At 61.4% G+C, this 104,539-nt stretch carries 83 protein-coding genes; 22 read left to right on the top strand and 61 right to left on the bottom strand.

From position 1 onward, the window contains the following. Window positions 1–262: 262 nt before the first annotated feature. The 3 genes from H4684_RS12080 to H4684_RS12070 are packed head-to-tail and all read right to left on the bottom strand — an operon-like array spanning window position 263 to window position 4,631. Window positions 263–1,558, bottom strand: coding sequence for a glycosyltransferase (locus tag H4684_RS12080; RefSeq protein WP_192623934.1), 1,296 nt, complete (start codon window positions 1,556–1,558; stop codon window positions 263–265). Then, a complete protein-coding gene (locus H4684_RS12075; RefSeq protein WP_192623933.1) occupies window positions 1,555–3,822 on the bottom strand; it encodes a hypothetical protein in 2,268 nt (755 codons plus the stop codon). Before H4684_RS12075 ends, H4684_RS12080 begins: the two co-directional genes overlap by 4 nt. Beyond that, window positions 3,819–4,631, bottom strand: coding sequence for a TVP38/TMEM64 family protein (locus H4684_RS12070; RefSeq protein ID WP_192623932.1), 813 nt, complete (start codon window positions 4,629–4,631; stop codon window positions 3,819–3,821). The genes H4684_RS12075 and H4684_RS12070 overlap by 4 nt, the downstream gene beginning before the upstream one ends. 416 nt (window positions 4,632–5,047) lie before the next feature. Here H4684_RS12070 and H4684_RS12065 point away from each other — a divergent pair, with 416 nt between their 5' ends. Beyond that, on the top strand, window positions 5,048–5,176 hold the full coding sequence (locus tag H4684_RS12065; protein WP_192623931.1) for a type II toxin-antitoxin system YoeB family toxin: 129 nt from the start codon (window positions 5,048–5,050) through the stop codon (window positions 5,174–5,176). Between the two features lie 120 nt (window positions 5,177–5,296). On the opposite strand, the gene H4684_RS12060 is transcribed toward H4684_RS12065, so the two are convergent. Further along, complete coding sequence (locus tag H4684_RS12060) at window positions 5,297–5,536, bottom strand: hypothetical protein (RefSeq protein ID WP_192623930.1); 240 nt, start codon at window positions 5,534–5,536, stop codon at window positions 5,297–5,299. A 342-nt stretch (window positions 5,537–5,878) separates the two neighbouring features. Next, window positions 5,879–7,753: a methyl-accepting chemotaxis protein gene (locus H4684_RS12055; protein ID WP_192623929.1), complete on the bottom strand. Its 1,875-nt coding sequence runs from the start codon at window positions 7,751–7,753 to the stop codon at window positions 5,879–5,881. Window positions 7,754–8,255: 502 nt separating this feature from the next. Between H4684_RS12055 and H4684_RS12050 the strand changes: the two genes are divergently transcribed. Further along, window positions 8,256–9,119 carry a hypothetical protein gene (locus H4684_RS12050; RefSeq protein ID WP_192623928.1) on the top strand — a complete coding sequence of 288 codons (864 nt, stop codon included), beginning with the start codon at window positions 8,256–8,258 and terminating at the stop codon, window positions 9,117–9,119. 12 nt (window positions 9,120–9,131) lie between these two features. Continuing rightward, window positions 9,132–11,672, top strand: coding sequence for a hypothetical protein (locus tag H4684_RS12045; protein WP_192623927.1), 2,541 nt, complete (start codon window positions 9,132–9,134; stop codon window positions 11,670–11,672). Window positions 11,673–11,770: 98 nt separating this feature from the next. Here the strand turns inward: H4684_RS12045 and H4684_RS12040 are convergent, their stop codons facing one another. Continuing rightward, window positions 11,771–13,138 carry a peptidoglycan DD-metalloendopeptidase family protein gene (locus H4684_RS12040; protein ID WP_192623926.1) on the bottom strand — a complete coding sequence of 456 codons (1,368 nt, stop codon included), beginning with the start codon at window positions 13,136–13,138 and terminating at the stop codon, window positions 11,771–11,773. Window positions 13,139–13,445: 307 nt separating this feature from the next. Here H4684_RS12040 and H4684_RS12035 point away from each other — a divergent pair, with 307 nt between their 5' ends. Together H4684_RS12035 and H4684_RS12030 are read left to right on the top strand one after the other, a co-directional pair. Next, on the top strand, window positions 13,446–14,963 hold the full coding sequence (locus H4684_RS12035) for a B12-binding domain-containing radical SAM protein (protein WP_192623925.1): 1,518 nt from the start codon (window positions 13,446–13,448) through the stop codon (window positions 14,961–14,963). Between the two features lie 252 nt (window positions 14,964–15,215). After that, window positions 15,216–15,392 carry a hypothetical protein gene (locus H4684_RS12030; protein ID WP_153304607.1) on the top strand — a complete coding sequence of 59 codons (177 nt, stop codon included), beginning with the start codon at window positions 15,216–15,218 and terminating at the stop codon, window positions 15,390–15,392. Between the two features lie 84 nt (window positions 15,393–15,476). Here H4684_RS12030 and H4684_RS12025 read toward each other — a convergent pair whose 3' ends face one another. Beyond that, complete coding sequence (locus tag H4684_RS12025) at window positions 15,477–16,322, bottom strand: TylF/MycF/NovP-related O-methyltransferase (RefSeq protein WP_092191453.1); 846 nt, start codon at window positions 16,320–16,322, stop codon at window positions 15,477–15,479. A gap of 326 nt (window positions 16,323–16,648) precedes the next feature. On the opposite strand from H4684_RS12025, the gene H4684_RS12020 reads away from it, so the two are divergent. Then, window positions 16,649–16,951 carry a nucleotidyltransferase domain-containing protein gene (locus tag H4684_RS12020; RefSeq protein ID WP_192623924.1) on the top strand — a complete coding sequence of 101 codons (303 nt, stop codon included), beginning with the start codon at window positions 16,649–16,651 and terminating at the stop codon, window positions 16,949–16,951. Window positions 16,952–16,954: 3 nt separating this feature from the next. On the opposite strand, the gene H4684_RS12015 is transcribed toward H4684_RS12020, so the two are convergent. Then, window positions 16,955–24,805: a tetratricopeptide repeat protein gene (locus H4684_RS12015; protein WP_192623923.1), complete on the bottom strand. Its 7,851-nt coding sequence runs from the start codon at window positions 24,803–24,805 to the stop codon at window positions 16,955–16,957. 371 nt (window positions 24,806–25,176) lie between these two features. On the opposite strand from H4684_RS12015, the gene H4684_RS12010 reads away from it, so the two are divergent. Further along, window positions 25,177–29,088 (top strand): hypothetical protein, encoded by a 3,912-nt coding sequence (locus tag H4684_RS12010; protein ID WP_192623922.1) that lies wholly within the window; start codon window positions 25,177–25,179, stop codon window positions 29,086–29,088. A gap of 100 nt (window positions 29,089–29,188) precedes the next feature. Here H4684_RS12010 and H4684_RS12005 read toward each other — a convergent pair whose 3' ends face one another. The 14 genes from H4684_RS12005 to H4684_RS11940 form a co-directional block, all read right to left on the bottom strand. Beyond that, entirely contained in the window at window positions 29,189–29,797 is a 609-nt protein-coding gene (locus tag H4684_RS12005; RefSeq protein ID WP_192623921.1) for a hypothetical protein, read from the bottom strand. A 59-nt stretch (window positions 29,798–29,856) separates the two neighbouring features. After that, window positions 29,857–32,418: a TolB family protein gene (locus H4684_RS12000; protein ID WP_192623920.1), complete on the bottom strand. Its 2,562-nt coding sequence runs from the start codon at window positions 32,416–32,418 to the stop codon at window positions 29,857–29,859. Between the two features lie 62 nt (window positions 32,419–32,480). Beyond that, window positions 32,481–34,625, bottom strand: coding sequence for a hypothetical protein (locus H4684_RS11995; RefSeq protein WP_192623919.1), 2,145 nt, complete (start codon window positions 34,623–34,625; stop codon window positions 32,481–32,483). Further along, window positions 34,622–35,332, bottom strand: coding sequence for a sel1 repeat family protein (locus H4684_RS11990; RefSeq protein ID WP_192623918.1), 711 nt, complete (start codon window positions 35,330–35,332; stop codon window positions 34,622–34,624). The genes H4684_RS11995 and H4684_RS11990 overlap by 4 nt, the downstream gene beginning before the upstream one ends. Before the next feature lie 261 nt (window positions 35,333–35,593). Then, on the bottom strand, window positions 35,594–36,697 hold the full coding sequence (locus tag H4684_RS11985; RefSeq protein WP_192623917.1) for a TolB-like translocation protein: 1,104 nt from the start codon (window positions 36,695–36,697) through the stop codon (window positions 35,594–35,596). Between the two features lie 113 nt (window positions 36,698–36,810). After that, window positions 36,811–37,914: a S41 family peptidase gene (locus tag H4684_RS21145; RefSeq protein ID WP_192623916.1), complete on the bottom strand. Its 1,104-nt coding sequence runs from the start codon at window positions 37,912–37,914 to the stop codon at window positions 36,811–36,813. Then, a complete protein-coding gene (locus H4684_RS11975) occupies window positions 37,911–38,453 on the bottom strand; it encodes a hypothetical protein (RefSeq protein WP_092191167.1) in 543 nt (180 codons plus the stop codon). The genes H4684_RS21145 and H4684_RS11975 overlap by 4 nt, the downstream gene beginning before the upstream one ends. Beyond that, window positions 38,450–39,097 carry a glycine zipper domain-containing protein gene (locus tag H4684_RS11970; RefSeq protein WP_192623915.1) on the bottom strand — a complete coding sequence of 216 codons (648 nt, stop codon included), beginning with the start codon at window positions 39,095–39,097 and terminating at the stop codon, window positions 38,450–38,452. The genes H4684_RS11975 and H4684_RS11970 overlap by 4 nt, the downstream gene beginning before the upstream one ends. A gap of 27 nt (window positions 39,098–39,124) precedes the next feature. After that, the gene (locus H4684_RS11965) at window positions 39,125–40,834 is read right to left on the bottom strand and encodes an SUMF1/EgtB/PvdO family nonheme iron enzyme (protein ID WP_192623914.1); all 1,710 of its coding nucleotides are present in this window, start codon (window positions 40,832–40,834) and stop codon (window positions 39,125–39,127) included. Continuing rightward, window positions 40,824–42,653 carry an ABC transporter permease gene (locus H4684_RS11960; protein ID WP_092191163.1) on the bottom strand — a complete coding sequence of 610 codons (1,830 nt, stop codon included), beginning with the start codon at window positions 42,651–42,653 and terminating at the stop codon, window positions 40,824–40,826. The genes H4684_RS11965 and H4684_RS11960 overlap by 11 nt, the downstream gene beginning before the upstream one ends. Further along, window positions 42,650–43,408 (bottom strand): ABC transporter ATP-binding protein, encoded by a 759-nt coding sequence (locus H4684_RS11955; protein ID WP_192623913.1) that lies wholly within the window; start codon window positions 43,406–43,408, stop codon window positions 42,650–42,652. Before H4684_RS11955 ends, H4684_RS11960 begins: the two co-directional genes overlap by 4 nt. Window positions 43,409–43,419: 11 nt before the next feature. Further along, window positions 43,420–45,546: a vWA domain-containing protein gene (locus H4684_RS11950; protein ID WP_192623912.1), complete on the bottom strand. Its 2,127-nt coding sequence runs from the start codon at window positions 45,544–45,546 to the stop codon at window positions 43,420–43,422. A 294-nt stretch (window positions 45,547–45,840) separates the two neighbouring features. Next, entirely contained in the window at window positions 45,841–48,372 is a 2,532-nt protein-coding gene (locus H4684_RS11945) for an ABC transporter permease (RefSeq protein ID WP_192623911.1), read from the bottom strand. Further along, window positions 48,372–49,046 (bottom strand): ABC transporter ATP-binding protein, encoded by a 675-nt coding sequence (locus tag H4684_RS11940; protein ID WP_192623910.1) that lies wholly within the window; start codon window positions 49,044–49,046, stop codon window positions 48,372–48,374. Before H4684_RS11940 ends, H4684_RS11945 begins: the two co-directional genes overlap by 1 nt. On the opposite strand from H4684_RS11940, the gene H4684_RS11935 reads away from it, so the two are divergent. The 6 genes from H4684_RS11935 to H4684_RS11915 all read left to right on the top strand — a co-directional run bounded on the left by H4684_RS11935 (window position 49,045) and on the right by H4684_RS11915 (window position 52,450). Beyond that, window positions 49,045–49,695, top strand: a complete 651-nt coding sequence (locus H4684_RS11935; RefSeq protein ID WP_192623909.1) for an arylesterase — start codon at window positions 49,045–49,047, stop codon at window positions 49,693–49,695. The two genes, H4684_RS11940 and H4684_RS11935, sit on opposite strands and share 2 nt — an antisense overlap. 33 nt (window positions 49,696–49,728) lie before the next feature. Further along, window positions 49,729–50,442 carry a hypothetical protein gene (locus H4684_RS11930; RefSeq protein WP_092191157.1) on the top strand — a complete coding sequence of 238 codons (714 nt, stop codon included), beginning with the start codon at window positions 49,729–49,731 and terminating at the stop codon, window positions 50,440–50,442. Then, window positions 50,439–50,567 (top strand): hypothetical protein, encoded by a 129-nt coding sequence (locus tag H4684_RS20995; protein WP_264080951.1) that lies wholly within the window; start codon window positions 50,439–50,441, stop codon window positions 50,565–50,567. Before H4684_RS11930 ends, H4684_RS20995 begins: the two co-directional genes overlap by 4 nt. Next, window positions 50,564–51,271: a pseudouridine synthase gene (locus tag H4684_RS11925; protein ID WP_192623908.1), complete on the top strand. Its 708-nt coding sequence runs from the start codon at window positions 50,564–50,566 to the stop codon at window positions 51,269–51,271. Before H4684_RS20995 ends, H4684_RS11925 begins: the two co-directional genes overlap by 4 nt. A gap of 154 nt (window positions 51,272–51,425) precedes the next feature. Then, window positions 51,426–51,929 carry a DoxX family protein gene (locus H4684_RS11920; protein WP_092191153.1) on the top strand — a complete coding sequence of 168 codons (504 nt, stop codon included), beginning with the start codon at window positions 51,426–51,428 and terminating at the stop codon, window positions 51,927–51,929. Then, window positions 51,926–52,450 (top strand): rhodanese-like domain-containing protein, encoded by a 525-nt coding sequence (locus tag H4684_RS11915; RefSeq protein ID WP_092191151.1) that lies wholly within the window; start codon window positions 51,926–51,928, stop codon window positions 52,448–52,450. Before H4684_RS11920 ends, H4684_RS11915 begins: the two co-directional genes overlap by 4 nt. Window positions 52,451–52,591: 141 nt before the next feature. On the opposite strand, the gene H4684_RS11910 is transcribed toward H4684_RS11915, so the two are convergent. From H4684_RS11910 to H4684_RS11855, 12 genes are all read right to left on the bottom strand, one after another. Beyond that, window positions 52,592–53,017 (bottom strand): type II toxin-antitoxin system VapC family toxin, encoded by a 426-nt coding sequence (locus tag H4684_RS11910; RefSeq protein WP_192623907.1) that lies wholly within the window; start codon window positions 53,015–53,017, stop codon window positions 52,592–52,594. Then, window positions 53,014–53,265, bottom strand: coding sequence for a type II toxin-antitoxin system Phd/YefM family antitoxin (locus H4684_RS11905; RefSeq protein WP_092191147.1), 252 nt, complete (start codon window positions 53,263–53,265; stop codon window positions 53,014–53,016). Before H4684_RS11905 ends, H4684_RS11910 begins: the two co-directional genes overlap by 4 nt. A gap of 89 nt (window positions 53,266–53,354) precedes the next feature. Next, the gene (locus H4684_RS11900) at window positions 53,355–55,361 is read right to left on the bottom strand and encodes an elongation factor G (protein WP_192623906.1); all 2,007 of its coding nucleotides are present in this window, start codon (window positions 55,359–55,361) and stop codon (window positions 53,355–53,357) included. A gap of 20 nt (window positions 55,362–55,381) precedes the next feature. Beyond that, a complete protein-coding gene (locus H4684_RS11895) occupies window positions 55,382–56,095 on the bottom strand; it encodes a hypothetical protein (RefSeq protein ID WP_092191143.1) in 714 nt (237 codons plus the stop codon). Window positions 56,096–56,192: 97 nt separating this feature from the next. After that, window positions 56,193–57,266, bottom strand: a complete 1,074-nt coding sequence (gene leuB / locus H4684_RS11890; RefSeq protein ID WP_192623905.1) for a 3-isopropylmalate dehydrogenase — start codon at window positions 57,264–57,266, stop codon at window positions 56,193–56,195. Between the two features lie 292 nt (window positions 57,267–57,558). Continuing rightward, window positions 57,559–58,053 (bottom strand): 3-isopropylmalate dehydratase small subunit, encoded by a 495-nt coding sequence (locus tag H4684_RS11885; protein WP_092373258.1) that lies wholly within the window; start codon window positions 58,051–58,053, stop codon window positions 57,559–57,561. Between the two features lie 12 nt (window positions 58,054–58,065). After that, complete coding sequence (gene leuC / locus H4684_RS11880; protein WP_192623904.1) at window positions 58,066–59,328, bottom strand: 3-isopropylmalate dehydratase large subunit; 1,263 nt, start codon at window positions 59,326–59,328, stop codon at window positions 58,066–58,068. Then, window positions 59,313–60,845, bottom strand: a complete 1,533-nt coding sequence (locus tag H4684_RS11875; RefSeq protein WP_192623903.1) for a 2-isopropylmalate synthase — start codon at window positions 60,843–60,845, stop codon at window positions 59,313–59,315. The genes leuC and H4684_RS11875 overlap by 16 nt, the downstream gene beginning before the upstream one ends. 124 nt (window positions 60,846–60,969) lie before the next feature. After that, window positions 60,970–61,728, bottom strand: coding sequence for a CDP-diacylglycerol--serine O-phosphatidyltransferase (gene pssA, locus H4684_RS11870; protein ID WP_192623902.1), 759 nt, complete (start codon window positions 61,726–61,728; stop codon window positions 60,970–60,972). Between the two features lie 26 nt (window positions 61,729–61,754). Then, a complete protein-coding gene (locus H4684_RS11865) occupies window positions 61,755–62,396 on the bottom strand; it encodes a phosphatidylserine decarboxylase family protein (RefSeq protein ID WP_192623901.1) in 642 nt (213 codons plus the stop codon). Window positions 62,397–62,473: 77 nt separating this feature from the next. Further along, window positions 62,474–63,748 carry a CgeB family protein gene (locus H4684_RS11860; RefSeq protein ID WP_192623900.1) on the bottom strand — a complete coding sequence of 425 codons (1,275 nt, stop codon included), beginning with the start codon at window positions 63,746–63,748 and terminating at the stop codon, window positions 62,474–62,476. Then, complete coding sequence (locus H4684_RS11855; RefSeq protein ID WP_225940395.1) at window positions 63,741–65,003, bottom strand: glycosyltransferase family 9 protein; 1,263 nt, start codon at window positions 65,001–65,003, stop codon at window positions 63,741–63,743. Before H4684_RS11855 ends, H4684_RS11860 begins: the two co-directional genes overlap by 8 nt. Window positions 65,004–65,142: 139 nt before the next feature. Between H4684_RS11855 and H4684_RS11850 the strand changes: the two genes are divergently transcribed. From H4684_RS11850 to H4684_RS11825, 6 genes are all read left to right on the top strand, one after another. Next, entirely contained in the window at window positions 65,143–65,832 is a 690-nt protein-coding gene (locus tag H4684_RS11850; RefSeq protein WP_192623899.1) for a precorrin-2 dehydrogenase/sirohydrochlorin ferrochelatase family protein, read from the top strand. Continuing rightward, a complete protein-coding gene (locus tag H4684_RS11845) occupies window positions 65,810–66,637 on the top strand; it encodes a cytochrome C assembly family protein (protein WP_192623898.1) in 828 nt (275 codons plus the stop codon). Before H4684_RS11850 ends, H4684_RS11845 begins: the two co-directional genes overlap by 23 nt. 21 nt (window positions 66,638–66,658) lie before the next feature. After that, entirely contained in the window at window positions 66,659–67,987 is a 1,329-nt protein-coding gene (gene hemA / locus H4684_RS11840) for a glutamyl-tRNA reductase (RefSeq protein ID WP_192623897.1), read from the top strand. Between the two features lie 11 nt (window positions 67,988–67,998). Next, window positions 67,999–68,331: a hypothetical protein gene (locus tag H4684_RS11835; RefSeq protein WP_192623896.1), complete on the top strand. Its 333-nt coding sequence runs from the start codon at window positions 67,999–68,001 to the stop codon at window positions 68,329–68,331. A gap of 11 nt (window positions 68,332–68,342) precedes the next feature. After that, entirely contained in the window at window positions 68,343–69,347 is a 1,005-nt protein-coding gene (gene tilS / locus H4684_RS11830) for a tRNA lysidine(34) synthetase TilS (RefSeq protein WP_192623895.1), read from the top strand. A 310-nt stretch (window positions 69,348–69,657) separates the two neighbouring features. Continuing rightward, window positions 69,658–70,002 carry a PilZ domain-containing protein gene (locus H4684_RS11825; RefSeq protein ID WP_192623894.1) on the top strand — a complete coding sequence of 115 codons (345 nt, stop codon included), beginning with the start codon at window positions 69,658–69,660 and terminating at the stop codon, window positions 70,000–70,002. A gap of 39 nt (window positions 70,003–70,041) precedes the next feature. Here H4684_RS11825 and H4684_RS11820 read toward each other — a convergent pair whose 3' ends face one another. The 10 genes from H4684_RS11820 to H4684_RS11775 all read right to left on the bottom strand — a co-directional run bounded on the left by H4684_RS11820 (window position 70,042) and on the right by H4684_RS11775 (window position 81,177). Continuing rightward, complete coding sequence (locus H4684_RS11820) at window positions 70,042–71,679, bottom strand: FAD-dependent oxidoreductase (protein ID WP_192623893.1); 1,638 nt, start codon at window positions 71,677–71,679, stop codon at window positions 70,042–70,044. A 177-nt stretch (window positions 71,680–71,856) separates the two neighbouring features. After that, window positions 71,857–72,939 carry a glycosyltransferase family 4 protein gene (locus H4684_RS11815; RefSeq protein WP_192623892.1) on the bottom strand — a complete coding sequence of 361 codons (1,083 nt, stop codon included), beginning with the start codon at window positions 72,937–72,939 and terminating at the stop codon, window positions 71,857–71,859. After that, a complete protein-coding gene (locus H4684_RS11810; protein ID WP_192623891.1) occupies window positions 72,936–73,886 on the bottom strand; it encodes an aminotransferase class IV in 951 nt (316 codons plus the stop codon). The genes H4684_RS11815 and H4684_RS11810 overlap by 4 nt, the downstream gene beginning before the upstream one ends. Before the next feature lie 111 nt (window positions 73,887–73,997). Continuing rightward, window positions 73,998–75,026, bottom strand: coding sequence for an aspartate-semialdehyde dehydrogenase (locus H4684_RS11805; protein WP_192623890.1), 1,029 nt, complete (start codon window positions 75,024–75,026; stop codon window positions 73,998–74,000). 15 nt (window positions 75,027–75,041) lie between these two features. Continuing rightward, a complete protein-coding gene (gene metF / locus H4684_RS11800) occupies window positions 75,042–75,929 on the bottom strand; it encodes a methylenetetrahydrofolate reductase [NAD(P)H] (protein ID WP_192623889.1) in 888 nt (295 codons plus the stop codon). Between the two features lie 168 nt (window positions 75,930–76,097). Further along, window positions 76,098–77,303 (bottom strand): type II secretion system F family protein, encoded by a 1,206-nt coding sequence (locus tag H4684_RS11795; protein ID WP_192623888.1) that lies wholly within the window; start codon window positions 77,301–77,303, stop codon window positions 76,098–76,100. A gap of 66 nt (window positions 77,304–77,369) precedes the next feature. After that, window positions 77,370–77,774, bottom strand: coding sequence for a (deoxy)nucleoside triphosphate pyrophosphohydrolase (locus tag H4684_RS11790; protein ID WP_192623887.1), 405 nt, complete (start codon window positions 77,772–77,774; stop codon window positions 77,370–77,372). Beyond that, a complete protein-coding gene (locus H4684_RS11785) occupies window positions 77,771–79,714 on the bottom strand; it encodes an ABC-F family ATP-binding cassette domain-containing protein (protein ID WP_192623886.1) in 1,944 nt (647 codons plus the stop codon). The genes H4684_RS11790 and H4684_RS11785 overlap by 4 nt, the downstream gene beginning before the upstream one ends. Then, complete coding sequence (locus H4684_RS11780) at window positions 79,714–80,136, bottom strand: hypothetical protein (RefSeq protein ID WP_092191101.1); 423 nt, start codon at window positions 80,134–80,136, stop codon at window positions 79,714–79,716. Before H4684_RS11780 ends, H4684_RS11785 begins: the two co-directional genes overlap by 1 nt. Window positions 80,137–80,175: 39 nt before the next feature. Further along, entirely contained in the window at window positions 80,176–81,177 is a 1,002-nt protein-coding gene (locus tag H4684_RS11775) for a glycosyltransferase family 2 protein (RefSeq protein WP_192623885.1), read from the bottom strand. Window positions 81,178–81,387: 210 nt separating this feature from the next. Here H4684_RS11775 and mutY point away from each other — a divergent pair, with 210 nt between their 5' ends. Next, window positions 81,388–82,512 (top strand): A/G-specific adenine glycosylase, encoded by a 1,125-nt coding sequence (gene mutY, locus H4684_RS11770; RefSeq protein ID WP_192623884.1) that lies wholly within the window; start codon window positions 81,388–81,390, stop codon window positions 82,510–82,512. Further along, on the top strand, window positions 82,509–83,360 hold the full coding sequence (locus tag H4684_RS11765) for an alpha/beta fold hydrolase (RefSeq protein ID WP_192623883.1): 852 nt from the start codon (window positions 82,509–82,511) through the stop codon (window positions 83,358–83,360). The genes mutY and H4684_RS11765 overlap by 4 nt, the downstream gene beginning before the upstream one ends. Before the next feature lie 43 nt (window positions 83,361–83,403). Here the strand turns inward: H4684_RS11765 and H4684_RS11760 are convergent, their stop codons facing one another. The 6 genes from H4684_RS11760 to H4684_RS11735 form a co-directional block, all read right to left on the bottom strand. Continuing rightward, complete coding sequence (locus H4684_RS11760; RefSeq protein ID WP_192623882.1) at window positions 83,404–84,264, bottom strand: ABC transporter permease; 861 nt, start codon at window positions 84,262–84,264, stop codon at window positions 83,404–83,406. Continuing rightward, complete coding sequence (locus H4684_RS11755) at window positions 84,261–85,097, bottom strand: ABC transporter permease (protein WP_092191093.1); 837 nt, start codon at window positions 85,095–85,097, stop codon at window positions 84,261–84,263. The genes H4684_RS11760 and H4684_RS11755 overlap by 4 nt, the downstream gene beginning before the upstream one ends. Then, the gene (locus tag H4684_RS11750; RefSeq protein WP_192623881.1) at window positions 85,094–86,179 is read right to left on the bottom strand and encodes an ABC transporter ATP-binding protein; all 1,086 of its coding nucleotides are present in this window, start codon (window positions 86,177–86,179) and stop codon (window positions 85,094–85,096) included. The genes H4684_RS11755 and H4684_RS11750 overlap by 4 nt, the downstream gene beginning before the upstream one ends. A 69-nt stretch (window positions 86,180–86,248) precedes the next feature. Next, complete coding sequence (locus tag H4684_RS11745; RefSeq protein ID WP_192623880.1) at window positions 86,249–87,304, bottom strand: extracellular solute-binding protein; 1,056 nt, start codon at window positions 87,302–87,304, stop codon at window positions 86,249–86,251. A gap of 203 nt (window positions 87,305–87,507) precedes the next feature. Next, the gene (locus tag H4684_RS11740; protein ID WP_192623879.1) at window positions 87,508–89,742 is read right to left on the bottom strand and encodes an ATP-binding protein; all 2,235 of its coding nucleotides are present in this window, start codon (window positions 89,740–89,742) and stop codon (window positions 87,508–87,510) included. Window positions 89,743–89,920: 178 nt separating this feature from the next. Next, window positions 89,921–90,958 (bottom strand): acyltransferase family protein, encoded by a 1,038-nt coding sequence (locus H4684_RS11735; protein WP_192623878.1) that lies wholly within the window; start codon window positions 90,956–90,958, stop codon window positions 89,921–89,923. A 212-nt stretch (window positions 90,959–91,170) separates the two neighbouring features. Between H4684_RS11735 and H4684_RS11730 the strand changes: the two genes are divergently transcribed. Beyond that, the gene (locus tag H4684_RS11730; RefSeq protein WP_192623877.1) at window positions 91,171–92,076 is read left to right on the top strand and encodes a VgrG-related protein; all 906 of its coding nucleotides are present in this window, start codon (window positions 91,171–91,173) and stop codon (window positions 92,074–92,076) included. Window position 92,077: 1 nt separating this feature from the next. Here the strand turns inward: H4684_RS11730 and H4684_RS11725 are convergent, their stop codons facing one another. The 11 genes from H4684_RS11725 to H4684_RS11675 all read right to left on the bottom strand — a co-directional run bounded on the left by H4684_RS11725 (window position 92,078) and on the right by H4684_RS11675 (window position 104,425). Then, window positions 92,078–92,581, bottom strand: coding sequence for a GNAT family N-acetyltransferase (locus H4684_RS11725; protein ID WP_192623876.1), 504 nt, complete (start codon window positions 92,579–92,581; stop codon window positions 92,078–92,080). Next, window positions 92,574–93,596, bottom strand: coding sequence for a D-alanine--D-alanine ligase family protein (locus H4684_RS11720; RefSeq protein ID WP_092191079.1), 1,023 nt, complete (start codon window positions 93,594–93,596; stop codon window positions 92,574–92,576). Before H4684_RS11720 ends, H4684_RS11725 begins: the two co-directional genes overlap by 8 nt. After that, window positions 93,593–94,591 (bottom strand): D-alanine--D-alanine ligase family protein, encoded by a 999-nt coding sequence (locus tag H4684_RS11715; protein WP_192623875.1) that lies wholly within the window; start codon window positions 94,589–94,591, stop codon window positions 93,593–93,595. Before H4684_RS11715 ends, H4684_RS11720 begins: the two co-directional genes overlap by 4 nt. Then, window positions 94,576–95,811, bottom strand: a complete 1,236-nt coding sequence (locus H4684_RS11710; protein ID WP_092191075.1) for a KamA family radical SAM protein — start codon at window positions 95,809–95,811, stop codon at window positions 94,576–94,578. Before H4684_RS11710 ends, H4684_RS11715 begins: the two co-directional genes overlap by 16 nt. A gap of 319 nt (window positions 95,812–96,130) precedes the next feature. Further along, window positions 96,131–97,102: a hypothetical protein gene (locus tag H4684_RS11705; RefSeq protein ID WP_192623874.1), complete on the bottom strand. Its 972-nt coding sequence runs from the start codon at window positions 97,100–97,102 to the stop codon at window positions 96,131–96,133. A gap of 1 nt (window position 97,103) precedes the next feature. After that, entirely contained in the window at window positions 97,104–98,108 is a 1,005-nt protein-coding gene (gene pyrC / locus H4684_RS11700; protein ID WP_192623873.1) for a dihydroorotase, read from the bottom strand. Between the two features lie 4 nt (window positions 98,109–98,112). Next, window positions 98,113–98,547 carry a YqaA family protein gene (locus H4684_RS11695; RefSeq protein WP_092191069.1) on the bottom strand — a complete coding sequence of 145 codons (435 nt, stop codon included), beginning with the start codon at window positions 98,545–98,547 and terminating at the stop codon, window positions 98,113–98,115. Window position 98,548: 1 nt separating this feature from the next. Beyond that, window positions 98,549–99,568 (bottom strand): tRNA dihydrouridine synthase, encoded by a 1,020-nt coding sequence (locus H4684_RS11690; RefSeq protein ID WP_192623872.1) that lies wholly within the window; start codon window positions 99,566–99,568, stop codon window positions 98,549–98,551. 123 nt (window positions 99,569–99,691) lie between these two features. Next, window positions 99,692–100,117: a hypothetical protein gene (locus H4684_RS11685; RefSeq protein WP_092191067.1), complete on the bottom strand. Its 426-nt coding sequence runs from the start codon at window positions 100,115–100,117 to the stop codon at window positions 99,692–99,694. 121 nt (window positions 100,118–100,238) lie between these two features. Beyond that, window positions 100,239–103,364 (bottom strand): efflux RND transporter permease subunit, encoded by a 3,126-nt coding sequence (locus H4684_RS11680; RefSeq protein ID WP_192623871.1) that lies wholly within the window; start codon window positions 103,362–103,364, stop codon window positions 100,239–100,241. After that, complete coding sequence (locus H4684_RS11675; RefSeq protein WP_318779637.1) at window positions 103,361–104,425, bottom strand: efflux RND transporter periplasmic adaptor subunit; 1,065 nt, start codon at window positions 104,423–104,425, stop codon at window positions 103,361–103,363. The genes H4684_RS11680 and H4684_RS11675 overlap by 4 nt, the downstream gene beginning before the upstream one ends. Window positions 104,426–104,539: the final 114 nt, after the last annotated feature.

Here is a 104,539-nt window from a genome sequence, read left to right as displayed (position 1 = left end):
GCCAGAGAAGGCCCTCGATTGTTCAGAAGTATTTCCACGGACAACATGTTCGATACGCAGCCTAAAATGTTAACTGTTTAGGGCTCGGAGTAATACATGGATGCCTAGCGATGTAAGAAATTCCGAAAAAAACTGTTACTTTTAACCTTGAAGCCCCAGCCCGGGCACTCGGGCATGGGCGCTCCGCCGCGGTTTCGTTCACGGAGCGGCTCGGGTGACGGCGCAACTCCCTGAATAGCGAAGCCGGGATCAAACGGCAGCGTCAGCGCTTCATTTTCCGGTCGGAGGCGAAGAGGCTTTCGTTCAGAGCTTCGTCGCCTGCCTGCGCAAATGTCTTCAGAATATCCCATTCGGCCTTGATGCGGACCCTGATCTGATCCCAGCCGAGTTCGTCATCATGCCACCGGGTGGAGGGACCGGATCGCAGGTTTTCATACGCCGCGAGGGCCTTGCGCGCGGAAGCCGCCATCGAATAGACATCGGCCGTGGCGCGGGCGGAGGCGGCCAGGGCCTCTTTCTGGTCCCGCGAGCGCGCATGAACCCACTGTAGCGCAGCGGCGAAGGCCTCCCTGGTTTCCTCCCTGATCATCCTACCGTTGTCCCCGTCCACGACGACTTCCCTGACACCCGGCGCATCGAGGGCCACCACCGGAAGGCCTGCTGCCTTCGCTTCGGTCAGGACCATGCCCTGAGTTTCGCTTTTCGACGCGAACGCGAACACGTCCATCGCATTGAGCGCATCGGCGAGATCGTCCTTCTCCAGCACGCCGCAGGTATGGAGGCGCCCGCTCATGCCGGCCCCGGCAAAGATTCGCTTGATCGCCTCCAGCGAAGGTCCGGCGCCGACCAGCAGAAACACCGCCGCGCCATGCTCCTCCATGAAGTCCGCAACCGATCTTGCGAGAAACTCCAGATTCTTTTCAGGCGCCAGGCGACCCATGTGCCCGACCACGAACGCATCCTCGGGGATATGCTTTTTCATCCTGAAATCCCGACCCTTGCCCCTTGCAAAACGCTCCACGCTGACCCCCGAGGGCACCACCAGCACCGGCGAGGTGACTCCGCGCCGGATCAGCATGTCGCGAATGCTCTCGCTTGGCGCAAAAACCTGATCGGCGAGATTGGCATAGCGGGTGGACAGCTCGATGACGAAACGCTTCATCGCCGGCGAATCACCCGGCACATAGTGCGTGTACTGCTCGTAAAGCGTGTGGTGTGTGAACACCAGCGGCAGGTCGAACTTTCGCGCTATCCGCAGGGCGGTCATGCCGAGCAGGAAAGGATGCTGGGAGTGGATGACGTCGGGGCCGAAGTCCTCCATCCTGTCGTACAGTCCCCGCGATACTGGCAGCACCACCGAAAAGTCGCTGCCGTTGAAATGCTGGATGGCGGGAATGCGGAAGACATCGGTTTCATGCTCCGGCGCATTCTCGAATTCCGGCGCCACGACCAGCACGCGGTGACCCATTTCCCGGTATGCCTTCGCGAACGCTTCCACCGAGCGCGCCACGCCCCCCACGTGCGGCGTGAAGGTGTTCGTGATGAGCGCGATGTTCATGCAGGGAGTTCCTCTCTTGTGACGATCACGGTTGTGGTGCTTTGTTCCAGCGAGACAGGCTCATGGCCCGGGAGACGAACGTCGATGGGTGGTTGCTGACCGCGCCATGCCGTCCGCAGGTCGATTTCGACGCTGGTGTCCGAGACTGGATTCAGGGCAATCGACACCGGACCGAAGCTTGTGGGAGCCGGTCCGAACAGCACGGGTCTGCCCTCTTTCAGCCAGCGCCCGGGAATACCCGCGCACAGAATCAGACGATCGCCCTCTTCGCGCACAAAAGAGTTGCGCACCATCAGGACCCATTCGGCCGCCGCCCACACATGATGGCCATCACCCATGCACCCTCCCCGGGTTTGCGGATGAATCGCTTCAGGCCACTGGCCCGTCGGCGTCGCCAGCCCTGCCACCGCGTCCATCAGTTCCAGATGCCGGGGGTCATTGGCACGTAGCAACACCTGCGCCACATGCAGGGTCAGATACGCGTTGAGACCGGAATGGATCATGTCCTGAAAAAAAGCGCCGTCGATAAAACAGGCTTTCAGCAGAAACTCCGCGCAGTCGAGCAGCCGGGGATCGTCCGCGGCATGCAGTTGCAGGGGGTAGCCGGATACGATCGACCCGATGGCGCCGGAATCCAGCCGCCGGTAGGGCGAAGCCGGCATGCCCGGACGTCCCAGCCGCTGCGCGCAGGAAGCCAGGCTGCGGTCCACCGACGCGGTGAAATCGACGGCGGCGCGCGTAAACTCGGCGGCCATGTCGGCATCATGGCCGAGGACCAGGTCCGCGGCGCAATGCAGTCCGGCGATGCCCCAGAAGTCATCCCAGTAGTAGTAATCGTTGGGACCGAGGTGCTCGGCGCTGAATCCCGCAGGCAGCAAACCCGCATGCGGCGCGGCGAGCTTGCCGGAAAGCCGCTTGCGCATGATCCAGCGCGCACCGCGTGCAATCACGTTGCGCCAGTCGGCGGTCAGTTTCCTGCCGGTGAGTTCCTGGTAGCGGTGCAGGATCCACAGCACCTCACCGTTGGAATCCCACTCGCCGTCCTGCGACCGGAAATAGCCAAGCGGAGTCTGCCGTTCCGGAAAGCGCCTCAGCGCGCGTTCGGCCCGCGCTTCCAGGCCCACGCACAGCAGGGCATGGATGATGTAGGCGGCATCACGAAACCAGAAACGCCTGTAGGTCGATGGGCCCGGATACACATCGTCCGGCGAATGCAGAATCAACGAGGTGATCGCCGCGTCATAGAGTTCCTGGTATCTGCGCTCGGGACACTGCAACATGCACGCGGATTCGCGAAGGTCCGCCCAGGCATTTTGCGCAAGTACGGGCGTCTTGTGCGGCAGCGGAATACGGGCGGTCAGGACCCTCTCGCCGTCTTCGGGTATCGCGAACAGCGCCGCCGCCGTCACCATGCCGTGGTCGCAGCTGCCTGCGCCGTGTTCTTCGATTTCGGCACGGGCTTGCGCCTGCTTCAAATGGAGCGCGACATCGCCATGACCATAATCGGATACCAGGTGACGTTCCACCGGCACGCTGAACACGACACTCTGTTCCTCGTTCACGGTCCAGGTCCTGCGATCAGGGGAAAGTGCCACGTCGTTGATGAAGCTGATCCCTTCCGCATTGGCCGGGCGCAACGCGAGCGCCAGCCAGGCGGGACCGTCGGCCCGGGCCGTCAGGGTCAGCACGCACACCGGCATTCCGCCTTCGAGCTCGACGCTCGCCGTGCTGCTAAGGATAAGGCCGCCCTCCTGGATCCGTGTCGTGATCGCAAGGCCCCTGGACATGTCCTGCCGCTGATCGCCGCTTAGGCAACGCGACGGAAACAGGTTGCGCCCACCTTCCGTGCACACCCAGCCATCTAGGGACCAGCCGTCCAGGCAGGGCGTCAGGAGGCCGCGCGGATCGACCAGCGGAAATTCCTCGCAGTCGGGATAACCGAGCGCGGTCCAGTTGCGATGGGTGAGATTGATATGCGAGACCGAAAAGGCGCGTGGAATGAATGATTCGTCATTGGGGTTGAACTGGCGTTCGACCCAGTAGGGCCACACCCAGTCCATGTTGTACTGGATCACGCGACTGTTGATCAGGCCGCGCGCGTGAAACACGACACCCGCACGCAACAGTTCAACCGGTTCGCCCACTTCGGAGGGCTGCGCGAAACTGCGGAGCCGCGCGAGCAGTTCGATCGGATCGAGGAAACCCTGGCGACGCGCCGCACGCCGTATGATGTATTGCAAAAAGGTCCATTTCGAAAATTTCATGAGCTGTCCTTGGCGGGTCCTGCCCTTTCCCCTGCTTCAGGCCCGGGCTTGCCGCCCTGCGCGCCTTCGCTTTCCCGCGAATACTCCGCCAGGGCCCGCCGCGCCAGTTTGTTGAAATAGAGCAACGCAACGATCGTCATGACGAACCCCAGGCCATATATCGCCCACTGCAACGGCGAGCGCTCCATCTCGCCCCGCAAAAGGCTTGCCAGATCGGCGGTGATCGAGCCCAGGTAGACGTTGTGCAACGAAAACGGAATGAACCCGATCAGCGAACCGAGCACGAAGCCCTTGAACGTGAACCGTGTCAGTCCGAAGAGATAATTGGAAATCTTGCCCGGAAAGAACGGGATCAGCCGGGTGAGCATCACGACTTTCAAGTCGTGACGCGCCATTTCGTCGCTGACGACCTGCAACCTGCCGTGACTGACGATGAACCGCGAGGCGCGCTCGCCAAGCAGGTGACGGGCGATCAGAAAGGCCAGCGACGCGCCGATGGCCGTGCCCGCCACGACCAGCGCGGTCCCCTCGATGACGCCGAACACGAAGCCGGCACCCGTGGTGACGAAAAAGCCCGGCAAAAGGAGGACCACTACCGCCGCCATCAGCAGGATGAAGTAGACTCCGGCCATCACACCCTGCGCGTCTATCCACTCCAGCAATGCGACCAGCTGCTCGTGAAGATCAAAATAGACGAGCACCGCGAGAATCAGGCCGACGAACACAATGCCGGAGGCGATCCCAAGCAGAGGTCTTTTCATGCCTGTTGCGGCGAGTGAAGTGAAAGCACTGAATACGGATTTGACCATTTTCCTTTTTTACCTGCGCTGCAAGATCGGTGCAAAAAGAAGAAGACAGCTTGCATATGCATGGAATTATTAAGGCAAAATATCATCTTCTCATAACAACCTGACACATCTACGTGGAAATTCCAAAAAATATTCCCCAACAAAATCAGAAAGGAAGCCATGAAGTTGCCGTTAGCATGATTGATGGGCGATGTCCAAACGGCAGTCTACCCGGGTCGACAGGAATGCCAAGGGTACCCAGACAACCTCCAAGTCGTGTTTGAAAATGGACACAGCCCAAAAAAAGGGGGGGGAAAGATGGTCAGTATTCGCTTCGTGGGGCTTGGACGCGAAATGGTTGCCGCCCGGGGACGGTCATGGAACCGGCACGGCGACATCGAAGGGGAAAGTAGGCGAAACAGGCAAAAAGGAGGGGCGTGAAGAGGACACGTATTCGCCTCGAAAACCCCGGCCTCTGGTCACGACGTGTCAGCCACACGCACAGGCTGGCGGATCTGGTCCGGGATGACCGGATCGATTTCTTGCGAAAGAGGCGTCATGATTGAGCGACATCGAAAATCAGACCCCGGATCTTTTCCTCGTGGCCTCACAGCCTCAGGCTGACCCGGGTTCTTGAAATCAACGGACTTCCGATCGGCCGGAATTCGCCACCGACGTTCCGGCGCTCATCCATCCAGGCACTCTTCGGAACCTGATCCTCGAACGCCTCCCGTCAAGGGCAATTCCACGATGAACCGCGTGTCTTCGCCCGGGGCGGACTCCACGCGCATGCGGCCCTTGTGGCTGCGTGTGACGATGAAATAGGAGACCGTAAACCCCAGCCCCATAACCACGCCCGGGGGCTTGGTGTTCAAGTTCGGCCAGGGCGCCCTCGGCCGAGGGCACCCTGCGCAGATCGAACTCATCGAAATCATCCAGGAAGTCGTAAAGGGCCTTGCAGATGCTGGCCCCGTCGTCGATGATCATTATTCATGGGCGCATGGCAGCGCTTCTCCCGTCGCGGGATCTTCAGGTCCCGGGATCACAGCGGCACCCCGGGGGAAGACCACGCAGCTCAACTGTATGACATTTTCAAATCCGTAAATGAGTATGATCGCGACACGCGTTTGTTCCAACTAAAAAATCGCATGTAACATCCTCGCCACACAACGAATTGCCTTTGCGGCACCGGAATCCAAGCACACGGGCGCGACTCAGAGGGGCCGCGGGTTATGATGTCATACGGTTATGACGCGTCATGGCGGGCTTCAAATCCGGAAACGGGACACGAGTTCCGCCAACCGCTCGGCCAGGTTCGAAAGCTCCGCCGCACTCTGCTGCACGGTCCTGCTGCTGGTGGTCATTTCATCGGAGGCGGTCCGTACCTTGGCGATGTCCGTGCTGATGGTACGGGTCATGGTCGAACTGGCGGCAACGTTCTCATTGATTTCCGTGATTCCTGACGAAGCCTGTCCCACGTTCTCGGCGATGTCGCGAGTGGTCGCGGACTGTTCCTCCACGGCCGCCGCGATGCCTCCGACGATGACGTTCATGTCACCGAAGACGGTGGATATGGCCGCTATCTCGGCCACGGTGTCGCCGGTCACCGCCTGGATGCCGCCGATGCGCTCCCGGATATCCTCGGTGGCCCTGGACGTCTGCAACGCCAGTTCCTTGATCTCGTTGGCAACCACTGCGAAGCCCTTGCCCGCATCGCCGGCCCGTGCCGCTTCGATGGTCGCGTTCAGCGCCAGAAGGTTGGTCTGGGCGGAAATGGCCGTGATGGTCTCCGTGACAGCCCCGATTTCCCTGGCCGCCGCGCCAAGTCTGTCGACTCTCACCGAGGCCTGGGCTGCCTTGTCCACGGCGCTTTCCGTCGTGTTCTTCGCCCGCTCGGAGCTACCGGCTATCTCGTGGATGGTGGCGCTCATCTCCTCGGCGGCCGCTGCCACGGTGTTCATGTTCACGGCGGCCTGCTCCATGGAGGCGGAAACGGTATGCATGCTGGCGCTGACCTCCTCGGAAGCGGCGCTGACGGAGTTGGCCAGATCGGCGGTCCGAACCGAGCCGTCGGCCATCTGGGAGGAAACGGCGGAAAGCTCCGAGGAAGACGCGGCCAGGGCCCGTGTGGCCGCGTTGATTTCTCCGAGCATCTCCTTGGTGCGCTCGACCATGGTATTCATGGCGTCCGACAGGCTGCCGATGGCGTCTCGGGCCGTGTAGGTGAAGTGCACGGTATAGTCGCCTTCCGAGACCTTGAGGCTCTGGGCCGCGAGATGGTTCAGGGGCGCGGTGATGGAACGCATCACAAGGGCGATGCCGCCGAGCGTCAGGGCGGAAAAGCAGAGAACGCCAAGGAGGGATATCCTCCTGGCCATGGCATCCTCACGCTCCACGATGGCCCGGGCGGCCGAGGCCATCTCTTCGATGAGAGGCTCGGTGGTCCGGATCACCTCCCGGAACCGCTCCTGGTTGGCGGCGATGTCCTCGGCTGCGGCGACATACTTGGCGAAGGAGTCTTCATAGGCGGACAGGAGCTCGCGCAGCTTTTTCCGGGCTGCATCATCGTACAGCTCTGAGCCTTCGATTCCCGACCGCATAACACTGGCATCTTTTTTAAATGAATCCAAATATTTAGACTCACCCCGCAGCATGAAATCCTTTTCCCTACGCCGGAGCATGAGCATCTGGGCCATGAGCGTGTCGTCCTCCTGGGCACCGACCATCTCCTCGACGGCGTGAACCGAGGCGCGAAGATCGCCCGTGAACCCTTCATTCTCGTTCAGCCCCTGGCTCTTCATGTTTTCGACGACGACGGAAAAAGCCGCCAGATATTCGCGCATCAGGCCGCCGACCGTCTGGGCCCGGCCTGCCATTTCGGAGTCGCGCATGGTTTCCAGGAGACCCATGGCCTCCTCGACACTGGCCGCGACCAGATCGACATGAGACAGGTCCTTGCGGGCCAGAAAATCCTTTTCCGCGCGGCGAGCCTCAAGCATGAGAATTTCAACATCCAGCCCGGTCTCGAAGAGATGGGCGGCCCGGGCCTGCCTGCTGTTGCCGTATTCGTTGACAAGAAAAACGCTCAGGAACCCGAGAATGGCAATGCAGGCTATGAGGAGCAATTTCACTCGTATGGTCATGGGTATTCCTCTCTTTCGATAATTTTATCTGTCAGGGCAGCAATCTTGCCACGCAATAACGCTGGCAACATACAACATTTTTGTCGCAAAAAATGAACATCGACATAAAATTGGAACTCATACTTGCAGGGAGGGAAACGCTAAGCGCAAGTAAAACCATACAGGTCTTTGCAAGGTTGCTTAGGTTCAAGGCATGAATAACAAGAGAGTCCGAAAATGACAATTTCCCGAAAAAGTCAAATGCTAAAATGATTGATCCGCACACATTTTGCCACAACGGCTCAAAATACTTGCAGGGAAAAACGAGGATACCCGGAATTTCGCACAAACGAGTTGGCAAGAAGGGCATCCTCCTTTCTTTGGATAGGAATTCCCGGTACCGGCGGCCGCTCATGCCAAATCTTCCGCGCGCCATGCGCGGCACAAACGAAAACTATTTTTTGTGCCCCGATTCGGGTATGGACGTGTGGAAACTGAACGCTGGGGAGAGGGAGACGCGAACATGGCGGTTTTGCATACGTTGAGATTGGCGGCGGTGTTGACAGGCACCCTTTGCTTCCTGATTTGGCCCCTGTCCAACCCGGCCACCTGCGCGCCGGATTCCGCCGGACAGGAGATGCGGGAACTGGAACAGGAGGGCAAACTCACCGTCCGGGCCCTGCGTGGCTGGAACATGCTGCCTGCCCCGTTCATGCGGCTTGCCCTGGAGCTGCATCAAGGCGGAATCGACATTCTCGGAGCAGACGTGCAGAAAATTCAGTCTCTGGCCCAAGAGGCAAAAAGCGCAAATGCCGGGTCCCTGGCCAAACATGTCGACGCCCTGGAAGCGCTGGCCAAATACATGCAGGAATTCGCGGCCCGTCAGGCGAACGCCACTGCCGCGACTCTGCCCGATGGACCGGAACACGCGGGCGGCGAACCGCAGACGGCCCCGCCTGTCCCGGCGCCTGTCCCGGTGCCTGTCCCGGTGCTTGGCGCGGCGCCCGTACAAGACTCTGATCTGCTCGGTACGGACGATTACGACTGGCGAAACACTCCGGACCTGCAGGCCGAGAAGCAGGCCATCGGACAGCGGCAGAACGATTTCCGGCAGGCCATGGACCGCAAGGACATCACGGGGGCTACGGCCCTCATTGCCAAGGACCGGCGCGACGTCTACGCGGCTCTGTTCGCGGCCAATCCCGACGCCATGCCGTCGTTTGGCGCCCTGTTCGAATCGGCGGAAATCACGTTCCTGAGTCCTCCCGCCGAGCCGGAAAAGGACGCAACGCTCAGAACTGCCGAGTATGCACTGGAACTGGACGGATTCACCTTCTATGCAAGGTGGATGAAAGATGGCGACACCTGGTTTCTGGCCGATTTCTGAAGGGGCTTGCTCATGAAGATCAAACTTTTCTGCACTGCGCTTCTGCTTCTTTTTCTTGCCGCAACGCATGACGGCCTGGCCTGGAACCAGGGAACGCATCGGCAGATCAACTACGAAGCGGTCAATGTTTTCTACAGGCAGATGGAAGGCAAGAAGAAGTATCTTCTGGGACCATTGCCGGACGAATTGCGCCAGCAACCCTGCCGGGGCATCGCCGTGACCAGCTCCGGCCTTGACATCGGGCATTACACGATCGCCGAGGGTTCCTTCACGATGCCGCAGTGGATCATCGTGGGCGGAGACTGGGCCGACGAACCGCACCTGTATGCCTCGGTACGGCATTTCTACGACCCCCTTGGCCTTGTGAAGCCATACCTGACGGATCAGTTCTGGGCCCATGGAGTCCTGTATGAAGCTCCCGGCATCGACGCAAAGACCTGGGGGCTGGACCACCCGGACAATCCGTTCAGCTTCCGGCAGGGGCTGACCTATTACAAGCTCGCCATGGAGGTCGACGACAGCGTTCCCCTGCCGCCCACGCTCGCGCCGAATCATTTCAAACTCAACCTGAATCTGGCTCCGATCGACCATGCCGACCAACGCAGCGTCTATCTCGCCCTGGCGTACCGGGCGCTGGGCGAGGCCATGCACATGATGGGCGACATGACGCAGCCAGCGCACGTCCGCAACGACTCCCACCCCCTCGACGAACCCATCGAGACGCGCATCTTCAGCGAACATGTCCGTGCCGCCGCCGCAGACCCCTTCCTTGATCCGCGACTGCAGCCCATCCTGGCCAGCGCTGGCGGAACCCTCCAGGATCCCGAGCGTCTGGTCCGCGAAGTGGCGGGCTTCACCAACAGGCATTTCTATTCCGAGGACACGATCCACGACAAGGCTTCCAAAATCATTCCGAACAATTACGACCCGCTCCTGGCGCACGCCTATCCGTCTCCGCAATTTTCCGATCTGCGTGAAAGCGCGACCCTTGTTCAGGGCTATCTGATCAAACGCAGAGTGAAACGCTACGACGGACAAGGGGGAGCCTTCGACTGGACGCGGGTACCCATGGCGCAGGAGCGCCTCAGTTTTCACTGGTTCGACCCGGACCAGTCCATCTGGATCGACCCACTGGAGTCCGCGGCCTCCTTCTCGGGCGCCACGGGGCGCTATCACATCCCGAACGCCTACGCGCCCAGTCAGGCCAAGGTGCTGCTGCCCATAGCGATCCATGCCAACGCGGATCTGATGGACATGTTTTTTCCGACCATGGAGCTTGTCTCGGCCTTTGCCGAAAAAGGCGTGGAAAAAGGGGAAGTGCCCGGCGAGGCCGAGTATTCGAGGTACGTGATCGAGGTCGATACGGACATGACGCATCACAAGGAACAGGACGTGGCCTGGAAGGCGTACGGGCTTGCGATCGAATACACGGGTCCGGCGACACTGGTCATCGCCCGCGACGGGAAGCCGGTCAGCAGGCGCGCGCTGCATTTCCGCAAGGGCAAACTCGAAGCCATCGAAAAGGCCGACGGCACCCTTGAGAAGAGGAAATTGCGCCTTTACGCGCCCCTGGGCGAACACGCCCTGACCGAGGAAGAGGAATTCTATGGCATCGAGGACGGCCAGACGGCCCATGTGGAGATCGAAGCGGGAACAAGGCGCTTCAAAAGCGAACCCTGGACCTATAAGGAAAAGGAGACAACGGTCACCATCCAGCCGCCGCGCATCGTGACATACGAGATGGCCGAGGGCGCCACCCAGGTCACGCACGAGTTCGAGGCGGCCGCCCGCCCCGATGACGGCTATCGCTTCGTGTGGAATTTCGGCGACGGGGCGTCCTTCTCCGAGGACGTGCAGCCGGGGGGCTCGTCGAAGACGAGCCACACCTACACGAACCTGAAGGCCGGTGACAGCTTCCGTCCCGAAGTCCGGCTGGAGAGCGCGAGCGGAGCGTTCTTGGCCAAGGACTCCATATCGATCGACATTACGGAAAAAGAGGACGCCCTCGAGCCCGCTCCGGTGGTAGCCGAAGGCGGCGGACGCTGGATGCTGACAAGAACCTGGCAGGACATCCTCGAAAGCTCTCGTTTCAATACCGTCAAGGTTCAGGGTGCAAAGACATCCGCCTCGATCCACATCGCCGTGAAGGATCGAAGCGCCACCTGGATATTCGACTACGCGGCCAGCTGGTCGCCGCTGCCGGTCTCGGCCGCGCCGGGAGAAGAGGTGGAAATCCAGCTGAAAGTCGACAAGGCGGAAGGCTCCACGGGGCCGGTCTGGTCATGCGGACTCGAAATTTACGACGGCCGCCACAGGGAGCACAACTACCCGCCCCCCAAGGCGAGCCTTTTCTCCTCCGGGTTCCAATGGAAATCTGTCTGGGTCGACAAAAACCCCAAGGTTACGCAGACAACCTACAAAATCTCGTTTGGGAACAACCCCAAGAAGGGAGACAAGCAGGTCGTGACCGTCCGTTTCGTGGGCCACGGTTGCGGAATGGCCATCGCCCACGGTGCCGTGCACCAGTATTACGAGTACACCTATCAGCCTTGAAAACGCCCGGAAGCGCTTGCGACTGCGGCACGACGCCATCGATAGTGCAGAAAAACAGGAACGTCTGGCGATCGGAAGAGGCGCGGCCTGCCGGTGGGTTAGTTCGTGGTCGCGGCCTGCGAGAGGCGCGGGCCATCGACGGCTTTGGCCAGGTCCATGTCGGCCGTCAGCTCCGCAACCTTGGCCTTGAAGGCGGCGCGATCCTTCTTGGAAATGGAGGACATGATCGGGATGGGCGCCGTGACCGGATCGACCGGACGCCCCGCGACATGGAACTCGTAATGCAGATGGGGGCCGGTGGACCGGCCGGTGTTGCCGGACAGGGCGATCTTGTCGCCGCGTTTGACCCTTTGCCCCTTGCGGACCAGGAATTTGCTCAAATGCAGGTAGCGGGTCGAGTAGCGGTCGCTGTGCCGGATTTCGATGTATTTACCGGCGAAACGGTGCTGGAGGGTGCGTGTGACCACGCCATCGCCCGGGGCGAATATGGGCGTGCCCACGGACATGCGGAAATCGGCGCCGTTGTGCGGGGAGACCCTGCCGGTGACCGGGTGGCGCCGCCTGGGATTGAAGGCCGACGACAGTCGCTGGCTGCCCTTGAACGGATAGCGGACAAAGGCGCGCATGAGGCTGTTGCCCTCGCGGTCGTAGTACTTGCCGTCCGAGAACAGATAGGCGTCATAGGTCCGTTTCCGGCAGATGATGCGGATGCCCAGGATCTGGCTCTCGCCTGTGAACTCGTCACCGACGTACTGCTGCCTGCGCACGACCTGAAACGTGTCCCCAGCCTGCAGGTCGCGGCGAAAGTTGATGCGTCCCTTGAGCAGCTCCGCGATGCTCGCCACTTCCTGATCGTTCAGGCCCGCGTTCTGGGCGGAGACAAAAAAGCTGCCCTCTATGCCGCCAGCCAGGGTCTGCTGCACCCAGGTGCCGGGGTGGATGACTTCCTCGAACTCGAAATTTTCCGCGTCAACCCGCCGATAGACGACCTGCCGGGCCGGATTCACGGAGAGCACCATCCGTTCCAGGCTCCAGTCGGGATTGAAGGTGAACGTCAGCGTGTTCCCGGGGCGCAGGATGTCCAGGGCCAGAATCTGCTCGTCGGCGTCCATGATCTGGAACAGGGTCGTCTGGGAGATGAGGTGCTTATCGAAGATGGAGCTCAGAGTGTCGCCGTCCTGGATCCGACATTCCTGCACGGGCTCCCGCCTGGGCGGTTCCGGCACTTCGGCCGCGACCGCCGTGGCGTTGGCCATGGTGGCGTTGCCCATGGTCGCGTTGTCTGTGGTGGCGTTGTCCGTGGCGACGGAGTCCTCGGCGGGGCTGCCGAACACGGCGAGGATATCCTGCCGGTGCGACCATGCCAGGTACAGCGCGCAAACAATGACCAGACCGGCCAGGAGGATCGGGATGAGCCGACGTCGGCGCGCCAGTTTCCGTTTGTCGTTGATATAGTAATTTTTCATGAGGTGTTGCGATTGTATCCGGGGTCGGCCCATGGTCCGGGCCCAAGGGCGGCGCCGTGTCTTCAGCGATGCAACGAAGTGCCTGCAAAAATATTCAGCGTGGGTCAAGCGTTACGGAAAAGCGGCACGACGAACAGACCATTGCCTTGACTCCATCGACTTGACTGGAGATATTGAAAAACGTCAGCGAGAACGAGGCCTCCATCGCCAGAATGCGGCAGGCCAGGCCAGCGCCACCTTACGAAAATCGCCGACAGCATCCCGCAAACGTCGGCCGGTTCAACAGGGGCAACACCAACATCCGCCTATGCATGACATTGTTCTCACCACGCTCAATGCGCGGTATATCCACCCCGCCATCGGCCTGCGCTACCTGCATGCCAATCTGCATGACCTGCGGCCACGGGCCGTTATCCAGGAATTCGTCATTTCGGAACAACTGATCGACATTGCTGAAAAAATCCTGGCGCACCGTCCCAGAATCATCGGCCTTGGCGTCTACATCTGGAACGGGAGAGAATGCGAACAGCTGGTACGCATTCTCAAAACCCTCGCGCCCGAGACGCTGCTTGTTCTGGGCGGGCCGGAAGTCAGCCATTTTCCGCACCGGCTTGATTTTTCCCTGGCCGACCACGTGATCCGCGGCGAAGGAGAAGAGCAATTCCATCAGCTCTGCTCCTCGTATCTGTCAGGCGACACCGGGATGCCCCGGATCATCACGGCCAGCCCGCCCGATCCGGACCGCCTTGTCATGCCGTACGACCTGTACACCGACGAGGACATCGCCCACCGGGTCATTTATGTGGAAGCTTCCAGGGGCTGCCCCTTTTCCTGTGAATTCTGCCTGTCCTCCATCGACAAAAAGGTCCGCTATTTCGACCCGGAGCGGTTTCTGCGCGAACTGGCCACGCTCTGGGAGCGGGGGGCGCGCAACTTCAAGTTCATCGACCGGACTTTCAACCTGAGCATGCAGCGGGTCGGGCCGATCCTGGATTTTTTCCTGCGCCGGGAACCACCGTTTCTGGTCCATTTTGAAGTCGTGCCCGAACATTTTCCCGATGAATTGCGGGAACAGCTTGCCAAGTTTCCTCCGGGCACCCTGCAACTGGAAGTCGGCATCCAGACCCTGAATGCGGATGTGGCCGCGTCCATCCACCGGCGGCTGGACATGGACAGGATCACGGCCAACCTGCGCTTTCTGGAAGAAAAGACCAATGCCCATCTGCATGTGGACCTGATCATAGGGCTACCCGGGGAAAGCGCGGACAGCTTTGGCCGCAACCTGAACCGCCTGGCGGGCCTGACCAGGGCGGAAATCCAGCTGGGCGTCCTGAAAAAACTGTCCGGCACCACCCTGAACAGGCACGATGCCGTACATGGAATGACCTATCTGCCATATCCCCCATACGAAATACTGGCCAACAACCTGATTGATTTCAACCCCATGCAGGACCTAAAACGCTTGGCCCGGTTCTGGGATCTGCTCTACAACAGCGGAAACTTCAATGGCAGTGTGCGCCTGCTGTGGCCGGATCAGAATGTCTACGCGGGATTTCTGCGGTTTTCGAAATGGCTGTACGGCGCGACGCTGTCCACCTGGCAGATTGCCCTGAAACGCCTGGCGGAACTGCTTTTCGCCTACCTGACCGAGGAGCTTGGGCTATCTAAAAACGAGGCGGCCAACGCCATTGCCGCCGACCTTCTGAAAGTCAAGGGCCGCCCCCTGCCCCTGGTGATTTCGGACAACATGACTTTTCATCCCAGGTCGCTGGAAGCCATAAATACATCCGGCCCCGGAAAGAGGCAGGCCAAGCATCTGGAGTGACGCCCGCTGCTCATGCCCAAGAAATTGCAGGGTTTATAATGTACCTTTGCGCCGTGACATTTCGATAAGATAACAGAGCGTTACATGCCCTCAGCCCGACTCGATGCCGGACGACTATCCCCCGCCGCGCACCACATGCCCTTCTTGACATAATTCCCGCAAAGAGCGGAAGAAGACTTTCCGCCGGCGACGGATGCCAGTTATTCGGATGCTTGCGGCGGAATCGATCCCCAAACTCAAGGAGAATCCGCCATGGAACAAAAAAAAGACGTCTGCCCGAGTTGCGGCAAGGAAATACCGCACCCCGTGCTGTATCGGTGCATCAGCTGCTTTGCGAAGTATTGCGTGGAATGCGAAGGGTCGGAGTCCGGCATCCGCTGCCCCAAATGCGGACAATCCGGACGCATGGTCCTGGACCAGTGCAAGTAGGCAGGGCGCGGCTCAGGCGCGGCTGACCCGCCAGAGGGGCCGTCCGCTCGGGACGGCCCGCCCGGGAAGGAAGACGGACCGGGCTTACGGCCTGACGATGATCCCCGTGCCGTGCAGGTCGGACAGGGGGACGACGAACACTCCCTGCTCCTCGCAGAACTCCCGCACGGCCTGCCTGACGCCGCTGAATCTGGCGTTGTTGTAGTCGTGGATGATGATGTATCCGCCATGCGACATCCGCGGGTAGAAATAATGCAGGCCGTCGAGAATGGGCTTGTAGAGATCCGCGTCCAGGCTGACCACGGCGAATTCCTCATCCAGCCCCCTGGCCGTTTCCGGAAAATAGCCGACCCTAAACACGGCCCTGTCAGGGAATGGCAGCCGCTCGCGCACCGCTTCGACGCTGGTGTCCGCGAAGTCCCCCACTGCCGCCCGTGAAAATTTCCCGTCCCCCTCTACCGCCACGTCTCGCGGATCGAACCCGCTGAAGGTGTCGAAGAGGTAGAGGCTGCGTTCGGGAAAGAGGCGGTTCAGTTCCACGGCGAAGTCCCCCCGATACACGCCAAGCTCGGCCACGGCCCCGGGCACGCCCCGCTCCCGCACCTCCATGGCGATCATCTTCAGCGCGGCCAGACGCAGGTCGAAGGTCTGGCGCAGTTCCGGCGCCGTTACGACCCTCGCGGCGATATTCATGCCCTCCAGACGCGCCCGCACCTCGGCGCAGGCGTCCTTGTTGAGCATGGAGATGAAGACGGCGTCGGGTGCCAGCTCCGGAACAGCCTCGGGCGGGACGACGGGGATTTTGTCCACCATGCCGCCCCATTTTTTTTCATCGCTGTCGCAATAGGCCCTGACGGTGATGTCGGCGTTCAGCAGGCTCGCGATCATACGCCCGCCCTGCCCTGTACCCCAGATGATGACGTCCTTCATGCCCATCCCCCCTTTTTTTCAAGAATGTGCCGGGCTTCCGTCCGCGGCCAGGCCATGGGATATCGTCCGGGCCGGAAACCGTCAAAGGCATTATGGGAGATTTGACGCGATGCCCGCCATGGCTGAACGCTTGCCTGATCGTGCAACCCCATCTAAAATATGAAAATTGTCAGATATGGATGGACATGAGCAAGGACCGCAATCTGAGTTCACATGCCTGTTATCCGGACGTGGCAAACCGTATCGCGGTTAACGTGCCAACACTCTCACGCTTTTAATGCTCTGTCGGCCAGGCTTGAGGCCGGCATGAACGAGGAAGACATCTGATGCGTTTCGGACTGCCCGAAGAGGCCATCGAGGAAATCCAGGCCGCCCTGGCCCTGTACCCGGAAGTGGAAAAGGCCATCCTTTACGGTTCCCGCGCCACGGGCACGTTCAAGCCCGGTTCGGACATCGAACTGACCCTGGTCGGCGAAAAACTGACCCACAACCACCTTTTGGGCATCATGAGCGACCTTGACGACATGCTCCTGCCCTGGATGATCGACCTGTCCCTTCTCGACACCATCGACCGCCCCGGACTGCGAGAACAGATAGACCGCGAGGGGCAGACGCTCTACGAGCGCTAAAGGCTATTTCCAGCCGCCCTGGTGCGAACCCAGCTTCCTGCCGTCCCGGCTGAATTCAAACCTGTCCGGATACAGCACGCCCGAGATGTTTCGTGACGGATCAAAGATCGTGACGGAGCCATGCGTGCTCGACCCGCCCTTCTCCTCGAATTCGAACAGCACCTTGCCGCCATCGTGCTCGATCCAGCGCACGCCCTTGGCCGTGGTCCTGCGTTCCAGATAATGGCCCGGATTCGACGCGCTCACCCAGCGCATCCCCTCTCGATATTTCTGCCCGGTGGTCAGGGCCTTGCCGTCGCCCGGCACGGCCTGACCATTGACGCGAAAGGTTTTCAGCAGCGCATCGATGGTGGCCTGATTGCCGCCCGGTCCACGAAAGACCACCAGAGCCACGCCCCGGTTGCCGGACATGGGCGGAAAAAGCAGGTTCATGGCAGGGCCATCGTCGACCCGCAGGACTTCCACCCCACCCAGGCGCAAGGTTCGAGATCCGGATAGATCGGATTTGGCACGGGCGTAATCGATCGAGACTCCTCCGGATAACCCATGCAGAGGCGCATCAAAACTGCCGTCCCAGTAAAGATTAAGTTCCTCCACGCTCGGCTCTTTCATGGTCTTGTGTCCCCATGATGCCGGAACCGCGAAGCTCACATTGCCTATGGTCACGGCTTTCCAGCCCGCCCCGCCAGATGTTTTCGCATCGGCTTCGTTGTCTGGTGACGCGGATGAAAGGGGCGGGGACGTTTGCTGACCAGCCGTCTGTGACTCTTCCTGCGGAGCCGGTTTGCTGGAAGACCATTTATACAATCCTTTTGAACCTTTCTGCGTAAACGTTCCGCTCATGCTCATGGCGCCATCGGGCCCGACCGTGAGCGTTCCCGTATAATCCTGACGCTGGGGAATATCGCGGGTGAAGGTGACTTTGTTTCCGTCAACCAACCCGTTTATCAGCGGGTTTCCATGCATGACTCCGGAAAATGCATTGCCGCCCTGCTTGCCGACGATCAATTTTGTCGTGTGCCCGTTCCCGACATGATTCCATTCGCCAAGCATATTGATGGAGCTTGCGGCCGGGGCGACATCCGCGTCCCTGGCTGCCGCAGGTGGCGCGGCTGACGGTGCCTCGGCGGCGGGCCCCTTCTCCGGAACGGACGGCACAGCCTGGACGGGCCCGACCCGTGTCGCCGACCATGTGGTTGAACCCTTGCCGTTCTGGGAGAACGAGCCCTTCATCACATCCTTCCCCGCATCATCGACCCCAAGAGTACCTGTGAAGTCCTGACGCAGGTTGGCGAACCGCTTCCAGCCAGTCCTGACGAAGGAGATCCTGGTTCCATCGATGAGGCCCTCAATCACGGTGTCGTGATCAGGCTGATCGGGATAGGCACGGCCGGAAAAGCCCGCTCCGCCCTGTTCCAGAATCAGCAGCTTCCCCTTGTGGCCGGGGCTCAGAATCTCCCACTCGCCCACCAGACTGCCCGACTTCGTCGCGTCAGCATGTTGTTTGGCCGGCAGAGTGTCCACAGGCTTGGTCGAAGCTGGTTCAGTCTGGACGGATTTACCGGAAGTCGCAGGCTTTGAGCCCTTGGTCACAGCCACATATTTTTCCAGGGTCTTGACCCGGTTCTCGATGGCCGGATCCGCATGAAGCTTCAGGCCTTCCCTGTATTTCTGCAACGCCCCGACATAGTCGTTCTCAAGCTGCAATTTTTCGGCTTCCTGCCACAATTCCCTTGCGGCCTGCTCCCCTGCCGCAGATCCGGCCGGACCGCTCTGGCCCGAAGCTGCCCCGGCCGCTTCATCGCGCAGCATGTCGCGCCACTGCGCAAACTGCTGGTTATTCGGCTGCAGGGCCACGGCCTCATCGGCCAGGCGCGTGCCACGCTCGATGTCGGCGGGCGAGCGCGTCTTGGTTTTGATCACGGTTTCAAGCAGGGGCACGATCTCGCGCAGGCGCTTGTCGGCCTTGGCGGCCCTGGCCTGCAGTTCCCTGGCCTCCCTGTATTCCGGCTCGATTCCACTGAATACATTGTTCCAGTTCAGAAATCCCTGCTCGAAACGCTTCACTGCACCGGCATAGTCGTACTCTTTGACCATATCCCCGGCTTCCCGCAGCAGCGTGACCTGCACCATTTTTTGGGTCTGCCACTTGCGCGCCCAATTCTCGTTCTGCTTGAGCTCCTTTTCCGAGTGGGGAGCAATGACCGTCGAGGTCCGCCAAGCAGCCGCCATTTCAAGAGCCTTGCCGAACTCCTTCTTTTCGATTGCCTCGCGGATCTCGTAATTTTTCTGGTTGACCTCCTGGTTCCAGGCGCTCCAGTGTTTCCTGAGCGTCTCCTCCATCTCACGGATGGGCGGATAGTACGTGTTCAGATTCTGGGCGACAGTAAGCTCCCTTTGCGCCTCGTTGTACCTCCTCTCTTCCATGAACTTCCTGGTCTTCTCCAGCTGCGCATGAATCCTTTCCTTCTCACTTCGCAGCTTGTCCGCCAGTGCCTTGGCCGCCGTGTTCTTGGGATCAAGCCGGGCTGCTTCCTCGGCGTCCCCTATGGCGCCGTCGTAATCGCCCTTGCGCGCCTTGGCCGGAGCGTTCTGCACCAGTTTTTGCGCTTCGCCGCCGGCTTGCGCCTTCTGCTCGCCCTGCCTGACGGCTTCCTGGGTCACGCTGGCGCTGAAACTGCCCTGCCCGACTCCCAGCTCCACATCGTTGCGGTCGCGCACGGTCACGGACAACTCGCATGTCCCGGCGGCGTTGGCGGTGACGCGGGCCACGCTTGAACTTGGGTTGCTGACGCGGCAGGGGCCATTCTCGACTTTCCACTGGTATTTGACCGGCCCGCTGAGTGCAGCAGGCTGCAAGGCCACGGAGAATTCCACGATCTGGTCCACGGCGATGGCCTTGTCCACGGTCACAAGGCCCACCCCTTCCTTCCAGACCCGAGGCGGCGGTCCCTGCGCCTTGGGCGCGGAAACCGTGACCGCATACTTCCTGGCGGCAACGGAGGCCTTGGCCTCGCCCAGATCCTCGCCGCTGAAGGGCACGCGCGCACTGACCTGGATTTCGGCCGCCTTTTCATCCTTCAAGTAAAAGACGAGCTCTCTGTTATCCTTGGAGGTCGATATGTGCTTGGCATTGCCGGGCACGGGCATCCAGCGAAAATCAATGTCCTTGACCTCGGGTTTGACCGTAAGCCTGGCCTTGACCTCCTGCCCCACGAAGGGAGCTTTTGGCTCCATGGACAACTCCAGGACGGGCTTTTGAATCTCGATTTCCAGCTGATCGGAAGTTGCGATGGTGCCCGTCTTGTCCACGGCAGTGACCCACACGCCGACCTTTCCGGGCACGGAGAACACGGCCGTGGTCGAGGCCGAGGGTCCCTCATGGGGCGTGAAGGCCACGTCCGGGTGCGGCTCGAACTGGTAGCGCACCTCGCCCTCGGGCTTGTCGCCGCTCAAAGTGGCCTTGAAGGTCACGGGAATGCCGACGATCACAGGCCCCGACGCGGGAGACACGCGGGTCAGGGTGAGCTGATATTTCTTATCCTTTTCCTTTTCCTCGTCGGCCTGCTCAACTTGAACGACGGGAACTCCTGCCGTGACCGGGCTCTCCTGCTCGGTCTCGTGCAGGCTGAGGCCCTGGATAATGCCCAAAGCCTCGCCCCGAGCCGCCTTGACTTGGGCCAGGGCGTTGTCCTTGCCGGAATTGTCCCAGCAGCTTCCGGCCGAGACGCTGAAATTGACGCTGATCATGCGCCGCTCGGTCTCGTGCAGGACGATGGCATAGCCAAAAGAGTGAGCCGTTCCGTCCCGGTACCCGGCCATGGGATTGCCAAAGCCGTTCTTGTACTTGAAGGTGGTGGTGATCATGCGGCCCTTGTACTTGCCGATGGAAAAAGACTGAATGCCCTCTTCGTCTGGATAGAAGCCGTTGTTTTCGACGAGATAGCGCAACTTGGCGTCGATCTCTCCGGGCTTGGGCACAAAACTGCTTTCAAGCTTGGCGCTGATGGTTCCGCGCACGGTCTGCGGCCGACACATATCGGATTTGCCCGCGATCTCGCGAGTCATCCTGACCGCCCAGAGACGTGCCCTGTTATGTTCGATCTTCCAGCCACCTGACAGGCTCGACTTGAACCAGGCTTCCTCCGCCGCAGGCCGTGCGGACGACTGTCCGGGAGCCTGACCGTCTCCGGCTGGAGTCGCATCGACAGCCTGTTTTTCTGGCGGCTTCACGTCTTTTTCCTGCTCATCCTTGGCCTTCGGCTGCGGATCTGCTTCCACGGTTTTCTTCTGCTTGTCCTGTTCCTTGTCCGCGCCCTCCGCTGCCTCGGGCTCCTTTTCGGTTTTAGGCGGAAGCGCTTGATCCTGCACGACAAACCCTGCCCGTCCCGAAGCCAGCACAAGCATCTCGCCATCCGGTCCGGCCACGACCAGATCGACCACGGCAGCCCCTTTACCGGGCTTCCCTGCGCTGAGTCCGACAGAGGACAGGTCCCTGGCGTCCAGTTCGCAGTTTTCGCAACGCCAGCGATAACCAAACCCGGCGTCTCCGAAAAAACGTTCAGGAACGGCGGCCACAGCCGTCAGCTTTTGTCCCGGAGCAGCCTCGGCGGGCTGAACGCTTACAGACAGGAAGCCGTCTCCGGCGCGCACGGGCAGGGTCAGGGCCAGCGCCCCCTGGGCCTTGGTGACGCCCGTCTGCTCAAAAAGGACAGTGATCGTGACCGGTTCAAGCTGCGGGGTGGTAATCCTGGCATGCAGGACGTCATCGTTTCTGACCGTGTTGTGCGGCCCGGCCGACCAGGTGAGTTTCAGGCTTCCATCAGCCAGGGACTCGGCCAGACGTTTGTCGTTCAGCAGCAGTTCAGCCTTGAGCGGGGTGTCCAGCACAAAGAAATTCCGATCCGTTTTCAGGATCGCCCCCTTGTCCACCTGATCCTGCAATTCCAGACTCAAGCCATAAAGAGCCCTGACCTTTTCCAGTGCCTGCGCGTATTCCTTTTCAAAGGCGGAACTCCTGGTCGTTCCGGGATTGTCGGAAGCGTCAAGCACGGTTCTCCAGGGAAAAACCACGCCACACAAAATCTCAAACGCCTGCCCGTCAACGGGATCATTCACATCGGGCGTATGTTTGGCTATCCTGATCAAATCCCGCCTGATCATACCCAGATCCAGGGCGAACCCTTCCTTGGACTGCTCCGCCTTGCGCAGATCATCGACAGGATCACCGGTCCATGCGAAACCAAGCGGCTTGACCCTTGAGTAACCGGTTCTTTCTTCAATACCCGGCTGAATTGGAACGCTCAGATTCCAGATGCGCTGATAGAGGTTCAAGGCATTCTGCCAGTATTCTCCCGAAGCAAGCAGCTTATCTTCCGCGGTTCCCTGACTCAGCTTGTCTCCTTCCCTGCCAGCCTGAGTGCCGACGACATCGGCCAGGCGGACCTCCAAGGAAGATCCCCGCATCTGTTCAAACTTCTCCTGCAAAGCGGCGAGCTGCCCAGGCAATTCCCGGGAAGCGTCGAGAGTGGCCCTCTTTTCCTCGGCCATCAGGATGAGCTGCGGCACCATGATGGTCTGGGCCACTATGGTGCGCCGATCAGCCATCTGTTGCTTGAGATGCTCGTACAGCCTGGCCCACGGCTGGCCCTTGGCCGCTTTGACTACAAACTCGAATCCTGCGAGATAATTGAGATATCCGACCCATGCCCCTCCAAGGTCGCCCCTGGAAAAATATTTGGAGGCCTCGCTCCAGTTTATGGCGTCCAAGTGCTGCTGGATGGCCAGGCGCATCTGCTGAACGGTGGCGTCATTGGGAACAAACTGTTCATCCAGGACCTTGAAGGATTTTTCCGAAAGGTTGTTTATGTAATACTCAAACCCGGAGATTGCATGTCGAACCTTGACCGCCTTGGTCTTGAACAAAAAATCGTATATTTGATCACGGTCGAAGTACTGGCCATCGGGAAGGGAAACGCCCTTGAGATGCGGCTTGCCGTCAACGTCCTCGAATTCACTCGTGTACACCAGAACATCGACCAGTCCTTCCCCGATGCTTTGCAGCTGAATGGCGCCCCCCACGGTCCACGACAGATACAGAACGTCCCCAGCCAGGACAAAGGGCCAGGCGGGAGTAAAATAGAGAGCCTCCTTGGCGAACATGAGCACCGTTGACGGAGTGAGGCCTTCGGTGCCCAGCGACTTGACGGACATGCCTCCGGGCACGAAATCAATGAGCACGAAGGCGGCGGTGCTCAGGTCCTTCATTTCTCCGCGCTGCCACTCCTGGTACATGGTATAGGCGGCAAAAGGCGCCAGCGAGATGCCCTCGACCAGGAATTTCTTGGCGGTATTGCTGGTGAGCATTTTCCATAGAAAATCGTCGCCGTGCTGCTCGGCAAGAATTTTCCGCAACTGGGTCGCGCCCTCGGCACCTTTTCCGGGCAGGCGTTTCGCCCCGACTTCGGTCAGGGTCTGCCGCAGCTGGCGACCCTCCGGACCGGCCTTGCGCATCCCCTCGACGAGCCCTTCGGCTGTCCGCGCCTCTGTCCATACCGCCACGGCATTTCCCACCGCAGCCTCCGCTCCCTTGGGGGAAAGCGTGGCCGCGTCAAAAGTTGCCGTATAGAGCACCTTGTAAAACAGGTTGATGTCGGCGTCAGAGCCCAGATTTCTGAGGATCGTCGGCACCACTTCGTCGATGACCTTCTTGTGGCCGGTCTGGTTGAACAGTGCGAATCCCGCGGCCATTTCGCGAATCATGCGCCGCAGTTCAGGATGGCCGGCAATATTGACCGCGCCCTTGCCCGCCTCTTTTTCCGCTTGGGCAACCATCTTCTGCAGTTTGCGGGTCGTGCTCAGCATCACGGCTTCGAAGGCATCGCTCTGCAAGGTCACCGGATTTCTGCGCTTGAGAAAAGCGGCCGCCGCCTGACCCGTCTTGTCGTCATATACGTCTTTGAGCTCTTGCCCGAGCGTCTTGAAATACGAAGAGCTGCGCCCACCACCGATGAGTTCCGCCTCACCGAGAGATCCGGCTGCGTCCAGGGCGGCATGGATGCGGAGCAGGTATTTGACCTTCTCCCGCTGCGCGCCGGTCTTTTCCATCTGGCGCACGGCGCTGGCATACATGGTCAGGGGCCCGAATTTCTTGAGATCTTCCGCGATGGTGGCCACGTCCATGATTTCGGCCAGAGAGCTGCCCGCATTCTTGGCGACGTAGTCCTGAACCGTCTGGGCCACGGGAACGACTTTTCCGCCCTTCCTGGTCAATATGACCGCGCCCCCCTTTTCCACCATTTCCTGACGGATCCTTCCGAAACCGGCAGCCCCCACGAAAGCCTCCCTGTTGCGAATCTGCTCCACCAGCAAATCGTAACTGGTGGAGTCGGTGATGGTCGACAGAGAGAATGCCGTGCACCGGGCGTTGCCAAGCCCCTTGCTCTTTTTCAGCACGTTGAAGCGTTCGGCCGCTTCTTTCGCCCGCGCGCCGACAAAGGAAATATCGTCATCGGAAACCAGCAGATCGTAACGGATATCCTTTATCTCATTGCCGCTCAGCTGCATATGCCGCGAACCGGACGATCCCGTCCGGACGACCATTTCAACGCCCTCCCCAAGTTCCTCGGCCACCTGCAAGGCCAGTTCATCCGCCAGCTTGAACTGACGTCGATCCATGGCATCGAAAACTCTTTTCTTGAATTCAAGACCACTATCACCACCTCCGCCAATGCGGACGGCCTCTTGTGCAAACAGCTCCCGAATGTTCTGCTTGTCACGGTTCACAATCTCTTGCAGGGCGTTGATGACTTCCGGAGGCGTATGTGCAGGGGAAGATAGACATTGCTGCAACAATTGCGTCACCTCAGGATCCAATTCATCCGCAGCAGCGTTACATGCCAAAAGAACAGGCATGAATAACGACAAGACACAAACAGCAATTTTTTGACGTATCATGGATTTTCCTTTCATACCCAGGAAATGCATCTGCAATTTTTCCCAAGATTTAATGATGCTCCATCAGTTCTATCAACGCGATGACCGGTAATCTTCCAGAATCCAGCATCAGCTTCCAGACAATTGAACCGATACCCGCAAATACCGCGTCGGGCAAGCCAAAGGCCTGTTCAGGACACTGCCCTCGCCAGCGCAATTGCATTTTTCCCTGAACTTATATATAGTTTATATTCAAATAATTAAAACAACTTATCTGGAGTCAGCGCCGCATGATCAAGTCAAATTGCGTTCAAGTACGAGCCTGCATTCGCGCCACGCTCTTTCTGTGCCTCCTTTGCATCTTCAGCGCCGCTTCGGCCCTTGGGCAAAGTGGACAGAGTCCCGTTACGGCAGCGGCCGGTTCTGGCGCCACAGTTTCGGGAAGGACCGTTTCCGCGGCTGCCGTCTCCCAGGCAGCCGGAGCGGATGCGGCCCTGCGCGGCCTGGCCGAGAAAAACGCCCTGACCGTGCGCGCCCTGGTCGGCTACGGCCGCATCCCCGCCGCCGACATGGCGCCCCTGGCCGGACTGCGCGGCAAGGGCATCGATGTGCTCGGGGCCACGCCCGAGCAGCTTGGCGCCATCCTCAAGGAGCACGGCGCGGCGCTCTCCCCAGCTGAGCGGGACAGCCTGGGCCGGGTCGTCGAGGTCATGCGGGAGGCTGGAGCTATGGAGACGACCGCGGACAGCGCTCCACAGGAGACTGCCTCAGGCTTCACGCAAGGCGAACCGAGCGATGACGAGGCCCTGGAGGCGGAACTGGCCGCGATCCTGGCCGAAGAGGTCCCGGAAATCCCGGCACAGGAGGACGAATCCGCGCCGATCCGGGACAACGCCGTTGCCAATACAGCAGGCGTCTCCTTCACCGCCTCAAACGTCGAGTCGGCCGCCCTGCCGCCCATGAAGCCCGCCCCCTTCCTGGACATCAACGCCCTGACCCCTACCCAGTGGGACGGAGCCGTGGCCGCGGCCATGGAAGGCATGCGCATGGTCTACGGCCCCATGTCCGAAGCCGAGGAGGAATCCTTCCGCAAGACCTGGGGCGTGCTGCGCCAGTACCCTTCCCCGGACGCCGTGGACTACCTGAACAAATTCAACCCGCTGCTGGGCGAGTTCCTGTCCCTGCGCGGGGCCGTGGCCGAGGCCGGAGCCCGGCTCGAAGAGGCCGTGGAGGAGATCGCCTGGGCGGCCGAGGCCGACGACCCGGCCCTGGCCATGAACGCCATGACCCTGGCCCGGCAACACCGCAACACGATCCTGTCCTGCCAGAAGCGCCTGGACGAGATCGTGGCCGAACTGGTCGCCCTGGGCAATCCGCCCGACGGCAAGGCTCTGATGGCCGAAGGCCAGAAGCAGTACAAGAGCGCCAAGGATTTTCTGCGGGCCCTGGTGGAGCAGCCGGGCCCCGAAGGCGAATGGGTCGGCTACATCATCTACCCCAAATACTTCGTGGGCAAGGACGGCGGTGCCATCAAGCATCAGCCCTACCACTTCCTGATTTATTCCCATGGAGAGCCCAAAAAGTATTCCGGAATCGCTCTGGACACAGGCACCTACGACGATAAGGAATACGGCTACGTCGAGGGCATCGATCTGGACACCGTCGATATGCTGTCCGGCCTGGAGGGCGATACAATCAATTACACATTCACGGACGAGGACGGGGAACCATGGATCCTCCACGCCCAGCGCTACACGGGCGGTCCTTTCCCGGAATTTTCCGAGATCTCCCAGGACCTGTTCGAGGAGGCTCGCATCAAGAACGACCGCATCCAAGCGGAACGTCTGGAAGCAGCCAAGCTCATCGAAGACCCCGAGGCTCAGCTGAAGGAGATCCTCGGTGCGGGCATCGGCCACGAACTGAACGACTCGTCCATTCAGGAAGCCCTGGCCCATTACCGCATGCGCGAATCCTTCCATGCCGCCGCCGTGAAGTGGGCTTCCATGAGTGAAAAGCTGGCCGACTCCGAAGAGGCCCGCCTGAAACAGTTCGACGCGCTTATTGCCGGCGGCGCCCCGCAGCAGGTCGCCGAGGCAGGCACCGCAAAGCAGAAGCCCCAGGAAGAGAAAAAGGAGGAAGCCAAGGAAGCGCAGGAACCCGAGGTCGCAATTGGCCCCGAGGACACACCCCTGCACATCGTCGACGACCTGCCCGCCGAAGATCGGCGCGTCATCGACCAGGAGGCCATCGATTTCCACTCGGCCAACGTGGCCATCATCCAGCGCAACATGGACAGGGACATCGCCGACATCACAAAGGAAACGAACCCTGACCGCCGCCACGACCTGGAGATGCGCGTCCTCAACGCCAAGGCCAACCTCCAGTCCGAACAGGACCGCATCGAGACCCTCAAGACCGGCGTCATCGTGCACACCCGCTCCGAGTGGGACGACTTCGCCCGCAGCCAGTTCATCCAGAACATCGCCGCCGACCAGCGCAAGATGGAGAAGGTCGACCGGGCCATGAAGAAGGCTCTGGCCATGGCCGACACCCTGCCCTACGACAAGGCCGCCCAGGTGCGCGCGATCGTGGCCAAGGGCTTCAGCCCCGAGGTCATGACGGCCACGGACACGGCCAAAGCCTCGGAGGTCATCAAGGAAGTGTACGGGGTAGCCACGGGGCACTGGGAAGGGGAAAAGAAAAAGGCCGACGCCGACGCCGAGTGGGCCGACACCTGTCTGCAAACGGCGGAAACCGTCAAGAGCACTGCGGACAAATCCCTCATGGTCCTGTCCTTCGTGGGCGGTCCGGCCGTGAACAGGGTCTACCAGGGCGCGGTCGGCTACGTCGAGGGTGGCCCCAAGGAAGCCTTCCTGCGTGTGGGCGGTTCCTACAACCAGCTCACCGGCATCGCCGTGGACGGCTACCGGGGCTTCGAGGCCGCCGTAGAGAGCGGCGGCGGCTGGGAGGAAGGCTTCAAGGGCGCGGGCTGGGAAGTTGCAAAGGGCATCGCCATGGACAAGGCCATGGGCTTCGTGGCCAGAGGAGTATCCCGGGGCTATGGAGCCGTGAAGGGTGCCCGCGCCGACGCGCCTGACGCGCCCAAAACGTCGGGCAAGGTCGAGGCCCCGGACGCGCAGAACACGGCGGGCCTCGGCAAGATCAAGCCTTCCGGCATCCCCGATGACGGATTCAACCGGCCCCTGACCGAGGCCGACCGGCAGGCCTACAAGGCGCAGATGGCCGACGCCCGCACGCGCGTCACATCCTACAAGAAAACCTTCGACAAGCTCCAGCAGGCCCGCCGCGACAAGGCCCCGCCCACGGAGATCAAGAAGATCCTGCGCGAACTCGACGACCGTTCGGCCAAGATCCACGCCTCGCCCCAGGCCAAGATGATCATGAAGACCCACCAGCGCAGCCCCAAGAACAAGGAGATGGTCAAGCGCTTCGTGAACAGCATGGACCGCGTCCACAACCGCGTGCAGAAACGCTTCCACGAAAAGATGGACACCGAGTGGGACCGCGAGGGACTCGCCCCCATCCGCAACGCCGACAGCGGCAAGAGCGTCAACACGGACTACGACATCGCACGGCAGGTCAAGTTCGACGAAAACGGGCTGCCCATCGCACCCAGGAAGAACGGCCGCCCAGTGCCCGAAAGTCTTTGGCAAGCCGATGCCCAGAAAAAATGGGACGCGGCCTACGCGGAAGTCACGGGTCAGAACCCCAAACGATCCTGGGAGACGGTGACCACCAAAGGTCACTCCGAAGCCTACAATGATCTGGCTGTCATCGAGAAAAACGGCATCCTGCGGGCCAACAAGGCCTGGGCCGGGCAGACCTCCGACGTCAACCAGTTCAAGGGCGACCATCTGCGCGGCGACCCCAACTTCAGCCGCGTCGAGAAACACGTGGAGGTCTCGCGCAGCACGTCCAAGGAATGCCAGAAACGCCTGCTGCCCCTCATGGAAGACAAGACCCCGCCCAAGACGGACAAGGCCAACTACGAGGCCTTCATGAAGCACAAGAACTACTGGGAAAAGATGAACAAGATCATGGAAGACATGGGCTCGGGCCGCCTCGACCCCCTGGAGGGCGACCGCCGTATCCGCCTGCTCTCGGGCGGAAAGAGTTCCCTCGAAGTGACGCACGACCTGCGCAATTTCCTGGAGTCGCTGATCAAGTTCGGAAAGTCCTAGGCTGACGGGGCGCGAGGCACATCACGGGCCCCTCTGCAAAAAGACAGGCCGGGCACCGCTCATCGCGGTGCCCGGCCTTTTTGATGCGCCCAGGACCGCTTTACCCGGCCAGGCTCACCAGAGTCTCGTGATCCGGCTCGGGGGCCCGGCAGCGGGGGCATGTGCCGATTCCCTGGCTGTAGAGGCTGCCGCAGGCCAGGCAGACTCGGCGGTCGCCGTCCAGCGTGACCTTCTCCGGAACTTCAAGGCCCGAAACCTTGAAAACCCTGTCACCGGGCCGAAAATACTCAAACAGTTCCTGTGAGAGATGCTGGGTGCTTTTTTTCCCGTTGTCGGTCCTGATCCTGGCCATGGGCTTGTAGGAAATGTCGTCGTGCTGGTCCCCGTCACGGCGCACGCGCACCTTTTTCATGAACAGTTCCTCCACCACCCCGATCCAGCTTTTCGCCGTCTGCTTGCGGGACCATTTGGCCAGGAGAAAGGTCACCACGGCCGCGAAGCCGAAGGAATAGAGCACATCCTCGTTTATCTCCCCCATTTCCCACCAGATCACGCCCAGGATCACGGGCATGAGCAGGGCAAAAAAGCCCCAGGCGTAGATGCGCGAGTGCCGGCCGTATTTGCGCAACCAGGCCTCAGTCTGTTCCGGAGTCAGCGGGGCCGCCCCCGAAGAATGTTTTTTGGCCGAAGCTCTTTTTTCCACTGCCATGCCACCTCCTGTGTTCAATGAAAAAGCCCGCTCCTGATCCGGTAGCGGGGCATGTCTGTTCAATCCAGGGAAATGCTCTCACGCCGGAAGTGCGTCCCGTCGATGGCCAGGTACTCGAGACCACCTTTCACGAACACCGCGCGAGGCGGAATGATGTCATGGACGCGGTCCTCGCCGCCGAAGACGACAATATGCATCTTCTTGTCCTTGTCGCGGGTGAAGTAGACCAGATGACGCCCGTCGGGGCTGAACTGCGGGGGCTCATCGTCGAAGATGTCCCGCACCTCCGGCCCGGCCGTGCCGTCGAGGTAGGCGCGCGAGGATTTCTTCTGCTTCTCCAGCCAGGCCACCCTGGTCCCGTCGGGGCTGAAGACGATGCGCGCGGGTGAGCCCTGCCCTCGGCCGACTTCCTTGCCGTCCACGACGACAACATATTCCTCGTCACTAAGCTTAAAGCCCGCAGCCCAGCGGCTGCCGTCGGGGCTGAAGGTCTCGCCGATGACGCTTTTGAGCGCTCCGAAACCGTGGGAAAAGATCTGCCCATCGACCACCAGAAAAGCTTCGTCCTCCTTCTTGGCCGAATAGATGTGCCGCTGGCCGTCGGCGCTGAAGGTGGCCGGATCCCAGATGGAACTGAAATCAGGGCCGATCTGCCCATTGATAACCATTGACCTCACCATGTCGGACTGCGCGACATAGGCGTAATAGGCGCTGTCGGGGGTCACCGTGAACTTGTAGCCGGAGCCCATGGTGGGCTTCAATTCTTCCCCATCGCGCACCAGAAAGCGGTCCCCGCCCTCCTTTTCGGCGATGTAGTAAAGCTCGGCGCGATTCTGCGTGAAACGCGGAGTGCCGTGAATAGCCGGATACTTCTGCCCCTCGGCACCGTCGGTTGTCACGATCATGGCGAACTCGGCGCCCGTCTGGGGATCGCGCCCCCGCTCGATCCAGGCGCCCTTTCCGCTTCGAGCCACGGCACCTTCCCACATGCGGTTGGACGTCTCACGCACCTGCTTGCCGTCGAGATATACCCGGTACATGCCGTCCACACTGCCTGCCACCAGCACATGGGCCCCGTCATCGCTCATCACCAGAAACTCAAGGTCATCGAAGAGCGAGCCGTCGGCACCGTTGCAGACGGAGAGTTCCTTGTCCCCGAATTCAGCCCTGAAGCAGAAGGTTTCCGCTCCTGACGAAAACTGCATCCCGTATCTCTTGATGTCATCATACCATTTTCCGGGGACACCGTTAACGACAACACGCTTCTTTCCTTCTTTCTCACCATCGATCCAGGCCACGTGGCGCAAGTCGTCGGACAGCTTGATAGCTCCCGTATCCAGGGCGTATTGTGACAGTTCGAAGTCAAACTTTTCCGGTGCAGGAGCCGGACCGGACGTTCCCTTGGCGGTCAGGGACTCTTCCTGGCCCACGGCGTACAGCGCCCCTTCATGCTCGTACACGTCGCCCGGCATGGCCACCACGACCCAGCCAATACGGTGCTGGCTGGTGCTGAGGGTGCCCAGTTGGTTATCTCCGATGAATTTCTTGACCCTGTAAGACATGTATATGCCAAGGACCCGGGGCCCGACTGGGCGGTCGGTGGCGGGGTCGATGCGAGGGGTCCAGCGCACCTCGCCATCTTTACTCTCTTCGAAGCCGATCTCGGCATCGCCGTTGGCGTCATCATGCCGATAGACATAAACCGCCTTGCCGGTCACGCGGTAGGAGACCTTGTCCCGGATCTCCTGCTCGCTCAAGGTGATCTCGGGATTCTCGGGAGCGTCGACGCGGATGACCACCGGAGTGTCCGGAGTGGCGAACCCGAGGACAAGGCTGTATGGGGTGTCGTTTTCAAGCACGGGTTTGACGTTGAGATACTCGGAAAGCTTGTCGAAATAGCGCTTCTCTCCCTCCTGAACGGCCGAAGCCCCGGGCAACACGACCTGTAAACGCCGCTGGAAATAGGGATCGTCCTGCGGTCCTGCGACAGTAAGGCCCTCCGCCTGGAGCTTGACCCTGTACGTTCCCGCAACCTGGTCATTGATGGAAAACTCCACGCCATCCCCCGGCCCGGCATCGCTCGGGGCAACCGGAGGCAGGGAGGCCGTCGTGTCCGTGTCAGCCCCCTGGACAGGCTCGGCCTGAACAGGTTTAACTTGTGCGGACTCGACCTGTGCGGGCTCGGCCTGTGCGTCGCTCGGGCCTTCGACGGGGCCATCCGCAGTCTGGGCCCAGCGCGTCCCCTCACTGCGCACGAGAGTGCCCGCGGGCACGGAAGCGCCCGGCGCGGGCGTCGACCAGTCGAGATGCTCCCCGCCCTCCATGAAGGAGGCCAGCTTCGCCAGCTCGGCCCCGAACTGCGTCAGGGCCGGGTCGGCGCTCCACTGCCGGACCTGATCCAGGTTCGCCCCCAGAAGGTCGAGGCCGGACTCCTGCCGCATCCGCTGCGCCAGCTTGACGTACGTATCGGAAAGGCGGCCCCAGCCCCGCAGGGCGCGGACCGTGACCTTACCCTGCTGCTCCATCTGCAGGAGCCCGTCTGGACCGGTGGCGATCTCGACGGTGGCGGCAAAGGCGACACCGTAGGTCGTACATAACAGACACGAAATCATCCCAAACATCGATACTGCCAATAACTGTACCATGAGAACTCGTCTCATCCTTCCTCCTTGATGATCGATACTTATTCTTCATTCTCCAGAAAGTGAATATATATCGTCTCGAAGTGTGAGTAGTAATTGGATGAGGTGTCAAGCCGTTGCACTTCATACCATTTGAAACCCTGTTTAACGAAATTATTACTGCTGTCGTACCCGAATTCCGCTTCTCCCATGCGTAGAGTACCTCTGTCTTCTTTGAATCCGGAAGCGTAAACATAGTAAAGGCTATAGCTATTGGTTACGGAATGCGGAACGTCATGATTTCTCTTGCCTGCAGTGTGCAGTTTGAAAGGCCCGACCCGCAACTCTTCCTGTCCCCAGACCTCCCCGGATTTGATGTCGATACTTTCGGTATCCATGCTCAAGAGTTCGATCATTCGTCCGTCTTTGGACAGCGTCAAGGCGCCCGTGCCCTTTATCTGGAAATCGCCCGACTTGTAATCCACGGGAAAAGAGATTCTCCCGCCAGGTGTGATGGTCATCTCGAGCGTTTTGAGCGGCATGGTGATTCTCATTTTCGGCGTGTGCTTCAAGATTTCCCATATCTCGCCCGTTACTTCCGTGCCCTGCGTTTCACCGGCCACCTCCACGTCCTTGGACACTTCGGCAATCTTTCCGGAATCGTCCCGAATCCTGAACGTAACGGTCTGCACACCCGGTTCTGCCGGGGCTTCCCAGTAATACACCGCGCCTGTGGACAATCCGTGGCCGCTCATGTCCACCGGCTGGTAGTCGGGGATGCCCCCGGTCAGACTGACCTCGAAATGCGCGACCTCTCCGGGCGCCACCGAATCCGGCCCGCTGACCGTGGCCTGCCCCAGGGGGGGAGTCTGGGCGATCATGCTGTCGATCTGCGCAATCAGCCCCTGCACCTGACTCACCCTGTCTTCAAGCTCGGGATACCGACCAAGTGCCTCCTGAAGCACGGCCAGTGCCTCCTCGACGTGCGTCCGGGCCAGACTCAGATTGCGTCCCTGGCTGGCCAGCCGGTAACCGTACATATACGGCACCCGCGCCCGCGCGATGATCTGGTTGGCGGCTCCGCGCTTCTCGGCCTTGGCCACGATGCCTTTCAAGTCCTGTATTTTTTCGAAAATACCCTCGCTCGGGAAATTCTGTTCCATGGCGTAACGTTCGACCTTGGCCAGATAGTCGGCGGCCTTGGAAACATCGCCGGACTTGAGCAGTTCATCGACCTTGAGCATGCCGCGAATGGCGTTCATGCGCAGCTCCATACTGGCCCACTGCGCCTTCATGGCGGCATTGGCGCGGTCGTACTGAAGCATGATCATCTCCGTGACCAACTCCTTGACCTGCGAACTCGTCCAGCTGACCACAAGGCCTGGCAGGAAGCCACCTCCCAGGGCGGCGGTGGCCGCCGTCCCGGCCGTCTGCGCCGCAAAGCCGAAACCCGTGCCCGTGGCGCTGGCCGCCGCCTCCTCGGCGTCGCTCAGGGCCAAGAGGGCAGGCACGTCGAAGGCCAGAACGAAGACGCCGTCGACAAAGGTGCCTATGACTCCGGGATTCTTGACCAGGTAATCCTTGACGGCGGCCTTGGTTCCCTTTTCGGACAGGAGTTTCCGGGCGGCCCGAAGCTGCGAGGGAGAAAGTTGATTCAGGGCAGTCTTCAGATCGTCGGTCAGATGCGCCGGGACCTTGCCTGTCGCGGTGATGGCATCCTCGACCCGGTTCAGGAGGCTCAGCGCCCTGACCCCGGCATCGTCCAGGGTGTCGCCGCTGTAGGCCACGAGCTTTTTCAGGCCGTCGGGGCCCACATTGTGAAAAGCCCCCGAAGCGCTCTCATCCAGCGCGACGACGGCAAACTCCCGAAGCTTCTTGCTCCGGATCATCTCCAGCAGCTCCTCGCGGTTGGAACCGGCCAGCTTGCCGAGCCTGCCCGCAAACTCCTTGAGCCCGTCCTTGTTCCCCTTCCAGTACTCAAGCGCCGCGCGAACCTCCGCTCCGGCTCCCGCAGGGAGGGAATCGTACGTCAGACCGGCCTTGAGAAAGGATTTCATGACCGCCTTCATGCTGTCGTCCACTACGACCTGCTGTGCGATCTCGGCCTGTGTGGGCTGCTTCAATTCATTGGCGAGAGATGCGCCGCCACCTGCAAGCACCAAAACCAGAAATAAAACGCCCGCCCTTTGCAATGCCCTGATGTTCATTCGAGCCCCCACTGCGCCAGTTGTGATCCTGCCTGGGCGGCTTTGCGTCGCAGCTGCCCCGCCTTTTCCGCATTCTGGGGCACCCACAGACCGGATTCGTATTCATCAGCCAAAAGGGCCATGGCATCGGCATCACCCGCTGCCGCGGCATCCTCAAGCAGGGCCACGGACCGGATCGGATCTGGCGATCCACCAGCGCCAGCCTTGACCGCCAGGGCCAGGCTGACCTTCGCCTTCGGATCGCCGCCTTCTGCCTGAGCACCAAGTTCCCTGATCATTTCGCCAAGATCCTTGGCCTCGCCTTTGCCATCGGCCTTGGCATCGACAACGGAAGGCTCCTGGGCAACGGACGTCTCTGAAGCGGGCTGCTCACCCGAAGGCAACCCTTCATCCATGCGGCTGATCAGCTGTCCCAGAACATCACGCTGGGCTTTGCTGAGGTCAATCTGCCCCTCGTCTGCCTGCCCCAGCCAGGAAGCAAGCTGCGCCCTGTCGGCGGAAATGAGGTCCAGGCCCAATGCACGAAACTCCATGGCCATTCCCACAGTGGACTCCGGGACCAGCTTCCAGGCCCACAGGGCCCTGACTGTGAGCTGCCCTTCGTCCCGCAGCCTGACCAGCTCGGGCGGAAGCGTGTCCACGGCCGGCTCCGAAGCGTGCAGCGGAGAGGCGAGGAAAAGAATAACAAAGCACAACCAAACCCTCATGATTCCTCCACACACGGCACTCATGCCGCGGCAATTCGCATTTCACGATAAAATCAACCTTAATACACTGCTTTTTCGAGCCCATGACAAAGGACTCCCCGGCCTCAGCCAGGGTGCGCCCTTAGCTGACTCTTGAAAAATTCAAAATTCTCAGACCGTTCAAAAATGGTGAGATTTTTTCGCTGACGCAGCAGATCGCCGTTTTTGAACGGGCTGTTAGGGGTGGCCGGACGTCATCCCTGATTGCATGATGCCGTGCGCTCATCGGACTTCCTCGGGGAGAGCCGTGACATAGAGATCGTAGCCGCCTTTACCACCGGGGCGATCGGACGAAAACATGAGCACCCGCAGATCATAAAGGTTCTTGAGCCCCAGGCCGAGGATGGAGGGCCTGAACTCGTTACCAAGGGTGTTCACATGCACATTTTTGGGCATGAATTCCTGAAGGTTGCGGGGCGCCTGCCAACCATTTTCAGACCTGATCGACACAAAGAGGTCAAACCCGCCCAGGGTGCCCGGACGATCGGAGGCCATGAACAGTTGATCGTCATGGACAAAAGGGGCCATGGTGTTGCCGGAGGAAACAAATTCTTCCACCGGTTCGATGCCGTCCGCCCGCGAGGGCTCCGCAAGCCAGTGCGCGAAATCGAGACTGCCGCCCTGATTGCGGTAACGGTAGATGCTGTATTTTCCGGAGCGGTTGGAACTGAAATACAGCTCATGCCGCTTGAAATCGTAGGTGGCGTAGACTTCGTCCGAGTCGGCGCGATTGCCGAAAAAGGGGCGCACATCCCCGGCCGTATCGACCAGATACAGGTTGCGCCGGCCCTCGTGATCCGAATCGAAGACCCACACCCCGCCGCCGGGAAGCTCTCCGGTGCCGTTCCAGGGCAAAGGCTCTTCCGTCAGGAGGTAGCCCCTGGTCATGTGCGGCGGGAAAGGCTCGTCATAAACGCGGGCCGGATCAGCAGGCGGGAACAGGGGCGTCGGCCCGCGCACGTTGCCGGAAAAGAAGGGGATGGCGGAAAAGGCCCCGTAGCGCTCCACGCTCAACTTCGGCGCGGGAGGACGGGCCTGCCTGCGGTCAGGATACGGATTCTGCAAAAGGCGCAGGCGGCCGGTGTCGATGGTGAAATGCTGTCCCTTGCTGTCCGCGTTACTGGCAAAAGCGATGAAGGCGTCCATCTTCAGCGGCGGCGGCCCGGCCACGGCGTTGAAATCGTCGTAGGGGCTATTCAATCCGGCAAGCGCATGAATGCCCGGCTCCATGCGCACCGTGTCGGGCAAGTCCCCGTACAGGGCGTCCATGAGACAGCCGGACAGCACCAGCGGGACCATTGCGGTCAGGGCGAGGCGACGTATCATGCTCGTTCTCCGTTTGAAGACTCACTTACCCTGGATCATTTTGCCATCCGTCACGATGCTCTCAAGACATTTCGCCTGCTCAATCCGCGTTCCGGTCCGCCGGGACCGCGGGCTCATTTCGGGGCGAATGCGCTGTCCACCTCCTGCACGAGCATGGGCAGATTCCCAAGCGTAGCGCCGGACATCTCCAGGTCCGGGGCCAGGCCCGCGCCGGAACAGGAATCCCCGCCGGGAAGCAGCACGTCCCGGTTCGTATAGCGCAGAACCGAACCGTCGGACAGACGGACGTCGGTCTGGGAGCTGCATTTGCCGTAGGTGCGCTGGCCCACGAGCTTCGCCCTGCCCTGCCGGTGCAATGCCCCGGCGAAAATTTCGGCCGCGCTGGCCGTGTCCGGACCCACGATGAGGATCAGCGGCATGGGATATTTGTCGCCGGACGAAGAGCGAACCTCGCGCGGCTGGCCATCACGGCTCTGTATCGAGCCCAGGAGCGTGCCCGCCGGGAGAAACATCCCCGCGATGTCGAAGGCCTCGTAAAGATCCCCGCCTCCTGCGTCGCGCAGGTCGATGATGAGCTGCCCGTCCCGCGCCGCGCCCTTTCGGGCCAGAAAATCGATGGTGGCCTGCAACGCGGGCCTGGTCATCCCGGCCACGAATTCGCGGATGCGCAACACCTGGCGGTCGCCCGGAGGGACCGGCTCCACATCAAGGGGTTTGAAGGGCTCGCGGATGATCGTGACCGCCTCCTGTCGCCCGTCCGGCCGCATGAGCATCAGGCGCACGGCGGTGTCCTCCTCGCCCTTCAAGGCAGACGCCACGGCCACGGGCTCAAGTCCGGCGACGCTTCTGCCGTCGATTTCGAGCAGCCTTGAACGGTCGGGCACTCCGGCCAGATCAGCCGCCCCGCCCCTGTAAACCGAAAGGAAAATTTCGTCGCCGCGCACGACAAGCTCCGCGCCGATGCCGATCCAGGCTTCGCGTCCGGTCGCGGGAGACTGATACTCACGGGCCGGGAAAAACCGCGCATACGGATCGATCTGCTTCAAAAGCTCCGGCAGGCGGGCCTCGTCCAGGGCCTCAAGGACCTCCGGGGCAGGAGGCACAAGGGCATCCTCCCGCAGAATCCGGCGGATCTCATCCAGGGGCGCGCAGAGCGCCCCCGCATGAGTGGCGAAAACCGCCGTCACGACCAGGATCAGAAGACCGGCAATCCTCACTGGGCCAGCTCCATCTGCATCTTCATGAGCAGATCGTATTCCTTGCGCAGCGAGTCGCGCTGCTTTTCGAGCTGTTTGCGGCGCAGGTCCATGTCCGCGTCCCCAAGGCCGCTGCCTTCCAGATCATCCAGAGAGGACGCCTGCTTGTTCATTTTCCCTTTCAGGTCGGTGACCCTTTTTTGCAGGTCGGCCACGCGCTGCTTGTCCGCGCCATCCTTGGCGGCAAGGCTTTTGGTTTTCTTGTCGAGGGCCGTTATCTCGGTCTGCATGGCCTTCACGCGCGCCTGATCCTTGTCGAGTTGGGCCTGGGCGGCCGATTTCTGGGCTTCAAGCTGACCTTTCTCGGCATCGAGCTGGCTCTGCGTGGCCCGCAATTCCTGGAGCCGGGCTTCGCGTTCCGCCACGCGATCCTTGTAGCCGCCCCCGCCCAGACCGGCGACACCGCCGAAAAAGCCGCCCGTGCGCGGATCATGCTGACCGGCGCAACCGGCAAGGAGCATCGCCGCGAACAGCATCGGGATGAGAAGCTTCCTCCTCATACGGATAACCTCTGATCGATCTGGGCCAGCTGGGTGCTCCCGTCGCGCAGCTTGTCCAGGTTCTTCTGCAGCGTGTTCACTTCCTTTTGCAGACGCACGATGTACTGGTCATCGGCCGGACGGGTCTTTTTCTCGTCGGCCAGGATGGCGGTCTGGACCTCAAGCTCCTTGGCCAGGGTGTCCTCAAGCTTCTTGCTGGCATCGATCTTCTTCTGCAGTTCGTCGCTCTTGGCCACCAGCACCTTCTTGTCCACGGTGCCCTTGTCGTACTGGGCGCGCAGGGTCTTCGACTGCTTTTCCAGCGCGGTCACGTCCTTGGACAGCTTGGCGTTGTAGGCGATGGCGGTCTTGTTGAACTCCTGGGTGTTTGCGATCTCGGCATCGAGGAAATCCTCGGTGCTGGCATAGGCCTGCTTGCGCTTGGCGATCTCGTTGCCGACCAGAAAACCCAATCCCGCACCGGCCGCCGCTCCGATGGCCGCGCCGCGTCCGCCACCAATGGCGAAGCCGAGCAGCCCGCCGACAACGGCGCCGACGCCCGTGCCCTCGGCCTTGGTGCGGTTCTGGTCGGACATGGTCGCGCAGCCTGGCAAAAGGGCGCAGACCAGGAGCACCACGACGAGCACTTTCACGATCTTTTTCATAAATTCATCCTCCTGAAATTATTTGTTTTATGAATCAGAAAATTCGGCAAATCCCTTGCGGAACTCTTCCAGCCACAGGTTGGTGTCGGCCCGGCGCTGATCCGCGAAGCTCTGGGCGTGCCCCTTGAGCAGCTTCATGACCAGACGTTCGCGCTTGGTCATTTCCCGGGCCTCAAGCTCCGTGAAGGCGAAATCGATGTACGCTTTCTCGTATTCGCCAAGAGTGCCGATCTTGTCCTTGTAGCCCTGCATCTGCTCGCCAAGCGCGGTCTCAAGCTCGGCCATGGATTTCTCCACTGCCGCGACCTGTTCCTGATAGCGTGCGGATGTTTCCGCGAGTTCCCTGGCCAAGGCCAGGGTGTCCGTCAGCCGCGCCAGCCGGGAAAGATACACGGACAGGTTGACCCCGTTGCGGGCCGCGTCCTGGGCCAGGCTGCGCGCGCTCTCGCGCTGGGCCAGTTCCAGGCGCTCGCGGGCCTTTTCCAGGGTGGACTGCACGGCGCCAAGCGGTTCGCGCAGGCCCGGATTCTCCTTGATCAGCCGCTCGATGATGGGGTCGGCGGACCCGATCTGCACCGAAGCCTGGCTGACCAGGTTGTCCAGGGTGCGGCCCACGGGCATGGTCTTGCGCAGCTCGGCCTTGTATGCCTCGTATTCCTTCTCGATGCGGGTGCGCTGGGCCGAGGTCACGACCACGTTGGCCCCGATGGCCAGGCGCGCCCCGGTGTTGAAGGATCGCCGCTCCTCGACCTTTTTCTCGTCCACGTTCCAGGCGTAGACGTCGAGTTCGGCCCGCAGGGCGCTGCGCAGGTCCGCCGGAGGGGTCGAGACGCTTCCGCCGCGCACGGCCACGCCGCCGGGCTTGCCCTGCCAGATTTCCGGCCGGAACAGGCCCGAGGTCATTTCCTGGGCGTTGCCGAAGAGGTCGTGAAAGCCGCCCGCGTCGGGCTTACGCAGCCCCACCGGCCGCAATTGATGCTTGGCGTTTCCGAGGTGCCACGCGAACTCGTTGGCCTCGGCCGCCGGAAAAGGCAGACCGTTGTCGAAAGTCCCGGCCTGGATGGCTGCAAGGCCGCCACGGGCGCAGTATTCCCATTCGTCCTCGGTGGGCAGGCGCATGAACCCGGGCGCCTCGTCCACTCGCGGCATGGCCTCGACGCGTTCGGGGTGGGCGGGATCGAACAGCCACTGGTTGTAGCGGCGGATGAACTCAAGCACATCCCCATGACCGACATAGGCCAGCGGCATCATGAGTGCGTCGCGCAGCTCGCGGCCCTTCAGCGTCGGCAGTTTCTGGTCCTCCGGATCACCGCTGGCGGCCAGGAGCGCGTCCATGCCCATGACCGCGACAAACTGGCCTCGGGTCAGCTCGTACTTGGCCATGACCAGCTCCCAGGTTCCGTCCGGGCCGGATGGAAAGGAGCCGCTGATCTGGGTGCGTTGCAGCCCCTCGAAGATCCCGCCGGCCGCGTCGCCGATCTGGATGATGCGGCTCTGGTCGCCCCAGAACCCGCTGCCCGGCACCGGGACCCTGCGAAAAACCATCTGACCGTCGCCTGGCATGGGCAGGATCAGGTCACCCTCGGCCGGTTTCGGGTTGAAAGGGGTCTGCGGCGGCGCTTCGGCCAGAGCCGCCGTGATCAGGACAGCGTAACTGAGCACGCATGCCGCCGCGAAAAAGAGAAAAAACATCACGGCCGAAAGTCGCCGGCCCGGCCTCACGCCATCATTGCTCACGAATGACCTCCGCAGGATCAATGCATGTCGCCCGCCACGCGGCAGCCAGAGAGGCAAGAGCCGCCAGGGCGAGGGTTGTCAGACAGAAAACCGGAACATACGGCCCCGGCAAGACGCAAAAAGCCTCGCCCGGAGCAAGCTCCGAGGCAAAGGCATGGTTGATGGTCGCAGCCAGGGCCGCGTAGCCGCCAAATCCGGCCGCAAGGCCCAGCGCGGCGATCATGAGCCCCTGTGCGATGGGAAAGAAAAAGACATGCCTGCGCGCGAAACCGAGCAGCCTGAGCACCCCAAGGTCGCGCCTGCGCCGCTCCACGGCTGCGTACAGGCTGGCCACCAGCACCGCCGTTCCCCCGAAAAGCCCCAGCAGCGCGATGAGCCAGAAGAGACGGGTCAGACCCCGGTCCAGGACCTGGATGCGCTCGATGGCCTCGACCTCGGCGATGACCTCGATGCCCTGCCCCTTGAGCCGGTGGTACAGTCCGGGCACATCGTCGATGCCTTGGGCATAAAGCCGAAAGCCCCGATACCCGCCGCGAGCCATTTCAAAACGCCCCGTGCCGCGGTCGAAAGCCACGGCGCGCTGCGTGGCGGTGCGCAGCACCCCCAAAAGCTCCACCGGCACCACCGGATGCTCAAGGGCGGTCTCCCCGACCGCACGCAGATCGAAGTCCAGTTCGGACACGCCCTGGCTGCGCAGCGACGGCGTTTCTCCGGCGGGCACACCCTGGCCGGCGGGCCACAGGACGCCGGGAATTCCCTCTGGCAACCGACCGGCGTATCCGCCCCACGGCGTCGGCGGAACCCCGAGCAACCGCGCCTCTTCCTCGTCCAGGGACAGGCCCACGAGGCGCAGCTCCTCTGCCCCGCGCCTGACCACGACATCACGGACATAGGGCAGGAGCACGCGGGTGTATCCGCGCAGCTTCTGCTCGATGGCCCGCAGGTTGGAGGCGGTCAGGGAAGTCCCCGGTGAAAGCAGATTGTAGATCGCAAGGCCCGGGGGCGGCGAAAATCCGAGCAGCTCCCGCGCCCCTTCCGGGGTCAGGTCGGCAATGCGGCCGAACCCGGTGTTGATGACCAGCCCCGAGCGGCTGATGGGAAGGAGTGGTTCGGGCAGCACGAGCACGGCCCCGTCGAAGCTGGCATAGGGCTCCGGAGTATCCCCGGCCCAGCCGCGCGCCGGGGCCGCGTAGCCCTCCTTGTAGGCCTCGACGTCGAGCACGAACGAAAGAGGCGCATAAACCCGCGCCAGGGAGCCTGCCCGCGCATCGAGCACGGCCGCGACCTTGAGCCGGACCTCGACATTCTCCGTGCGCCCTCCCCGGGAGCGCGTCACACGTGCCACGACCTCCCCGCCGGATTTCACGCCGAGACGCCGGGCGGCCTCGGCCGTGAGCACCGCCGCGCCGTCCTCGGGCACGATGCCGCCGTTCTCAAGCAGCAGCGGGTCGCCGGGCGCGGTCGGGATGAGGTCGAAGAGTTCGGCCTTGCCCGTCTCACCGCGCACCACGCTGATGACCGAGGACAGGGGCAGGATGGTCGGGGTCAGAAAACCGATGCCGGGCCAGGAGGCCACATCCTCGAACCACTCGGGCCTGTATTCCCTGGTTTGCGAGGGGCGGATCTCACGGAAAACCGGGTCCTCGACCAGGCGTTCGCGCAGGGTCTGGATGGTGCCGTGTTTCAGGCCAAGCAGGACAAGCAGGGGGGAGATCACCGCAGCCAGGGCGATGACCAGACAGAGGGTCAGAATCCATTCGTGCCGCAGGTGCAGGGCGGCGAGGGCGGGGATGAGCTTCAGGGGACGCGGGGCGGTCATGGGGCGCCCTCCCGGACCGGCCTGCACAGCGAGCTGGTGACGTGTTCGGAGACCTGGCGCGTATCGAAGGTGTAGGCGACGTCGGCGCGGTCCATGACCAGATCCACGTCATGGGTGACCACGACCACGGCCACGGCTTCATCGCGGGCCAGACGGTGCATGTCGTCCATGATGGCCCGCGCCCGGGCCTTGTCCACGGCCGCCGTGGGCTCGTCGGCCAGGACCACACGCGGCTGGTGTGCCAGGGCACGCAGGATGGCCACCCGCTGTCGCTGCCCGATGGACAGGGCCACGGGCATCCGGTCCAGGCACCCGGCAACCCCGAGACGATCGGCCAGACTCTCCACCCGGGACGCGAGCATGTCGCCGCCCTTGATCCGCGCGGGCAGGCAGATGTTCTGCCGCACGCTCAGAAAAGGCAGCAGGCCGCCGGTCTGCAGAACGTAGCCGAACAGGTCGCGACGCAACGCGGACAAGCCGTCCTCGTCGTCCCGGGCCCACAGGGCGGCCACGTCGCTGGGAGCCGTCGCTTCCCCGGAGGCGATCTCGAAGCGCTCGACCCGTGTCGGAGCCATGACCAGGGCGAGCGTGTCCAGCAGCGTGCTCTTGCCGCAGCCACTCTCGCCGATGACCGCGACCATCTGCCCGGGCCGAACCGCGAAATGCGGCACTTGCAGCTCGAAAACGCTCTCGCTCTGGGAACGCGTCTTGACGAGCCCGTCCAGGCGGATCATGGGCGCGATCGCTTCAGCCATGTCGCTCCCGCCTAGGGCAGGTAGTCCAGGTGCAGCGGGTAGACCAGATCCTGGTCCGGGTCCGTGTCGTTGAGACGGAACCACGCATCAACCTGCTCGTTGATGGTGCGGTACTGATCGAGTTTGGCCAGGACGCTCCACTCCAGCTGCGAGCGCTGCTCCGCCGTCATGCTCGCGAACATGTCGTCGGTCAGGGACAGGATGTCGCTCTTGTAGGGCAGGCTCTGGATGAAGGCGGGCAAAAGCCCGGACTCGGCCAGCGTTGCCGCCCCTCCGATGTCGTCGGGGCGCTTCATGGTCTGCCCGGAGACGCTCTGCAGGGCCTCGAAGAACTGCCCCTGGGTGACCTGGGCGCGCATCAGCGCCTGCACGACCTGATCCAGGGACTGGGCCAGGGAGGACAGCTGTTCCCGCGTGACCAGAACACGCACGTCGAGGGCGCGGTCGGCGGGATTGATCAGGTCGCGGTCCAGGGTCCAGGCCACGATGTCCTTGGGTGGGGTCGCCTCCTTGCCAACGTACTCGATGAGCGCGGCCTCCCAGAGTTTGTCGAACTCCTCAAGCGGAGCCGCTCCGACCGCGTCGGCCGCGCCAGCTGCATCGGCACCGACGGAACCACCCATGGTCTCATTGAGCTTGGCGTTGATGCGGCTGGTCAGATGATCGGCCAGATCACGGTACTGCTGTTCCTCGAAGGCGTTGACTTCCCTGATGGCGGAACTCTCGGCGTCGCCGCGCACCCGGGCGAGATGGGAAAACTGGGCCAGGGCCCGGGGATGATCCTCGGCGGCGCGGGGATCCTGCAGATGGATGGCGAAAAGATGCACCTGGGCGTCGTCGTATTCGCGGCGCAGGTCGGTCTCATCCTTGCCGGTGGTGTTCTGGGGGTGGCCCTTGGGATGGGAGCTGGCGTCGCCGACGAAAATGACGAAGCGCAGCGCCCCCTCGCGCCATTTGGAATGCAGGGCCATGTCCACTCCGGCAAAGGCTTCCTCGGCATAGTCCACGCTGCCAACGGCCGTGGCTCCTGCGTCCTTTTCAAGCAATTCGACCAGCTGCTCGCCGGGCACCAGCTCGGGCGTCAGGTTGCGGGTCACGTATTCGAGCTGCGGCGCGGCCGCGAGGGAATCCCGGAAGACCACAAGGCCGAAGCGAAAACGGTCGGCGGTCTCGGCGCTGAATTTCCTGGACATCCCGGCCACGGCCTCGCGGGTCATGTCGATGAAGGGCTGCATGCTGCGGCTGGTGTCGATGACGAAGACGACATCGGTCTTCACGTCGCGCATGGTGGCCCCTCCCGCCGAGCGGCCCACCTGCGCCTGTTCCAGATAGTCGGGACTCTGAAGGGTGTCCGCCCCCCGGCTGTTCGGCACGGCGGCGGCCAGCTGCAAAAGGCGCGCGTCGTCGCCGTCGATCCTGGTCTGCGACCACTGCAGGATGGGCAGGACGTAGAATTGGCGGGTGATGTCCACAAAGCGCTGCGGCTCCATGCTGACCACGCTGTCCGGGATGTTCTTGGCGTCTATGGCGTCGTAGATGCCCTTGGCCTTGCCGGCCATGTCCATGTCGTCGACCACGGCTTCAAGCGCGGCGCGGTCGTTGAACATGAGCACGGGCCTGCGCCCCTCAAGAGGATTGCCGGGATGGGTGTAGGAGACCAGCAGGGCCTGCCGCCATTCGAGCACGTCCTTGGCCTGCATCCAGCCCTCGGGCTCGGTCTTGGAACGGCCGACCTGGTACCACCCGCGTGGATCCGAAGCCTGGCTCAGGTCAAGGCCCTGGCGGTCGAACACATAGAGGGGACGAAAAGCGGGAACATTGGCCAGGACGATTCCGTCCTCGCTCGCGGCCGCATCGCGGTACATGGCGGAAAACGGACGCGGCAGGATGCGCAGCGGCAACTGGGTGGCGGCTTCCAGGCATGGGCTTCCGGGCTGGCAGACTATTCCGTCATCGGGAGGGGTGGCCCCGGCATGTCCGACATCTCCTTCCAGCGCGGCAAGACCATCAACCGGCGCATGCCCCTGAGTCCCTTCGAGATCCGCGAGGGCCGCGAGTCCTGTTCCGGCAAAGGCTGTCAGGCACAGAACCGTGCCCAGAGCGAGGATTCTCCGCGCGGACGCGAGATAACGAGACATGACACCTCCTGACTGCGTGAGTTGGGATTCTACGTATTGCAATGAACGACTGTGCAAAATTCAATCACAAAACTTGTACAAGAAACTGAACAATAATGCAAACTTATATTAGGCAAACCGAGCCGAAAAGAACAAAATAAGTACATAATTTCTGAATGCGTCCAAGCTGCCGTCAAAGAAGCCTCTCTATTTCAACGTGTTGAAAAAGGACACTCATCTGGACTCAAAACCAGACCGAAAAGATTCGGATGTATGGCAAATCAGACGACTCTGCGCACAAAAAATCCAAGTGCGTCATTCGTTGCGCAGAAACGGCGCGGCCTTGCGGCCCAGAACGCGCCAGGTGCCCAGCAGGCCCATGAACAGCGACACCCCCACCCCTGCCAGCACGGTCAATAGGCCCATGGCGAGGTCCGGCCTGAACTGCATGCGCAGCAACCCCTGGACCACGCCCCAGGCCGTAAGCGTGCCGAGCGCAAGGCTGCCAAGGCCCGTGAACAGTCCGGCCAGGGAAAACTCAGCCACGAGGATGGCCAGTATGTCGCGCCGTGTCGCGCCGCAGACCTTGTAGATAACGCTGTCGTAAATGCGCCGGTGCTGGTCCGCCGAGAAGGCTCCGGCCAACACCAGAAACCCGACCAGCAGCGCCACTCCGGCCATGACCTGGAAGATGCGCACCGTGCGGGTCAGAATCAGCGCCGCGTTGTCGAGCACTTCGCGGATGGTTATCACGGCCACCTCCGGAAAGGCCTGGGTGGCGCGGGCGTACAGATCCTCCGTGTTGTCCACGCCGTAGGCCGCCCCAAGCCAGGTCTGCGGGGCATTGTCGAGGGTGCCGGGAGAGAAGATGATGGCGAACTGCATGGCCAGGGTCTGCCAGTTGACCTCGCGGATGCTGGCGATGGTCCCGGTCAGGTTGCGGCCCAGAACGTTGACGGTCAGCGTGTCGCCAAGGTCCACACCGAACCCCTTGGCCAGGTCGGAAGTCAGGGAAATGAGCGGCGGACCGGCATACCCGCCCTCCCACCACTGGCCCCGCAGGAGGGTGCTGCCGCGCGGAAATTCCTCGCTGTAGGAAAGGCCCCGGTCCCCGCGCACGGCCCAGGCCACCTCCTCGGCCACGGTGGCGTTTTCCACCGGCGTGTCGCCGATGCGCACGATGCGCCCCCGGATCATGGGGCGTAGATCCAGCCGCGACAGGCCGGGGGTGTCGTTGGCCAGGGCGCGAAACCGCTCGACCTGGTCGGGACGGATGTCCATGAAGAAAAAGTCCGGGGCCTCCTCGGCCAGCTCGGCGGTCAGCGCCCTGGTCAGACTGGAATTGACCATGACCACGGCCACCAGGGCCGTAAGTCCAAAACCCAGGGCAAAGACCAGGCTCACGCCGGGCGAGCCCGGGCGATGGATGTTGGCCACGCCGATGCGGGCGCTGGGCCAGGGCAAGCGCGGCGCCCTGGCCGCCAGCCAGCGGATGATCCGGGCCAGCCCCTTGAAGAGCACGAAGGCCATGATGGTGCCGCCCACGAACCATGCCGAGAGCCTGTTGTTGCCCGCGAACCAGAAGACCATCAGCGCCAGCAAGACAAAGGCGGCGGCCGTGGGCAGGATCGCGGCTCGCGGGATGCGCGCCATGTCGGCCGAGACGTAGCCCCGGAAAATCCCCGAGGGGCGCACCATGACCGCGCGAAAGAGGGGCGGCATGGAAAAGGCCAGGGTCGTGACCAGCCCGAAGAGGGCGGCCTGAATCAGCGGGGCGAGATAAATGCCGCTGCGGACCTGGATGGGCAGGACGTCGGAAAAGAACCGCCCGGCCAGCCAGGGCACAAGGCTCCCGGCCAGCATCCCGGCGCAGGCGCCGACAAAGCCCAGGAACAGGACCTGCGCAAGATACGAGATGAACAGCACCCTGCTCGAACCGCCCATGCACTTCATGGCGGCCATGTGGTTGAGCCGCCCGCCAAGGTACCCGCGCACACCCCCCGCGATGCCGAGCCCGCCGACCAGAAGCGCGCCCAGTCCGACCAGGGTCAGGTCCACGCTCAGGCGCTCCAGCACGGTGCGGATTCGCGGCGCGGCATGCATGTAATCGCGCACCCGCCAACCCGAATCGGGATTGTCGGCGCGAATCCGGCCGACCACCTGCTCGGCGTCCCCGCCGTCAAGACGCAGCAGATATTCGGCGCGGAACAGGCTGCCCGGCTGGGTCAGGCCGGTCTGCCCGAAGGCGTCGGCGGAGACCATGAGCCGGGGCCCCAGGCTGAAGAATTCGACCACGCGGTCCGGCTCGCGCTCGATGATCCCGCGCAGGGCGAAGCGCACGTCGCCGACACGGATCTCATCCCCCACCGCAACCTGAAGTCTGGTCAGGAGTCCCCGGTCGGCAACGGCTCCGGGCAGACCGTCCCTGACGGCCAGCAGCTCCTGCACCTCTTTGCCGCCTTCCAGCTCCATGCGCCCGTACAGGGGATAGAGCGCGTCCACGCCCTTGAACTCGACCAGCACGGACCTGGCGGACGCTTCCTGTGCGTCGGTGCGGGCCATGGTCCGCGTGGAAAGGGTCCGGCTCAGTGCGCCGAAACCACCGAGATATGCCGCTTCGTCCTCGCTCAAGCTTCGCGAGGTGAGACTCACGCTCACGTCCCCGCCGAGGATGGCCTTGGCGTCACCGGCAAGTCCGGCTTCGAGGGCGCGCCCCAGAGACCCCACGGCGCTGATGGCCAGAACGCCCAGAAACAGGCAGCCCAGAAAGACGCCAAAACCGCGCAGGCCGCCCCGCAGCTCGCGGCGGCACAGCGTCAGGGCCAGTCGCAGATCCCTGGTATCCATCATGCCTCCATGCGCCCGGAGTGCATGGTGGCCACCCGGTCGCAACGTTCGGCCAGGGAGCGGTCATGGGTGACCAGGACCAGGGTCGCGTTCTCTTCGGCCTGCAGGGTAAAAAGCAGCTCCATGACCCGCGCCCCGGTCTCTTCGTCCAGATTGCCCGTGGGCTCGTCGGCAAGAATGATCCGTGGCCGCGCGGCAAAGGCGCGGGCCAGGGCCACGCGCTGCTGCTCGCCGCCGGAGAGCTGCGAGGGATAATGGCTTCCGCGATGCCCGAGGCCGACCTGCTCCAGCGCTTCCAGGGCCCGGCCGCGAGCCTGCGGATGATGGGCGAATTCCAGCGGCAGGGCCGCGTTTTCAAGAGCCGTCATGGTCGGGATGAGATGAAAGGCCTGAAAGACGATGCCCAGATGCTCGCGTCTGAAGCGTGACAGCGCGTCCTCGGTCAGGGCGGTCAGGTCCACGCCTGCCACCTGCACCTGGCCCAGGGTCGGCCGCTCCAGCCCGGCCATGAGCATGAGCATGGTCGTCTTGCCCGAACCGGAAGGGCCGACCACGGCCAGGGTCTCGCCCTGGGCGACCCGCAGATTGACCCCGCTCAATATGTTGACCGGCCCCGAGCCGGCGGTTAGCGTCAAATGAACATTCGAGAGCACAACAGAAGAGGAAGCATTCATGTCATCCATCCTTGTATGGGGTATCACCTGGGCCGTGGCCCTGATCGTATTGTGTCCGGTCCGCGGAGTTTGCGCGGAATCCGAAATCCATATTCTCGCCTTCGGGGACAGCCTGACCGCAGGCTACAATCTGCCGCCCTCCAAGTCTTTCGCCGCCCAGCTGGAGCAGCGGGTGCTCAGCCAGGGACGCAAGGTCCGGGTCACCAACGCCGGCCTGTCCGGCGACACCTCAAGCGGCGGGCGGGCACGCCTGGCCTGGTCCCTGCAGGACAAGCCCGACCTGGTCATCCTGGAGCTCGGCGCCAACGACGGCCTGCGCGGCCTTGACCCCGCGCCCATGCGCGCCAACCTCGAAGCCATGATCAAGGAGTGCCTTGAGGCCGGAGCCCGTGTAATACTGGCCGGAATGCGTGCTCCGGTCAATTGGGGAGTGGCTTATCGCAAAGAGTTCGAGCAGGTTTTTCCCGATCTGGCCCAAAAGTATGACCTGCCCCTGTACCCTTTTTTCCTGGACGGGGTCATCTCCGACCCTGGCCTGCTGCTTGAGGACGGCCTGCATCCCAATGCCGACGGTGTGGGACGCATCGTGGACGGCATCCTGCCCATGGTCCTGGACGAAGTGGACGCGCTGTTGCACAGTCCGGCATAGTCGAAAAATCAACATCCTTTTCGTGGGGAAATCATGACCACTCTGCCTTTCGTGCTGCTGGGCATCCTCATCGGAGCCTGGTTTCTGTCCGTCAAGATCATGCGCATCACCGTCGATGCGCTGTCCTCCCCCCGAGAGCGAATGGTCCCTCGCTCGCACGTTCCCTCGGATCAGGAGCTGCGCCAGCCACTCCGCCAGGCCGAGGATTGGGCCCACGAGCATGGATTCGACGACGACATCATGTTCGACTTCCAGATCGCGGCCAAGGAGCAGGCCCTGTTTTGCCGGACCTGGAAAAACGCGGAAGAGAAAACCTATCTGGTTTTCTATTACGGGATGGGCAAGCACTTCGTGGAACTGGTCACCATTTACGACGACAAGACCGGCGTGACGACCACCAACGCGCCGGACGCACACACCCTGCCGGCGGTGCCCGGAGCCTTCATCCAGAGCTTTCCCGGAAACGGGCTGACCGACCTGCTCGGATTGCATCTGCAGGGCCGCGCCACGCTGGAGAGACGCACCGGGCTCACCCCGCAGGAACGTCGGGAGGACACCGTCGATCTCATCGCCAGATCCCTGCAACGCCAGGCCACCTACGTCATGTCCCTCCCCGGATGGCAATGGAAGGGGATCTGGTGGATCACCGTGCGCAAGAAGAAAATGATCGGCAAGGATGTCGGCTGGCAACTCGACCAGCTCGGCGTGTTCGAGCCCACCGCCGAGTCTCCGGAGATTCTGCAGTGAATGCCCGAGTCCGCACGGCGGCGCCCCGGTTCCCCCTCATGGTCTGCCTGAGCGCAAGCAACCCGGTCATGGAAGCCCTGAAAGATCAGGACGCCCTTCCCGCGCAGGCACCGGCCGCACCATGACCCTCACGCCCCTGGACTACAATCCTCCGACCGAACCCTGGCTGACCGTCATCCACGAAGACCGGGACATGATCGTGGTCAACAAGCCGGGCGGCCTTCTGTCCGTGCCCGGCCGCACTCCGGAGCTTTTGGACTCGGTCCTGTCGCGGGTGCGCGCAATCCATCCCGGGGCACAGGCCGTGCATCGCCTGGACCTTGGCACCTCCGGAGTGCTGGTCGTGGCCACGCGGCGCAAGGCCGAAGCGACCCTGCGCGGGCAATTCCAGGACCGCCTGACCCGCAAGGTATATCTGGCGAGGGTTACCGGCGTGCTGGCCGAGGACTCGGGGCAGGTGGATCTGCCGCTCATCTGCGATTGGCCCAACCGTCCAAGGCAGATGGTCTGCCACGACACGGGCAAACCGGCCCTGACGGACTATTTCGTGCTTGAACGCGCCGAAGAGAGCACCCTGGTCCTGCTGCGCCCCCACACCGGCCGATCCCACCAGCTGCGGGTGCACATGGCCAGCCTTGGCCACCCCATCATCGGCGACAACCTCTACGGCGACGCCCGGCAGGGCGACCGCCTGCATCTCCACGCCAGCCAGCTTGGCCTGCATCACCCCTACAGCGGCGAATGGGTCGTGTTCCACGCCCCCTGCGACTTCGCACCGCACGTGCCGCCCGTCACACTGGAGCCGCCCGCCTACCCTTCCGAAACCTGACTTCTGGCTCGGTCAACGACCGGCCTGCGCCCGCGAAAACCTGTCATCAAAGCCGTACTCCGAAGCACGCATCGATAATCCCGATCCGTTTTCGACCCACGGATCAAAAATTACGATTTGACCGCAAGCCCGCCTCGGGCCAGATAGTCATTGCATGATCCCAATTCACTGGAAATCCTGGTCTTATGCCGCAGTGCGCATCGCGCTGGCGCTGGCTTTTCTTGTGGCCGGAATCACCAAGATTCTGGACCCCATGACCTTTGCCGTGACCATCGACGCCTTCGGCATCCTGCCGGGTCCATTGATCCCGCCCGTGGCCGTTTTCCTGCCCCTCCTCGAAATCATGGGCGCGGTGGCGCTCATTTTCGATATCCGGGGCAGCCTTGGCCTCATCACCCTCATGATCCTCATGTTCATCGCCGTCCTCGGCTACGGGATGCACATGGGCCTGGACATCGACTGCGGCTGCTACGGCCCCGGAGACACCGAAGGCGAAGCCTTTGCAGGGATTCGCGACGCGCTGTGGAGGGATCTGATCATGCTCGGATGCGCGGCAACACTGTATGCGTGGCGAAAGGTCATGGGCGTGCGCCCAGGGACGTTCGCCGGTCATTACCGATCCATCAAAACCTTTATCTCCAAGGAAGAAACTGCATGAAGAAAATCGCCATCCTCGCGGTGAGCCTGTTTTGCCTGCTCGTTGCAAGCCCATCCTTCGCCCTCTTCGATACCAAGTTCGAGGCCGAAGTCACCAAGGAAGCCGAAGCCGTGAAACTGTTCCGCGACACCACCGCCGCCGGTTACGACCTGGTCACGGGCGCGGAACTGAAGAAGATGATGGACGAAGGCAAGGACATGGTCATCATCGACACCATGCCCTACGAAGACAGTTACAAGAAGGAGCACGTGCCCGGCGCGCTGCAGTTCCTCTTCCCCATCCCGGATATGAAGGAATGGGACACCAAGGAAACCGGCGGCAAGTCCCAGGCCGACTTCGAGGCCATGCTCGGCCCCGACAAGGACAAGACCATCGTCGTCTACTGCGGCTTCGTGAAATGCACGCGCAGCCACAACGGCGCGATGTGGGCCAAGAAACTGGGCTACAAGAACGTCTACCGCTTCCCCGGCGGCATCTTCGGATGGAAGGGCCTGGATTACCCGATCGAAAAGGTGCAGTAGGCGCGGACCCGCTCATTTTTCGGCAGCGCGCCCATGACAGCAAAAAAGCCCCTGATCTCATTGTGGATCAGGGGCTTTTTTTGAACCGCTTGTTCAACACTGACTCCCAGAGAGTCATTCCCATTGATTGATGACAGCTTTTTACATCCAGGGATTGAGCATGCTCAGCCCGATATTCTTGAAATCGGCCGTATTTCGGGTCACGAGAACCATATCATGCCGCAAAGCAGTAGCCGCGATAAGCGAATCCATGACACCCATCGGTTCACCCTTCTGCTTCCTGGCGACGGTCATTTTTCCCCACACAACAAAGACCTTTGCATCCAGAGGGATGATGCGACCGTTGAACTGCCCGGCAAGTTCCTCATTCAGCCAAACTTCAAGTTCCGTCCGGCGATTTGACGCTGGACGATTGCTGATCCCGAACTGAATTTCGCCGATGGTCACCGCACTCAGATACGCATTGTCCATCTCAACGGAATTCAGCCACTCCACGACCTTCAGCTCCGGTCTTGGCTTTACGAATTCAGAAATGACACAGGTATCGAGAAGGTATCTCTGACTCAAAGGTCGATCTCGCGCAGATCAGTTCGCCGATCCCTTTCAATGCAGACACCACTGCTCCTTAAAGGCGAGTCCATCAGAAAATCGCCCAGTCGCTTTTTCGGAGCCGTCAGTTTTCTGTAGCCTGCGATAGGCATCACCACTGCGACTTCGATCCCGTGGCGCGTAATGACCTGAGGTCCTTCCGACGTGGCTCGGTCGATCAATTCGGAAAACTTGTTCTTTGCTTCCTGCAATTGCCAAGAAATCATGATGCCCCCTTTAATCTGTCTAGACTGTCCAGACTATAATACCCACTGCGAGCAATCGCAAGAGTTCTAAAACAGGCCCATTGCCGTGGTTATCCCACCACGTCATACCGGCTGAAAACCAGCGAATAGAACGCCTTGCCCTTGGTCCGAGACCGAAGCTCCGTGGAGAAGCCGAAGAGCTGACGCATGGGGGCCGTGGCCGTGATGCCGGACTCGTAATCCGAAGTGCGAACATCGAGGATGCGCGCGTTCTTTGCTCCAAGCAGATTGACACAGTCGCCGACATATTCCTGCGGCATGCGCAGCTCAACGTCCATGATCGGTTCGAGCAGGACCGGCGAGGCCTTGACCAGGGCCGACTTCATGGCTTCCAGCGCGGCCATGCGCACGCCCAGATCCGTGAGCCCATCCTCGAAATGGGCAACTTCAAGCAATGTCGCCTCCACGTCCGAAACCAGGCAACCCTGGAGCATTCCGGCCTGCAGCGCGTCCTCCATGGCCTTCAGGGCGATGTCCGTGTGATTCGTGGCCGGCAGTTCGGTGACGCAACGGTTGCCCTGCCCACGCGCGGCCGGTCGGACCATGACCCGGACCAGGGCGCGGTGCTGCTGATCCCCGATGAGCTTGCGGCAGCTTCCCTCGGCCGTCGCATCGGCGGCAATGGTCTCGCGGAAAATGACCTGCGGGTTGCCGTAGCGGAAAGTCACCCCGCTCTCGCGGCGCAGCCGCTCCAGAACCACCTCCAGGTGCAGCTCGCCAAGGCCCGCCACGATGAGCTGATCCGTGTCCTCGTCCGTGAAGGATTGCAGGGTCGGATCTTCGATGCAGTATCTTTGAAGCAAAGCTTGAAGTTTGTCCGTGTCGCTGGCGCTGCCCGGCACCAGGGCCACGTTCAGGACCGGCTGGATGATGTCGATGTTCTCAAGGCGCAACGTCGCCTTGCCGGAAAAAAGCGTGTCTCCGGTGATGCATTCCTTGAGACCGGTGGCCAGGACGATCTCGCCGGTCCTGGCCTCGGGAATGGGCTCGTAGCGGTTGGCATGCACCGTGTAGAGCTTGTGGATCTTTTCGAAGCGCTCCAGCCGGGAATTGTACACAGCGCTGTTTTCACCGATGCGACCGTTGTAGACGCGCATGAAGATCTTCTTGTGCGCACCCTCGAAGAGAACCTTGAAGACAAAGCCCACGAACTGGTCCGCGCGGACGTTCTGCTCCTCCATGCGCCGCAGCACGTGGGCATGGGAGTGCGATTCGTCCGGAGAGGGCAAAAAATGAACGATCCCGTTCATGAGCGGCTGCACGCCTATGTTCTTGAGCGCGCTGCCGCAATAGACAGGCACGGCCTGCCCGGTCAGGGTCGCCTTGCGCAGGGCCGACCGCAGCTCGGTTTCGCCGATGACTTCGTCGGCCAGGTAGCGCTCCATGACCAGATCGTCGAAATCGGCCGCGGCTTCCGTCAGTTCCTTGCGTCTGGCTTCGAGAAGTTCGCGGTCCCCGTCCGTGGGATCAAACTCATGCACCGTCGCGCCCTGATCCGTCGCATCGAAGACAAGGACCTTGCCGCGCAAAAGATGCAGCACCCCGCCCTCCACGCATACGGACGGCACCGTCACCGGCAGCGGCCTGACCGCGAGGCGGGCCTGGATATCCGCGACCACCTTCCAGTAATCAGCGCCGGGGCGGTCGGTCTTGTTGACGAAAACGAGCCTCGGGAGCCCGTACTTGCGGGCCTGCCGCCAGACGGTCTCGCTCTGGGACTCGATGCCGTTGACCGCGCAGAAGACGACGATCGCGCCGTCGCAGACCCGCAGGGAGCGTTCCACCTCGACGTTGAAATCAACGTGCCCGGGAGTGTCTATGATGTTGACCTGACTGCCTTCCCAAACCACGGAGGTGCAGGCCGAGGTGATGGTAATGCCCCGCTTCTGCTCTTCCTCAAGGTAGTCCATGGTCGCGTTGCCGTCATGGACCTCGCCAATCTTGTGGATCTTGTGCGCATAAAAAAGCAGGCGCTCGGTCAGCGTGGTCTTGCCAGCGTCGATGTGGGCGATGATGCCGATATTTCGTGTGGAGGAAGCGATGTCGTGTTTTTTCATGGGCTTTGAATCAAATCGGGTTAGGAAAAGGTGGAAGTGCACTTGCGAAACGTATCCGGGCTGATCACGTCCCAGACCCAGCAGCCAAGCAGCCGCTCGGCCATGACCACCGGAGCCTGCCCCGGCTCGCCACCGTAGCTGATGTAGGGGCGGCCGACAACGGACACATCGGAGGTGACGGCATTGTAGGCCTGGACGTATTCGCTGTCGGGGGTGGCCAGTTCCACCCCGTATCCTGCCGGATCAGGGCGCAGCGTCCGGGGATATTCAAGATCGAGTCCGGCCAGATCGATGCATATTCCGGGGCCGCTGCCGGCCAGAAGTTCGACCAGGGGCCGAGGGTCGGAGGTGAAGACCTGATGCACGGACAGAAAATCGCACCCGAACAGGAAGGGATCAGTAACAGGCCCGCTGACGTGCACGACGATTCCCCCGACCTTGGCCACCAGGGCCTGGACCATGGCGGAAAAAAGGGCCGGGAGGGAAAAACGGCGCGGGTCCACCGCAAAAAGGGCCCACTCCAGCCGCTCGAAGCTGATGGAGTGCTCCACGTGACCGAGCCGCCGGGTCTGCATGACCGGCTCTGTGCCGTTCTGGGCCAGGGCATAGGCAAAGCTCACCGCGTTCTTGATCACCGATTTCTGGACCGCCGGACAGCGTTCGTACGCCTCGCCAAACGCATCGTCATCAATGTCCGGGACAAATCCGTTCTCGGCCAACAGCTCTTCGATCACCTTGTGCTCCTTGCAAAAAAAATGGGCAGGCCATGCATGACCTGCCCGACATTTCCACATTTCAAGGCGTTGCACAACAGGGTGCGCGCCAGGAAGTTCAGATCGCGTCCAGCACCAGCGCGCCCATGGCGGAGCAGCCGACCTTCTCTCCCTCGCCGACATAAATGTCTCCGGTGCGGTAGCCCTTGGCCAGCACGGTCTTGACCGCCGCGTCGATGGCCGCGGCCTCTTTTTCAAGACCGAAGGCGAAGCGGAGCATCATGGACACGGACAAGATTGTGGCCAGGGGATTGGCGATGTCCTGACCGGCGATGTCCGGTGCCGAGCCGTGGATGGGCTCGAACAGCGCGGGGCCGCCCGATCCCATGGAGGCCGAAGGCAGCATGCCGATGGAGCCGGTGATGATGGAGGCTTCGTCGGAGAGGATGTCGCCGAACAGGTTCTCGGTCACGATGACGTCGAACTGCGAGGGATCGCGGATGAGCTGCATGGCCGCGTTGTCCACGTACATGTGCGAAAGCGCAACGTCCGGGTACTCCGCCGCCGTGCGGATGGCCACCTCGCGCCACAGGCGGGACACGTCCAGCACGTTGGCCTTGTCCACGGAGCACAGCTTTTTGCCGCGCTTGCGGGCGATCTCGCAGGCCACGCGTACGATGCGCTCGATCTCGGACTCGGAGTAGATCATGGTGTTGAAGGCGGCGCGTTCGCCGTTCACCACGGTCTCGCCGCGCGGTTCGCCGAAATAGGCGCCGCCGGTCAGCTCACGCACGACCATGATGTCAAGGCCCTGCCCGATGATGTCCGGACGCAGATAGGACGCCGCCGCCAGCTCCGGAAAAAGCACGGCCGGACGCAGATTGGAAAAAAGGCCCAGGGCCTTGCGGATGCCGAGCAGCCCCTTTTCGGGCCGGATGGCCGGATCGATGGTGTCCCACTTGGGGCCGCCCACGGCGCCCAGCAGCACCGCGTCGGCGGCCTTGCAGGCGGCCACGGTGGCCTCGGGCAGAGGATTGCCCGCAGCATCGATGGCCGCGCCGCCGATAAGCGCGGTCTCTGTCTGGACCGTGTGTCCGAACTTCTTCGCCACCTTCTCCAGAACCTTCACGGCCTGGGTGACTATCTCGGGGCCTATGCCGTCACCGGGCATGAGGCAGATGTTCATGTTCATTGATATCTCCAGCATGAATAAACCATATGTTGTTTCAATGCGTCGGTTCGGAAAGGCATGGATTCCCGCCTGCGCGGGAATGACACCTCGCTGTTGGCCAAATGGTCAGCGTGCCGATACCTGCATGGATTCCCGCCTGCGCGGGAATGACACCTCAGCCAGGGCGACCCTGCTGAACGTTTTCCTGACGGCGGCTTTCCGTATTGCCACAACGTCATCCCCGCGCAGGCGGGGATCCATGCCTCTCGCCTTCGATGCCGCAGCGTGTCCAAGCCGCGCGCCAGCCACGGTCCTACTGCGCCACCTTGCGCTTCACGTACTCCACCAGCCCGCCGCCGGAGAGCATTTCCATCATGAACGGGGCCACGGGAATGAAACCGATGGTCTCGCCCGTGGTCAGGTTCCTGATCGTGCCCGCGGCCACGTCGATCTCAAGCTCGTTGCCTTCCTTGATGCGCTCGATGTCGTCACCCAGTTCCAGCAGCAAAAGGCCCATGTTGAAGGAGTTGCGGTAGAAGATGCGAGCGTAGCTCCGCGCCAGGACCACGGGGATGCCAGCGCCCAGGATGGCCAGTGGAGCGTGCTCGCGCGAGGAACCGCAACCGAAGTTGTCACCGGCGACCAGGATGTCGCCGGGGGTGACGCGCTTGACCCAGCCGGGCTCAAGGCCTTCGAAACAGTTCTTGCCAAGCTCCGCCGTATCGGCCGTGACCAGAAACCGGGCCGGGATGATCGCGTCCGTATCTATATGATCGCCCACCACGTGGGTTTTTCCCTTGAATGTCATGACTGCTCTCCTTTAACCAAGTTTGCCCGGATGGGTGATAAGCCCGGTCACGGCCGTGGCCGCCGCCACCGCCGGATTGGCCAGGTAGACTTCGGACTGCAGGCTGCCCATGCGTCCCTTGAAATTGCGGTTGGTCGTGGCTAGGCAACGCTCGCCTCCGGCCAGGATGCCCATGTGCCCGCCAAGGCATGGACCACACGTGGGCGGACTGATGATGGCGCCCGCGTCGAGAAAAATGCGCAGCAGTCCCTCGTCCAGGGCCATCGAATAGGCGCCGGGTGAGGCCGGGATGACGATGAAACGCACACCCTTGGCCACCTTGCGTCCCTTGATGATCCTGGCCGCCTCGCGCAGGTCGCTGATGCGGCCGTTGGTGCAGGAACCGAGCACGACCTGATCGACGCGCACGTCGGAAACTTCCTCCACCGGCTTCACATTGTCCGGCAGATGCGGACAGGCGATCTGGGGCGAGAAGGAGGACACGTCAAAGGTCATCTCCTTCCAGTAATGCGCGCCCTCATCGGCGGCGATGGGACTGTCGCCCATGCGCCCATGCGCCTGGCAATAGGCCAGGGTCTTCTCGTCCGCGGCAAAAAGTCCGGCCTTGCCTCCGGCCTCGATGGCCATGTTGGCCATGGTCATGCGCGCCTCGACCGAAAGGCCCTCGATGACCTCGCCGCCGAATTCGAGCGCCTTGTACAGGGCCCCGGCCACGCCGGTCTGGCCGATGGTGAAAAGGACCAGATCCTTGCCGCCGACATGCTCCGGCAGCTTGCCGGTGAAGTTGACGCGAATGGTCTCGGGCACCTTGAACCAGGTCTCGCCGAGGGCCATGGCCGCGGCGATGTCCGTGCTGCCGAGACCCGTGGCGAAGGCGCCAAGGCCGCCGTAGGTGCAGGTGTGGCTGTCCGCCCCGACCACGATGTCGCCGGGTCCGACCAGTCCGTATTCGGGCAGGATGGCGTGTTCGACGCCCACGTTGCCGCCCTCGTAATAGTGGGTGATGTCCATCTCGCGGGCAAAGTCGCGCACGACCTTGACCTGCTCGGCAGAGTCGATGTCCTTGTTGGGGGTGAAATGGTCGCAGACCAGGGCCACGCGGTCCTTGTCGAAAACCTGTTTCACGCCCATGCCCCGAATGGACTTGATGGCGAGCGGCGCGGTTATATCATTGGCCAGCACCATGGACACGCGGCACTGGACGATCTGTCCGTCCGCGGTGATGGGCTGGTCCGTATGCCTCTGCAATATCTTCTGAGCTAAAGTCTGGCGCATATGCTGTCCTCCTGTCTTTTGGCCAAGCGGTTCAGGGCGTTCAGATACGCCTTGGCGCTGGCCACGATGATGTCCGCATCGGATGCGCGACCCACCGAGGTTTTTCCGTTTTCTTCTATCTTGACGGTCACCTCGCCCTGGGCGTCGGTGCCGCCGGTTATGGCGTTGACCGCATAGCGGACCAGTTTGGGGCTGCGCCCCACAACCTTGCCGATGGTGTTGAAAACAGCATCGATGGGGCCTGTCCCGAAATCCGACAGGATGCGCTCTTCGCCGTCCACATACATTTTGACGACCGCGTTGGGGATGGCCATGTTGCCGCTCAGGGCGCTCAGGTATTCCAGGCGGTACTTGTCCGGAAGGCGGAAAATCTCATCGAGGACGACAGCTTCGAGGTCTTCGACGAAAATTTCCTTCTTGCGGTCGGCCAGCTTTTTCATGGCCGTGAAAACAATGCCGAGCTGTTCCTCGTCAAGCCGGTAGCCGAGGTCCTTGAGGCGCTTGTCGAAGGCGGCACGACCCGAATGCTTGCCCAGTACCATGTCCTCTTCCTGGCGCCCCACGGACTCGGGGGTCATGATCTCGTAGGTCTGGCGGTTCTTGAGCACGCCATCCTGGTGAATGCCGGATTCATGGGCAAACGCGTTGGCACCGATAATCGATTTGTAAGGGGGTATAGGCTGACCGATGATCAAAGACAAGAGCCGGGTGGAGGGGAAAATCTGCTCTTTGTTGACGTTTGTGGTCAGCTGATAGAAATCCTTGCGCACATCCATGGACATGACCACCTCTTCCAGCGCCGCGTTGCCGGCGCGCTCGCCGATGCCGCTCAGCGTCACCTCGGCCTGGCGTGCGCCCGCCTTGAGCGCCGCCAGGGTGTTGGCCGTGGCCAGGCCCAGGTCGTTATGGCAGTGCACGGAAAAGACGGCCTTGTGGCTGCCCTTCACGTTCTCCAGCAAATATTTGATCAACTCGGCGATTTCCTGTGGCTGCGTGTAACCGACAGTGTCCGGGACGTTGATGGTCGTGGCCCCGGCCGCGATGACACGCTCGAAAACCTGCGCCAGAAAAGCCCAGTCGGAACGGGATGCGTCCTCGGCGGAGAATTCGACATTGGCGGTCTTCGATACCGCGTATTTGACGGCTGCCTCGGCCATATCCAGAACTTCGTGACGCTCCTTGCGCAGCTTGTACTTCATATGAATGTCGGAAGTTGCCAGGAACGTATGGATGCGGGCCTGCGGATTGACCTTGATCGCATCCCAGGCGCGATCAATGTCGCTGGGCAGCGCCCGGCAAAGCCCCGCCACCTGGCAGTTCTGCACAGCCTGGGCGATGTCGCGCACGGCCTCGAAATCACCCTGGCTCGCGGCCGGAAAGCCGGCCTCGATAATGTCGACCCCGAGTATTTCAAGCTGACGCGCCAGACGAACCTTCTCGTCGCGGTTCATGGTTGCGCCGGGAGACTGCTCGCCGTCACGCAAGGTCGTGTCGAAAATGTAAATTCTTTCTGACATGATGCACTCCTTTTGATGGATGATGTATAATCGATAGTTGATAAAGACAACGACTGACCCTGGCTGAATGTACGCCTGGATGGCCGTTTTCTGCAAACGATGCTGAGGGGGTTACGTTTTTCCTTTACGAGATCTTGTGAGAAGACTCTCGTAGGAAGGATTTCCCGCGTAGGGGTAGAAAGAAGTAGGTGTAGATAAGGCCGGAGATGATGTAGCCGATGAAGAACACAAAGCTCAGAAGCTTTGGTTCGGATGCGACGAGCACGAAAATGAGCAGTGCCGTGACCGTGGCGCTGAAGCGGTGCGCGCGAATGACCTCGGCGTCCTTGAAGGATGCGTAGCGGACATTGCTGACCATGAGAATGGAGACCAGAAAGGCGAGCCCGAGCGTGATGCCGGGCACCAGATCGGCCAGGGATTCAGGGATGTACGAGGAGAAGAGAACAAAAGTGGCCAGGGTGCAGGCCGCCGCCGGAATGGGCAGGCCGATGAAGAACTTCTTGCTGATCTTGCCTGTCTGGATGTTGAAGCGGGCCAGCCGGAGCGCGCCGCAGGCCATGACCAGAAAGGAGGCCATAATGCCCAGGCGGCCGAACTCGAAGGTGTTCCACTGGTGGATCATGACCGCCGGGCCCACGCCAAAAGCGATGAGATCGACCAGGGAATCCAGCTGGACGCCGAAATCCGAGGCCGAATTGGTCAGCCGCGCCAGCTTTCCATCAAGTCCGTCAAAGACGCAGCTGACGATGATGGCCACTGCAGCCATCTCGAAACGACCGTCGATGGACCACAGAATACCCAGGAAGCCGGTCAGCAGACTGGCCATGGTCATCATGTTGGGGAGCAGATAGTATCCCCGATGCTTGGGTTTCAAGTGTTCCATTAACGGTCCTGAATAAATCTCTTTTTTTATTTTTTGCGGGCCAGTATCGACTGCCCTGCAAAAACCTTGTCACCAATTCGAACAGTTGGTTCATACTCGGCAGGCAGATAAAGGTCAACTCTGGATCCGAACTTGATCAGTCCGAAACGCTGCCCCCGGCCCAGGGAGTCAGCCTCCTCGCCCCAGCAGATGATGCGCCGTGCGATGAGCCCGGCGATCTGAACCATGGTCCAGGACCGGCCGTCCCCGTCCTCGATCAAAAGCGAGTTGCGCTCGTTGTCGGTGGAGGCCTTGTCGAAGGAGGCGTTCAGGAATTTCCCACCGAAATAAGAGATGCGCGCAATGCGGCCGGCCACGGGCATCCGGTTCACGTGCACGTTGAAGACGTTCATGAACACGCAGACGGCGGTACGGTCCTCGCCGGTCATGGGATCGCGCATGGTTTCGACCTTGATGACCTTGCCGTCGGCCGGAGAAACGGCCACGCCCGGCTCCTGGGGCACCACGCGCTCAGGATCGCGGAAAAAATTGAGCACGAAGAAAAGAGCCACGAGCAGGACGGTCGCCATGAACCAGCAGTCGAGAAGGGCGAAGGTCAGGGTGGCCATGGCCGTGAAGAAGATAAAAGGCAGGCCTTCAAGAGAAAGGCCGATCGAGGGCTTATGCATGAGAACTCCTGGTCAATTTATGGGCAAGGGTCTGACTACTCGCGGGGAATGAGAGTTTCAAGCCAAATTTTCCCCGGTCATTTCCCCAGCCGTGGACCTGAATACAGTTTTTTCCATTCATCAAGAAAGAGGATGGCCGTTTCGAGTCGGCCAAGACGCCCTTCCCGCCCACGCAGGGTCCAGACCAGATCCTCGAAGCTCACCGTGGGCGCAAGGTTCAATCCGGCCAACAGGGCCTCCACTTCCGAACGCAGCTGCGGCGCGATTTGCGCCCGCCAATCATCGGGCGGGATGTCCTTGACCGGCATGAATTTTTCCGCGTGTTGCAAAAGGGTCTGCATGCGGTGGGCGTAGGTATGTTCGGCCAGCACCCGGGCCCGTCCCCTGGCCGCGACCTCTGCCCTGGCCTCGGGATGGGCGAGGTAATATGCGATGCCTTGCAGCAATTCGGGCATGTCGGAGAAAAGGGCCAGCTCGCCGTCGGCGAAAAGCTCGGGCAAGAGCGCACGCCGGTCCACCAGCTGAAAAGCTCCGCAGGCAGCAAGCTCGAAGGTGCGCGGATTGACGAAATCCCCGTCCCCGACCAATACGCCGGGCCTGACGGAGGAGTGCAGATTCACGTTGATGGTCGTGGCATTGAAGATGCGCACCACTTCCTCGGTGTCAATACGCGCTCCGCCTTTTTGCAGATAGGGCGCAAGGGTCGTCTCCCCGTCCCAGTCATTGCCCCAGATGCGCAGGTCGTGGCCTGTCAGTTGCCGAAAAGCCAGCCTCCGATTGGGGTAACCCGCGCCCACAAAGGATATTTCGCTGCCGCACTTGCGCCGCTCCACGGCTGAAAGTTCCAGCGGCCGATGCACGGACGGATCCGCCGCCAGGGGCAGATAGAATGACTCGTGCTGCCCCAGCGCCGCCAGCTGCTCCGCGAAATCCCCCTTCTGGATGACCGCAAACAGGTCATAATGGGGAGCAAATGCCTTCCAGTATGGAAAGACCTCACGGTCCTCCACAAACCACATGGCCGTGGGCACCCCGTCGCGGCGCAGTCGTTTGAGGGCCTGCCGGGACAGGGGCGCCTGCGCCATGGCCAAGACCAGATCGGGGCAGAACGTCTCGACCTTGGCCAGGACGGCCTGGGACACGACCTGCAGAAAGCTGTTCTCCAGATAGTCGAGACGGTCCGTACCCACGCGCAGGCCCTTCAGGGCCGAGAAGGCGGAGAAAAAATCCGGAGCCTCGAAATATTCGACCACGTGCCCAAGCTCCCTCAGGGCGTTCCCGCAGTAGCGTCCGATGGGCAGGGAGCCGCCGTACATGGGCAGAACAACCAGAATTCGTCGGGTTTCAGTCATGGGCCCGTCCTCGCAGTGTTTGGGGCAGCATCCAGTCGCGCTCCTGCATCCAGGTTTCCTCCGGCAAGAATTCCGCATCGTTCCGCATGGACAGCCCGGCATAGGCGGCGGCCATCGCCCTGAACGCCTTTCGCCGCGCCGAATCGAGGTCCGTGCCGGCAACGGCGGTGAAAGTCAGGCCCAGTTCGTCGAAGCCGCCGGACATGAGCGCGCACCCGGGCGCAAGCTCCCTGGCCGTGTGCCCGCTGACATGACGCAACACCGACGGATCGCCGAAGACCCGGCGACAGGCGACGTCGTGCGGACAGGGCGCGGTCTCCAGGCAGGGCGCGCACTCTCTTGTAGCCTGCAGGACCAGGTGTCCCCGGCCGTAGGGGCCGGTCTCGTGACACCAGGCCGAGGAAAGAAAAAAGGCCAGCACGGGCACGCCCAGATGGGCAGCCAGATGCATGGTCCCGGTATCCGGCGAGACGAGCAGATCGAGCCCGCCCACGGTGTCATGGAGTTCCTGCCAGCCGGTGCGGCCGACCAGGTCGCGGACCTCGCCCCGGAGCGACGCGGGCAACAGGGCGGCAAGCTCCCTGGCCGCCCGCCGCTCGCCGCCGGAGCCGAGCAGGTGAATGGGGCCGTGCCCAACGCGCCCGGCCGCAGCCTGGACCAACGGGGCCAGCATCCCGGCCGGAAGGGACCTGCGCGCGTTCTGCCCGGCCATGACCACGCCAATGCCGCCGCCGCGCGGGACCGCGTCTGGATTGACCCGCTCCGGAAGCACCGGCTGCTCGGCATAGAGCCCCCACACGTCGACCAGATTGAGGCCGCTCAAGGCGCGGGTTCTGGTCCAGCGCATGATCTGCCCGGGCCAGGAGTCGATCAGCCGCTGTCCCCGATGCGACCGGTAGCCCCGGACCGTCGAGCAAGGAAACATCCCGGCCAGGGCAAAACTTAGCCCGGAAAAATTGAGATTGTAGACGCGGTGGAAATCAAGTTCCATGATGCCGGCCAGTTCCTCGTGCACCCTGGCCAGAATGTCGGGGCCGTGAGTTCCGTGGGCGGCGAAGCCGTGCACTTCAATCCCCGGATAGACGATATGGGCCAGGGATTTGAGGGAATCGTCCACCAGCAGATGCACCTCGCCGTCGGCCTGCAGGGAACGCAGCAGGCGCTTGGTCTGGAGCAGGTCGCCGAACCGGGCCAGCTGGATGACCAGATATCTGGGGGAGGATTTGCAATGCATGTCGGAATCGCCGGAATTCATGACCCTTCATCCGGCAAAAACCCGCAAAAGTCCAGAACTCCCCGGATTATCAGGCCCTCTCAGCCGGCAGGACCAGGCAGGGCGGGACCGGGCCCCTGACGTCTTGGACAAGCGGGGCCCGCTCTGCTAGACGGCGGGCATGCGTTACTACCCTCTGCTTTTGGATCTGACCGGCATGCAGTGCCTGGTCGTCGGCGCCGGCGAAGTCGGCCTGCGCAAGATCGAGGGGCTGCTGCAATGCGGCCCGGAAATGGTCACGGCCGTCGATCCCGCGCCGCCGAGCACCGGACTGACCGAGCTTCTTGCAAGGCAGGGCAACTTCTCGTATGAACAGCGGCCCTTCGCCGAAACGGACCTGGACCGGGCGCGGCTGGTCTTTGCCTGCACCAGCGATCGCGCCGTGAACGACGCAATCGGGCGGATCTGCATGGAGCGGGGGATTCTGTGCAACATGACCGATGCCCCCGAGCACGGCAGTTTCGTGCTCCCGGCCAGCATCACCCGCGGCGATCTGACCATCTCCATTTCCACCAGCGGAGCCAGCCCGGCCCTGGCCCGGGTCATCCGCCGGGATCTGGAAACGCGATACGGACCGGAATACGAGGCCATGACCCGCCTTCTGGCCGACATCAGAACCGCGCTTCTGGCCCTTGGGCGAAGCAGCGGCGAGAACAGGGAGATCTTTCGCAGGCTGGCCGCCTCCTCCCTGCCGGACCTGATCAGAAACGACGACCGGCACGGCTGTCTGGAACTGCTCCGGAGCGTGCTTCCCACTGACCTGCATACAAGAATCGGAGAATGGTGTGATGACTGCTTCCCGACTTTTTGAACTGATCATAGTACTGCTCTACCTGTCAGGCTCGGTTTCGTACCCCCTGGGACTGGTCCTGCGCCGCGCGTTCCTCAAACGCCTCGCGGCCTGGACATCAGCTGCGGCCTTCGGACTGCACACCGTGGACCTGGCCCTGCGCTCTCTTGAACTGGGGGCCGCCAACCTGCAGCATGGCCAGTTCTACATGAGCCTCATGGCCTGGTTTTTCGTGCTCATCTTTTTTGTCCTGTGGTGGCGCCTCAAGCATGATTTTCTATCCATGATCACCGCGCCACTGGCGCTGATCCTCTTCAGTTCGTCCCTGGCAGTACGCACCCAGGTCCTGGCCGTGCCCGAACAGTTCAGCGTATTGTGGTTCAGCCTGCATGTCGGCACCATCTTCGTCTCGCTCGCGCTCATCGCCATGGCCTTTGGCGCCGGGGTGGCCTATCTGCACCTGGAACGGCTGATCAAGACCAAGGCCAAGCTGCCCGGCTTCTCCAAGGAACTGCCATCCCTTGAGACCTTCGACAAAGCCAACCACTGGGCGGTGAGCATCGGATTCCCGCTTTACACCATTAGCCTGCTGGCCGGATTTCTGTGGGCCTCCTTCACCTGGAAGAAGGTAATCAGTTGGGACCCCAAGGAACTGATCTCCATCGTCATATGGGTCCTTTTCGCCCTGCTTTTCCATCAGCGCATGGCGCTGGGCTGGCGGGGCCGCAAACCAGCCAAAACGGCCATAATCCTTTTCATTCTTTGTCTTGTGTCCCTGGTCGGGGTCAACTTCCTGTTGCCGTCACACCATAGCTTTAGACAGTAATCCTATAGACATCACCAATCCATGAATCAGGAAATCTATCTCGTTGGTTTGAATCACAAGACAGCCGGTGTCGACATCAGGGAACGTTTCGCGCTGAACGATTGCGACCCCGCCGCCACCGGACTGGTCAGCGACGCCGGAGCCGTGAGCGAAGCCATGATCCTCTCGACCTGCAACCGCGTCGAATTTCTGGTCGTCGGATCGGAAGAAGCGGACATGCGCGCAAGAATCCTGCGCTTTTGGGCCGACCAGTGCGGACAGCCCTCCGGCGATCTGGAGGGTCACACCTACTGTCACGTCGGCGACGATGCCGTAAACCACCTCTTCACCGTGGCCTCCAGCCTCGATTCCATGATCCTGGGCGAGCCCCAGATTCTGGGTCAGCTCAAGACGGCCTACCGCAACGCCGTGGAAAAAGGCGTGGCCAAGGTCATCGTCAACCGCTTGCTGCACAAGGCCTTTTCCACGGCCAAGAGGGTCCGCACCGAGACGGCCATCGCCTCCAGCGCCGTATCCATCAGCTATGCGGCCGTGGAACTGGCGCGCAAGATCTTCACCGACCTGACCAACCACCGCGCCCTCTTGATCGGCGCGGGGGAAATGGCCGAACTGGCGGCGACGCACCTTCTTTCCTCGGGCGTGCGCGACATCACCGTGGTCAATCGCACCCTGGCCAAGGGCGAGGAGCTGGCCAGACAATTCAAGGGGCGCGCCATGCCCTTCGAGGAGTTGCATCAGGCGCTTCTTGAAACGGACATCGTCATCAGCTCCACGGGTTCGCCCACGGCCATCATCCGCGCCAAGGACATGAAGGACGTATTGCGCAAGCGCCGCCACAAGCCGATCTTCTTCATCGACATCGCCGTACCGCGCGACATCGATCCCGACATCAACGGGCTCGACAACGTCTATCTCTACGACATCGACGATCTCAAGGAAGTGGTCGAGGAGAACCTGGCCGGAAGGATGCAGGAGGCGCAGAAAGCGCGGGGCATCGTGGCCGAGGAGGTCATGGCCTTCATGCGCTGGCGTGACGGTCTGGCCCTGCAGCCGACCATCGTCGCGCTGCTGGACCAGGGTGAATGCATCGCACGCAAGGAACTCAGGAAATCCATCAAGCAGCTCGGCCCCAACCCGGACCCGCAGATGGTCGCCATCCTTGAACGACTGGCCAAATCCCTGTGCCACAAGATCTATCACGAGCCCATCAGCTACCTCAAGCGCCGCTCTCTGGAAGAAGGGTCGGCCCAGCGTTTCATCCACAACGCCCGCCGGATGTTCAATCTGGACGAGGAAGCCATCCCCGAGGACGCCCATCTGGACCGAAAGCCCCAGACCGGCAGCAAATAACGGAGAATCCCATGCGCGCCTTTGTCATTGACGAAATCACCCCTGAAGACATGGAAAAGCTCGAAAGCAGGCTCAAGGAGCAGGAAATGCTGAGCATCAAGCACCTCTATCACTTCAACCTGCCGCCCTCGTTGCTCACGCCCATGCAGCAGGAGCACGCCCCCGAATGCGGACCGTTCTACATGGCCGTTGAAACCGGGCGCGACTGGGTCCGGCTTGAACTCCTCGTCCGGGCCAAGCGCATTCTGCGCTGCGCATGCATCGCCTACGCCACTCCCGAGCAGCAGGAACACATGATCTCCTACTTGGAAAACCTGCTGAAAGACCTGAACATTCCCCTCTAATCCCAAAGACCATGCGACTTCAGGAGCTTCCCCGACACCTGGCCCGGCGCTGCCTTGGCATCCCGCGCTTCTGCCGGGAGACCCTTGGAGTCGATCTGCGGGGCACGCGCCTGGTGGTCGCCTATTCCACGGGCCTCGATTCCACGGCCCTCCTGCACCTGCTCGCCCTGCTGCGAGCGCCGCTTGACCTCACCCTTGTCGCCGCCCATGCCCATCACGGGCTCAGGCCCGAATCGGACCGGGAACTGGAGCACGCCGAGGCGGTCTGCGCGCGGCTTGAAATCTCCGTCCACACGGCGCGGCTCGACGTCCCCGCGCTTCAGGCCACGTCAGGACAGGGCCAGGAGGAATGCGCCCGCCGGGCGCGCTATGCATTTCTGGATTCCGTACGCCGGAATCAGCGAGCGGACTGGGTCGTGACGGCCCACCATGGCGACGATCTGACCGAAGACATCATCATGCGACTGCTGCGCGGCACGGGCTGGCCCGGCCTTGGCGGAATGCCGGGCGTGGACCCTGGACGCGCCCTGCTGCGGCCGCTGCTTGATTGGGAAAAACGCGAACTGCGCGCCTTTTTGGAAGAAACCGGGACAGATTGGTGCGAAGACCTGTCCAACGCCTCGCCGGAGCGCACCCGCAACAGGGTCCGCCATGACATCCTGCCGCTCCTGCGCCGCGAAAATCCCTCGCTTTTCAAGACCGCCACGCAGCTCTGGACCCAGGCCCGCATCGACGAGGAATACTGGAACCGGGAACTGCCGGAACTGCCCGCCCCGGGGCGGGATTTTCTGCTGGATTCGGCATTGCTTTGCGGGCATCAGGCAAAACGCCTGCGCCTCTACAAGACCATCCTTGACTCCATGGGTCCGGGTCAAACCCTGGCGAGCCATCTTTTGCTCCTCGACAAGGCCTGGGTGCGCAAAAATTGTGGTCGGACCATTCAGTTTCCCGGCGACAAGATCGCCTCCGTGGAACCAGGCGGCATCCGTTTTCACTTCCAAAAACGGACTCCGTAAAATCCGGAATTTCCGGAAGCTGCCCCACCCTTCCCTCCAGATTCAAAGTCACGGCGGTTTTCACCGCCAAAAGCCCGAAATATAAAAACAGAATCATCCCATAATCTGATCCGCCTGGATGATCCGCATCCAAGATTGATCCGGCAAAACTGGAACAATTTCTTCACCCGACCGATTGCGCTCCGTATCCATACCGAGGTACACGGATACAAAAATTCGCACTATTTGGCATGTAATTTGCTTATTAAATACGGACAAATAGGTAGTTCGGGTTCACGCAGCCTGACGCCTCAGAAAGGACGAGGTACGCATGAGAGTCAGAAACACGAGAGACAATCGGGAAAAGGATCGCATTCCGCACAATGCCGTCATCCGCTTTTGCGCCGGAGAACAGGATGAATGCCGGACTGCCAGGATGATCAATTACAGCAGCACCGGCATGTATCTGGAATTGAACTACCCTCCGCCGAAGCTCGGCGCCAATCTGCTCATCGAAGTTCTGGAAAACGAAGAACTCCAGAACCCAATGGAGGAATATCGCAACCCAAAGACATGTTATTACGCGAAGGTCATCTGGAAAAAAAACCTGCCCGATTCCAACGCCGAGTACGGGGTAGGTCTGCGCTATCTGTCTTCGGTCCCTCCGGAAAGCTGACCGTGCGCGGCAGGTTCATGGCCCTTTGCAGGGCCATTTTCATTTGCGCGCGGCCAATTCAGCCTTGCGTCTCGTCAGATCCTCGAAAACCGCCATGGCCGCCGAAGCGCCCTCGCTGACGGCCGTAACGATCTGCTGCACTCCCCCGGTGATATCTCCGGCCGCATAGATGCGCGGAATGCTGGTCCGCCCCTGTCTGTCGACGCGGATATAGCCGCCCAGTTCCTGGGCCAGGCCCAGATGGGACACGGCCTGCACGTTGGGCACGATGCCGATGGCCAGAAAGACCCCGTCCACATCGACCCGCTCCGTCTCACCGCTCTTGACATGCCTGAGGCTTATGAAGCGAAGAGTCTCCTTGCCCCCGATCTCTTCCACGACGCTGTTCCAGCGCACGGGGATTTCCTCCCTGAGCACGGAATCGACAAGGTGCTGTTCGGCCCGAAAGCTGTCGCGGCGATGCACGATGAACACGTCCACGCCCAGATTCTTCAGATGCAGGGCGTCGGTCAGGGCGGTGTTTCCCCCTCCGACGACGGCAACCTTCTTGCCCTTGAACATGAATCCATCACAGGAGGCGCAAAAGGACACGCCCTTGCTCATGAAACGATCCTCGCCGGGCACTTCGAGCTTCTTCCAGGCCGCCCCCGCCGCGTAGATCACGGCATCCGCCAGGAAAACCCGATCCTGGGTCAGGACCTCGATATTCCGGCCTATCTTGATTTCCTCGACGGTCTGACCGGTGATGACGTCCACGTACTGTTTGGCCTGCTCGTGGATCATGTCCATGAGCATCTTGCCGCCGATGTTTATGAAACCGGGATAGTTCTCCACTTCCGGGGTGATGCTGACCAGGCCGCCGACAATGCCTTTTTCCAGGACCACGGCATCGAGACCGGCGCGTTTGGCGTAGATTCCGGCCGTAAGTCCGGCAGGCCCCGACCCGATGATGACCACGTCGTGATGACTCGCATTCGCAGCGTCCACGCCTTCCCTTTCCTCGGCCAGGTCCTTGGCGGCCTTGAGGGTCAAAAGCTGAACGACAAAGGCCAGCTCCGATTCCATGCCCACGGTGGAGAGCTTTTCATCGTAAACCGTATGCGGGATGGAGCCTACGGAATACTCCTCGGCATACTCTGGGTTCTCCCCGGTCTCGACGCACTCGACGCTGACCAGGAGCGGCTTCTCGACGGCCGCCTTGATGGCGTTGACGCACTGCCCGGGACAGTACGGACAGGTCGGGCTGACAAAGACCTTGACCTGACGAGGCTCCTGCAATTCCTCCAGCAGCTCCCTGCTGTGCTCGGACAGGAAGCTCTTGCCCGTGGAGACCATCATCAGGGCATGCAAAAAGGCCTGCCCTTCCTCGCCGGCCGGGGCTCCTGTGAAACGGATGGAATATTTCTCGGGAGCTATGAGCAGCGTCGGGAAACGCTCCACTGCGTATTTGCTGTTGGCCGCGTCATCTTCCGAGTGCACGCTCAAGGTGACCTTGTCGGTGAGGCGAACGAGATCCTTCATGAGATTTTGCGCAAAATCGGCGTAGGCATCGTTCTGACCGGATTTCACGAACAGGTGCACCGGCACCACTTCCTTGAAATCCTTGAGGTAGGAGGCCAGGGCCTTGCGTTGATCCTCGGGCAGAAACCATTCGTCTTTTTTGTTGGCTTTGGTCATGAAAACCTCCGGAGAAAGAGTGACGAGCAATGCGAACTTTTCCTCTAACGTCTTCCGCGCATTTGTCAAAGCACCGGCAACGGTTGCGATGAAACGTCACGCGGGGACAGTGAGAAAAAAAGGGATTCGAGGAGAAAGCCAAAACGATGCAAAGGCCATGGAGGCCTTGATCGACCGTCAGGGAAGGGGAGAAAGAACCGAGGCGTAGGCCCGCAGATATGCAGTATGCATCGCGGATGCATCATAGGCCGCGACATCATGGTTTCCTGCCCGGGCGAGCTTTTCACCTAGGGCAGAGTCTTCAAGCAGGCGCCCAATTTGCCGCGCAAGGGCAGACGGATCGCCATTGGCGAAGACGAGCCCGTTGGCCTCGTCGCGGACCAGCTCGAGATTCGCGGGAAGATCGGAACAGATCACGGGCACGCCCGAAGCCCATCCCTCCTTGACCACCCCACTCGATCCCTCGCCATGAGCCGAGGGCACAACCAGAATGTCAAGGCTGGGGAGAACCTGGGCGCTTTCGACGTGTCCTTTCCACACGATCCGCCCTGAGAGGCCCAGACTTTCGGCCTGTCGCACAAGATCCGCCTTCAAAGCCCCTTCGCCGATGACCCAGACTTCCGGGACCTGCGCCAGCAAAGACAGGGCCCGAAAAAACTGGGCATGCCCCTTCTGCGGGGAAAGGGCGCCGATGAGGCCCACCCGCCCCCGGTTCCCGGGCTTCCTGCGGGAGTACCTGTCGAGCACGATGGCGCTTGGAATGACCACGGTGCGGGAAACTCCAGCGCGGCGAACCACATCCTCAACTTCCCGGCTGACGCAAGCCACCAAGGCCCCGAGCCGGTATTTCCAGCGGCTCCAGCCTTGGCCCAGGGCATAGGATACCCTCCGGGAATGGATCAGGGTCAGGTCGCGCCTGCAGAGATGCGCCAAGGCCCCAAGCGAGGCGGCGCGGGAATCGTGGGTATGAAGGATATGGGGAGAGGCAGGAAGCAAGCCGAGCAGCGCGGCCAGATTCAGGGGATGGTAATCACGCCTGCGGGGCAACGGCGCAATCGCCAGCCCGGACTCAAGGGCCGCATCAAGGATGGGCGAACCCTGCGGCGCGGCCACGAGCACCTGCATCCCGGCCTTGTGCTGCTCAACGGCAAGATAAATGACCTGGCGCTGGCCTCCGCGGTATTCGCATCCAAGATCCAGATGCGTCACCCCCGCAGCCCCGAGCGCCGCCCTGTCACTGGCCGCCATCTGATCGTTCATGTCCGCAGCAGCGGCTGGCCATGGGCCTTGCGGTCCGCCACCAGCAGTTCGCGCAGACGCAGGCTGACCGGGCCGGGGACGCCGTCGCCCACGACGCGGCCGTTGTACCGGACCACGCCGACCGCGTCGATGCTCGTGCCGAGAAGAATGATCTCGCGGCAGTCGTAAAGTTCGGACTCGGGCACGGGACGGGTGGCGACCGGCATGAAACCTCCGGCCAGGCTCATGGCCCGTTTGAGGGTCGTGCCCATGAGGGCATTCTTGAGCTCCGGCACGACGAAAACCCCGTCCCGGTCCACCAGCACCGCGTTCTCGGTGGAGCCTTCGGCCAGGAATCCGTCGCCGTCGAAGCACAGCGGGTAGTCGGCGCCCTGCTCCACGGCGTCCTTTTTCATGAGCACGTTGGGCAGATAGTTCACGCTCTTGATCTGGGACATCCAGCCCTGTTTGGCCGGAATGCGCGTGCGCACCGCGCTGACCCCGGCGGTCCAGAAGGATTCGGGCTTGCGGGCGAAGCGCTTGGCCACGATGTAAAGGCTCGGGTGCGGGCATTCGCGGGTATCCAGGGTGAACCCGCCGGGACCGCGCCCCACAAAAACCATGACATTGCCTTCGTCCGCCTTGCTGACCACGCAGACCTGCCGGATCAGGTCATCGAGTTCGGCGGTGCCGATCGGCAGCGCAAGACCGATGGCACCTGCGGAACGCTCCAGACGCAGCAGATGCTCGCCCAGCTGATAGATGGCCCCGTCCTCGAAGCGCAGCGCCTCGAAAACGCCGTCGCCGCGATGTACGAGATGGTCATCGAGGGGGATGAGCATGAGGCGCGGATTGGTGAAAATCGCACCCAGCCGGTGATCGTAGAAAGCCAGGAAATTCTCCTCGCCGGGACGCGGGAGTGCCTGCAACCGTTCCCAAAAAAGCTGCTCATTGCCGATTTCGACCATTTTTCCCTCCATGACAGCAAGCCGCGCTTCATTGCGCCCCGCTCGCAAAACACGCCCCAAGCCGATATTCGGTTCGGGGCGTGCGGACAAACCAGAAAACGCGTCCAGCGTTTACGCTATGCGCAAAAGACCTCTTTCCAGGAGCACTTCCGCGATCTGAACGGCGTTCAGGGCCGCTCCCTTACGGATGTTGTCGGCCACGATGAACATGTTCAGGCCGTTCTCGATGCTCTCGTCCTCGCGGATGCGGCCCACGAAGGTTTCATCCTCGCCCGCCGCGAGAATGGGCATGGGATAGATCTTCTCGCCAGGATTATCGAGAACGCGCACGCCGGGAGCCTGGGACAGGATGGCGCGGGCCTCCTTGGAGGTCAGCTTCTTCTCGGTCTCGATGTTCACGCTCTCGCTGTGCCCGTAGAAGACCGGCACGCGCACCGTTGTGGCCGTGAGGCGGATGGAGTCGTCGCCCATGATCTTCTTGGTCTCAAGGACCATCTTCATCTCTTCCTTGGTGTACTCGTTGTCCAGGAAGACGTCGATCTGCGGCAGGCAGTTGAAGGCGATGCGATGCGGATAGACCGAATTGGTGCTCTCCTGACCGTTGAAAAGCTGGCGCACCTGATTTTCCAGTTCGACGATGGCCTTCTGGCCGGTGCCGGAAACAGCCTGATAGGTGGAGACCACGACACGCTTGATGCGGGCCGCGTCATGGATGGGTTTCAGGGCCACGACCATCTGGATGGTCGAACAGTTGGGGTTGGCGATGATGCCCTTGTGCCAGGAAAGGTCGTCCGGATTGACTTCGGGCACGACCAGGGGAACGGCCGGGTCCATGCGCCAGGCGCTGGAGTTGTCGACCACCACGCAGCCGGACTTGACCGCGCAGGGCGCAAATTTCTCGGACGTGGAGCCACCGGCGGAAAAAAGGGCCAGATCAACGCCGACGAAGGAATCTTCGGTCAACTCCTGCACCGTCAGCGTCTTCGAACCGAATTCCACCTTGCTGCCTGCGGAGCGCGAAGAGGCAAGAGCCCGCACTTCCGCGTGGGGAAAATTCCGGCGAACCAACGTATCGAGCATCTCTCTGCCAACGGCGCCAGTCGCGCCAACCACGGCCACTACGGGATTCTTCTTCATCATCGCCTCCAAAATATGTTACTTCAGCCCGTCCCTGCGCAAAAAATCCTTCCAGATATCAAGGCAAGTGTCAGCTTTGTTAAGAGTGTAGAGATGCACTCCAGGGGCTCCCCGGTCAAGCAGATTTCGGATCTGGCTCTTGGCGTAGCCAAGCCCCAGTCCCCGCACCCCGCTCTCTCCGTAGACCTTGTGCACGTGTTCCAGGTCGCTCATGTAGCCTTCGGGCACGGAAGCGCCGCAAAAGGAAAGCATCCGCTTCAGGGCCGCCAGGTTCTGGACCGGCAGAATACCCGGAATGATGGGCACGCCGATGCCGACCGCCCTGGCCCGGGCCACGAAATCGAAATAGGCGTCGTTGTCGAAAAATAGCTGCGTGATGATGAAATCCGCCCCGCAGGCCACCTTGTGCCGCAGGCGCTCAAGATCGTCATCCATGCTTGGGGCCTCGGGATGCTTTTCGGGATACCCGGCCACGCCGATGGACAGATCGGAAAAATCCTGCCGGATGAAGGAGACCAGATCGCTGCCGTGCTGGAACTCCTCGCTGTCGGGTGTGAAGGTGCTCTCGCCGCGCGGAGGATCGCCGCGCAGGGCCAGGACGTTGTCCACCCCAGCCTGGGCCAGACCGGACAGGAAGGAGCCGATGCGCGCCCTGTCCGCGCCGACACAGGTCAGGTGCGCCAGCGGCTCAAGGCCGTACTCCTGCTTCATGCGGGTCACGATCTCAAGCGTGTTGTGCTGAGTGCTCCCGCCCGCGCCGTAGGTCACGGAGCAGAACAGGGGGCCAAGGTCGCGCAGTTGGCGTACCACGTCAAAAAAACCGGGCCACTGCGCCCGGTCCTTGGGGGGAAAGAACTCCAGCGACAGGAATGGTTCCTGCCGCTGGAGCAACTGGGCAATGCGCACGAAAAACTCCCGGACTTTAGCTGATTGTTGAGCAATTCAAAATTCACAGGCCGCTTGAAAAATGGTGAGATGCATGGACGCGAAAAAGCCAGGACGCGCAGTCATGCGCATGCACAAGCGGTCTGGCTTTTTTCGCTGACGCAGCAGGTCGCCGTTTTGGGCGACCTGTCAGGCTACGGTGTCGGCGATGGAGAAGATGGGCAGGTACATGCTGATGACCAGTCCACCCACGACCACGCCAAGAAAAACGATCATGATGGGTTCGATGAGTGAAGTCAGGGCGTCCACGGCCACATCGACCTCGTCATCGTAGAAATCCGCGATTTTCGAGAGCATGGAGTCAAGGGCGCCCGTGGTCTCGCCGATGGCTATCATGTGGATGACCATGGGGGGAAAGACGCCCGTGTCATCCAGGGGCTCGGCCAGGCTCTGGCCCTCGGCGATGGATTTCTTGGCTTCGAGCACGCCCTTCTCGACGGTCTTGTTGCCCGATGTGCGCGAGACGATGTCGAGGGCGTTCAGGATCGGCACGCCGCTTGAGACCATGGTGGCCAGCGTCCGGCTGAACTTGGCCACGGCGGCCTTGCGCAGCAGGGGCCCGAAGACGGGCACGAAAAGGATCCAGCGGTCGACTAGGATCTGCCCCTTCTCCCATTTGTAGAAGAACTTGAAGGCGACAATAAAGGCGATGATACCCGCGACAAGCAACATGAAATTGTTGATGACGAAATTACTCATGTTGATGACTATCTGGGTCGGCAGGGGAAGCGCGCCGCCGGATTCACGGAACATCTGCTCGAAGGTCGGGATAACGAAGATGAGGATGACCGCGATGACCGCCACGGCCACGGTCACGACCACGCCCGGATAAATCATGGCACCCTTGATCTTGGCTTTGAGCTTGGCGGCTTTTTCGATGTATTCGGCCAGACGCAGCAGGACCTGGTCCAGGATACCGCCGGTCTCGCCGGCGTTGACCATGTTGGAGTAGAGGACGTCAAAAATGTCGGAATGCTTTTTGAGGGCTTCGTACAGGGAGCTGCCGCCCTCGATGTCGTTTCTGACCGCGTAGAGTTTGCGGCGCAGCTTCGGATTTTCGGTCTGCTCGCACATGATCTGCAAGGCCTGCAGGATGGGCACGCCTGCATTGATCATGGTGGCGAACTGCCGACTGAAGACGACCATGTCCCGATCGGACACACCGCCCTCAAGAAAGGTGCCTTCCAGGATGTCCTTGGGTTTTGGTTTGACCCGGACATTGCCATATCCCTTGCGCCGCAGGATGTTTTCGGCAAATTCAAGGCTTGGAGCGTCCAAATCCCCTTTGACTGATCTACCGCCGCGTGTTTTAGCCTTATAGATGAAGACAGGCATGAACGTCCTCCAGAAGTTGGGTCGGAAAAATACGTAACCAATCGCTGCCGCGAATCCGGTGAGGGGTCAAGGCGTTTGCAGGCATGCAGAAAGTTCGGACAGAATTTCCTCGTCGGCCGGCAAAAAAGAGTAACCCCGGGCTTCTTCACAAGTGATCCAGGCCAGTTCCTGACCTTCACGCGGCGTTGGTGCGCCGGAAAATTCCGTCACAAGATGAAAGAAGAGCCGAATTGCACCTGCCTTAACCTTTTTTTCCTTTACTTTCCAGAGGGAAAAAGCATCTATTGCAATGGATAATTCCTCTTCCAGTTCCCGCACAAGTGCCTGACCAAGCGTCTCCTCGGCCTCGACCTTGCCGCCCGGAAACTCCCAGAATCCCGGCTCGGTCATGGATGCCGAGCGCCGGGCGGCCAGGAACCTGCCTTCGCGCACGATGATCGCGGCCACCACGTCAATGGCGTCCGCGCTCATGCATCCCTCTGAATCTCAAGCTCCTGGAGTTCCTTTTCCAGATAGGCCAGATCCGACATCAGCTCTTCGGCCCTGTCCTGCAAGGCCGCGAAACGCTGCCCGAGTTCCCGGGACAGGGCCACGTCCTCGTAGGTTGCAGGGTCGGCCAGCCGCGTCTCCAGGGTTTCCTGCTCGACCAGATTGGCTTCAAGCTCGGCTTCCAGTTTCTCGTATTTCTTGCGCAGGGGCTTGAGCTGCTGGTAGATCCTGTTGCGCATCTCGGCCTGCTCGCGCTTCTTGAGCTTCTGCTCGTTGCGCACCGCGCGTGTCATGTCGGGCTTTTCCTGCTCCTGCGCCTCCCGCGCCTTCTTGCGGGCGTGGTATTCGTCAAAGCCGCACTGATGCACCTCGATGCCGTCGGCATGCAGCTCCCAGATTTCGCTCACCACCTCGCTCAAGAGGTACCTGTCATGGGCGACCACCAGCATGGTGCCCTGATACGCCGAGAGCGCGTCCATGAGGGCCTCGCGGCTCTCCATGTCCAGATGGTTGGTCGGTTCGTCCAGAATGAGGAAATTGGCCCGGCTCAGGAAAAGGGTACTCAGCACCAGACGGTTCTTTTCACCGCCGCTCAGGTCCTCGACCTTCTTTTCCCAGTAGCGTTCGCCGAGCATGAACAGGCCAAGGGCGGACTTGAGTTGCAGATCCGTGCATGACGGCGAGGCCAGCCGCTTGATCTCGGACATGACCGTGAAGGTCGGGCGCACGATGTCGGTCTGGTGCTGGCTGAAGTATCCGGTGACGATGCTCGACCCCATGTTGATCCGCCCCTGGCTCGGCTTCAACTGGCCGGTGATGAGCTTGATCAGGGTCGATTTGCCTCGGCCGTTGGGACCTACCAGGCCGATTTTCTGACCGCGATAGATGTTGAAGGACAGGTCCGAAAACAGGGCCGAATCCGGAAAGGAAAAGGACAGTTCCACGGCGGACAACACGGTCTGGTTGCCCCGCTCGGGCTCGGGCCAGCTAAAAGACAGGGTGCGGGCGCGGGTCTCGGGGGTCAGGGTCTGAAGCTCGCTTTGCAGCTTGCCGATCTGGCCGAGCCGGCTCTGGGCCTGTTTGGCCTTGGTGGCCTTGGCCCGAAAACGATCCACGAAGGCCTGCTTCTTGCCTATTTCCGTGCGCAGCTTGTCCGCCTGTCGCCGGATCTGATCGTTGCGTTCGGCGTTCCATTCCAGAAACTGGGTGAAATTGCCGTCCCGCAGGAAGGGCTTCTCGCCGCCGAGAAACAGGACCTTGTTCGCGACCCGGTCCAGAAAATAGCGATCGTGAGCCACGAAGACGAGAACGCCCTCGAAGCTCAGCACATAGGATTCAAGCCACTCCACAGCCTCCAGGTCGAGGTGGTTGGTCGGCTCGTCCAGAAAGAGGATGTCCGCCCCGGCCACCAGCACCCGGGCCAGTTTGGCCCGTTCGCGCCAGCCGCCGCTCAGCTCGCCCACGGGACGGGAAAAGACGGAGGGCGCAAAGCCCAGACCGGAAAGGATGGCATGAGCCCTGTGCTCGGGGTTGTACCCGTACTGATGCTCAAGTTCCTCCTGCCGGTCGTGCAGCCGGGTCAGGGCGGCCTCGTCGCCCCGATCCAGGGCGGCGCGCCACTGCGTCCAGAATTCCCCCCACGAGGGCAGCACTTCCAGCACGAACTCCTGCAGGGGCTTGGCCAGATCGACCGCACCCAGTTCCTGACGCACGAATCCTATCTGGGACCCCTTGGGCACTGTCACCTTGCCGGAATCGGGCGCGGTTTCACCGGCCATGATCCTGAGCAGCGTGGACTTGCCGCACCCGTTGGGGCCAACCAGGGCAAGACGGGTCCCGGAATGGACCTCCATGGACAGACCCATGAAGAGATCCACTCCGGAATACGCCTTGGAAACAGCTTGAACGGTAATCTTGGACATTATTCCGCTTCGAAGAAGATGGACATCTGGGTCATGAGGGAAGTGACGGACTTGTTGAACATGTCTTCGGAGAAGTCCGAGGCCACGAACTTGGTCTGCAGCATGAGGAACTCCTCCTGCTCTTCGCCAAGCGGCGGGGTGATGGTCAGGGAAGCACCGAGCAGGTCGCCGTTGATGATCAAGAGATCCATCAGGTCTTCCTTGCTCACCTCTTCGATGGAACCCAGGGACAGGGACACGGTCACCGTGGGCACATCGAGGGTGCCCTGGTTGGATTCCAGGGACAGAAAGCCGCTGGCGTCCTCGCCAAGTTCAAAACCCCAGATGGCGCCGTCTTCCGAGGCCGGAGAAACCAGCTCGCTTTCGGTCGCGGCCGCTTTGAGCACAGTCTCCATTTCTTCGGCAAATTTGATCAGATCCATAATAAGCACCTCAACGTGTAAAAGTGTGATGCCGGCCCTTCAGGCGGCCAGCAGAAAATGTATCCCGGCAATCCAGCCCCGCTCTTCCAGTTCCGAGGCGATGCGCGCCCCGGCTCCCCTGTTCCCCACATAGGACAGGAGAAATTCCCCCCGCGGAGCGCCCACTTCGTGCCATGAACAGACCGGACGACCGCCGGCCCGTCCGCCGATCTTGTTTTGATCGACCTCCAGCCAGCAATCGATGACAATGCCGTGTTCCTCAAGCATCAGGGCCCGACGCCGGGTGATGCGCCCGCCGCCGATGATCGACACCCGACCTATCCCCCTCAAGGCAAGCCACCGGGCCAGATATTCGGCCTTGGTGCGGTAGAATGCATCGGGATCGTAGCGGGGGTCCGTGCGCGTGAGCCGGGAAGGCGGATCATTCCAGATCAGCACCTCCTGGGGAACCTTGTCCATGCGCACGCCGGCGGCCATCAGGCGCAGCAGAAATTCGTAATCTTCGGGAAACGGGCCGTCATAAAACGGGCCGCACCGGCTGACAAGCTCTTTGCGGAACATTATGCTTGGATTGGCATAAGGCGATTCCACGAAACGTGACAGGGAGATCTCCTCCTCCGTCACCAGGGTGTTGGTCCAGTCCACGTAGGCCTTGTAGCCCCGGCCGGTCTCGGGATCGCCGCCGAAGCGGACCCGCCCGCCGACCAGGCCCAGGTGGGGGTGGCGGTCAAGATGGGCCTTTTGCAGCTCAAGACGCCACGGCAGGCAGACATCGTCGCTGTCCATGCGGGCCACGTACTCGCCCCGGCACTGTTCCACGGCAAAATTCATGGCCTGCACCACGCCCCCGTGCGGGCGGTCGAAAACGCGGATTCTGGAATCCCGGGCCGCATAGCTCCGGAGCAGGGCGAGGGTGTCGTCAAGGGACCCGTCGTTGACGGCCACGACCTCGAAATCCTCCAAGGTCTGGGCCAGCAGGCTGTCCAGGCAGGCCGCAAGGCCGTCCCCGGAATTGTAGCACGGCAACGCGACGGATATCATGCTCCGGACCCGCCCAAGCAATGGTCATGGACACGGACCGCGATCACGGCCGCAAGCTGGACACAAGCAACAGACATCAAATCTCCCTGAGCGACAATTTCGGACCACCCTTGACAGCGCGCCGAGCGCTGACCAAAGCAGAACACAGATTTCACATTTCCCGCGCAAGGTAAATCCATCCCGTCAACCCCGAACCACGGAAACCCGTCAATGCCTTCACTGCCACCAAACGGCGCAGCTTCCGAAACGCTCATCGCAGACGCCCTGCTGGACTGGTTTTCCCGCCACAAGCGAGACCTGCCATGGCGTGAGACCTACAGTCCCTATCACGTCTGGATCTCGGAGATCATGCTCCAGCAGACCCAGATGGAGCGCGGCGTCGAATACTTCAGACGCTGGATCGCACGCTTCCCGGACGTGAGCAGTCTGGCGCAGGCTCCGCAAGACGAGGTCCTGAAACTCTGGGAGGGCCTTGGCTACTATTCGCGCGCCCGCAATCTGCACAAGGCGGCGCAAATGGTCATGGAGCGCCACGGCGGAACCCTGCCGCCCTCGATGGAAGCGCTGCTGGCCCTGCCCGGGATCGGCCCCTACACTGCCCGGGCCATCGCCAGCATCGCCTTCGGGCAGGATGTCTGCGTCGTGGACGCCAACGTCGAACGGCTCGTTAGCCGTCTGTACAACATCGAGCAACCAGTAAAATCCCGTCAGGCCCAGAAAGAGATCAGCGAATACGGGCAGCGCCTCCTGCCAAAAGGACATGCGCGGGACTTCAACCAGGCGCTGATGGAATTCGGCAGCCTCGTCTGCACGCCCAGAAATCCATCCTGCCCGCGCTGCACCCTGGCGCACTGGTGCCGGGCCAGGGAAGCCGGAGTGCAGGAGGAACGGCCTGTCGTGGCCAAAGCCCCCTCCCCCATCTATCTGACCATGGCCACGGGGATACTGATCCACGACGGCCGCATCCTGACGCAAAAAAGGCTGGCCGATGACGTCTGGGGCAACCTCTGGGAGTTTCCGGGCGGAGTCGTGGAAGCGGGAGAGACGCCGCGGGAGGCCGTGATCCGCGAATACATGGAAGAGACGCGGTTGATCGTGAACCATCCCGAGCCCATCGCCTCCTTCAAACATTCCTTCACGCGCTTTCGCGTGACCCTGCACGCCTTTATCGTGACCCTGCTCTCAAGCCCGGAGGAGCTGAACCTCCAGGCCGCCCAGGAACATCGCTGGGCCAACTGGTCCGAAATCATGCAACTGGCCTTTCCGGCCGGTCATCGCAAACTCGTCCGCCACCTCGACAACGATCCGAAATTCCGGGCAAGGGTACACCCATGATCACATTTCTGCTGACCGTCTTTCTCGCAACGACACTCATTCTCGCCCTCCTGACCTACACGCTGTACTGTTACGAGGAGAGCAACCAGGCGGGCAAGCCGCTGGGACCCTTCCTGAGCCTGGCCGGGAAAACCGCCCTGCGCAGCATCGTCAGCGAAATGGCGATCCTGCTGCTGCACCCCCTGGGTCTGTGGCCGCGTCTCTGGAAGGAGCCGAGCGGCGGAGGGGAACTGGTGGTGCTCGTGCACGGGCTCTTCCACAACCAGAGCGCCTGGATTCTCTTTCGACGCTGGATGCAGGGCCACGGTTTCGCCACGGTCTGCTTCTCCTATGCGAGCTGGAACTCAGGATGGGACGAGACCGTCGCCGGTCTGCGCAAAGATCTCGAATCCCTGCTGGCCGCGCATCCGGACCGGGAGGTGCATCTGGTCGGGCACAGCATGGGCGGGCTGCTCCTGTGGTCGGCGCTGGCGGGGCTTGAGGACTCAAGCCGCGTAAAGAGCCTCGTGACCATGGGCACGCCCTTCGCCGGAAGCAAGCTCTCGCCCTTTGCGCTGTCCTCGCTGGGCAGATATCTTCGCTACGAAGGCGAAACCGTGCGCGCGGTCACGCGCTTGCCGCTGCCCTCCCACGTGCGCCGCCTGGCCCTGCATTCCCCCGCGGACAACATGGTGCTGCCCAACGCGGCCCTGCGCTGCAAGGCTCCGGGATGGGAAGAGATGACCACACGGCCGGTGAGCCATGTGGCCATGCTTCACTCTCGCGAGGTGTTCCGGGAAGTTCGGCGCTGGATCGGCGCCGAGGGCGCAAACGTTAAGTCGCAAGCCACGGTTCGGGATCTTGCCTGAGACGCCGCCCGTCCCGCCTTCGCGGGGTGGGCGGGACGGGTTTTCACTTCAGGTCTTCCTTGCGATCGATGTACAGATTGGTCAGGGCCAGCACGGACGTGCCGATGATGAGCAAAAGCGAGACGGCGTTTATGACCGGCGTCGAACCGTCGCGGACCTGCAGATACAGATTGATGGGCAGGGTGGGCTGCGAGCCGACCAGAAAAAGGGTGGTGTTGAAATTCTCGAAGCTCATCAGGAAGGCCACGGCCCCGGAGCCGATGATCGACGAACGCAGATAGCGCAGGGTGATGTGCCAGATGACCTGAAAACGTGTCGCGCCGAGGTTCAGGGCCGCCTCTTCCAGGGAGTGGTCGAACTTGCGCAGCTTGGCCGAAACCACCAGCGTGACGAAGGTGGTGATGAAGGAAAACTGCCCCACCACGACCAGCCAGAAGCTGGGCCTGAAAAGATCGAAATCCAGGTTCCAGTGATCCTCGAAATAGATTCCCGCCGTTGTCGCCCCCAGCAAAATGGAGATGCCAAGGATCACGCCCGGAATGACCAGCGGGGCGAGCATCAGGAAATACAGAAAATTCTTGCCCCTGAAATTCTCCTGCTCGAACAGAAACGCGGCGCACACCCCCACCACCACGCATGAAACCGAGACCCACAGCGCGGTCTGGAAACTGACCCAGATGGCGCGCAGGTTGTCTGCGTCCTCGAAGATGCCGACCCGTTTCGGCCCGGCCGAAAAGAACCAGTCCAGAGTAAATCCGCGCCAGGGCAGGGACGGAAAATCGGAATTGTTGAAGGCCAGCACGCAGGTCACCAGGAGCGGCGCGAACAGAAAAAAGAAATAGAGCAGTATGAAGACCACGAAGGCGCGGTCGTAGGCCCGGGATCTGGGCAGCGAGCGGATCATGAGGCCACCTCGCCCAGGCGCTGGCCCGAGAGCCTGAGGCCCACCCAGATGATGCCCGAACTCAACACCAGCAGCAAAAAGCCAAAGGCAGCGCCCTGGTTCCAGTTGAAGCTGGCGATGAACTGGTTGTAGATCTGCTCCGTGAACCACAGCGAGTTCTTGCCGCCCATGAGGTTGGGGGTCAGGTAGTTGCCGAGCACCAGCATGAAGACCACGATGGAGCCGGAGGTGATGCCCGGCTTGCAGTGCGGAATGATGATCGTGCGCCAGATGCAGGACTTGCTCGCGCCCAGGTCGTAGGCGGCCTCGACCAGGCTGTCGTCCAGGCTCTCCATGACCGAGACCAGCGGCACGACCATGAAGAGCATGGACGTGTACACAAGGCCCATGATCATGGTCGCGTCATTGTAGAGCATCTCGATGGGCCGCGAAACAAGGCCAAGCTGCAGCAGAAAATAATTGATGACCCCTGATTCGCGCAGCAGGATCATCCAGCCGTAAACCCGCACCAGTTCGCTGACCCAGAACGGCAGCAGCAGAAGGACCATCAGAAAACCGCGCACACCCGGCCGGGAGAGTTTGGTGATGTAGAAGGCCACGGGCAGGGACACGATCAGGGTCAGAAAAGTGGTGATGACGGAATAGGCCGCCGTGCGCACGAAAGTCAGCCAGTAGATGGGCTCCAGAAAGAAATTGCCGTAATTTTCGAGGCTCCAGCTCTTGCCGACCCGAAAGCTCAGGATGAGCAGATCCAGATGCGGCAGCACGATGAGCAGAACAAGCCACATCAGCACCGGGGCCAAAAAGATCCAGAACAGGCCGGAGCGCTTCATGGCGTCTCCTCCCGCGCGAATGCGATGCCGGACTCGGGATGCCAGCCCAGGGTGATGTCCTCGCCGGGACGGATGTGATCGAAGGCGCGGTTCTGGGGCAGGGCCACGAGCAATTCGTGACCGCTCGCGGTGGCGGTCAGCAGGCGGCTGTTGGCCCCGTCAAAGAGGATGGCCTTGACCGTGACGCCGAAGGTGTTGAGCCCGGCCGGGTCGGGCGGCTCGATGACCATGGCCTCGGGTCGCAGAAAAAGGGTGGCCGGGCCCTTGCGCGCATCGGCCTTCTTGCGGGCGCGAAAAACCAGGTTCTCATCCGTGCGGATGAGCACCGTGTGGTCGTCCATGTCCTCCACGCTTCCGGCCCAGCGGTTGTTGTCGCCCACGAATCCCGCCACGAAAGGGGTATGCGGATCGCCGTAGAGCTCCTGCGGGGAGCCGACCTGCTCAAAGCGTCCCCTGTTCATGACCGCCACGGTGTCGGACATGACCAGGGCTTCGGACTGGTCGTGGGTGATGTAGACAAAGGTCGTGCCGATCTTGGCCTGGAGCTTCTTGAGCTCGACCTTCATCTGTTCCCTGAGCTTCAGGTCAAGGGCGCCCAGCGGCTCGTCCAGCAACAGGACCTTGGGGTCGAGCACCAGGCATCGGGCGATGGCCACGCGCTGCTTCTGACCGCCGGAGAGCTGCTGGATGCGCTTGGCGCCGAATCCGGGCAGGTCCACCCGTTCCAGGATTTCATCCGTGCGACGGCGGATCTCGGCGGCAGGCACATTGCGCCGCTTCAGGCCGAAGGCGATGTTCTCGGCCACGTCCATCATCGGAAAAAGGGCCAGATGTTGAAAGACCAGATTGACGGGCCTGTTGTTGGGCGTCACCCCGCGCATGTCCTGTCCGCTGATCTCGATACTCCCGCTGGTGCACTCCTCGAATCCGGCGATCATGCGCAGAAGCGTGGTCTTGCCGCACCCGGAAGGACCGAGGATGGAGAAAAAGGAGCCCTTGGGCACGGAAAAGGAGACATCGTCAACAGCCGAAAACGTCCCGAACCTCTTGACCAGACCGGTAATGACCAAATCGAATTGCATGCGCCTTCCGTTGTGGAAAAAAAGAAAAAAAATGAGGTCCGAAGCCGGCAGGCTTCGGACCTTTCGTGCTTAGTTGGAGGCCTTGACCTTGTCCAGCACCTTGCCTTCCATGGCCTCAAGGTTGGCGGGAACGGGCGGATACCATTTGATGTTGTCGATGGTCGCCTGCGGGAAGGAACGATCGAAATTGGCCTGGAAAGCCGGATCGATGAACGGACCGGCGCCCTTGGAGGCCGTGGGGGTCTTCTCGGCGGAAGTGAAATAGCCGCTGTTTTCGGGCTTCAGCATAAAGATGATCCACTTGTAGGCCGCGTCGACGTTCTTGGCCTTGGCCGGAATGGTGAAGGTGTCGATCCAGCCCAGGGCGCCCTCGGCCGGAGCCACGAAGTCGATGTCCTTGTTGTCTTCGTGCAGCTTCCATCCGCCGTTGTCCCATGCCTCGGCCACGGTCACTTCGCCGGAACGCACGGATTCAAGCAACTGGTCGCCGTTGGCCCAGTAGTTCTTGACCAGGGGCTTGGCCTTGATCAGTTCGGCCTCGATCTTGGAGAGCATCTCGGCGTAGGCCTTTTCGTCACCGTAGAGGGCAAAGGGGTCGTAACCCAGCGCAAAACCCAGACCGATGAGGACCGGACGTTTCAGGCGGTAGCTGATGCGGCCCTTGTACTGCGGGTCGATGAGGGCTTTCCAGGAGGTCGCGTCCTTGGCCTTCGCGGTGTTGACCACCAGACCGGAGGTGCCCCAGCAGAAGGGAACCGCGTGCGACTGGCCGCCGACCAGTGTGTTCTTCTTCACGGCTTCGAGCATGGAGGGAATGAACAGATCAGCCTCGATTCTGGAGTAATCGATGGGCTGATAGATGCCAAACTCTTCCTGCACCGAGGAGATGCGGTCCTGACTGGGCTGGGCCAGATCAAAGCCCGCCCCGCGCGTGGCCCGCAGCTTGGCGATCATTTCCTCGTTGTTGGAATAGGTCACCTCGACCTTCACTCCCGTCTCGGCCTCGAACTTGTCCACCAGCTCCTTGGGGGCGTACCCTTTCCAGGTCAACAACTGGAGGGTATCGGCCATGGCCAGGGATGAACCGACCATTAGAAAAACGATCATCAAAACAATCCGTTTCATGCGTAATTCTCCTTATAAGTGTGTAAGAAAAGCCAAATAAACATGTATCAATCTCAATCAATTTCGACAAGTGCATGACACCGTGAAGACAAGACAATGGCAAAAAAATTTTCAGCCCATTCCATGTCCGGCCGGCGCCGCAAGAGCCTGAACGCACACTCCGGTCCCGGCAGAAAAAACTTTCGCATCGGCCCCGTGAAATATCATCTTCTGGAGAGAATCGAGATGATGGTCTCTTTCAAATGTGCCATGTCCACGGGCTTGGCGATGTAGGCATCCATCCCGGCTTGCAGGAAGCGCTCCCGGTCTCCGGCCATGGCGTAGGCGGTCATGGCCACTATGGGGACGTCCTTGCCAAGCTCTTCCCGAATGATCCCCGTGGCCTCCATCCCGTCCATGACCGGCATCTGCACGTCCATGAAAACCAGATCGACGTGCTCGCGCTCAAGTATTTTGATGGCTTCACGGCCATTGGTGGCGCTTATGACCTCGCAGCCGAACTTTGCCAGAATCCGCTCCATGGCCATGCGGTTCACCCCGTCGTCCTCCACCAGCAGAAAGCGTCGCCCGCCAAGGTCTTCCTCCACCCCCTCGTATTGCGTCCGCGCAAGATCGCTCGACCCAACGGCAAAAGGAAGGGTCACGGCGACCGAGGTGCCCTCGCCCTGCACGCTTTCGATCTGTATCTGCCCATGCATGAGATCCACCAGACGACGCACGATGGCCAGCCCCAGGCCCGCGCCCTGATGCGTGCGCACACAGGAGCCGTCGACCTGAATGAACGGCTCGAAAATATCATTGAGACGTTCGCTTGGGATGCCCACTCCGCTGTCCTGGACCGTGCAGCGGATCCGGCAGGGAGATTCCCCCGCCGCCGAGACAAGGACAAAACGTACATCGATCCGCCCCTTCGGTGTGAACTTGACGGCGTTGCCCACCAGATTGAAGAGAATCTGCCTCAGTCTGACCTCATCGCCAAACAGATGGGCAGGGATGCAAGGGTCTGCACGCACTTCCAGCCGCACCCCCTTCTCGTGGGCCGGAACACCGAAAATATCGATGATGCTCTGCCGCACATCGGCAAAGGCGAAACTTTCCTCCTGGATGACCAGCTTGTTGGATTCGATGCGGGACAGATCGAGAATGTCGGAAAGCAGACGGGAGAGCCGATTCGTGGAGCGAATGGCCGCTTCGAGATATTCCTGCTGCTCGACATCGGGTTCCGTGGTCTGAAGCAGTTGCAACATGCTCAGTACGCCATTGAGGGGCGTTCGTATTTCATGGCTCATGTTGGCCAGAAATTCGGATTTGCTGCGGGATGCGTCCTCGGCAGCTTCCTTGGCCTTGTGCAGATCCTCCTGCGCTATCCGTCGCTCCAGCGCCATGCGGTCGAGGGCTTCGGCCACAAGCCCCAGTTCTCCGGCGTCATGGTCCACCCCGGTGGGCCTGGTGTAGTCGCCGGTCCGGAAACGCTCGGCGGCCATGACCAGCGCGTTGATTCTGGGCATGACAAAGGTCCTCTCCGCAACCCAGGCCATGACCAGGGCCAGCAGGGCCGCGCAGGCAGACAGAAGGAGGCCCGTGGCCATTGCTTTATGGGCGTCGGCGCCAATGGAAGCCTCGGGCACTCCGACAAAGAGGGTCATGTACGGTTCCGCCCCGTGCGCGTGTCTGATCTTGCAAAACGCGTTCATGCGGCTGAGGCCGTCGGAACCCATGCTGACAAAAACCCCGCTGTCCCCGCCCTGCTTTGATTTTGCCCAGGTTCCAGGACTGACGAATGCTCCCAGGGGAAAAGATTCATCAACGACGGACCTGTAAATGCGTCTGCCCTCATGATCGGCGATGCCCAGAAAGGAATCGTCCGGCAGATGCTGCCCGACAAAAAATGAATGAAGCCTGGTCAGATCGAGAGCCACGGTAAGAACCCCTTTAACCTGCCCCTGCTCATCCAGGAGGGGATAGGCGAATGGAAAGGACGGAATCGAGGTCCCCCTGGAAACGATAAATTCTCCCGGAGAAAAATCCCTGGTGCGCATGGCGTCCCTAAAATGCTTGCGGTCCGCAAGACTGCCGAAGGACATGGGCACGGCCGAAGCCAGTACCTCCCCTTTTGGATCAGTCAGGGCGATGTTGGTATAAAGGGGGTTGTTGAGCAGAATTCGTTTGAAGATCGCCATGCAGCCATCGACATCCCGGTTTTGAACCCGATCCATGACCGACAAGGTCGAAAGAGTCTGCCGGGTCACCTCGGAGGTCCTTTGCTGCACCCCGGCCATGGCCGTGACTATCCGGACCAACTCTCCCTCGGCGTGGCGAAATGCATTGTCGCGGCTCTGGAGTCCATTGAGCAAAATGATTCCCAGTGCCGGCAGCACCGACAGCAGTACCAGGCCGAAAAGCATGGCCCGCAAGGATTGGAAAAAAGCAAGACGCATGAGAAGGCTCCCAAGCCCTGGAACACGGGTGCATTCCTGGACTTCTTGTATGCCTCATAACGCGCTGACGAAGAAAAGGGAAGGAATCAAGCAAAGCCGAATGCCTCCTTCCACGCGCCCGGGCCAGTGTCGGAACACTGCCCCGGCGTCATGAAAGGATAGCCAAACAGCTGATCTCTTACCAACCGATGAGCATGCGGCTTTTGTTGGGAAAGGCTCTTTTGACCCGCTTGGCCACAGCATAGGAGGCCCAGATGACAAGCGGCGACAGGATGGGCAAAAGATGCAGCCCGTAATAGGGCCTGTAATATGACTGAACCGTTGAAATGAGATAGATGATCCAGCCATGCAGAAAATAAATGGCAAAACTTGAGCCAGCCAGTGTTTTCAGCAGCGTGCTATCGATATGTTCGTATTTGTGCAGAAAAACCATGAAATAAACGCACAGAATCTGCTTCTGTATAAACGCTATGTCTATCCAGTTGAATTCAAATGGATTTTTCTGCAAGTTTCCGGATGCTTCGAAAAAAGCTGCCTGCACCAATGCCAGAAAAATCACACATCCCAGCAGGTGAAAGTCCTTGCCCTTAAATTTATCATATATGAAATCTCTTTCCATTGAACATAAAATACCAAACATGTAGACTGGAGAAAAATATATCACAGACTGAACTATGGACCAATTATTCACAGGCCTATGCATGAAAATCGATATCAAAGAAAGAATTGATATTATGTATATCTTTTTACGTAGATCTATTCTTATAAACCAAATAAACAAAGGAGATATTATAAACATGGCCATTATGAACGGAATATACCAATAAACCATGACGCCTCCATACCAGTAGTACAGAAGTGTCGGACGGACTATCTGATCGTAGAAAGTAGCTTCAGGACCAAAATAAAACTCCGGAAATGGCGCTTTTATGACCAATGCCCAGATAACGGGCAGAACGGACAAAATGAGATACGGTACGTACACATTCTTGAATTTCTTTTCCAAAAATTTGCGATAAACAAATTTGGGATAGAAAACATGATGAAAAAGAAATCCTGAAATGAAAACGAAAAGGGATGTCCCGCCTGAAATCAGATTGGCCAGCACCCGCTCGCCAAAACTGTCGATCACCCATCCGGTGATGCCGTAGCAATGGCCGATTACAATCAGAACAATCGCAACCGCTCGAAAATACTCAAAAGATCTCAGATGCATGCGTTCCACTCAAGGAAAAAGGTTGACGGCAGCCAAGCCGCCGCGATCACAATCAGACCAACCACATCCGACAAACCAGAAAAAAATTCCCGGCATCCCGCCGAAAAAACGCTCCGCCCGCGCCATGCCTGACCTGCCCGGGTCTGGCCCAAAATCTGCTAAGATTGCCCTGAAGCACCGCCAGCGACACGATTTTGACATGGAGACGTTACATGAGCCTTCTTGATCCCATCCAACTGATGACCCTCATGGGAACCAAGCCCGAGCGCAGGAGCCACAAGGCGGCGCTGGAGGACGGGTTTCAAAGCCACATGCGTCAGGCCCTGGGAACCAAAGACATAAATGAATTGAGCGCGAACCTTGGCGGCTCATCCATGGAAAATTCCCTCATGCGGGATGCCCTGCACGGACTGGCCGCCATCATGAAGCAGCAGTCTTCCTCGGACGCGGGGACAGGCCAGGCGCGAAGTTCCCGCAGGCAGAGCCCGACAGGCTCCCTGTCCGCGACCTTCGAGTCCGGAACATCGGGCGTGAACGCCATTGGCCATGACAGAAACGGCGGCACATCCTACGGAACCTATCAGATCGCGTCCAAGCCCGGCACCATGAAAGACTTCATCGCATTCCTGCGTGACAAGGAGCCAGGCTGGGCCTCGAAACTCAAGGCCGCCGGCCCCCCGGACACGGGCTCGACCCGGGGACGCATGCCGGATGTCTGGCGTGAAATCGCGGCCGAAGACCCTGACAAATTCGGGGCGCTGCAACGGGATTTCATCGAGGCCACCCATTACGCCCCCGCCCGCGACAAGATTTTGGCACGAACCGGCGTGGACATGGACACCATGCCATCCGCGGCCCGCGAAGCGCTTTGGAGCACGGCGGTTCAGCATGGAGCCGGCGGAGCGGCCAGGATCTTCGGACGGGCCATCAAAGCCATCGGCACGGAACAACCTGAACACCAGTTCGCGCAAAAACTCATCGACAAGGTTTACGACAGCCGCAAATCACAATTCGGCTCCTCCACGGCCAGCGTGCAGGCCAGCGTGAAAAACCGCATGAACGTGGAAAAGGAAATGGTCCTGGCCATGCTAAGTGGCGACAACCAGTCCGTGGCCTAGTTCAATCCCGCTCCAGGGGCCCGATATTCTTTGTAAAATAGAGGATATCCTCGCCCGGGGAATAGTAATCGCGAATGCGGGCCTCCAGGCTGAAACCGCAGGACAGATAAAACCTTTGCGTCGGCGCGTACTGTTCCCGGGACGACGTCTCGGCGATGAGCTTGCCTCCCTTGCCCCTGCGCAACCGCGCCTCCACTTCCGCCAGCAGTTTCCTGCCCAGCCCCTGACCGCGCATCTCTTCATGCACCGCGATCCAGTACAGATCATGGGTGCTTTCGGTGCACGGCGTCGGGCCATAGCACGCATAGCCCAGGGGCCCACGCTCCAGTGTTTCGGCGAAAACAAAAAAATATCCGCTCTCTTCTCCCTTGGCCAGACGCTCGGTCACCAGTTCCTCGGCCACATCCACCTCGGAAGCTGAAAAAAAGGCCGTGGAGGTCACGATTTCGCGCACGGCGTGTCTGTCTTCGGCGCGTACCTGATCGCGAAAGAAAATCTCATGCACGGCCGGTCTTCTCCCTCTGCCCCGCCCTCTCCAGGGCATCGAAAACGATGTCCCGGACCAGTGCGGCATGGTCCAGTCCGGCCTGCCTGGCCGCAGCCACAAAGCCCGCGTCCGGGGAAATGCACGGATTCGGATTGACGTCGATGATGTTGACCAGGCCGCCGTCGCCGACACGAAAGTCGATGCGTGCGTACCCGGCCAGATTGAAAAGTTCCCAGCAGGAAACGCCGATCCGCGTCATCTCCCGGGCCAGGGCTTCATCCCCGGCAAGATCGAAGCTGCGCGTGGAGGCGGCGTAATCCGCGCTGTCCTGTTCCCATTTGGCCGCATAGTGCAGGATGGCCGGACCGGGTGTCGCCGCATCGAAGACCATCTCCGCCAGGGGCAGCGCGCGGACCTTCCCGCCCGACTCCGCCAGCAGAGCCAGATTGAACTCCCGGCCGCTTACATAGCCTTCGGCCACGCAATCCCCGCCCATGCGCGGCGCCAGTTCCTTCATGACCGCCAGCAGCTCTTCGCGCGCACGCACCTTAACGACGCAGTCCGGGCCAAGGCCTAGGGAGGCATCCTCGAAACGCGCCTTGACGATGTATCTGCCAGGCCCGGGGAAAACGCCCCGCTGCAATTCCCCAAGCGTCGCACCGCAAGGCACGGGCAGCCCGGCCGCATGCATGAGCCGCCTCGCCAGGGCCTTGTCCCCGGCCAGACTCATGCTGCCCTCGTCCGCCCCGGTATAGACAAGCCCGGCCTTGCGAAAAAGGGCCGGCGCCAGGCAGGCGAGGCTGGACACCCCATGACAGGACTCGACCAGATTGAAGACCACATCGGGCCTGCGGTGCGCCAGGGCGGCCTCAAGCGCCGAGGGATCGGAACCAAGGACATGCTCCGAGGTCCGCCAGCCGCAACGGGCCAGGCTCTCGCGCACGCTGCGGGCCTGCAGCACCGTGTCGAGGGCGTCGGGGGAAGCGGCGTCAGGGACGCTCTCGCGTACCACGGCCACATGCAAAGGGCTCACGTGCGTGTCCTTGGAGCCCTGTTTTCGGCTCTGCGCATGGCTGAATCCATGATGCCCCTGATGAGTTCGGCATACTCCAGACCGATCTTGCCGCAGAGAATGGGCAGATCTGAGCTCTCCGGATTGAGGCCCGCCAACGGATTGACCTCGATGAACCGGGCCTCGCCCCGCTCGTCCAGACGCACATCGACACGCCCGGCGTCCAGGCATCCAAGGGCCTGCCATGCCGCGCGGGCCACCTCGGCGGCCTGCTCAGCCGGGCCGTCGGTGGCCAGTTCGTAGAGCGCCCGCTCGCGCCATTCCTGCTTGTTGGCGTAGGTGTAGGCGCACGCGTCGCCCCGGGCGGTGGCGAGCACCTCCATGACCCCAAGCACCCTGCACTCCCGGCCGCTGCCCAAAATGCCCACCGTGAATTCCCGGCCCGGAAGAAACGTCTCGACCAGGGCGGGCTGACGATACGTGCGCAGGACATGCTCGCAGATCCCGCGCAATGCCTGCCGGTCCCTGACCAGGGACTTGTCGCTCACACCCTTGCTGGACCCTTCGGCCACTGGTTTGACAAAGAGCGGAAAAGGCAGATCGATTTTTTCCACCTCGTCCATGCTGTTCACGATCCTGAAATCGGCCGTGGGCACGTCGTGCGCCCGCAGCACCGCGTTGGTCCAGCCCTTGTGCAGGGACAGGGCCAGCACTTCGGGCCCGGAGAAGGTGTAGGGAATGTCCCACGCATCCAGCAGGGCCGGAACCTGGGCCTCGCGGGCCAATCCAAGCATTCCTTCGGCGAAATTGAAGACCAGGTCCCAGCGCCGCCCGTCAGCCAGGGCGCGCACCAGCGGTCCGGCCCCGCCGATCAGCTCCACGTCGTGCCCCTGGGACAAAAGCGCCGCTTTGACGGCTTCGACGGTGACGGGACTGTCCAGCTCCGCCACCTCGTCCCTGTCGTATCCGGCAGCCAGATAGTCCTGCTGCAGATCGTAGGTCATGCCAACGAGCATGATCCCTCCTGCGGGCAAAGCTGGTCAGGGTAATGGAAAACACGGTTTTCATAGTTGCGCAGCACGATGCCCTGCTCGTCCCGACCCTGGAAATAATCCGGTTGCAGCGGCACCTTGCCACCGCCGCCGGGAGCGTCGATGACATAGGTCGGGATGCAGTAGCCCGAAGTGTGCCCGCGCAGATTCCGGATGATGGTCAGCCCCGTCTCCACCGGAGTCCGGAAATGACTCGATCCGGGAATCGGGTCGCACTGGTACAGGTAGTAGGGCCGGACGCGGTTGCGGATCAGCCCGTGCATGAGCCGCTTCATGGTCGGCGCGTCGTCGTTGACTCCGGACAGAAGCACTGTCTGGCTCCCGAGGGGGATGCCGCCGTCGGCCAGCCGGTTGCAGGCCAAGGCCGTGTCCGGCGTCATCTCGTCGGGATGCGTGAAGTGCAGGCTGATGAACAGCGGATGATAGCGACGCAGCATGCGCACCAGCTTGGGCGTGATGCGCTGGGGAAGCACGGCCGGGACCTTGGAGCCGATGCGGATGATCTCCACATGTGGAATGGCGCGCAGTTGGGACAACAGCCACTCGATCTTCATGTCCGGCAAGGTCAGAGGGTCGCCCCCGGAGAGCAGCACGTCGCGCACTTCGTCATGTTCGCGGATATAGTCGAGGGCGGCCTGCCAGCTGCGCATGTCCGAGCGGTGTCCGACCTTGCCCACCAGCCGTGAGCGCGTGCAATAGCGGCAATAGGTCGAGCAGAACTCCGTGACCAGAAACAGCACCCTGTCCGGGTAGCGATGGACAATGCCGGGAACCGGGCTGTGCCCTTCTTCGCCGAGCGGGTCCGGAGTCTCGAAAGGCAGACTCAGCGTTTCGCGCACATCGGGCAGGATGCAGCGCCGCACGGACTCGCTGCGGGAGGCAACCCACAGGTAATAGGGCGTGGCGGCCGCGGGCAGTCGCCGCCTGGTCTTTTCGAAGACCGGGGCGGGCACGCCAAGAATCCGAGCCATGGCCTCCACGGAGGTGACACGGTTCTTCAACTGCCAGCGCCAGCTGTCCCAGTCCTTCTGCACGGCACCGGGAAAATGCGTGCTCATGAATTTCTTGCGATGCGCCCAGAGGCCAAGCTCCAGGTCTTCGGGAAGGGAAGATAAAGAGGGGGGTTCGGCCAGCTCCTGGTCGATTTCGGAAGGCTCTGCCGCGACTAATTCGACAACGTCCATGGTTTCCTCTGTGCACGTTAAATTATTCAAAAAATGAAAACGCGCCAATCCTTAACAATATATTGAAATAAAAACATAAAATCAGTGACAATCATCCATGCGCACCCGCTTTGGACAGCGAAAAAAACGCATGTTCCCTGATGCGACGGCTCATATGCCTTTCCCATTTTCTTGTCATCAGACTTATGCCCCGGACGGCGCAAATTTTTTGAAATTTTCAAAAATATTTCAAAGAGGCCCGCCAAGGGCGCGAAGGAAGGAAAAAATCCAGTGGTTCAAGAGGGTTCAAACCCAATGAGGCAGGGATGATCGAAGGACCCTATTCGGGCTTTGAGGACACGATGCGCTTGTAGGTTTCGAGCAGTTCCACAAAGGCGTCATGATCCCCGCCCTTGTCCGGATGCATGGTCATGGCCTTCTTGCGGAAGATGCGCGCGAACTCGCGCCTGGTCATGCTTCTGATCTCGGCCATGCCCATGCCGAAGAGTTCGCGCACCCGTTCCGGAGCGACGGTTCTCGGACGTGGACGGGGACGGCGAAAATCGTTCATGAAATCGTGAAAGATGCGCTCGAAACCAGCCGACGCGGCAAAATCGAAATCAAAATGCAGACACGCATAACGCCGCAGATACGTCCGCGCATCGGTGTGGCCGAAGGCAAAGCCCGCATCGTCCCACAGGGCGCAGAATTCATGCATGAAGGCCTCGTCAAGACCGGCCGGGTCCAGGGCTTCGGGCATGGTCCGGGCCGCCGGGGAAGTGAAATGGCGTTGCAGATTGAACACCGCATGCACGTAGCCGCGCACCTCCTCCATGGGCAGGGAGCGCTCAAGACGCAGGAAGAGCTGCTCGATTTCGTCCCGGCTCTTGTCCAAGAGGCTCAAAAACAGCTTGGGGCTGACTTCGTCGATGCGGCTCAGGTTGATCTCGCCCGAACGCATGAAAGCCATGCGTCTGCGATCAAAGGGATGCAGGGCGCGGATGAGGTCTTCCTGCGTGCGGGTCAGCACCGTTCGCGTCCATGTCCGGGAGCGCCCGGCCCGGTCCCTGAAATCCTGAGGGGCAAATGGAGCGAATGCCTCGTCGAGCTCATCCATGTCCAGGTCCAGACCCGCCAGCGCCTCAAGAAGCTCCTCGGCATAGGATATCCCGAAACGGCCGAAACGGACCATGCGGCCAGGGTCCGCCCCCAGGTCTAAAAGGGTCTCAAAACCAAAGCCGCCGTCCACCGGCACGGAACGCCGCAACTCGAAGCGCAACGGCCTGCCTTCTCCCAGCACCGCCACGTACATGTCAGTTCACCACCTGCCAGGCCAGGGTCTGACCCGCAAGATAGGGCACGACGGAACCGAAGCGCTCCGGCACGGTCCAGGCGCGGCGCTCAAGACGCACCTCCCTGGCCATGGGGGTCAGGCCGTAGGCGGCGCGGGCGCGGTCCGAAACAAAGGCCTGCAGCAGGTCCAGGGCGTCCAGCTCCTCGAAGAGACCGGCCAGGGCAGGCAAGGCCACGGGCGCGGAAAAGATTCCGGCCGCGCAGCCGGGCGCTTCCTTGGCCGTGATCGGATGCGGGGCCGTGTCGCTGCCGAAGAACGCCCGGGGGTGATGCAGCGCCGCCTGTCGCAGGGCGTCGCGATCCTCCGGACGTTTGGCCACGGGCTTGCAGAAAAGATGAGGCCGCATGAGCCCGCCGAGCACGTCATCAAGGGTGATGAGCAGATGGTGCAGGGTGACCGTGGCGAAAAGGTTGTCGAAGCGGTCCAGCAGCTCCACCCCGGCCCGGGTGGTGACGTGTTCGAGAACAATGCGCAGCCGGGGAAACATGCGCGCCCACTCCGCCACCACGGGCAGAAAAACCGCCTCGCGGTCCATGACGAATCCGCATCCCTCCCCATGGATCAAAAGGGGGATGTCCAGCTCCTCCATGATGGCCAGGGTTGCGTGGGCCTGCCGCATGTCGGCCAAACCGGCCTCGGAGTTGGTCGTCATTCCGGCGGGATAGAGCTTGAGCCCGATGATGTGCGGCCTTGCGGCCAGCAGCTCGTCCCTGGAGTAGGCCTTGAAAAAAAGAGTCATGAGCGGGGAGAACGATTCTCCCGCCACGCGAAGTATTTTCTCCCGGTAGTCCAGCACCTGCGTAAGCTCGGTCACTGGCGGGGTCAGGTTGGGCATGACCACGGCGGCGACGAAGTCCCGGGCCGTGTGCGGCGCCACCAGGGCCAGCATGTCGCCCTGGCGCAGGTGGACATGCATGTCCAGGGGAGAATGCAAGATCAGCATGAAACCTCCAGGAAATACCATTATGTCAGGAAAGAAGATAGGCAAGTCCGGCATAGCGGGCAAGCTTGCCGAGCAGCACAGGCGGGACAAAGCGCTTCAGGGACAGCCCGAAGAGGCCGGCCACGGCGCAGAGCGGGTCCCCGAGTATGGGCGTCCAGGCCAGCAGCAGGCTCCACGAGCCATAACGGGCGAAAAGGCGCACCGCCCGCTCCCGCTGCGCGGCGGAAAGGCGCAGCATCCGGGTCAGAAAGGGCTCGCTCCCCCACCGTCCGATCCCCCAGGTGGTCATGGCCCCCAGGGTGTTGCCGGCGGTGGCCGCCGCTACGCAGGCATATGGATCGACGCCGGCCAGAATCAGGGCTGCAAGGGCGGCCTCGGAGACCACGGGCAGAAACGTGGCGGCCAGGAAGGACAGGATGAAAAGCCCGGTCAGTCCGTAATCAAGGAGCAGCTCTTCCATGTCAGGACGTGAACAAAAAGGCGTTGGGGGTGGACGCGACCCGGGGCCTCTTGCCCAAAACCCGCATGGCGTTCTCGGTCATGTCCTCGCGGGTGAGCCCCCGTGCCAGCTCCGGCCAGAGGCTGTGGCCGAAGACGAAATTGGCGGCCAGATAGGGCAGGTATTTCTTGTACATCTTGATGGCGCGCGTGGGCTCGAAATGCTTCCAGATGGCGTCGATGATCTTCAGCGCCGTGTTCAGAAAAATGTCCTCGTCGGGCTCGAAGCCATGCACCAGCTGGGCGAAAATCCAGGGCCGGGCGATGGCCATGCGGCCGATGGACACTCCCGCGCAGCCGGTCTCGGCGACCATCCGGGCGCAATCCTCGCCGGAAAAGGCGTTGCCGTTACCGAGCACGGGAATTGAAACGGCAGCGGCCACGGCCCGAATATGCGCCCATTTGGGCGGACGGGACCGGCGATCCGGCGCGATGCGCGGGTGAAAGGTCAAGAGGTCCGCACCCGCGTCCTCGAAACGCCTGGCCAGGTCCACGGCCAAATCCGGAGAGTTCTCCCAGCCACTGCGGAATTTGACCATGACCGGACAACGCACGGCCTGGCGCACGGCCCGCACGATGGCCACGGCCCGCTCCGGGTCCTTGAGCAGCGCCGCCCCGTATCCCTTCTTGCAGATGGCAGCCACGGAGCAGCCCATGTTGATGTCCACGCCCATGAGCCCTTCGCTCTCGATGCGCCTGGCTGCGGCGGCCATGACTTCGGGCTCGCCCCCGAAAATCTGGCAGACAAGACGCGTCGCCTCCTCGTCGCGCCAGCGGAACACGGGGGAATGATGGCGGCTTTCCTGCGGCACGGCGCGGGCGTTGCACATCTCCGTGACCATGAAACCATGCCCTCCGAATCCTCCGAGCACTTCCCGAAAGGCCACATGCCCAAGACCTGCCATAGGCGCCAGGACAAGGCGCGAAGGCAGAAGCACGGAGCCGACGCTCAAGGGATCCGAAAAAAAGGCAGGGTGCTGCATGAACACGTTCTCCACAAAACCGGAAAAATCGGGGACAGGAGCCGAAACGGCCAGGAACGAAAAAGCTGAAAAAGCGCCCTCCACCGGGGAAGAGCGCTTCGGAAACGAACCGGACAAAAAGGATCAGGACAGCATGAAAACCCGGATGACGCCGATTCCGGTGACCACTTCCGCCAGCGCCAGGAGTACGGCCACCGAATTGAAGACGGCGTGCACCAGAGGCAGGTAGCGGCGTTTCATTCTGTTGCGATCCATGATCACGCCCGTGATGTACCCTCCCGCGATGCAGGGCATCATCATCTGGCCGATCCAGTAATGGTTGCCGGTGATGGTGTTCTGGCCCCAGTGCTGGCCGACGGCATAGAGGCCAAGGACCAGTCCGCTCATCCATAGAATATGTGCGTACTTGCCGAGCCGGACATGTTCGGCCCACATGAACTTACCTTTCTTTCCCAGGTGGTTGGCCTGAAAACGTGGCCACCCAAGGGACAAGACGTACAGGGCCAGGCCGGTGGCCGCAAGTTGAAGCAGAGGATGAATCCAGAGCATTATGCACTCCTTGAAAGGCAAAGTGTGGGCGAAAGCATCCGACGCGATGGAAGCGGACAGGTGAGTGCATAGATGAGGGGGGCATGATTGACAAGGCCCCCATCGCACGTCGGCAGGCGTCCTAGCCGGTTGCCCCGGCCCTTGCCGCCCTGCGCCGGGCCATCCATCCCCTGGCTCCGTCCTGCAATGAACACAGCACCGGCACCACGACCAGAGTCAGCAAAGTGGCCACAAGAAGCCCGAAAATGACCGCCACGGCCATGGGACCCCACCACTGCGCCGACTCCGACTCCGTGATCAGCTCCAGCCTGAAGAAGTCGAAGCTGACCCCGAGGGCCATGGGCAAGAGGCCAAGGATGGTGGTCACGGCCGTGAGCAGCACAGGGCGGAAGCGGGTCAGCCCGGCCGTCATCAGCGCCTCGCGCGTCTCCATGCCCGTCGCTTTGAGCTGCTCGAAGTAATCGATGAGCACGATGGCGTTGTTGACGACCACCCCGGCCAGGGAGATGACGCCCACGCCGGTCATGATGATCCCGAAAGCCGTGCCGGTGAGCAAAAGCCCCGCGAAGACCCCGATGAAGGACAGCACCACCGAGGTCAGCACGATGAGCGGAGTGACCATGGAGTTGAACTGGGCCACCAGCACCATGAAGATGAGGAAAATGGCGACCACAAAGGCCTCGCTCAAGAATTCCTGGGCCTTGCGCTGCTCTTCCTGCTCTCCGGCGAAGCTGTAGGTGTACCCACGCGGCCAGGCCAGGGTCCCGAGCCTGGCGTCCAGTTCGCGGATGATGTCGTTGGCGAGCCTGCCGCTGACGTCGGAGGAGACCGTGACCACCCTTTTCTGGTCCTTGTGGTTGATGGCCCCGAGGCCGCTGGCCAGTTCCACCCGGGCCAGAGTGGTCAGGGGCACCGGTTCGCCGTCCGGACCCGAGACCGTGATGCGCTTCAGGGATTCCACCGACTCCCTGTCCTTGCGCGGCAGCTTGGCGACGATGTCGTATTCGTCCTTGCCCTCGCGGTACACGCCGACCTTGGCTCCGTTGATGGCCGCCTTCACGGTGTAGGCCACGGTGTAGGTGTCGAGGCCCAGGAGCGCGGTCTTCTCCTTGTCCACCCGGATCTGGATCTCCGGCTTGCCGGTGACCAGGTTGTCCTTCATGTCGACGATGCCGGGGATGTCGCGCATGAGCTCGCGGACCTGCTCCACGATCCCGGCCAGCACCTGCATGTCGTCACCGTAGATCTCAAGGCTGACCGGATCGCCGGTGGGCGGCCCCTCGTCTTCCTTCTCCACGCGCAGTTCCACCCCGGTGATCTGTGCGGCAAGCCTGTCTCGAACCTCCGAGACGATCTCCGAGGAATGCCTCGTGCGCTCGCCGATGGGCTTGAAATCGAGGGTCACGGAGCCGAGGTGCGTGCCGCTTCCGCCCCCGCCGAAATCCCCGCCCGTGGCCGCGCCCGTGCTGCCGATGACGTAACGCACGTCCTCGTACTCGGAACAGACGTCTTCGATGATCCTGATGTAACGGTCCGTGGCGTCAAGCCCCGTGCCCACGGGCAGCTTGACGTTGGCGTAGGCCCGCTTGGGCTCGGTTTCCGGAAAGAACTCCACGCCCTTGCCGAATTTGCCGAAAGCCAGGGCCGAGCCGAAAAACATGACCACGCAGACCCCCAGAACCAGCGCCCTGTGGTTCAGGGCCCAGCCCAGAAGCCACATGTAGACCCTCTTGGATCTGGACCGGGCGACGTTTCCGTCACCGGCGAAGCGCGGGGGCGCGGCGGTCTGATAGCGCGCGGACAGGACCGGATTGATGACCAGGGCCACGAAAAGGGAGCCCATGAGCGCCAGAATGACCGTCTTGGGCAGAAAGGACATGAATCCGCCCATGATTCCGGGCCAGAAGATCATGGGAAAAAACGCGCCGATGGTGGTCAGGGTCGAGGTGATGACCGGCCAGGCCACTTCGCTGGTCCCGTCGAGGGCCGCCTGGAAGCGGTCCTTGCCCTCCTGCATGTGACGGTAGATGTTCTCCACGATGACGATGCCATTGTCGACCAGCATGCCAAGGGCCAGGATGAGGGAAAAAAGCACGACCATGTTCAGGGTGATGTCCAGCAGACGCAGGAGCGCGAAGGTGATGAGCATGGACACCGGAATGGCCACGGAGACGAACACGGCGGAGCGCCCGCCGATGAAGATGAGCACCACGAACAGGACGAGGATGAGCCCTGTCAGGATGTTGTTCTCCAGATCGGCGACCATGTTGCGGATGTCCTCGGCCATGTCTGCGGTCAGGCTGATATTCAGGGAGGGAGGAAGAAGCTCGCGCATTTCCTCGACGGCGGCCGCGATCTGGTCGTTGATGTCGATGATGTTCTCGCCGCTGCGCTTGATGACCTGCAGGGTCACCGCGTTCTCCCCGTTCAGGCGGCTCAGTGTTGTAGGGTCCTTGTAATGATCGCGGATGGCGGCCACGTCGCGCAGATAGACGGGCTTGCCGTCACGCACGAAGGCCACGATGGAGTCGATCTCCGCCGGATTCTGAAAATCCTCGGGCACGCGCACCTGATAGCGCATGTCGCCGATATCCATGGACCCGCCGGGCATGTTCACGTTGCCCCGCTCCACGGACTGCAGCATGGCGGTGAAAGGCACCCTGTAGGCGCCGACGCGGTCGAGGTCGAACTCGACGTGGATTTCACGCTCGAGACCGCCGATGATCCGGGCGTCGAGCACTCCGGGAATGGACTCGAACCTGTCCTCCAGGTCCTCGGCAAAGACCTTGAGACGCTTCAGGCTAAAAGGGCCGGACAGGACCACCTGAATGATGGGCATGTCGGAAAAATTCATTTCGCTGACGACCGGATCGTCCTCAAGGTCCGACGGCAGGTCGCCGGAGGCCTGATCGACCTTGTCGCGCACCTTCTGCAGCGCGTCGTCGATGTCCTCGCTGGGCAGAAACTTGATGGCGATGGTGGACTCGCCGTCGTTGGACTGCGAGGTCAGTTCCTCCACGCCCTCCAGTCCCTTGAGCTTGCGCTCCAGGGGGATGGTGACCAGCTTCTCCATGTCCTCCGGAGCGACGCCCTCGTAGGTGGTGGTCACGAAGATGTAGGGAATCTGGATGTCGGGAGCGGCCTCGCGCGGGAGCTTCACGTAGCTGTAGAGCCCGGCCACGATGATCAGAACCAGGGTGACCAGAACCAGGGGCTGCCGGTGCTGTGCGGTTTGATTGACGATCATCGCACGTTCACCTTTGTCCCGTCCTCCACCTCGGTGTGCCCGGCCACGATGAGCCTGTCCCCGGCCTTGAGGCCGCCGAGCACCTGCACGCGGTCACCCTCGATGACGCCCAGCTCGACGGAACGCGCCTGGGCCACTCCGTTCAGCTCCACGAAAACGATCCGTTCGCCTCCCTTGTCCTGCACGGTGAAGAGGGGCACGGTCACGGCATTCTCGATCAGGCGTCGCAAAAAAGCCGCCCGTGCGATCATGCCGGGTCGGATGCTGCCATCGGCATTGTCCACCACCACCCGGACCTGAAAGGTGCGGGTCGCGGGATCCGCCTTCCAGGCCACGAAATCGATCTCTCCCATCCACTGCCGCTCGGGATAGGTGTCCACGAGCACCGTGACCTTTTGCCCTTCGGCCAGGAAACGCACATCGCCCTCGGGCACGTTGAAGTTGATGCGCATGGTGGCCACGTTGACGATATCAGCCACGGGTCCGCCCTCGGCCACGAATTCGCCGGGGTCGACATGGACCTTGTTGACCACGCCGTCCAGGGTGGACGACACCGTGCCATGTCCGTACTCGACCTCGGCCTCGCGCAACCGCGTCACGGCCGAGGTCAGCTCGTTCTGGGCCTGCTCCAGTTCTTCCCGGGCCAGAACGCCCTGCGCGTGGAGCTCGCGTCTGCGCAGCAGCTGATCTTCGGCCAGCCGCACGTTCGCCCGCGCGCGGTCACGGGCGGCGCCCAGGGCGGACAGGTCGATGCGGGCGATGTGATCTCCGGTGCCAACGACACTCCCTTCGGTCACCCCGACCCACTCCACGACGCCGCCGCGCTGGGCGGCCAGGCGCACGTCATGCAGAGCCTCGGTTTCCCCGGGCAGGACCAGCATGTCGCGCATGGTGACGGTCCTTATCTCCTCGGTCACGACATTGACCACGTGCACAGGCCTGGCCGGTACCGCAGCCTCGGAGGCAGGGCCTGCCGTGCCGCCTTCGGCCACGCCGGAAGTGTTCGCGGGCGCATCCGAACAGCCGGCCAGAAAGCCGCAGATGCAAAGGACAAGCGCCACGCGATTCAAGAAATTCTTTCCTGAATCCGTGAATAAGTGTTGCCAACGTTGTTGGCTCGAAATTTCAACCATATTTTTCGAAAATCCAGGCGACTTTCGACCTAAAAATTTTCA

This window comes from Desulfomicrobium macestii (assembly GCF_014873765.1).
In the GTDB taxonomy this organism is placed as follows: Bacteria; Desulfobacterota; Desulfovibrionia; order Desulfovibrionales; family Desulfomicrobiaceae; genus Desulfomicrobium; species Desulfomicrobium macestii.
The sequence above is the reverse complement of the archived record's forward strand: the minus strand, read 5'-3'. Positions and strand labels throughout refer to the sequence as shown.

Bases quoted from the DNA above. Each gene is read 5' to 3' on its own strand.
- H4684_RS12080 (WP_192623934.1), bottom strand. From the start codon at position 1,558: ATGAACATCGCGCTCATCACGAACACCTTCACGCCGCACGTGGGGGGC.
- H4684_RS12075 (WP_192623933.1), bottom strand. From the start codon at position 3,822: ATGAAATTTTCGAAATGGACCTTTTTGCAATACATCATACGGCGTGCG.
- H4684_RS12070 (WP_192623932.1), bottom strand. From the start codon at position 4,631: ATGGTCAAATCCGTATTCAGTGCTTTCACTTCACTCGCCGCAACAGGC.
- H4684_RS12060 (WP_192623930.1), bottom strand. From the start codon at position 5,536: ATGAGTTCGATCTGCGCAGGGTGCCCTCGGCCGAGGGCGCCCTGGCCG.
- H4684_RS12055 (WP_192623929.1), bottom strand. From the start codon at position 7,753: ATGACCATACGAGTGAAATTGCTCCTCATAGCCTGCATTGCCATTCTC.
- H4684_RS12050 (WP_192623928.1), top strand. From the start codon at position 8,256: ATGGCGGTTTTGCATACGTTGAGATTGGCGGCGGTGTTGACAGGCACC.
- H4684_RS12045 (WP_192623927.1), top strand. From the start codon at position 9,132: ATGAAGATCAAACTTTTCTGCACTGCGCTTCTGCTTCTTTTTCTTGCC.
- H4684_RS12040 (WP_192623926.1), bottom strand. From the start codon at position 13,138: ATGAAAAATTACTATATCAACGACAAACGGAAACTGGCGCGCCGACGT.
- H4684_RS12035 (WP_192623925.1), top strand. From the start codon at position 13,446: ATGCATGACATTGTTCTCACCACGCTCAATGCGCGGTATATCCACCCC.
- H4684_RS12030 (WP_153304607.1), top strand. From the start codon at position 15,216: ATGGAACAAAAAAAAGACGTCTGCCCGAGTTGCGGCAAGGAAATACCG.
- H4684_RS12025 (WP_092191453.1), bottom strand. From the start codon at position 16,322: ATGAAGGACGTCATCATCTGGGGTACAGGGCAGGGCGGGCGTATGATC.
- H4684_RS12020 (WP_192623924.1), top strand. From the start codon at position 16,649: ATGCGTTTCGGACTGCCCGAAGAGGCCATCGAGGAAATCCAGGCCGCC.
- H4684_RS12010 (WP_192623922.1), top strand. From the start codon at position 25,177: ATGATCAAGTCAAATTGCGTTCAAGTACGAGCCTGCATTCGCGCCACG.
- H4684_RS12005 (WP_192623921.1), bottom strand. From the start codon at position 29,797: ATGGCAGTGGAAAAAAGAGCTTCGGCCAAAAAACATTCTTCGGGGGCG.
- H4684_RS12000 (WP_192623920.1), bottom strand. From the start codon at position 32,418: ATGTTTGGGATGATTTCGTGTCTGTTATGTACGACCTACGGTGTCGCC.
- H4684_RS11995 (WP_192623919.1), bottom strand. From the start codon at position 34,625: ATGAACATCAGGGCATTGCAAAGGGCGGGCGTTTTATTTCTGGTTTTG.
- H4684_RS11990 (WP_192623918.1), bottom strand. From the start codon at position 35,332: ATGAGGGTTTGGTTGTGCTTTGTTATTCTTTTCCTCGCCTCTCCGCTG.
- H4684_RS11985 (WP_192623917.1), bottom strand. From the start codon at position 36,697: ATGATACGTCGCCTCGCCCTGACCGCAATGGTCCCGCTGGTGCTGTCC.
- H4684_RS11975 (WP_092191167.1), bottom strand. From the start codon at position 38,453: ATGAGGAGGAAGCTTCTCATCCCGATGCTGTTCGCGGCGATGCTCCTT.
- H4684_RS11970 (WP_192623915.1), bottom strand. From the start codon at position 39,097: ATGAAAAAGATCGTGAAAGTGCTCGTCGTGGTGCTCCTGGTCTGCGCC.
- H4684_RS11960 (WP_092191163.1), bottom strand. From the start codon at position 42,653: ATGACCGCCCCGCGTCCCCTGAAGCTCATCCCCGCCCTCGCCGCCCTG.
- H4684_RS11955 (WP_192623913.1), bottom strand. From the start codon at position 43,408: ATGGCTGAAGCGATCGCGCCCATGATCCGCCTGGACGGGCTCGTCAAG.
- H4684_RS11950 (WP_192623912.1), bottom strand. From the start codon at position 45,546: ATGTCTCGTTATCTCGCGTCCGCGCGGAGAATCCTCGCTCTGGGCACG.
- H4684_RS11945 (WP_192623911.1), bottom strand. From the start codon at position 48,372: ATGGATACCAGGGATCTGCGACTGGCCCTGACGCTGTGCCGCCGCGAG.
- H4684_RS11935 (WP_192623909.1), top strand. From the start codon at position 49,045: ATGTCATCCATCCTTGTATGGGGTATCACCTGGGCCGTGGCCCTGATC.
- H4684_RS11940 (WP_192623910.1), bottom strand. From the start codon at position 49,046: ATGAATGCTTCCTCTTCTGTTGTGCTCTCGAATGTTCATTTGACGCTA.
- H4684_RS11930 (WP_092191157.1), top strand. From the start codon at position 49,729: ATGACCACTCTGCCTTTCGTGCTGCTGGGCATCCTCATCGGAGCCTGG.
- H4684_RS11925 (WP_192623908.1), top strand. From the start codon at position 50,564: ATGACCCTCACGCCCCTGGACTACAATCCTCCGACCGAACCCTGGCTG.
- H4684_RS11920 (WP_092191153.1), top strand. From the start codon at position 51,426: ATGATCCCAATTCACTGGAAATCCTGGTCTTATGCCGCAGTGCGCATC.
- H4684_RS11915 (WP_092191151.1), top strand. From the start codon at position 51,926: ATGAAGAAAATCGCCATCCTCGCGGTGAGCCTGTTTTGCCTGCTCGTT.
- H4684_RS11905 (WP_092191147.1), bottom strand. From the start codon at position 53,265: ATGATTTCTTGGCAATTGCAGGAAGCAAAGAACAAGTTTTCCGAATTG.
- H4684_RS11900 (WP_192623906.1), bottom strand. From the start codon at position 55,361: ATGAAAAAACACGACATCGCTTCCTCCACACGAAATATCGGCATCATC.
- leuB (WP_192623905.1), bottom strand. From the start codon at position 57,266: ATGAACATGAACATCTGCCTCATGCCCGGTGACGGCATAGGCCCCGAG.
- H4684_RS11885 (WP_092373258.1), bottom strand. From the start codon at position 58,053: ATGACATTCAAGGGAAAAACCCACGTGGTGGGCGATCATATAGATACG.
- leuC (WP_192623904.1), bottom strand. From the start codon at position 59,328: ATGCGCCAGACTTTAGCTCAGAAGATATTGCAGAGGCATACGGACCAG.
- H4684_RS11875 (WP_192623903.1), bottom strand. From the start codon at position 60,845: ATGTCAGAAAGAATTTACATTTTCGACACGACCTTGCGTGACGGCGAG.
- pssA (WP_192623902.1), bottom strand. From the start codon at position 61,728: ATGGAACACTTGAAACCCAAGCATCGGGGATACTATCTGCTCCCCAAC.
- H4684_RS11865 (WP_192623901.1), bottom strand. From the start codon at position 62,396: ATGCATAAGCCCTCGATCGGCCTTTCTCTTGAAGGCCTGCCTTTTATC.
- H4684_RS11860 (WP_192623900.1), bottom strand. From the start codon at position 63,748: ATGACTGAAACCCGACGAATTCTGGTTGTTCTGCCCATGTACGGCGGC.
- H4684_RS11855 (WP_225940395.1), bottom strand. From the start codon at position 65,003: ATGAATTCCGGCGATTCCGACATGCATTGCAAATCCTCCCCCAGATAT.
- H4684_RS11850 (WP_192623899.1), top strand. From the start codon at position 65,143: ATGCGTTACTACCCTCTGCTTTTGGATCTGACCGGCATGCAGTGCCTG.
- H4684_RS11845 (WP_192623898.1), top strand. From the start codon at position 65,810: ATGACTGCTTCCCGACTTTTTGAACTGATCATAGTACTGCTCTACCTG.
- hemA (WP_192623897.1), top strand. From the start codon at position 66,659: ATGAATCAGGAAATCTATCTCGTTGGTTTGAATCACAAGACAGCCGGT.
- H4684_RS11835 (WP_192623896.1), top strand. From the start codon at position 67,999: ATGCGCGCCTTTGTCATTGACGAAATCACCCCTGAAGACATGGAAAAG.
- tilS (WP_192623895.1), top strand. From the start codon at position 68,343: ATGCGACTTCAGGAGCTTCCCCGACACCTGGCCCGGCGCTGCCTTGGC.
- H4684_RS11825 (WP_192623894.1), top strand. From the start codon at position 69,658: ATGAGAGTCAGAAACACGAGAGACAATCGGGAAAAGGATCGCATTCCG.
- H4684_RS11820 (WP_192623893.1), bottom strand. From the start codon at position 71,679: ATGACCAAAGCCAACAAAAAAGACGAATGGTTTCTGCCCGAGGATCAA.
- H4684_RS11815 (WP_192623892.1), bottom strand. From the start codon at position 72,939: ATGAACGATCAGATGGCGGCCAGTGACAGGGCGGCGCTCGGGGCTGCG.
- H4684_RS11810 (WP_192623891.1), bottom strand. From the start codon at position 73,886: ATGGTCGAAATCGGCAATGAGCAGCTTTTTTGGGAACGGTTGCAGGCA.
- H4684_RS11805 (WP_192623890.1), bottom strand. From the start codon at position 75,026: ATGATGAAGAAGAATCCCGTAGTGGCCGTGGTTGGCGCGACTGGCGCC.
- H4684_RS11795 (WP_192623888.1), bottom strand. From the start codon at position 77,303: ATGCCTGTCTTCATCTATAAGGCTAAAACACGCGGCGGTAGATCAGTC.
- H4684_RS11790 (WP_192623887.1), bottom strand. From the start codon at position 77,774: ATGAGCGCGGACGCCATTGACGTGGTGGCCGCGATCATCGTGCGCGAA.
- H4684_RS11785 (WP_192623886.1), bottom strand. From the start codon at position 79,714: ATGTCCAAGATTACCGTTCAAGCTGTTTCCAAGGCGTATTCCGGAGTG.
- H4684_RS11780 (WP_092191101.1), bottom strand. From the start codon at position 80,136: ATGGATCTGATCAAATTTGCCGAAGAAATGGAGACTGTGCTCAAAGCG.
- H4684_RS11775 (WP_192623885.1), bottom strand. From the start codon at position 81,177: ATGATATCCGTCGCGTTGCCGTGCTACAATTCCGGGGACGGCCTTGCG.
- mutY (WP_192623884.1), top strand. From the start codon at position 81,388: ATGCCTTCACTGCCACCAAACGGCGCAGCTTCCGAAACGCTCATCGCA.
- H4684_RS11765 (WP_192623883.1), top strand. From the start codon at position 82,509: ATGATCACATTTCTGCTGACCGTCTTTCTCGCAACGACACTCATTCTC.
- H4684_RS11760 (WP_192623882.1), bottom strand. From the start codon at position 84,264: ATGATCCGCTCGCTGCCCAGATCCCGGGCCTACGACCGCGCCTTCGTG.
- H4684_RS11755 (WP_092191093.1), bottom strand. From the start codon at position 85,097: ATGAAGCGCTCCGGCCTGTTCTGGATCTTTTTGGCCCCGGTGCTGATG.
- H4684_RS11750 (WP_192623881.1), bottom strand. From the start codon at position 86,179: ATGCAATTCGATTTGGTCATTACCGGTCTGGTCAAGAGGTTCGGGACG.
- H4684_RS11745 (WP_192623880.1), bottom strand. From the start codon at position 87,304: ATGAAACGGATTGTTTTGATGATCGTTTTTCTAATGGTCGGTTCATCC.
- H4684_RS11740 (WP_192623879.1), bottom strand. From the start codon at position 89,742: ATGCGTCTTGCTTTTTTCCAATCCTTGCGGGCCATGCTTTTCGGCCTG.
- H4684_RS11735 (WP_192623878.1), bottom strand. From the start codon at position 90,958: ATGCATCTGAGATCTTTTGAGTATTTTCGAGCGGTTGCGATTGTTCTG.
- H4684_RS11730 (WP_192623877.1), top strand. From the start codon at position 91,171: ATGAGCCTTCTTGATCCCATCCAACTGATGACCCTCATGGGAACCAAG.
- H4684_RS11715 (WP_192623875.1), bottom strand. From the start codon at position 94,591: ATGCTCGTTGGCATGACCTACGATCTGCAGCAGGACTATCTGGCTGCC.
- H4684_RS11710 (WP_092191075.1), bottom strand. From the start codon at position 95,811: ATGGACGTTGTCGAATTAGTCGCGGCAGAGCCTTCCGAAATCGACCAG.
- H4684_RS11705 (WP_192623874.1), bottom strand. From the start codon at position 97,102: ATGTACGTGGCGGTGCTGGGAGAAGGCAGGCCGTTGCGCTTCGAGTTG.
- pyrC (WP_192623873.1), bottom strand. From the start codon at position 98,108: ATGGTATTTCCTGGAGGTTTCATGCTGATCTTGCATTCTCCCCTGGAC.
- H4684_RS11695 (WP_092191069.1), bottom strand. From the start codon at position 98,547: ATGGAAGAGCTGCTCCTTGATTACGGACTGACCGGGCTTTTCATCCTG.
- H4684_RS11690 (WP_192623872.1), bottom strand. From the start codon at position 99,568: ATGCAGCACCCTGCCTTTTTTTCGGATCCCTTGAGCGTCGGCTCCGTG.
- H4684_RS11685 (WP_092191067.1), bottom strand. From the start codon at position 100,117: ATGCTCTGGATTCATCCTCTGCTTCAACTTGCGGCCACCGGCCTGGCC.
- H4684_RS11680 (WP_192623871.1), bottom strand. From the start codon at position 103,364: ATGATCGTCAATCAAACCGCACAGCACCGGCAGCCCCTGGTTCTGGTC.